The sequence below is a fragment of the Pseudomonas auratipiscis genome, assembly GCF_036324085.1.
GTDB lineage: Bacteria > Pseudomonadota > Gammaproteobacteria > Pseudomonadales > Pseudomonadaceae > Aquipseudomonas > Aquipseudomonas auratipiscis.
Map to the genome: position 1 here is coordinate 1 of NZ_JAZDCU010000011.1, position 115,343 is coordinate 115,343.

Sequence of the window (115,343 nt, forward strand, 5' to 3'; positions counted from 1 at the left end):
ACACGGTTTTGGTTCCTTTTGCCAAGACAAAAGGGACCCGCCGTAAGGGCGGAAGGGGCCAACAGCGCCGCCGCATTAAATGGATAAGCTCACAGACTCAAATCCCAGCCCAGCCCAGCCCAGCCCAGCCCAGCCCAGCCCCAAGATCGTACCCCCGGAATTTCGTGAAGAACCAAAAAAAAAGCCCCGCATTAAGCGGGGCTCTTTTCGTAGCGAGGTAAGGCTGGCTTACATCATGCCGCCCATGCCGCCCATACCACCCATGCCGCCCATGTCTGGCATACCGCCGCCAGCAGAGGCTTCAACAGGAGCATCGGCAACCATGGCTTCAGTAGTGATCATCAGACCACCGATCGAAGCGGCAGCTTGCAGCGCCGAACGAGTTACCTTGGCTGGGTCCAGGATGCCCATTTCGATCATGTCGCCGTACTCACCGGTAGCAGCGTTGTAACCGAAGTTACCCGAACCTTGCTTGACCTTGTCGACAACTACGCTTGGCTCGTCGCCGGCGTTGGCAACGATCTGACGCAGTGGGGACTCAACAGCGCGACGCAGCAGTTGGATACCAACGTTCTGGTCTTCGTTGTCGCCTTTAAGGTCAGCAATGGCTTGCAGCGAGCGAACCAGCGCAACACCACCGCCAGGTACCACGCCTTCCTCAACGGCTGCACGGGTAGCGTGCAGGGCGTCTTCAACGCGGGCCTTCTTCTCTTTCATCTCAACTTCGGTGCCAGCACCGACCTTGATCACGGCAACACCGCCAGCCAGCTTGGCCAGACGCTCTTGCAGTTTTTCACGGTCGTAGTCCGAAGAGGTTTCTTCGATCTGGGCACGGATCTGCTTGACGCGTGCTTCGATGTCCGATTCCTGGCCAGCACCGTCGATGATGGTGGTGTTTTCCTTGGACAGGGTTACGCGCTTGGCGTTGCCCAGGTGCTCCAGGGTAGCCGATTCCAGGCTCAGGCCGATTTCTTCGGAAATCACGGTACCGCCAGTCAGGACGGCGATGTCCTGCAGCATGGCTTTGCGGCGGTCGCCGAAGCCTGGTGCCTTGACTGCAGCAACTTTGACGATGCCGCGCATGTTGTTGACTACCAGGGTAGCCAGCGCTTCGCCTTCAACGTCTTCAGCCACGATCAGCAGCGGACGGCCGGCCTTGGCAACAGCTTCCAGAACTGGCAGCAGTTCACGGATGTTGGAGATTTTCTTGTCAACCAGCAGCAGCAGAGGGCCATCCAGCTCGGCGACCATGGTGTCTGGCTTGTTGACGAAGTAAGGAGACAGATAGCCGCGGTCAAACTGCATGCCTTCAACGACAGACAGTTCGTTTTCCAGGCCCGAGCCTTCTTCAACGGTGATCACGCCTTCTTTACCGACTTTTTCCATGGCTTCGGCAATGATGTCGCCGATGGAGTTGTCGGAGTTGGCAGAGATGGTACCTACCTGAGCGATGGCCTTGGAGTCGGCGCAAGGCTTGGACAGGGTCTTCAGTTCTTTAACGATAGCGATGGTAGCTTTGTCGATACCGCGCTTGAGGTCCATCGGGTTCATGCCGGCAGCAACGGCTTTCAGGCCTTCGCTGACGATGGCTTGAGCCAGAACGGTGGCGGTGGTGGTGCCGTCACCAGCTTCGTCGTTGGCCTTGGAGGCAACGTCTTTGAGCAACTGGGCGCCCATGTTCTCGAAAGCGTCTTTGAGTTCGATTTCTTTGGCAACCGAAACACCGTCTTTGGTGATGGTTGGCGCGCCGAAGCTCTTGGCCAGAACAACGTTACGGCCTTTTGGGCCCAGGGTCGCTTTTACAGCGTCAGCCAGAACGTTGACACCAACGAGCATTTTCTTGCGGGCGGAGTCGCCGAATTTTACGTCTTTAGCAGCCATGATCGTTTAATCCTTGAATACTTTGGAGTAACGGGAAACCAGCGGAATCAGCCTTCGATAACAGCGAGAATTTCGTTCTCAGCCATTACCAGCAGGTCTTCGCCGTCAACTTTCACAGTGTTGCTGCCCGAGTAAGGGCCGAAAACCACCTTGTCACCCACTTTCACGGCCAGCGCACGCACTTCACCGTTGTCCAGGATGCGACCGGTACCTACAGCGACGATTTCGCCACGGTTAGGTTTTTCAGCGGCCGAACCTGGCAGAACGATACCGCCAGCGGTTTTCGATTCTTCTTCGCTGCGACGGATAACGACGCGGTCATGCAGAGGACGAAGCTTCATTGTCGATCTCTCCTAATTGTGGTTTTCATCGGCCGGTGTCGACACCGGCAGGTTGATGCTTGCGGCGTAGCCGCTCGTAGCTCGCAGTGCGAACCACCCATGTTATGTCCGGGGCAGATCCCCAGAAACCTTGCGGTAACCCCTACATGAGGTCGCCAAGATCAATTACAAGGCTTGTACATGAAATATTTTGCATTCCAAGCCTCTACAGCAGAACGGCCCCATCAGGGGCCGTTCGGACAAACGTTTGCAGGCTTACAAATCGCGTGGATCGCGGGGCTCACGAGAATCACGATGCTCGTACTCACCCTCGATCACATTCGGTTGACGCGGGTGCGCACCGGGGCCCGGACGGCTTACGAATGGCTCGTCACCAAAGGCACGCTGACGCATTGCCTGGGCTTCGGCGCGCTCACGCATCTTGCGCGCCAGCAGGCGGCGGGTAAACGGCAGCAGAAACACCAGGCCGATCACGTCGCTGATAAAACCAGGCAACAGCAGCAGGCCGCCGCCCAACGCGAGCATCAAACCGTGAAACATGTCTTCGGCTGGCAGTTCTCCGCGCTGCAGGCTCTCACGGGCACGCAGGGCGGTAGCAAGGCCTGCCACCCGCACGACCAGCACACCCAGGGCGGAGCCCGCGATAATCAGCAGCAGCGCCGGGAAGAAGCCGATCGCGGTGCTGACCTTGAAGAACACATACAGCTCCAGCACCGGAAAAATCAGAAACAGCAATAGAAAAGCACGCATCAACGGTTCCTCTGCGCAAGAAGTCCTTGCAGTTAACCTTTAATGGTTGCGAGCAACGGCTTTTTCAAGCCTCGGCGCGCTCACGGGCCGGCCATTGATCCGCGCGGGCCAGAAAAACCAGCGCTTCGCGCACTTGTATCGGCGTATTGCAAGGTACCGCGAACGGCAGCCAGTGTACGCCCTGTCCGATACGCAGGTGCATGCCTTCGCTGTCGATCCCGACCATCTGCGCTGGCGTTTCGCGCGGCAGGCCGCTGAGCTGGACGTAATGTTCTATGGCGCTGGCATGATCGCTGTTCATGTGCTCGATCATGCTCAGCTCGGCCTTGCCCGCAAATGGATTGGCCAGGCTCAGGTGATCCACCCAGTGAATGGCACCAAAGCCGCCGATGTAGCGGTGGCGCACTGGCTCGAGCACCCAGAAGTCAAAGTCATGGGCCTTGTGGTAGTTGGCCGATTCGGGGAAATAGCGATAGTAGCGCTCGGCAGCAGCTTCGACGGCCGCTGGATCTTCAATCCTGCGCGCTTGCGCCAGAACCGTCAGGCGGCCGACCGCTTGCACATCCTCGGCATCGCGCTCCCCCACCAGCAAGGAGCACTTGGGGTCTTTCTGCAGGTTATGGGTGTGTTGGGCAATGCGGCTGATCAGTATCAGCGGATTACCCTGTGCATCAAGGCAATACGGCACTACCGAACCGAAGGGAAAGCCAGGCATCGACTTGGAATGGGTCGAGAGGACGCCTCGGTATTCCTTGAGCAGCAATTCCCGGGCTTGTTGTGCGACTTTTGCGCTCACGGTGTAACTCCCGATTCGATAATGTTCTGAGGGCGGGCCGCAGGTGCGATGCGGTCCTTTGGATAACCGTCAAAATAATCATTATCGCCGGGAGTTGCCAGCAGACTTACCAGGCCACACCAAAGCCTGCGGTATAGCGGGTCTTGTCCAGGTCGCTGTCACGGGTACCACTGATGACGTCTTTCTCGGCCTTGAGGTTGAGCGACGCCCATTCGGTGACCTTGTAACGCAGGCCAACCTCGGCATCCAACGCATAGTTGGCCACGCCATCGAGCGGCTTGCCGACTTCGCCGTTGGTGAAGAACTCGACACGCTTGCCAATCAGGTAGCGGTTGTAGTCCCACTTCATGGCCAGGGAATAGAAGTTGTCCTTGCCGCCATCGGCATATTCATAGTCGGTGCGGTTGACCAGCGAGCCCAGGGAGAAAGCGCCCAACTCGTCATCCCAGAACTGGTAACCAGGGCCGGTACCCACGGTACGCTGGCGGGCCAGGTCTTCGATGTGATCACGCTTGTACTCCAGACGCCCCTGCCAGAACCACTTTTCGGTTATGAAGCGGTCGAGTGCGTATTCGGCGCTCCAGTTGTTGGTGGTGGTAACGTCGTCCTTGCTTTCGCGGTTGTATTCACCTTCCGCTTGATGACGCCAGCGGCCGTGGCGTGCGGTGGTCTTGAAGTCGATGTCGTAATCATCGCTATCGGACTCGGCCCGCTTGTAGTCCATGGCCAGGTCGACATTGCCCTTCCACGACAGATCCTCAAGCACAGGCTTGGGTTTCATGATCTGCTGAATACTGGCCAGTTCGACAGTCTTGGGCGCCTCACCATTGGCCAGGATCACCTTGCCATCTTCGGCAGCAGTCAACGACTTGGCTTTCTCGCCAGTGTAAGCATCCTGTTTGACCAGCAGTTCCTGATCGCTTTCCAGCGTCTTGACCTGTTTCCAGTCCAGGGCGATGGAGCCACCGTACTCGGTTTGCAGCAACAGCTTGCCACCATCAAAGACACTGATCTTGCCGCTGAGCCGGTCACCGTTTTTCATCCAGACGGTATCAGCGACCGCCGGCGAACAGGCGGCAACAACAGCGAGGGACAACAAGACTCTAGAAAACATAAGCAATAACGGGCTCTGATTGGCAAAAAGTCGGGCATTATCCAGATACCCGCCTATAGAGCAAGGACAGACCGACCTGATGCAGATGAGTTCAATTAGTGTTTGCCCGATAAGCGGGCCAGTTTCTGCGCCAATGCCTGTGAGGGCGCGATGAAGCAGCCCTCTGGTGATCCATCGGAAGATGCCCAGGCCCGACGAATGGCGCTCTACTTGGTGCTTGGGCAAGTGCCCGCGGGCAAGGTGGTCAGCTATGGACAACTTGCCGAATGGGCCGGCCTTGGTCGCGCCGCACGCTGGGTTGGGCGCACCTTGAGCCAATTGCCAGCCGATACCCAGTTGCCTTGGCACAGAGTCCTTGGCGCCGGAGGGCGCTTGAGCCTGGCACTGGGCACACCTTCTGGCGACGAACAACGCGCTCGGCTACGAGCAGAAGGCGTCACTCTGCACAATAATCGTGTGGATATGTTACGCCATGGCTGGCGCCCGATGGAGCACAGCGGTTAGAGTGCGCGCTTTGTTTTCGTAAACTTGAGGCAGATGTTGGCCCATGCCCCGTAAAACCTGGCGCGCTGCGCTCGCTGCCTATGCCAGCCCGTCTACCCTGGTGCTGTTGCTGCTCGGCTTTGCCGCCGGCTTGCCCTACATGCTGGTGTTTTCAACCCTATCGGTATGGCTGCGCGAGGCTGGGGTGGCCCGTGAAACCATTGGTTATGCCAGCCTGATTGGCTTGGCCTATGCCTTTAAATGGGTCTGGTCGCCGCTGCTCGACCAATGGCGCCTGCCCTTGCTCGGCAAGCTGGGCCGACGCCGCTCCTGGCTGGTGTTGTCACAGATCCTGGTGGTTATCGGCCTGGTAGGCATGGGTTTCTGTGATCCGCAAAAGCACTTGTCCTGGCTGATTGCCCTGGCCGTACTGGTCGCCTTCGCTTCTGCCACACAAGATATCGCTGTCGACGCCTATCGTCTGGAAATTGCTGACGATCAGCGCCAGGCTGCCCTGGCCGCCAGTTACATGGCCGGTTACCGGGTCGCAGCGTTGCTCGCCACGGCCGGTGCTTTGTTCTTTGCCGAAGGCTTTGGCTCAACCGGTTTCAGTTACCTGCACAGTGCCTGGACCGGAACTTACGTACTGTTCGGCGTACTCATGCTGCCCGCGGTGATCACCACCCTGCTGATGCGCGAGCCGCCCGTCCCGCTTCGCACCCAATTGTCGGCCGCCCGCTACGGGCTGGTGCACCAGTTGGTGTCAGTGTTCGTGCTGATCATTCTGTTGGTTTCGGTACCTGCAACCTTCACTCAGTTGTACAACACCGACTTCGCCAGCGTGCTGTTCGACGGTATGAGCATGCTCGATCTGCTGCTCGAAGACCGAGCCTTCCTGCGGGCGATCCTGTACATCACCTTGACCACGCTATGCCTGTCGTCCATGGGCCGCCGCGGCCTGGCCCCGGTACTGACGCCGGTCAATGACTTCATTCTTCGCTACCGTTGGCAGGCACTGCTGCTGCTCGGGCTGATCGCGACCTATCGGATGTCCGATACGGTGATGGGCGTGATGGCCAACGTTTTCTACATCGACCAGGGTTTCACCAAGGATCAGATTGCCAGTGTCAGCAAGATCTTCGGCCTGATCATGACGTTGGTCGGTGCCGGGATGGGCGGATTGCTGATTGTGCGTTTCGGCATTTTGCCGATTCTGTTCATTGGCGGCGTAGCGTCGGCGGCGACCAATATCCTGTTCCTGATGCTGGCTGACATGGGCCCCAACTTGCAGATGCTGGTGGTGACCATTTCCCTCGACAACTTCAGCTCAGGCTTGGCCACATCGGCTTTCGTTGCCTACCTGTCGAGCCTGACCAACCTGAAGTTCTCGGCCACCCAATATGCCCTGCTGAGCTCGATCATGCTGCTGTTGCCGCGCCTGATCGGCGGCTACTCCGGCGTTATGGTAGAGAAGTTCGGTTACCACGACTTCTTCCTGATCACCGCGCTGCTCGGTGTGCCCACCTTGATCCTGATCGCCCTGCACTGGCATCAGGAGCAAGGTCGCGGCAAACAGCTACCCGTCGACAGTACTGCGGCCGAACAACGCCCCTGACCGCCCCTGAGGCTGTTGCCGGGGTTACCCCGGCACAGCTTCGGAAGGTACGCTGGATGCGTTCAGAACGATCTTCAGCGGCCATAGCGCCAGCAACCCGGCCAGCCCGGCGGCCATGGCGAAACTCAGCAAGCTGGCACCAGCCCCCATCATCGCCAACAAGGCACCACCCACACCCAACAGAGCAATGGTGATCATCCCGAGCATTGCCGACACCAACCCTTTGCTCTGCTCGCTGGAAAAAAGCGTCATGCGGTACAACACCGCGTTGGCGATACCCAGGCCCAGGGCATACACCGACATGCCCGCTACCAGGGCGGCGACACTTGGCACCAGCCAGGTACCGAGCATCATCGCGAACAACCCCAACAGGAATGGCCAGAGCGCACCGCGAATCAAGGTAGTGAGTGCATAGCGATCGGCAATGCGATTGATCACCAGGTTGCCGAGAATCAGGCCACCGAACACAGGCAACTGCCACAAGGCGTAATGCAGGGTACTCAAGCCTTCATCGTGGATCAGCAGCACCGGCGAAAGTCCGATCCAGCCGATCAGTGGCAAGCCAATCAGTCCCAAGGCTGCGCTGCCAGCAACAAAACGTCGGTTGCCAAGCAGTTGGGCGTAACCGGCCAACAAGGTTTTCAGGTGAATCGGCTGGAACGCCAGGCGCGTACCATCGCTGCGTGCTACCCCCAAGGTCTCGGGCATGAACCGGTACAACGCCAGCCACGCCACTACAGCGCTGGCACCAAAGATGACGAACAACCAGCGCCAGGACACCCACTCCAGCAACAAGGTGCCCACCAAAGGCCCAAGTAACGGCGAGAGCAGCGCGATATTGGCCAACAAGGCCATCATCCGCACCGCGTCCGCCTCGCTGAATGCTTCGTTCAAGGCCGGGTAACTGACCGTCACCACGAAGCCCAGGCCAATCCCCTGCAACAGTCGCAGCAGGTTGAAAAACTCGATGCTCTGCACCCAGAAAGTAGCCAGGCACGTCGCACCAAAAATGGCACAACCAACCAGCAACATCGGCCTGCGGCCATAACGATCCGCCAGCGGGCCGATCAGCCATTGCAGCAGCACACCGCCGAGCAAGTACAAATTGAGTGCGTGAGGAATGAACGCCGGGCTGGCATTCAGATCACTGACCACAACCGGCATGGCTGGCATCACCACATCGCTGGCAACGTAGGTCAGCAACTCGAACAGCGCCAGGGTCATGGCGAACCAGAACGCTCGCAATGGGGTGATATGGATCAAGGGGGTAAGCATGATAAGACCGGACAAACAGAAGTAAGCCAGCCTATATGCCAGAAACACCGAAACGCAGAAAGCGCGAAGACGTGAACAAGTGTAATCCCGGGACCGGCCCGCTCCCACAGGGGATCCTGTGGCAGCGGGCCCGCCCCGCGATCGAGCCGCTGCTTACTGCACAGCCGCTTCCTGCACTACACGGATAACCCGCTGCGGAAAGGGAATGTCGATACCCTCTTCCTTCAGGCGGTCACGTGCATGCTCGTTGAGCATGAACATCACATCCCAGTAGTCAGCCGTGTTGACCCAAACCCGCAAAGACAAGGTGATCGAACTATCGCCTAGCAGCGAGACCACCGCCTGCGGAGCCGGATCCTGGTGGATACGTGGATCCTTGGCCAGGTCCAGCAGCACCTGACGAGCTTTTTGCAGATCGGCTTCGTAATCGACACCTACATCAAAGACCACCTTGCGGGTGGGCTGACGGTTGGTGTTGGTGATGATGCCGTTGGACAGGCTGCCGTTAGGCAGAATCACTGTCTTGTTGTCACCGGTACGCAGCACGGTGTGGAAAATCTGGATGCTGTCGACAGTACCGGCAACGCCCTGAGCCTCGATCCAGTCGCCCAGGCGGAATGGACGGAACAGCAGAATCAGCACGCCGCCGGCGAAGTTCGCCAGACTGCCTTGCAAGGCCAGACCGATAGCCAGACCCGCGGCACCGATCGCGGCGACGAACGAGGTGGTCTCGATGCCGATCATCGAGGCAACGCTGACCACCAGCAGAATTTTCAGAATGATGTTCGCCAGGCTGCTGATGAAGCCTTGCAGCGCCAGGTCGGCATTGCGCAGCGCCAGCAATTTGCCCAGGCGATAGGTCACCTTGTTGATCACCCACCAGCCAATGGCAAGGGTCAGCAGCGCCAGCAACAGGCGGCTACCGTACTCCATAATCAACGGAACCCACGTTTGCGACGTTTTAACCAGCTGATCGACTTCAGCACTCAAATCCATAATGTTCTCCTGATGCCGAGGGGGCAAAAGCTGTAAAAATCGCGCCGCAATCGTTTCAGCGGCAACAGGAACCTCGGACGCCAAAACAGCGCCAAGGTTCCAAGGCCGCGCAATCAGTCGCGGAAGTTGTTGAACTGCAGTGGCATGCCGAATTCCTTGGCCCGCAAAGCGGCGATGGCTTCCTGCAGGTCGTCACGCTTCTTGCCGGTCACACGTACCTGCTCACCCTGGATGGCCGCCTGGACCTTGAGCTTGGCATCCTTGATGTGGGCGACGATTTTCTTCGCCAGCTCCTTGTCGATACCTTCCTTGAGGGTGGCTTCCTGCTTCATCACCTTGCCCGACGCGTAGGCATCCTTCACTTCCAGGCACTGAACGTCGATCTTGCGCTTGACCAGGGCCAGCTTGAGGATCTCGATCATCGCTTCCAGCTGGAACTCGGCTTCTGCAGTCAGGGTGATGGCCAGATCCTTTTCCTTGAATTCGAAGCTACCCTTGCCCTTGAGGTCATAACGGCGATCCAGATCCTTGACCGCGTTTTCCACTGCGTTGGTGACTTCGTGTTTGTCCAGTTCCGATACCACGTCGAACGACGGCATACCTTCTCTCCAAAAAAATAAACGCACGCTCTCGGCTCTATTGAAAGAGGGCGATGGAGCGCGCAGGGTTTGACGGTTAAAATACCGGCTCATTATAACGGTTGCGAAACGCTGATGAGCAGCACCTGGCATATTCTCGGCGCCGGCAGTCTGGGCAGCCTCTGGGCGTGTCGACTGGCCCGTGCAGGCAAAGCGGTCCGCCTGATCCTACGTGATTGCGCACGTCTTGAAGCCTATCAAGCGACCGGGGGCCTGACCCTGATCGAAAAAGGCCAGGCGCAACTGCATGCAATCCCGGCGCAAACCGTGCAGGACGCCACGCCGATCCACCGACTGCTGGTCGCCTGCAAGGCCTATGATGCCGAACAGGCGGTCGCGCAACTGGCGCCCCGGCTGGTCCATGGCGCCGAACTGATCTTGTTGCAGAACGGCCTCGGCAGCCAGGATGCGGTCGCCAATCAGGCTCCGCACGCCCGCTGTATTTTCGCCTCAAGCACCGAAGGCGCCTTCCGCGAGGCGGACTGGCAGGTGAACTTCGCCGGTCACGGCTTCAACTGGCTGGGCGACCAGGCCAACCCACTGACGCCTGAATGGCTCGCTGACCTCGACGATGCGGAAATTCCCCACCAATGGACGCCAGACATCCTCACCCGCCTGTGGCGCAAGCTGGCGCTCAACTGCGCGATCAATCCGCTGACCGTGTTGCATGACTGCCGCAACGGCGGCCTACAGGAGCACCACTGTGAAGTGGCGACCCTCTGCGCCGAGCTCGCCGAACTGCTACGGTGTTGCGGCCAGACCGAAGCGGCGCAGGGCCTCAACGAGGAAGTGGAACGGGTGATCAAGGCGACCGCAGCCAACTACTCTTCCATGTACCAGGACGTGCGACAGGGCCGCCGTACCGAAATTCATTACTTGCTTGGTCACGCTTGCCGCGTTGCCAGCCGGCATCACCTTGAGCTGCCGCACCTGGAACGCCTCTACCGACGCCTGCTCGAACACTTGAGCGCACGTGGTTTGCCCTGCGACTGAGCACAGCGTTACCCTGCCCTTCACCTTCACACCGGGATCCCGCTCACACATGACATTGCGCGAACGCCTGGAAAACCTGCCGGTCGGGCAAAAATTGCTGGCCGCCCTACTGGTGCTGTTGATCACCATTTTGCTGGTGGCCAACCTGACTTTCATCAGTGCCGCCTACTGGATTTCCCAGGAAAGCATGGCTCCCCAGGCACTGCAGACCATCGGTCGCCTGGTGGCCAACCCGCAACTGGCCTCGCAAGCGGCTGATTCGCCCGAAAAAGCCCAGGCCCTGCTCAAGGAACTCGACAGCTATACCCCATTGCGTGCCGCAGCGGTGTACGGCAGCGACGGCAAGCTGCTGGCGCAACTGCAGCATGGCGAACTGTTGCCCCTGCCCACGCGCTTTCGGCATATCGAGAACTGGCGGCTCACCGAGTTTCGCAATACCCAGCTCACCAAGCTGACGCGTCCGGGGGCGCCTCCCGGCTACCTGTTGATGGTGGCTAGCAGCGAACTGCCCATGGCCTTCTACACCGGCATTCTTACCGCCAGCCTGGGGATCCTGGTGTTCAGTATCCTGCTGTGGATGATCATTGCCCGGCAAATCAAGCGCCTGATCACCCAGCCGATCAACTCGCTGGAACAACTGTCTCGTCAGGTGACCCGCGAAGAAAACTACTCCCTGCGCGCCCGGCGCGGCAATGACGACGAAATCGGCAGTCTGGCGGAGGCGTTCAACACCATGCTCTCGCGTATTGAGGCGCGCGAGCAGCAGCTCAAGCGGGCCCGCGACGAGTTCCAGGATGCCTACGACCAGGCTCAGGGCCTGGCCGAGGAAACCCGTCACACGAACCGCAAATTGGAGCTTGAGGTTCAGGTACGCAGCAAGATCGAGAAGAAGCTCACGGGTTTTCAGAACTACCTCAACAGCATCATCGACTCCATGCCCTCGGCACTGATCGCCCTCGACGAGCAGCTTTACGTCACCCAGTGGAACCAGGAAGCCAGTGCGCTTTCCGGAACGCCGTTGGACGAAGCGTTGAACCAGCCGATCTTCCTTGCCTTCGAGCCCCTCAAGCCGTTCCTGCCGCAGTTGAAGGAAAGCGTCGAGAAGCATCGGGTGGCGAAGATCGAACGAGTGACCTGGACCAGGGGCGAAGACGCTCGCCACTACGCGTTGACGTTCTATCCATTGATGGGCGGTGGTGGACGCGGCGTGGTGATCCGTATCGACGACATCACCCAGCGCCTGTCGCTTGAAGAAATGATGGTGCAGTCGGAGAAAATGCTCTCGGTCGGCGGCCTGGCCGCAGGCATGGCCCATGAGATCAACAATCCGCTGGGCGCAATTTTGCATAACGTTCAGAACATCCGCCGTCGCCTGTCGCCGGACCTGGCGAAAAACCAGGAGCAAGCGGGTGAAATCGGCATAGATCTGCCCGTGGTCAACCGCTACCTGGAGAGTCGTGAAGTACCGCAGTTGCTCGACGGCATTCAGCAGGCCGGGGCCCGCGCCGCCAAGATCGTCACCCACATGCTCAGTTTCAGTCGCCGCAGCAACCGACAACTGGCACCCTGCGACTTACCGGCCCTTATCGACCAGGCGGTAGAAATTGCTGGCAATGACTTCGACCTGACCATTGGCTTCGATTTCAAGGGACAAGCGATTGTCCGTCAGTTCGATCCCAATCTGGGCCCGGTACCCTGCACTGCCAACGAATTGGAACAAGTGCTGCTCAATCTTCTGAAAAACGCGGCCCAGGCCATCCACCTGCGCGAAGACGACAGCGAACCGGGACGGATCATCCTGCGCACGCGACTCAATCCCCCTTGGGCAGAGATCCAGGTCGAAGACAACGGTGTCGGCATGCCAGAGGCCGTGCGCAAACGGACCTTCGAGCCCTTTTTCACCACCAAGGAAATTGGTCAGGGCACGGGGCTGGGCTTGTCAGTGTCGTACTTCATCATCACCAACAATCACAAAGGCCAGATGGAGGTGCAATCCGCACCGGGTCAAGGCACCTGCTTTACCTTGCGCCTACCATTGGCTGGCAGTTTGCCGACAGTGGCCGAACCACACAAATTGGAGACATGAACATGGGTTTTCGGTTGTCGAAGATCTACACCCGTACCGGCGACAAGGGCGAAACAGGTCTCGGTGACGGCCGTCGGGTGCCCAAGGATCATCCCCGTATCGAGGCGATCGGCGAAGTCGACAGTCTTAACAGCCAACTCGGTGTGTTGCTCGCCGGACTGGCCGAACACGGGCTGGACGAAGTGACAGCGGTATTGGCCCCCTGCCAACACCGCTTGTTCGACCTGGGTGGCGAGTTGGCAATGCCCAGCTATCAGGCGCTCAATAGCGCAGAGGTCGAACGCCTGGAAGCGGCTATCGATCGCTGGAACGAAGAGCTGGGCCCACTGGAAAACTTCATTTTACCCAGCGGCTCGGCATTGATTGCCCAAGCCCATGTATGCCGCAGCCTGGCGCGTAGCGCCGAACGCCGCTGCCAACAGTTGAACAGCGTCGAACCGTTGGCCGGAGTTGGCCTGGCATACATCAATCGGTTGTCGGATTTGCTGTTTGTGGCGGCGCGCCTGATCGGGCGCCGCCAAGGTGTGGCCGAAGTGCTTTGGCAGGCAGCGGCGAAGCCCTGAGGGTTTCATCGCCGGCAAGACCTTGCCGGCGATGGCCGCACTGCAGCCCTGGGCTCAGACCTCAGGCCAGAACGCGCGAATTCCCGCTACCCCTTGGGCACCATGCAACCAGGCCTTCTCCCGCTCGGCAGCACCTACACCACCGAGCAGATACACAGGTTTATTGAAGCCTTGGATCAGTTGCTGTGCTTGTTCCCAGCCAAGCGGCAGGGCATCGGGATGCGTCTGGGTCGCCTGTACCGGTGACAAAGTGACGAAATCCACCCCCATCTGCTCGGCCAGCGCCATTTCCTCGGCGTTATGACAGGACGCTGCCAGCCAACGTTCCTGCGGAAACGGACGGCCTTTACTGGCGTACTTGCGCAGCTGTTCCGAAGTCAGGTGCCAGCCCGCAGCAGGGAAATCCCCCAGCCATTCCAACGGCCCCTTGAGCATCAGTTGCGCCTTGCCTGCACACAGGCCTACAGCATCGACGGCCACATCACGGTACTTGGGGTCGTACATATTCGGTGCACGCAACTGGACCAGTTTGATCCCGCCAGCGATGGCTTTCTGGATACCGCGCAACATCTGAGGTACTTCCAAGCCTTCCGGGGTGATGAGGTATTCAGCCGGCAAGCGTGCAGCAGCAACGATCGGCCGGTTGGCTTCAGGAAAATCGTACTGCGCCAATTCGCGAGCCGATACCCAAAGCAGGGGCTGCCCTTCAGCGCCATGGGGCTCACCGGTAAAACCAGTGACCTCCCAGACATCAAGCAGCACCTGCTTGTCGCTGTAGTCGTGGCTGACCTTGATCAGCGGACGTGCAGCGCTGACGACGATGCCCAGTTCCTCATTCAGCTCACGGGCCAGCGCCAGCTCGACAGCCTCGCCATCCTCCACCTTACCGCCTGGAAACTCCCACAAACCGCCTTGATGCTGGCTATCGGCGCGACGAGCGATAAGGATACGGCCGTCTGCACCGCGAATCACTGCCGCCGCTACATGTATACGTTTCAACCTTCACGCTCCGCCAGGCCAGCCTTTTGCCAGGCTTGGAAGGCCGGCCACTGGTAGATGGTTTCGATATAGCTTGCCGCTTCTGCCGGCACCTCGGCCCGGTAGGTGCGTAAACGCACGGCAATCGGGGCGAAGAAGGCATCGGCCAACGATGGCTGGCCAAACAGGAACGGGCCGCTCTCTTTGCTGGCAAGACGGCATTCAGACCAGAGTGCGACGATGCGATCGATGTCTACCTGAACCTCCAGCGGAACATTCTCCAGCGCTTCATCCCGGGACAGGTCGAAAGGCATGTTGCCACGCAGGGCGAAAAAGCCACTGTGCATCTGCGCGCAGGCCGACCGCGCCTGGGCACGGGCGCCAACGTCCGTCGGCCACAGATTGGCTTGCGGGTGACGCTCGGCCAAGTACTCGGCAATCGCCAGGGAGTCGGCGATGATGCCGTGCTCGCACTTGAGCAACGGGACCTTGGCGGTAGGGGAATACTCCAACAGACGCGTACGGGTGTCGGGCTGGTTGAGTTTGATCAGGGTTTCTTCATAGGTTGCGCCGGCCAGCTCAAGGGCCAGGGCGGCGCGCAGCGACCAGGAAGAGTACAGCTTGTCGCCGATGATCAGGTGGTAATTCATGTTCGGCTCCATCGAGGGGACTGTCGCGGAGCGAGCCCGCTCCCACGGTGGGAGCGGGCTTGACCCGCGATCAAGTCAAGTACGGTATTCGGCGTTGATCTTCACATACTCGTGGGACAGGTCGGTGGTCCAGATGGTTTCGCTGCACTGGCCACGGCCCAGTTCGATGCGAATGGTGATTTCTTCCTGGGCCATCACTGCAGAACCCTGCGCCTCAGTGTAGGTCGTGGCGCGACCACCTTTACTGGCAATGCATACATCACCCAGGTACACATCGATCAGGCTGACGTCCAGCTCCGGCACCCCGGCACGCCCCACGGCAGCAAGAATGCGGCCCCAGTTCGGATCGGAGGCGAACAACGCGGTCTTGATCAATGGCGAGTGCGCTACAGCGTAGCCCACATCCAGGCATTCCTGATGGTTGCCGCCGCCGTTGACCTGGACAGTCACGAACTTGGTAGCACCTTCGCCGTCACGGACGATGGCTTGAGCCACCTCCATGCACACTTCGAACACCGCCTTTTTCAGCGCCTCGAACAGCGGGCCACGGGCTTCGGTGACTTCGGCAACATCTGCCTTGCCGGTGGCAATCAACATGCAGCAATCGTTGGTCGAGGTATCGCCATCGATGGTGATGCGGTTGAACGACTTGTTAGCGCCATCGAGCATCAGATCCTTGAGCACCTGGGGCGCGACCTTGGCATCGGTGGCGATGTAACCGAGCATGGTGGCCATGTTCGGTCGAATCATCCCGGCGCCTTTGCTGATACCGGTTACGGTGATGGTTACACCGTCGTGCTGGAACTGGCGGCTGGCACCCTTAGGCAAGGTGTCAGTGGTCATGATGCCTGTGGCGGCTTCAGCCCAGTTGTTTTCCGACAGATCATCCAGGGCAGCCTGCAGGGCGCCTTCGATTTTCTCGACCGGCAGCGGTTCACCGATGACACCTGTAGAAAACGGCAACACCGCGCTGGCATCGACACCGGTCAGCTCAGCCAGCTTGGCGCACGTACGCTCGGCGGCGGCCAGGCCCGGCGCGCCGGTACCGGCGTTGGCATTGCCGGTGTTGGTCAGTAGGTAGCGCACGCTGCCTTGCACGCGCTGCTTGGCCAGGATAACGGGTGCGGCACAAAAGGCGTTGAGGGTGAACACCCCTGCCACGCTGGAACCTTCGGCGCAGCGCATGACCACGACGTCCTTGCGCCCCGGGCGCTTGATACCTGCAGAGGCGATACCCAGTTCAAAGCCTGGAACCGGGTGCAACGTTGGCAAAGGACCAAGACCAACAGCCATGTAAGCGCTCCTAGAAAAAGTACACCGGGCCAGATGCCGGTGCTTGAGATGGAACAACGCCGCGACGGCAAGGTACCAGTCGCGGCGTAGTGTTCGTGAATCAGCAGACTGCCGGGTAGAAGACTTTAGTTGATCTGGCCGTGGCAGTGCTTGAACTTCTTGCCCGAACCACACCAGCACAGCTCGTTGCGACCCAACTTCTGATCGTTACGCACCGGAGCCGCGGCGACGGCGACTTCAGCGCCCTCCTCCTGCTCCTCGGCTTGCTCCAGGCCAGGGGCTGCAGCGTGCTGGAACTGCATCCGCGCGGCCAGTTCTTCTGCCTCGCGACGCAGGCGAGCTTCTTCTTCGGCGGGATCTTCGCGGCGTACCTGAACGTGCGAGAGCACGCGGATAGTGTCGCGCTTGATCGACTCGAGCAGTTCCTGGAACAGGTTGAACGACTCGCGCTTGTACTCCTGCTTCGGGTTCTTCTGCGCATAACCACGCAGGTGAATACCGTGACGCAGGTGATCCATGGTCGACAGGTGGTCTTTCCACAGGTCGTCCAGGACACGCAACAGAATCTGCTTCTCGAAGGTACGCAAGGCTTCGGCGCTTGCCTGCTCTTCCTTCTCGTTGTACGCCGCCATCAGCTCGTTCATGAGCTTCTCGCGCAGGGTTTCTTCGTACAGGTGATCGTCTTCGTCGAGCCATTGCTGGATCGGTAGCTTCACCCCGAAATCGCTGGCCAACGCCGCTTCCAGGCCTGCCACGTCCCACTGCTCTGGCAGCGATTGCGGCGGGATGTGCTGGGCAACGGTAGCGTCGAGCACTTCCTGACGGAAGTCAGCGATGGTGTCACCGATATTGTCAGCTGCCAGCAGGCTGTTACGCATGTGGTAGATAACTTTACGTTGCTCGTTGGCCACATCGTCGAATTCAAGCAGTTGCTTACGAATGTCGAAGTTGCGGCCCTCGACCTTGCGCTGGGCTTTTTCGATGGCATTGGTAACCATGCGATGCTCGATGGCCTCGCCCGATTGCATGCCCAGGGCCTTCATGAAGTTCTTCACCCGATCAGAAGCGAAGATGCGCATCAGGCTGTCTTCCAGCGACAGGTAGAAACGGCTGGAACCCGGGTCACCCTGACGGCCGGCACGACCACGCAGTTGGTTGTCGATACGACGGGACTCGTGACGCTCGGAAGCGATCACATGTAGGCCACCCGACTCGATCACCTGCTGGTGACGCTTCTGCCAGTCGGCCTTGACCTGTGCGATCTGCTCCGGCGTCGGGTTCTCCATTGCTGCGACTTCCACTTCCCAGTTACCGCCCAGGAGGATGTCGGTACCACGACCAGCCATGTTGGTCGCGATAGTCAGTGCACCCGGGCGACCGGCCTGGGCGATGATCTCGGCTTCTTTCTCGTGGTACTTGGCGTTCAGTACCTTGTGATCGATGCCTTCCTTCTGGAGCAGGTTGGACATGTGCTCGGAAGTTTCGATGGTAGCAGTACCTACCAGCACCGGGCGCCCCTGGGCCATGCTTTCCTTGATGTCGGCAATGATTGCGGCGTACTTCTCTTCCGCAGTCAGGTACACCAGGTCGTTGTAGTCCTTACGCGCCAACGGCTTGTTCGGCGGAATGACCATCACGTTGAGGTTGTAGATCTGGGCGAACTCGAAGGCCTCGGTATCAGCTGTACCGGTCATACCGGACAACTTGTTGTAGAGACGGAAGTAGTTCTGGAAGGTGGTCGAAGCCAGGGTCTGGCTTTCCGCCTGAATGTTCAGGTTTTCCTTCGCTTCGATCGCCTGGTGCAGGCCTTCGGACAAGCGACGACCCGGCATGGTACGACCGGTGTGCTCGTCGATCAGCAGGATCTGGCCGTCCTGGACGATGTACTCGACGTTGCGATGGAACAACTTGTGTGCGCGCAGGCCGGCATAGACATGCGTCAACAGGCCCAGGTTGTGCGCCGAGTAGAGGCTCTCGCCTTCGGCCAGTAGACCGACTTGAGCGAGCATCTCTTCGATGAACTGGTGGCCCGCTTCGTTGAGTTCAACCTGACGGCTCTTCTCATCGATCTTGTAATGGCCTTCCTGGGTAACTTCGCCCTCGACTTCCTCGATGTGCTGCTTGAGGCGCGGGATCAGCTTGTTGATTTCGACGTACATCTTGGAGCTGTCTTCGGCCTGGCCGGAGATGATCAGCGGGGTCCGCGCTTCGTCGATCAGGATGGAGTCGACTTCGTCGATCACGGCGAAATTCAGCTCGCGCTGGAATTTCTCTTCCATGCTGAACGCCATGTTGTCGCGCAGGTAGTCGAAACCGAATTCGTTGTTGGTGCCGTAAGTGATATCGGCAGCATAGGCAGCGCGCTTCTCTTCCGGCGGCTGGAACGGCGTGACGACGCCAACAGTCAGACCGAGGAATTCATACAGTGGGCGCATCCAGTTGGCGTCACGGCGTGCCAGGTAGTCGTTGACCGTAACCACGTGCACGCCCTTGCCGGACAATGCGTTGAGGTATACGCCCAGGGTTGCGACCAAGGTCTTGCCTTCACCGGTACGCATTTCTGCGATAGTGCCTTCGTGCAAAGCCATGCCGCCGATCAGTTGGACATCGAAGTGGCGCATGCCCATGACCCGCTTGCCGGCCTCACGCGCGACAGCGAAGGCCTCTGGCAGCAATTGGTCCAGGGTCTCGCCTTTGGCCAGGCGCTCTTTGAACTCTGCGGTTTTTCCGCGCAGTTGTTCGTCGGAGAGGGCCACCATCTTCTCTTCGAAGGCATTGACGGACTGCACCGCCTTGAGCAGGCGCTTGACCTCACGCTCGTTCTTGCTTCCAAAAAGTTTTTTTAACAAAGGCGCAAACATATCGACAGGATCTTCCACACATAGGGATGGAGGGCGGCCCCGTGAGTCGCCCGTGCAGCCCTTATGGCCGCATGCGAACGAGCATTCTACCCGGAAACGACGGTGAGGAAAGTGGCGGATTTCCACAATGCTGGCACAGCGCTTTGACGGGGCTTTTTTACAATAAGGCCTTTTTTCACAACTTCAACCCATCAGCCACATGAAGTTTTTGTCGCAGGCACCCGGTCAAGGCGCACGTCGGGGGATCTGATAAGATGCCGGTACTGTAACTTCAGGTGTCCCTTCATGGCTTTTCGTCCCCTGCCGGCCCGCGCGCCCGCCGTTTTACTACGCGAAGCCCGGCCACTCAAAGCCTTGTTCAACCAGGCCCAGCGCCTGGCGCACTTGCAGCAACTGCTAGACAGCCAGCTGCAGCCCGCTGCGCGCGAACATTGCCATATCGCTTCATGGCGCGAAGGTACGCTGCTGCTGATCGTTACCGATGGCCATTGGGCCACTCGCTTGCGCTACCAGCAAAAGCGCTTGCAACGCCAGTTACAGACGCTCGATGTATTCGCTAGCCTGACGCGGATAGTGTTCAAGGTTCAGCCGCCGACCACCCAGAGCCGGGCAGCCACGCACACGGCCGATCTTTCCACGCGCGCCGCCGAAAGCATTCAAGCCACCGCTGACGGCATCAGTGATCCAAAGCTGCGCGCAGCCCTGGAGCGCCTGGCCAGCCATGCGCGGGACAAGGACGCCTGAGGCACGGCGCAGGAGCAGGATGACCCGCAATAATAAAAAAGGTTCTTCACGAAATCCCGGGGAGTATGATCTTGGGGCTGGGCTTTGAGGCTGCGAGCTTATCCATTCAATGCGGCGCCGCTGTTGGCCCCTTCCGCCCTTACGGCGGGTCCCTTTTGTCTTGGCAAAAGGAACCAAAACCGTGTGTCCCTGCATCCGGCCCTGCGCTGCGCTCCGGGTCCCTTCGCTCCGGCATTGCTCCCGTCGGGACCGCACCGAAGGGCCGTCCTGGCCCTACGGTGCTCGCAGGCCATCCATGGCCTGCACCCGACTACGCAATACCTCCACTCAGCCTACTGAAGGGACGATCCAGGTGTCTGAACTGGCGATGTACGAAACGCCAGATCAAAAGCAAAAGCTGCACACCAGCACCTCGCTGTTGCCGTTGCCGTTGCTGTGCTTCTACCCACGCCACCCCATCAAACGGATATGCCCATCGCCACTTGAGCCACATTCCGGAACTTGCCCGCGGTAGAAGGGCATAGTTCCCGGAATCCCGTGAAGAGCAATAAAAAAGGCCACCCGAAGGTGGCCTGATTCACTAGAGAGAGTGTTCGAACTTACACTGCCGCAACTGGACGCATGTAAGAGATCGGTGCCGTACTGGCATCTTCGAAGGTCACCACTTCCCAGGCATCTGTTTCCTCGATCAGCTTGCGCAGCAGCTGGTTGTTCAGCGCGTGTCCGGACTTGTAGCCCTTGAACTCGCCGATCAGGCTGTTGCCCAGCAGGTAGAGGTCGCCGATGGCGTCGAGGATCTTGTGCTTGACGAATTCGTCTTCATAACGAAGGCCGTCTTCATTGAGCACGCCGTCCTTGTCGACCACGATGGCATTTTCCACACTGCCGCCGAGCGCGAGGTTGTGCTTGCGCAGGTACTCGATATCGCTCATGAACCCGAAGGTCCGGGCGCGACTGACTTCCTTCACGAATGAGGTGCTGGAAAAGTCCACGCTGGCACTTTGAGTTCTGTTACGGAACACCGGGTGATCGAAATCGATCTCGAAACTCACTTTGAATCCGTCGAATGGCAGGAAAGTGGCGCGTTTGTCGCCGTCTTCCACTGTTACTTCGCGCAGGATACGAATGAATTTCTTGGCTGCGTCCTGTTCTTCCAGGCCGGCAGATTGAATCAGGAATACAAAGGGTCCAGCGCTACCGTCCATAATCGGCACTTCGGACGCGGAGAGCTCGACGTAGGCGTTATCGATGCCCAGGCCAGCCATGGCCGAGAGCAAGTGCTCAACCGTGTCTACCTTGGTATCACCGTTTACCAATGTCGTGGACATTGTGGTCTCGCCGACATTCGCCGCGCGGGCAGGAATTTCCACCACGGGGTCGAGATCGGCACGGCGAAATACGATGCCGGTATCCACAGGAGCAGGTTTGAGGGTCAGGTAAACCTTTTCCCCAGAGTGCAGGCCGACACCTGTGGCACGGATAATATTCTTCAGGGTGCGTTGTTTAATCATGGCATTGGCCGCTTCAGCGCAAATTGCGAACTGGTATCAACAAAGGCTGAGGATAATACCAGACCCGGCCTTTGCTGAATACCAATCACCCTTATACCCCTGATAAATTTCATTAATCAGCCTGACGACGCAGGAAAGCTGGAATATCCAGGTAATCCAGATCGTCTTGCGGATTGAGCTTGGCAGCAGCGGCTGCACCGGCATGCGCCTGGTTGCGCATCACGGTCGGGCGCTCCAGGTCACGGTAGTTGACCGACGATTGTTCCTGACGAACCGGCGCCGGAGCAGCAGTCTGCATGGCAGCGGTTTGCAGGGTATTGTCGATGACCTTGACCGGCTTCTCGATTTTCGCACCCAGCCCCGTGGCGACCACGGTTACGTGCAGCTCATCGCGCATGTCCGGATCGATAACTGTACCGACCTTGACCATGGCGTGATCGGAAGCGAAGGCTTCGATGATGCTACCAACGTCCGAGTATTCACCCAACGACAGGTCAGGACCTGCAGTGATGTTGACCAGGATGCCGCGAGCGCCCTGCAGGTTGACGTCTTCGAGCAGCGGGTTGCGGATGGCCGCTTCCGTCGCTTCACGCGCACGGTTAGGACCGCTGGCGCAGCCAGTGCCCATCATCGCCATGCCCATTTCGCTCATCACGGTACGGACGTCAGCGAAGTCGACGTTGATCATGCCTGGGCGCTTGATGATGTCGGAGATACCGCGAACGGCACCCGCCAGTACGTCGTCAGCCTTGGCAAAAGCGGACAGCAGGCTTGCGTCCTTGCCCAGGATGGTCAGCAGCTTCTCGTTCGGAATGGTGATCAGCGAGTCAACGCTGTCTGCCAGTGCACGGATGCCTTCATCGGCAATCTGCATGCGCTTGCGGCCTTCGAACGGGAACGGACGGGTCACCACCGCAACGGTGAGAATACCCAGTTCCTTGGCCACTTCGGCGATGATCGGCGCAGCACCGGTACCGGTACCGCCGCCCATGCCAGTGGTGATGAACACCATGTTGGTGCCCTGCAGTACTTCGGCGATGCGCTCACGGTCTTCCAGCGCGGCCTGACGACCGACTTCCGGATTAGCACCAGCACCAAGTCCCTTGGTGACACCAGTACCCAGTTGCAAAATGGTGCGCGCGCCGATGTTTTTCAGCGCTTGAGCATCAGTGTTGGCGCAGATGAACTCAACGCCTTCGATGCTGCTCTTGACCATGTGATTGACGGCGTTGCCACCGCCGCCACCGACACCGATCACTTTGATGACCGGGCTTTGCGGGACGTTGTCTACGAGCTCGAACATTTTCCCTCTCCTTACAGTTCTCTAGTTTTTGCGCCTACTACTACTGCTTTGAAACTTTAAAAGTTGCCTTTGACCCAGCGTGTAAAACGTTCCAACGCTGGTGCCTTTGGTTCATCGCCATAGTTGTTGCTGCTGGTACCGGTAAGGCTCACGCCGTCGGACTGCTTTTGCAGGCCGTAGGTCAGTAGGCCCACACCAGTGGAATAAATCGGGTTGCGCACCACGTCGCTCAGACCCCGAACGCTATGCGGCACGCCCAGGCGCACCGGCATGTGGAAAATTTCTTCGGCCAGTTCCACCGCACCTTCCATCTTCGCGGTGCCGCCGGTCAGAACGATGCCCGCAGGCACCAGGTCTTCGTAGCCGCTACGACGCAGTTCGGCCTGGATCAGGGTGAAAAGCTCGTCGTAACGCGGCTCGACCACTTCGGCCAGCGCCTGGCGCGAAAGCTCGCGCGGCGGACGGTCACCGACGCTTGGCACCTTGATGGTTTCACCGGCACCGGCCAATTTGGCCAGGGCGCAGGCATAACGAATTTTGATCTCTTCGGCGTACTGGGTTGGCGTACGCAGCGCCATGGCGATGTCGTTGGTCACCTGGTCGCCAGCAATCGGGATCACGGCGGTGTGACGGATGGCGCCTTCGGTGAAGATGGCGATGTCAGTGGTACCGCCACCGATATCCACCAGGCACACGCCCAGTTCTTTCTCGTCATCGGTCAGCACCGAATAGGCCGAAGCCAGTTGTTCGAGAATGATGTCGTCGATTTCCAGGCCACAGCGGCGCACACACTTTTCAATGTTTTGCGCGGCATTAACGGCACAGGTGACGACGTGGACCTTGGCTTCCAAGCGCACACCCGACATCCCCAGCGGCTCGCGCACGCCTTCCTGGTTGTCGATCACGTAGTCCTGCGGCAGGGTGTGCAGAACCCGCTGATCGGCAGGAATGGCCACGGCCTGGGCGGCGTCAAGGACACGCTCAAGGTCGGCCGAACTGACTTCACGGTCGCGGATTGCAACGATGCCGTGAGAGTTCAGGCTGCGGATGTGGTTACCGGCAACACCAACGAACGCCGAGTGAATTCGGCAGCCCGCCATCAGTTGGGCTTCTTCCACTGCCCGCTGGATCGACTGCACGGTCGACTCGATATTGACGACCACGCCCTTCTTCAGACCACGCGAAGGATGGGTACCGATACCAACGATTTCCAGGGTGCCGTCAGCCGCGACTTCGCCTACCAGCGCCACCACCTTGGAGGTGCCAATATCCAGCCCGACGATCATTTTGCCGCTATGCGCATTTGCCATGGTCCTGCCTCTCTCTAATTCTTCGCAACGGCGGGTTGGGCCGTCGTCGGTGCAATCGGTTCCCGCCAGCCAACAGCAAGGCCATTGGCATAACGCAGATCGATGCGGGCGATGTTCGTGATCTGTTCTTTTAGTGTCTTGTCGTAAATGGCAATGAAACGGCGCATTTTTTCTACCAGATGATCGCGCCCCAACAGCAGTTCGACCCCGGGTCCGGCGCTACCGGCGCCAGTGGTCAGGAACCAGCTGCCGCGTTCGCGCACTTCCAGCCGGGCAATCGAAAAGCCCATCGGCCGCAACATCTGGCTCAGTACCTGATATTGCTGCATCACTTGTTGCTGCGCCCGCTGCGGCCCGACCAGCTGCGGCAGGTGCTCATAGTTGGCAAGTTCGCGCGGCGTGAAGGCCTGGCCCTGGTTATTGAGCAAGGCCTCTTCACCCCAACGCGCTACCGGCAACTGTTCTTCCAGGCGAATCACCACCTCGTCGGGCCACACCCGGCGTACCTCGGCATGGGCGATCCAGGGCATCTTTTCCAGCTCTGCACGCATGCTGGTCAGGTCGACAGTGAAAAAGCTCGCCGCCACATACGGGGCGATTCGCTGTTGCACAGCCTGCTGACTGATGTAGCTGAGGTCCCCCTGCACGGCGATCTTGGTGATCGGCCGGTCGGCATACGGCATCAGGCGCTGCGCACCCTCATAAGCACCGAAACCTGCGGCGACCAGCAATACCGGCCACAGCAGCCGCTTGAAGATGCTGAAATTGGCCTTTGGCAGGCGCGCCGACAGTGGCTCCTTGGCCACCATCCGGCTGGCACCACGCGGCACCGGCTTGCTGCGGCCGGTGGCGGGTTGCTGATGACGTAACATCGCGCCTTGCATGGGCTTAACCTCGCGCCTCTACGCTGGCCGCCAGGATCGCCAGCACCAATTGCTGGAAGTCCAGACCGGCCGCACGTGCCGCCATGGGGACCAGGCTGTGATCTGTCATGCCTGGTGCGGTGTTCACTTCGAGCAGCCAGAAACGCCCCTGCTCGTCCTGCATGACGTCCAGCCGTCCCCAGCCAGCAATACCAACGGCATCACAGGCGCGGGCGGTCAGGTCGATCAGTTCTTGTTCCTTTTCCGCGCTCAGGCCACAAGGAATCCGGTACTGGGTATCGGAAGCCAGGTACTTGGCGTCGTAGTCGTAAAAGGTGTGTGGCGTACCCAACGCGATGGGCGGCAATACCTGCCCACGCAGGGTCGCGATCGTGAACTCCGGACCTTGAATCCATTGTTCAACCAACACTTGCGAGTCGTAGGTGGCGGCGTCTTTCCAAGCGGCGATCAATGTCTCGACGCTGGTCACTTTCGCCATACCGATACTGGAACCTTCATGGGCCGGTTTGACGATCAAAGGGAAGCCCAGTTCCGTGCCCGCAGAAATACAGTCAGCTTCGCTGCTCAGTACTGCATGGCGTGGGGTGGGAATACCCAGGCTCTGCCAAACCTGCTTGGTGCGCAGTTTGTCCATCGCCAATGCCGAAGCGAGGATTCCGCTACCGGTGTAGGGAATACCCAGGCACTCGAGCAAGCCCTGCATGCTGCCGTCTTCACCGCCTCGGCCGTGAAGAATGATGAAGGCGCGATCGATCTTTTCGTTCTGCAGACGGCTGAGCAGGTCGTCACCGACATCAATGGCAACTACATCGACGCCAGCGCTGGTCAGCGCTTCGATCACGGCGGCGCCGGACTTGAGCGAAACCTCACGCTCGGCGCTCTTGCCACCATAAAGAACAGCCACGCGACCGAAGTCTTTCACCGCGAGGGTCGAATGCAGTTTGTCGTATGCGTTAGCAGTCATTTCGACTTCCCCTGACTGGCAACAGCACCAGCGAACAACGGACTTTTAAGAAGTTGCGGAGCCAGGCCACCGATATCACCGGCGCCTTGGCACAGCAGGATGTCGCCCGCACGCAGCAGCGGCTTGACCAGCGGCGCCAACTCGACGCCACGCTCGATATAGATAGGGTCGAGCTGGCCGCGCTGACGGATGCTATGGCACAACTGACGGCTGTCGGCACCGGGAATCGGCTCTTCGCCGGCCGGGTAGACTTCCATCAGCAGCAACACGTTGGCATCAGCCAGAACCTGGACGAAATCGTCATACAGGTCTCGGGTACGGCTGAAACGGTGCGGCTGGTAAACCATCACCAGGCGCCGCTCCGGCCAGCCACCGCGTACAGCCTTGATCACTGCGGCAACTTCGGTCGGGTGGTGACCGTAGTCATCGACCAGCATCACGCTGCCACCGTCCACCGGCAGATCGCCGTAGACCTGGAAGCGCCGCCCTACCCCTTGGAACCCGGACAGCCCTTGAACAATGGCCTCATCACTGATGCCTTCGTCAGTGGCAATGGCGATGGTCGCCAGGGCGTTGAGCACATTGTGGTTGCCCGGCATGTTGACCGACACATCCAACGGCTCGCGGTCACGGCGCAGCACGGTGAAGTGGGTCTGCATGCCCGACTGACGCACATTGATGGCACGCACGTCGGCTTCTTCGCTGAAGCCGTAGGTAACTGCCGGGCGCTTGACCAGCGGCAGAATTTCGCGCACCACCGGATCGTCCAGGCACATCACTGCCAGACCGTAGAACGGCAGGTTGTGGAGAAACTCGACAAATGTTTTCTTGAGCTTGTTGAAGTCACCTTCATAGGTCGCCATGTGATCGGCGTCGATGTTGGTAACCACAGCCACCAGCGGCTGCAGGTGCAGGAAGCTGGCATCGCTCTCGTCGGCTTCGGCAATCAGATAACGGCTGGTGCCGAGCTGGGCATTGGTACCCGCTGCATTCAGGCGACCACCGATAACAAATGTCGGGTCCAGGCCGCCAGCGGCAAATACCGAAGCCAGCAGGCTGGTAGTGGTGGTCTTGCCGTGGGTACCGGCGACGGCGATGCCGTGACGGTAACGCATCAGCTCGGCCAGCATTTCGGCACGCGGTACGACCGGGATACGCCGTTCAAGTGCAGTGGCGACTTCCGGGTTGGCCGGATTGATGGCACTGGAAACGACCAGTACATCGGCACTGGCAGCGTTCTCGGCGCGGTGGCCGATGAAAATCTGGGCACCAAAGGACTCCAGGCGCTCGGTGACCGCCGAGGTCTTGAGGTCCGAACCCGATACCTGGTAACCCAGGTTCAGCAATACTTCCGCGATACCGCACATACCCACGCCGCCGATACCGACGAAGTGGATGCGACGAATACGGCGCATTTCTGGGTGAGGCATGGCTTTTTGCGCTTCAACCATGGGCCACCTCCAGACAGATATCAACCACGGTGCGGGTGGCCGCAGGTTTTGCCAGGCGCCGGGCAGTGGCGGCCATGGTGGAGAGTTTTTCCGGTTGCATCAGCACCTCGTTCAGGCGTTCAGCGAGTTGCGCTGCGCCAGTTGTCGCTTGTGGCATCAGGAAGGCAGCGCCTTCACGGGCCAGATAATGGGCGTTGTGGGTCTGGTGATCGTCGATGGCATGGGGCAAAGGCACCAGCATCGAGGGCAAGCCGGCCGCAGCCAGCTCACTGACGGTCAGCGCGCCTGCGCGGCAGACCACCAGATCGGCCCAGGCGTAAGCCTTGGCCATGTCCTTGATAAACGGCTCTACTTGAGCCTCGACTCCGGCCTCGCGATAACGCTCGGCGGTAATCTGGTCGTGTTGCTTGCCAGCCTGGTGGAACACCTCGGGACGAATGTCCGCGGGCACCTGGGCCAGGGCTTGGGGCAACAGTTTGTTCAGCGGTTCGGCGCCAAGGCTTCCACCCAGCACCAGCAAGCGTGGCCGCCGCGCACCCAAAGGTTCGCGTGCGGTTTCCATGAACAGTTCGCTACGCACCGGATTGCCGGTGGTGCGCAGTTTTTCCGAGGCAGCAAAGGTGCCGGGGAAAGCTTCGCAGACTCGGCCGGCCAACGGCACCAGCAACCGATTGGCGGTACCGGCACGGGCATTCTGCTCGTGAACCACGACAGGCACGCCGCACAGCCGGGCGGCGACGCCGCCAGGGCCGGTCACATAGCCGCCAAAACCAATCACGCACACCGGCCTGAGCTGACGAATGATGCGTCGGGCCTGCAGCACCGCCTTGACCAGGGTGAACGGCGCCTTGAGCAAGGACAACTTGCCCTTGCCACGCAGGCCGGTGACCTGGATCAGGTGCAGTTGCAACCCTGCCTGAGGAACCAACTCGTTCTCGATACCACGGGGAGTACCGAGCCAATGCACGGTATAACCGCGCGCTTGAAATTCGCGGGCGCAAGCCAGGGCCGGGAACACATGGCCCCCAGTGCCTCCCGCCATGATCAGAATATTTTTGCCGTCAGCGGCCATGATTCGGCTCCTCGGCAAAGTCACTTTCATCAAATTCGTGCTCTTCACTGCCCAGGTGGGTTCGACTCTCCCACTCGATCCGCAGTAACAGCCCAACACAGGCGCAACAGATCACCAACGAGCTACCGCCATAACTGAGGAACGGCAAGGTCAGCCCCTTGGTCGGCAGCAAACCAACGTTCACGCCGATGTTGATCAAGAACTGACCAATCCACAGGAACGCCAAGCCAAAGGCCATATAGGCAGCGAAGTACTGCTTGGCTTTTTCAGCCCACAGCCCGATGTACAAAGCGCGCACGGTTACGAATACAAACAGCGCAACGGTAACCAGCGAACCAACGACGCCCAGCTCTTCAGCCAGCACCGAAAACACAAAGTCTGTGTGTGCTTCAGGCAGGTAGAACTGCTTCTGCACGCTGTTACCAAGACCGACGCCAAGCCATTCGCCACGGCCAAAAGCGATCAACGCCTGGGTCAACTGATAGCCCGAACCGAACTGGTCGGACCAGGGGTCGGTAAAGGTGATCAAACGTGCCATCCGGTAAGGCTGGGCCTGGACCAGGACAAACACTGCCCCCACCGCCAGCACCACCATCAAGCTGAAACGGAACAATCCGACACCGCCGAGGAATAGCATCGCCGCAGCCGCGCCCATCATCACCACGGTGGCGCCGAAGTCCGGCTCCATCAGCAGCAGGCCCGCCATTGGTAGCAACACGATGAACGGCTTGAAGAAGCCCATCCAGCTTTCGCGCACCTCGGTTTGACGGCGTACCAGGTAACCGGCCAGGTAGATCACCACAAAGACCTTGGCGATTTCCGACGGCTGTACGTTGAAGAAACTGAAACCGATCCAGCGCATCGAACCGTTCACTTCTCGACCAATGCCAGGCACCAATACCAGCACCAGCAGTGCGAAAGCGCCGACCAGCATGGTGAAGCCCATCTTCTGCCAGGTGGCAATCGGCACCATCATGGTAACGATGCAGGCGAAAACTCCGATGGCCACGTAAACAAGGTGGCGGAACATGTGATAAAGCGGGTTGCCCGACTGCGCAGCAGCCACTTCCGAAGAAGCGGAGGTGATCATCACCAGGCCAAGGCCAAGCAGCGCCAGGCAACCGGCGAGCATGGCGAAATCGAGATCGATACCACGACCGCTGATCAGCGGTGACGGATAGGGCTTGATCATGCCGAAGATCATGCCAGCCCTCCTACGGCCTGGGCGAACAGGCGCCCACGCTCTTCGAAGTTCTTGAACATGTCGAGGCTGGCGCATGCCGGCGAAAGCAGCACAGCATCACCCGGTTGAGCCAGTTCGGCCGATCGTTGCACAGCTTCATCCAGCGTCTTGACTCGGATCAGCGGCACGTCGTCACCCAGCGCCTGGGCCAGCAGTTCGGCGTCACGCCCGAGCAGCACCACGGCACGGCAGTGAGCGGCTACAGGCGCTCGAAGCGCACTGAAGTCGGCGCCTTTGCCGTCGCCGCCGGCAACCAGCACCAGCTTGCCGTCGATATCTGCGCCCAGACCTTCAATGGCTGCCAGCGCGGCACCGACGTTGGTGGCTTTGGAGTCGTCGTACCAGCTCACGCCTTGGCGCTCCCGCAGCCATTGGCAGCGATGAGCAAGGCCGGCGAAGCTGCGCAGGCTCGCCAGCATGGCATCGAACGGCAAGCCCACGGCATGACCCAGGGCCAGTGCCGCCAGGGCATTGGACTGGTTATGTGCACCGCGAATCTTCAGTTCACGCACCGGCATCAGGTTCTGGAACTCGAATGCCAGGTATTTCTCGCCGTTCTCTTCACGCAGGCCGAACGCCTTGAAATCAGGCGTATTCAAACCAAAGGTCCAGCAAGGTTGGCCTTCGGTCAGTAGCGGACGGCTCAGGGCATCCTGGCGGTTGACCACTACTTGCCGGGCGCCACGAAAAATCCGGTGTTTGGCCAGATGGTAGGCTGGCAGACCGCTGTAGCGGTCCATGTGGTCTTCGCTGACATTGAGCACCGTGGCGACTTCAGCGTTGAGTTGATCGGTGGTTTCCAGCTGGAAACTCGACAGCTCCATCACGTACAACTCGACGTCGTCGCTGAGCAGGTCCAGCGCTGGGGTACCCAGGTTGCCACCGACCGCCACACGTTTGCCCGCGGCAACCGCCATTTCGCCAACCAGGGTCGTCACCGTGCTTTTGGCATTGGAACCGCTGATCGCGATGATCGGCGCCTTGGCGTTGCGCGCAAACAGTTCAATGTCGCCGGACAGCTTCACGCCACGGGCAGCCGCTTGCTGCAGCGCCGGGGTAGCCAGGGCCAGGCCTGGGCTGACATAGAGCTCGTCGGCGCGGCAGAGAAAGTCTACATCCAGTTCACCGCAGCGTACTTCCACCTGCGGGTAATCCCGGCGCAGGGTTTCCAGTTCCGGTGGTTGCTCACGGGTGTCGGCGACCGCAAAGGCAATGCCCCGGTTCGCCAGGAAGCGAACCAGGGACATGCCGCTCTTGCCGAGGCCGACAACGATGCGGAAGTGGTCAGAAGCGATCAGTGACACGCGTTTCTACCTCAGTTTCAGGGTGGCAAGGCCGATCAGCACCAGAATCACGGTGATAATCCAGAAACGGACGATCACCCGAGGCTCGGGCCAACCCTTGAGTTCAAAGTGGTGATGGATCGGGGCCATGCGAAACACACGCTTGCCGGTCAACTTGAAGGAGGCCACCTGGATCACCACCGAAAGGGTTTCCATGACGAACACACCGCCCATGATGAACAGCACGATTTCCTGACGCACGATGACGGCGATAGTGCCCAGCGCCGCGCCCAGTGCCAAAGCACCTACGTCGCCCATGAACACCTGCGCGGGGTACGTGTTGAACCACAGAAAGCCCAGGCCGGCACCGATCAGCGCGCCGCAGAAGACAATCAGCTCACCCGCACCCGGCACATAGGGAATCAACAGGTATTCAGCGAATTTCACGTTACCTGACAGGTAGCAGAAGATGCCCAGGGCGCCGCCAACCATGACCGTGGGCATGATTGCCAGGCCATCGAGGCCATCGGTAAGGTTCACCGCATTGCTCGAACCTACAATTACGAAATACGTCAGCACCACGAAGCCGATACCCAGCGGGATGGTGACATCTTTGAGCATCGGCACGATCAGTGTGGTTTCGACACTGCTTGGAGCCGTCGTATAAAGAAAGATCGCTGCACCCAGGCCAAACACCGACTGCCAGAAATACTTCCAGCGGCTCGGTAGGCCGCGCGAGTTTTTCTCGATGACCTTGCGGTAATCGTCGACCCAGCCAATCGCACCGAACAACAGGGTGACAATCAGCACGACCCAGACATAACGGTTGGTCAGATCGGCCCACAGCAAGGTGCTGATGCCGATGGCCGAGAGAATCAGCGCACCGCCCATGGTCGGGGTGCCGGACTTGGACAGGTGGGATTGCGGACCGTCGTTACGAACCGCTTGACCGATCTGGCGAATCTGCAGGGTACGAATCATCCAAGGGCCCAACCATAGGGCCAGCGACAACGCGGTCAGTACACCCAGGATCCCGCGCAAGGACAGGTACTGAAAGACCGCGAAGCCTTTGTAGAACTGTTGCAGATACTCAGCCAGCAGTAGCAGCATTAATGTTTCTCCCCGCTGGAACCGCACAAAGCCACCACGACGTTCTCCATCGCAGCGCTGCGCGAACCCTTGATCAAAATAGTGGTATTAGTGGCCTGTTCGGCGCGAACTGCGTCGATCAGGTCAGCTTGAGTAGCGAAATGTCGGGCATCGGTGCCGAACGCTGCTACTGCATGAGCCATGTTCAGGCCCACCGCATAGAGTGCCGAAACCTTGTCTTTGGCGTACTCGCCTACCTGCCGATGCCCTTCCTCAGCCCATTGGCCTAATTCGCCGATATCCCCGAGCACCAGAACGGTGCGGCCGGAAAAGCCGGCGAGTATATCAACGGCAGCGCACATAGAGGTGGGGTTTGCGTTATAGGTGTCATCGATCACGCGTACGCCGTTGGCGGCCATCTGCACCACAGTGCGGCCCTTGACCGTTTGCACACTGCTCAAGCCCTGGACAATACCGTTCAGCGTCAGACCAAAGGCATGCGCGGCGGCGGCGGCAGCCAGTGCGTTGGCAACGTTGTGGGTTCCCAACAGATTGAGCTGAACGCGTGCCACGCCTAGTGGGCTATGCAGATCGAAAGACGGGCAACCGCGTTCATCCTGAGCGAGATTCGCGGCATGAAAATCCGCGCTGGCGTTGTTCAAGGCGAAGGACAGTACGCGACGATTCCCGGTGCGTTGCTTCCAGATGCCGAACGCCTTGTCATCAAGGTTCAATACCGCCACGCCATCCTGGCCCAGACCTTCGAGGATTTCTCCCTTGGCTTCGACAATTTTCTCCGGACCACCGAACTCGCCCACATGAGCGGTTCCGGCGTTGTTGATCAGGGCTACCTGCGGCTTGGTCAAGCCCACGGTGTAGGCGATCTCGCCAATACGCGAAGCGCCCAACTCAATCACTGCCGCCGTATGTTCCGCGGCAATTTCGAGCAGCGTCAACGGGGCGCCGAGGTCATTGTTGAGGTTGCCACGGGTGGCCAGGACCGGACCGCGGGTGCGCAGAATGCTGGCGAGCATTTCTTTGACCGTGGTCTTGCCACTGGAGCCGGTAATCGCGGCGACAGGTTTGTCGAATGCACTACGGTTCAGTGCGCCCAATTGACCCAGGGCCAGACGGCAGTCGGCAACCAGCAATTGCGGCAGACTGCTGCCGGGCACTTCACGCTCGACCAGAGCAGCAACGGCGCCCTTGGCCTGCACTTCATTAAGATAGTCATGACCGTCAAAGCGCGGTCCTGCCAGCGCAACGAACAGTTGCCCGGCAACGATTGCGCGACTGTCGATGCTGACGCCGGTAAAGGTCGCATCGGCACTGACCAGACGGCCCTGCAGGGACGTGGTCAGTTGGCTGAGGGTCAAGGGCTTAAGCATTGGCTGCCCCCCATGCGGCGAGCGCCTTCTCGGCCTCGACCAGGTCGGAAAAGTCGTGACGCTGGCCGTTGATTTCCTGATAGTCCTCATGTCCTTTGCCGGCCAGGACGATGACATCGTCAACGCCGGCGCTGGCAATGAATTGAGCAATGGCTGCGCCACGACCGGCAACGAACTCGACGGTTTCAGCCTTGGCAAAGCCAGGACGAATGTCGGTAAAAATCTGCTGCGGATCTTCGCTACGAGGGTTGTCGTCGGTCACCAGCACACGATCAGCCAGACGTTCGGCAACCTCAGCCATCAACGGACGCTTGCCGCGATCACGGTCGCCACCGCAACCGAACAGGCAGAGCAATTGGCCTTTGACGTGTGGACGCAGGGCTTGAAGTACCTGCTCCAGGGCATCCGGGGTATGCGCATAGTCAACCACTACCAGCGGCTTGCTACCACCACCCAGGCGCTGCATGCGGCCAATCGGCCCCTCCAACTTGGGAGTGACCTGGAGGATTTCATCCAACGCATAATCGAGCGCCAGCAAGGTTCCAACCGCTGCCAGCATGTTACTCAGGTTAAAGCGACCAAGCAGACGGCTGCGCAGCGTGCGCTCACCCTGCGCGGTGACAATGACCGCACGTACGCCGTCATCGTCGAAATGCGCTTCGCGGCAGTACAACGAAGCGGCGCTATCTTTCAAGCTGTAGCTGATCAGTCGCGATCCGACGTGTTCACGGGCCAGGCGACGACCAAAATCATCATCCAGGTTGACCACTCGGCAACGCAGGTCAGGCCAGGCGAACAAACGCGCCTTGGCATTTTCATAAGCCTGCATGCTGCCATGGTAATCGAGGTGATCGCGAGACAGGTTGGTCATCACCGCAATATCGAATGCCAGGGCCGCAACCCGACCTTGCTCCAGGGCGTGGGAGGAAACCTCCATCGCAACGGCTTTCGCCCCAGCTTTCTTCAGATCGTTAAGAGTCGCCTGCACGGCAATCGGATCCGGGGTGGTCAATCGGCCGCTTTGCAGCTCGCCGTAAAAACCGGTACCCAGCGTGCCGATCAGGCCGCAGCGCTGACCCAGGGCGTCCAGTGCCTGAGCTACCAGTTGGGTAACGCTGGTCTTGCCGTTGGTACCGGTGACACCCACCAGATTGAGCTGACGGCTCGGCTCGCCATAAAAACGCCCAGCGATATCCGACAACTGGGCAATCAGGCCCTTGACCGGAATCAGCGGCGCATCAGTGATCGGCAGCACCGTGGCGTTTTCAGCTTCATAGGCCACTGCTGCCGCACCGCGCTTGAGCGCATCGGCAATATGCTCGCGACCATCGACCAGGGCGCCTGGCACAGCCAGGAACAGATCGCCTGGACGAATGTTACGGCTGTCCAGCGTCAGCTCACGAATCAATGGATCGCGACTGGCCTGGGCGAAAAGTTTGCTCAATGGCATCGTCATTAACCGCGCCCTCCCTTGGCGGGCGCAGCATCGACCTGCTGCTGTGGAATTGCCGCCGGCAGGTTGTCCGGCGGAATGTTCATCAGGCGCAACGTGCCGGACATGACTTTGCTGAATACCGGGGCCGAAACCAGGCCACCGAAGTAACCGCCCTTGCTGGGCTCGTCGATGACCACGACCACGGCATAGCGTGGATCGCTCATCGGCCCGAAGCCGGCGAACAGCGAACGATAGGAGTTCTCGGTGTAGCCTTTGGAGCCGATGGTGGCCTTACGCGCCGTACCACTCTTGCCCCCTACGTGATAGAACGGCACCTGGGCACGGAACACGCCACGCGGCGCTTCGATTACCTGCTGGACCATGCCCTGGATGGTCTTGGCCACTTCCACCGGCACCACTTGCGTGGACTCCGGGGTCTTGTCGACCTTGAGGATGCTCAACGGCACCATTTTGCCGTCGTTGGCCAGTGCGGCGTAGGCGTGCACCAACTGCAGCGCCGTCACCGACAGACCGTAGCCGTAGGACAAGGTTGCGGTTTCGGCTTTGCGCCACTCACGATGGTTCGGCAAGTTACCGACCCGCTCACCCGGGAAGCCCAGGCCGGTGTACTGGCCCAGCCCCAACTGCGACATCACCCGATAGATCGATTCGCCACCAATATCGAAGGCGATCTTGCTCATGCCGACGTTACTGGAATTGATCAGAATGCCGGTCAGGTCGAGGATCGGGCCCTCGCTGCGCGATACGTCACGAATGGTGTAGCGGCCGAGCTGCAAGGTACCTGGATACACTTCAACCTTGTCGGTCGGCTTCCAGCGTCCGCTCTGCAACGCAGCACTCATGGACAACGGTTTTACCGTGGAGCCGGGCTCGAACACGTCGATGATCGCCCGGTTGCGCATGGCTGCCGGGAACATGCTGCGGCGGTTGTTCGGGTTGTAGGTGGGCTGGTTGACCATCGCCAGCACTTCACCCGTCTTCACATCCAGAATCACCAGGCTGCCGGCCTTGGCTTCCTGCTCGGCAATTGCATTGCGCAGTTCGCGGGTGGCCAGGTACTGCAGGCGCAGGTCGATGGACAACGCCAAGGTCTTTCCGGCCTTGGCGTTTTTGGTAACTTGAATGTCTTTGATCAGCCGGCCGCGCCGGTCCTTGATCACTTGCCGCTTGCCGGGCACGCCGGCCAGCCACTCATCGTAGGCCAACTCGACCCCTTCGCGGCCATGATCATCGAGGTCGGTAAAACCGACCATGTGTGCGGCGACATCGCCAGCCGGGTAGAAACGACGAAATTCCTCGATGCCATAGACACCAGGAACTTTCAGATCCAGCACCAACTGGCCCTGCTCCGGCGTCAGACCCCGAACCAGGTAGATGAACTCTTTATTGGCCTGTTGCTCCAGCCGCTGGGCCAACTGTTGCGGGCTCTGTTTAAGCGCGGCCGCCAGGGCTGGCCAACGCTCTTTGGACGCCTGCATTTCCTTGGGGTTGGCCCACAAGGTGGTGACTGGAGTGCTGACCGCCAGCGGTTCGCCATTGCGGTCAGTGATTAGACCGCGGTGCGCAGGAATCGGGATATGACGCAGGCTGCGCGCGTCGCCCTGCCCCTTGAGGAAGTCACGATCGACGACCTGCAGGTCGATAATACGCCAGGCGATCGCGCCGACCATGACTGCCAGCAATGCGATGACTACGCGAAAGCGCCACGGGTAGAGTGCCCCTTCCAACTTCATCATGGCGCCACCATCCGCACTTCGTTGGCGGCCGGGATGCGCATCTGCAACTGTTCGCTAGCCAGGTTTTCAATGCGGCTATGCGCCGTCCAGGTGCTTTGCTCAAGGATCAACCGACCCCACTCAGCCTGAGCCTTGTCTCGCTCGCTGAGTTCGCCATACAGCGTGTTGAGTAACTGACGATTCCAGTGCGCGCTGTACGACACCGCCACCGAAGAAACGAGCACGGCAATAAACAGCAGAAGCATCAGGAAGCTTCCGCCTGGCAAAGGCTTGGCGAACAAGCGACTCACCGCAGCTTCTCGGCAACGCGCATCACAGCGCTGCGCGAACGAGGGTTGGCTTTGAGCTCGGCTTCGGAGGCAAACTGCGCTTTGCCGTGCACTTTGATTCGAGGCTCGAAATGCTTGTGCTGCACGGGCAGGTTGCGCGGCAGATTGTCGGCCTCGCCCTTGACCAGCTTGCGCATGAACAGCTTGACGATACGGTCTTCCAGGGAGTGGAAGCTGATCACCACCAGGCGACCACCCACTTCCAGTGCCTCGAGCGCCGCTTCAAGGCCTGTCTCAAGATCACCCAATTCATTGTTGACATGGATGCGCAACCCCTGGAAAGCACGGGTTGCAGGATTCTTACCTTTTTCCCAGGCAGGGTTGGCCACTTTCAGCACTTCGGCAAGGTCAGCCGTGCGCGTAAACGGCTGGAGCTCCCGACGTTCCACTACCGCACGAGCCATGCGCCCGGAAAAGCGCTCTTCGCCGTATTCCTTGAATACACGGGCGATTTCCTCGACCGGCGCGGTCGCGATGAACTCGGCGGCACTGATGCCGCGGCTCGGATCCATACGCATGTCCAGCGGACCGTCATTGAGAAAGCTGAAACCGCGCTCAGGATCATCAAGCTGAGGCGAGGAGACGCCCAGGTCCATCAGTACACCGCTTACCTTCCCGGCCAGACCGCGCTGCGCGACCTCATCAGCCAGCTCGGCAAAACTACGCTGCACAATGACAAAGCGGCCGTCTTCGGCCGCCAGCGCTTGCCCGGTGGCAATCGCTTGAGGATCTTTGTCAAAACCGAGCAACCTTCCTTGCGGCCCGAGCTTGCTGAGTATCAGCCGGCTATGCCCGCCACGACCAAAGGTGCCATCCAGATAGCAGCCATCGGCGCGTACGGCGAGAGCCTCGACGGCTTCGTCAAGCAGTACGGTGATGTGGTTAAAGCCGCTATCTATAGTCACAGGATCAAATCACGCAGTTCTTCAGGCATGGCGCCCGGTTGTTGAATAGCTGCAAGATCGGCTGCCGAAACTGCGTTCCAGGCATCCTCATCCCACAGTTGAAATTTGTTCAGTTGCCCCACCAGCATCGCTTTCTTGTCGAGCTTGGCGTATTCGCGCAAACGCGGAGGCACCAGGAAACGACCACTGCCATCAAGCTCCAGATCCACCGCATTACCGATCAGCAAACGCTGCAGGCGACGGTTCTCTTCTCGCAATGACGGCAAGGCGCGCAACTTGGCTTCAATCAGCTCCCACTCATCGAGGGGATACACACACAAGCAAGGATCAACAGCGTCGATGGTCACGATCAATTGCCCGGAACTACGCGAATCGAGCTCGTCACGGTACCGGCTCGGCATTGCGAGACGGCCCTTAGCGTCGAGGTTGATGGCGTTGGCTCCGCGAAACACGGCTGCGATTCCCCACTTGTTAGCTTTATTGTGATCAGAAAACCCACTTCATGCCACTTTCTGCCACTTGCGCACACTATAGGAATCCGCCTACCACACCGTCAAGGCGCGCCTACAAGGAAATCCCTTACAGATCGGAGATTTAGCGCGTTACAAGAAGATGAAGGTACAAAATGGGGAGTTTTCTGACAGAGAAAATCAAATTCACTTAGGCACATAGCGTGCAAAGTTAAAGTGATTTATTAAGAGTAAGATTTTTTTGGTATTACTGAGACACATCTGCTATCGATTCAAGCAGGGGAGGAAGAGGTGGAGAGTCGATCTGTAAGCCGGGTTCTGTCGAGGACAGTCATTCCTCTACGACGGCCATCACTGGACGTCTTTAGCAACCTACCCGGTTCCAACGCGGGCCGCGCCATATGGAACCCTATTTGGTCTTGCTCCGAGTGGGGTTTACCTAGCCACGAACTGTTGCCAGTCGTGCGGTGCGCTCTTACCGCACCTTTTCACCCTTACCGGCACCGAAGTGCTTAGGCGGTTATTTTCTGTGGCACTTTCCGTAGGCTCACGCCCCCCAGGTGTTACCTGGCACTCCGCCCTATGGAGCCCGGACTTTCCTCCCCCCTCTTTTGCGGAACAAAAGAAGGCAGCGACTGTCCGATCGACTCTCCGCCGCAAAGGTTAACGGCTGAGACGCCCAAGAACAAGCGATAAAACAAATAGTAGCATCAAGCCATCAACTGTCTTTTTGTTTTTCCAGGGCCACCTGATACAGCACGTTCTTGCGCACACCAGTGATTTCCGCCGCCAGGGCCGCCGCACGCTTGAGTGGCATCTCTGCCAACAACAGGTCCAGCACACGCATCGCCTCACTACTGACGGCCTGCTCCTCTTGCGCAGCGATCCAGCCGGCGACCAGCACCACGCACTCGCCGCGCTGCTGGTTGCTGTCTGCCTCGACAAAGGCCCGCAGCTCACCCAGCGGCAAGCCCTTGAGGGTTTCGAACGTCTTGGTCAACTCACGTGCGAGCAAGGCGGGACGCTCGGCGCCAAATACCTCCTCCATATCCTGCAGGCACTCAAGGATACGATGCGGCGCCTCGTAAAAGATCAGGGTGCGCGGCTCTTCCTTGACCTGGGTCAGACGCGCCCGGCGCCCCACTGCCTTGGCAGGCAAAAAACCTTCGAAAATGAAGCGATCCGATGGCAGGCCCGCCGCCGACAACGCCGCAATCAGTGCGCAGGCGCCAGGTACCGGCACCACCGCGATACCCGCTGCACGCGCCTGACGCACCAGGTGATAACCCGGATCAGAAATCAGCGGAGTGCCGGCATCGGAGATCAATGCCACGCTATCTCCAGCCAGCAAACGAGTCAGGAAGCGATTCCCCTCGTCACGCTCGTTGTGCTCATGGCAGGCCGCCAGCGGCGTGTCGATGCCAAAGTGTTGCAGCAATCGAATGGAGTGACGCGTGTCCTCGGCTGCAATCAACGCGACGCTACCGAGTATTTTCAGCGCTCGCGCACTCATGTCATCCAGGTTGCCGATGGGCGTGGCTACCACGTAAAGCGTGCCAGCAGTGGAAAGGGAAGCCCCTGGAGCATCAGTCACAACACACACCTGTCGTCTTGAACAAAGCGCCATTGTAGCCCGACTGACGGCAACAATGCGTAACCTGCGCGGCCTGCACATCACCCGTGAAGACCTATATTGAAGGATTAACACCAGCAACATCGCGCCCCGGCCAACGCTTGGGTACAATTGCCAGTTAATTTGATCGAGTAACAGGACCATTACATGATCGCTTGCCTGCGGCTGCTCACAGCCCTTTGCCTCGCCGCCCTGCTGGCAGCCTGCGCCAGTTCGCCCTCGTCGAGCCTCGGCGAACTGCCACGCACCCCGGACGCCAGCATCGAGCAACTGCTTGAACAGGCCGCCACCAACAAGAATCCGGACGAGGCAGCCCTGCTGCGCCTGAGCGCCGCTGACCTTGCGTACCGGCAAAAAGACAACGTGCGTGCCGCGCGAATCCTCGAGCAGGTGCCGGTTGATCAACTCAAACCAGCGCAGCAAATCTTCGCCAGCACACTGAGCGCTGAGCTGGCCATGAGCCGCAACCAGCCCAAGGCCGCCCTGACTGCCCTGAGCCACCCAAGCCTGGCACGCCTGGGCGAGTTGCCCGACGAACAACAACGACGCACCCGCAGCGTGAAGGCCAGCGTCCTGGAAGCCAACGGCCAGACCCTCGCCGCCGCCCAGGCACGCGTCGACCTGGCACCGCTGCTCAGCGGTGATGTAGCCAGCGCCAACAACGACGCCATCTGGAATCTGGTCGCCGCCCTGCCCAGCGATCAATTGCAGACTGCCAGCACTGGCACCGGCACGCTCGCCGGCTGGACCAGCCTGGCCCTGGCAGTAAAAAATGCCGGCACGCTGGAGCAGCAGCAAGCAGCCATCGACAACTGGCGCAAACAGAACCCAGATCACCCAGCCGCCGTGCAATTGCCCCTGCCGCTGGTCAAGCTCAAGGAGCTGGCTAGCCAGCCACTGACCAAGATCGCCCTGCTGCTGCCACAAGAAGGCCAATTGGCCGGCGTGGCCCGTGCCCTGCGTGATGGCTTCATGGCTGCGCACTTCCAGGCTCAACAAGCCGGACAGAAGCCACCAGCAATCGAGGTATTCGACAGCTCGCGCCTGACCTCTCTGGATGACTTCTACCGTCAGGCCCAGGCAGCCGGCGCCCAATTGGTCGTAGGCCCGCTGGAAAAAAACCTGGTCAAGCAACTCGCGGCGCGCCCACAGTTGCCGATCACCACGCTTGCCTTGAACTACAGCGAAGCTGGCCAAACCGGCCCGGCCCAGTTGTTCCAGTTCGGCCTGGCCGCCGAAGACGAAGCCCGCGAAGTATCCCGCCGGGCTCGAGCCGACGGCATGGTTCGCGCTGTTGCCCTGGTACCTCGTGGCGAATGGGGTGACCGCGTCCTCAAGGCATTCCGCCAAGATTGGGAGGCCAACGGCGGCACCCTGCTGGCTGCCGAGCATATCGGTCAACCTGTGGAGCTTGCCCAGCAAATTGCAGATCTGTTCCAACTACGCCAGAGCGAAGGCCGCGCAAAAAGCCTGCAGAGCACTGTTGGCGGCAATGTTTCGGCCCAGCCTTCGCGCCGCCAGGACATCGACTTCCTGTTCCTAGCCGCGACCCCACAGCAAGGCCAGCAAATCAAGCCGACCCTGAACTTCCAGTACGCCGGTGACGTTCCGGTCTACGCCACCTCGCATCTGTACAGCGCCAGCGGTGACGTGAACCAGTACAACGACCTGAACGGTGTGCGCTTCTGCGAAACCCCTTGGCTGCTCGATACCAACAACAGCCTGCGCCAGCAGGTCGTCACGCAGTGGCCGCAAGCCGCCGGCAGCCTCGGCCGCCTGTACGCCATGGGCATCGACGCCTACAGCCTGGCGCCACGCCTGGGCCAACTCAAAGCACTGCCGGATAACCGTATCGAGGGCCTTTCCGGCAGCCTGAGCATGAACCCCAACCAGCGCATCGAGCGTCAGCTGCCATGGGCCGAGTTTTCCGGCGGACAAATCAAACGCCTGCCCGACACCCCACACTGATGCCTCACAATTCACGCCAACAAGCAGGTCAGGCCGCCGAGCGACACGCCCTTGAGTACCTTCAAGGGCAAGGCCTGAGCCTGCTGGCGCAGAACTGGCGATGCAAACGTGGCGAGCTTGATCTGGTCATGCTCGACAGCGATACAGTAGTATTCGTCGAAGTTCGCTATCGGATGCACGCGGACTTTGGCGGTGCGCTCGGCAGTATCGACGGGCGCAAGCAGGACAAACTGGTGCTAGCCGCCGAGTCTTTTCTGCACAAGGAAACCCAGTGGGCCAACTCCCCCTGCCGTTTCGATGTGATCGCCGTGCAAGGCAGAGGCCACTCGGGCCAAGCATTTCAATGGCTGAAGAACGCCTTCGAATGCTGAGCCCGCCCTGACCCAGCACGTTTACCCCCACAACTTTTTTGCTCTTTGCTTCGCGGGCCGCACAGTCATGTGCCGGGATCTTTTGTGTAGTGTCCCGACACGCCCGACCAGCCGCCCTACTTAAGGTCTTACTGATGGACATGCAATCCCGAATTCGCCAGCTTTTCCAGGCCAGCATCAACACCAAGCAACAGGCGATGGAAGTCCTTGCACCACACATCGAGCAAGCCAGTCAGGTGATGGTCAACGCCCTGCTCAACGAGGGCAAGATGCTCGCCTGTGGCAACGGCGGTTCGGCCGGCGATGCGCAGCACTTTTCCTCCGAGCTGCTCAACCGCTTCGAACGCGAGCGCCCAAGCCTGCCGGCGATTGCGTTGACCACCGACAGCTCAACCATCACCTCGATTGCCAACGACTACAGCTACAACGAAATCTTCTCCAAGCAGATTCGCGCCCTCGGCCAGCCAGGTGACGTTCTGCTGGCGATTTCGACCAGCGGTAACTCGGCGAACATTATTCAAGCGATCCAGGCCGCACATGATCGCGAAATGATTGTCGTAGCTCTGACCGGACGCGATGGTGGCGGCATGGCCTCGTTGCTGCTGCCTGAAGACGTCGAGATTCGCGTTCCGGCCAACGTCACTGCACGCATCCAAGAAGTCCACCTGCTGGCGATCCACTGCCTTTGCGATCTGATCGACAGCCAATTGTTCGGGAGTGAAGAATGACCCCTAACCGCCTCGGCCTGATGGCCCTGACCTTGTGCCTGAGCCTGACTGGCTGCAGCTCGGTCCTTACCGCCACTCGCGATACGCCGATCGAGGACGATCGCGGCACCCGCACCTTCGGCAGCAAGATCGACGACTCGCTGATCGAAACCAAGGTGGCGGTTAACGTTGCCAAGGCCAGCCCTGACCTGGACAAGAACTCGCACATCGTTGTCAGCAGCTTCAACGGCATTGTTCTGCTTGCTGGGCAAACGCCACGCGCCGACCTCAAGAGCCTCGCCGAGCAGGCTGCAGGCCAGGTCCAGCGGGTGAAAAAGGTTCACAACGAACTGCAGGTGCTGCCACCCTCCTCGTTGCTGGCGCGCAATAACGATGCTTGGCTGACCACCAAGATCAAGACTCAGATGCTTACTGACAGCAACATTCCCGGCTCACGCATCAAGGTCATTACCGAGAACGGCATCGTCTACATGCTCGGCCTACTGACCCAACAGGAAGCCACTCGTGCCACGAACCTGGTGCAGGGCGTGTCGGGCGTGCAGAAAATCGTCAAGCTGTTCGAATACATCGACTAACCACCGCGGCCTGCACGCGCAGGCCATCGCGGTTTTATTCGCGAAGGATCGCGCGACGATCCCATTTTTCTCTACACCTACCTTAGGAAGACCCCATGAAAAACGGCCTGCTGTCGACCCTACTGATCGGCGCTTTCGCTACCTTGGCCGGCTGCTCCAGTCCCAGCCTCATCACCCTCAATGATGGACGCGAGTTCCAGGCCGTGGACGCTCCACGCTACGAGCGCAGCTCCGGCTTTTACGAGTTCGAGCAGCTGGATGGCAAAGTGACCCGCGTCAACAAGGACCAGGTCCGCACCATCTCGGACCTGTAAGCAGGCAGACAGAAAAAAGGCGATCCATGTGGATCGCCTTTTTTTTACTTCACAACCTTCAGACTAGGACGCCCGCTTGGCCGCGGCGGCTGGCCACCTGCAGGTGGGCCATCGTCATCCGGCTCGACCGTGTCATCGTCGTCTTCATCTTCGTCAAGCAATGGTGGCTCAAGCTCGAAGACCATGCCCTGACCGTTCTCACGAGCATAAATACCGAGGATCGCACCCGCAGGCACGAACAGCGTATGGGCAACACCGCCAAAACGCCCCTCGAAGCTCACAGCGTCGTTATCCATGTGCAGATGACGTACGGCACTGGGTGAGATGTTCAAAACGATCTGACCATCACTGGCGAAGCTCTGGGGCACTTGTACTGCCGGGTACTCGGCATTGACAAGCATATGCGGGGTGCAGTCGTTGTCCACGATCCACTCATAGAGTGCACGTACCAAATAGGGGCGACTGGAGTTCATCGACAGCTCCTTAAAACCTAGCGCATTTCACGTTCAGCAGCGGACAGACTTGCCTGGAAAGCCTCACGGGCAAACTGTCGCTCCATATAATCGAGCAACGGCTTGGCCGGCCGCGGCAGTTCAATTCCCAACACCGGCAAACGCCAGAGTATGGGCAGTAGACAACAATCAACCAGACTTTGCTCCTCACTGAGGAAACAAGGCTTGTCAGCAAACAATGGTGACACACCCGTCAGGCTTTCGCGTAGCTCCTTGCGCGCCTGAGTGCGAGCGGCTTCCTTGCTGCGCGGATCGAGGATCAAATCAACTAACGCGCACCAGTCACGCTGGATGCGATGGATCAACAGGCGACTGTTGGCCCGCGCGACTGGATAGACCGGCAACAGTGGCGGATGCGGGTAACGCTCATCGAGGTATTCCATGACCACGGTTGATTCGTACAGCGCCAGGTCGCGATCGACCAGGGTCGGTACACCGCCATAGGGGTTCACTTCGACCAGCTTGGGCGGCAAGCGTCCGGGATCGACATTGATGATCTCGACGCTGACGCCCTTCTCGGCGAGAACGATGCGCACCCGATGAGAATAATGGTCAGCGGGGTCGGAGTAGCAGGCTAACCGGTTGGTCACGCCCATAGTGGTCCTCCTCGCAGATGAAATTATAGAAGCTACAAATGCAAACGCGCCCTGCGGGAACCTCCGTTATCCAGAGGCCCCCCAGGGCGCGTTCAACTACCAGAAACTACTGCGTGATCAGTGCACGTCCTTCCAGTATTCGCGCTTGAGCAAGTAGGCGAATATGAAGAAGAAGGCCAGGTACAGAAGCACGTAGGTACCGATACGCTGACTTTCCAGTTTGACCGGGTTGGCCGAGTAGGCCAGGAAGGTCACCAGATTCTTGACCTTCTCGTCGAACTGCTCTTCGGTCAGGGTACCGGATTTCGGCTCCACGGTCAGCTGGTCACATGCTTCATGGGTCAATGGCGAGCCAGTCAACGGATCGAACTGCTTCTTGCCATCGACTACGGTTTGCACCTGCTTGCAGCCAATTACCTGGTTGCCTTGCAGGCCCACCAGAACGTTAGGCATACCAACGTTGGGGAACACTTTGTTGTTCACCCCGTACGGACGCGACTTGTCCTCGTAGAAGCTGCGCAGGTAGCTGTACAGCCAGTCGGTACCACGTACGCGGGCAACCAGGGTCAGGTCAGGCGGCGCGGCGCCAAACCAGGTCTTGGCGTCGTCAGGCTTCATGCCGATCTTCATGTGGTCGCCAATTTTGGCGCCGGTGAATACCAGCTTCTCGAGCATCAGCTCGTGAGGAATACCCAAGTCGTCCGCGACGCGCTCGTAACGCTGGAACTTGGCGCTGTGGCAACCCATGCAATAGTTTGCAAAGGTGCGCGCGCCGTCCTGCATGGCGGCCTTGTCGGTCAGATCGATATCAACCTTGTCCAGTTCCAGACCGTGCTCGGCCGCGAAGGTCAACGAAGGCATCACTGCCAGAATCAATACTGCAAATAGCTTTTTCATCAGCCAGTCACCCTTTCCGGAACCGGTTTGGTCTTCTCAAGCCTGGTGTAGAACGGCATCAGAATGAAGTAGGCGAAATACAGGAAGGTGCATACCTGCGACAACAACGTACGTCCTGGAGTAGGCGCCAATACGCCCAGCACACCGAGGATCACGAACGAAATGCAGAACACCACCAGCCAGGCCTTGCTCATCCAACCCTTGTAGCGCATGGACTTGACCGGACTGCGGTCGAGCCAAGGCAGGACGAACAGCACGGCAATCGCAGCACCCATGGCGATAACGCCGAGGAGCTTGTCCGGAACCGCGCGCAGAATCGCGTAGAACGGTGTGAAGTACCAGACCGGGGCAATGTGCTCAGGGGTCTTGAAGGCGTTGGCCTGTTCGAAGTTAGGTTTCTCCAGGAAGTAACCGCCCATTTCCGGGAAGAAGAACACCACGGCACAGAACACGAACAGGAACACGACCACACCGACAATGTCCTTCACGGTGTAGTACGGATGGAATGGAATGCCATCGAGCGGCACACCGTTCTCGTCCTTGTGCTTCTTGATATCGACGCCGTCAGGGTTGTTCGAACCCACTTCGTGCAGTGCCAGGATGTGCAGCACCACCAGACCCAGAATGACGATCGGCAGGGCTACAACATGCAAGGCGAAGAAGCGGTTCAGGGTAATACCGGAAATCAGGTAGTCACCACGGATCCACTGAGTCAGGTCATCGCCGATTACCGGAATCGCACCGAACAGCGAGATGATCACCTGGGCGCCCCAGTAGGACATCTGACCCCAAGGCAGCAAGTACCCCATGAAGGCTTCAGCCATCAGCGCCAGGTAGATCAGCATGCCGAATACCCAGACCAGCTCACGAGGCTTCTGGTACGAGCCGTACAGCAGGCCGCGGAACATGTGCAGATAAACGACGATGAAGAACGCGGAAGCGCCGGTGGAGTGCAGGTAGCGCAGGATCCAGCCGTACTCGACGTCACGCATGATGTATTCGACCGAGGCAAATGCCTCTTCGGCCGAAGGCGTAAAGCTCATGGTCAGCCAGACGCCAGTGACGATCTGGTTAACCAGCACCAGCAGTGCCAGGGAGCCGAAAAAATAGAAGAAGTTGAAGTTCTTCGGAGCGTAATACTTGCTGAGATGGTCTTCCCACATCTTGGTCGCGGGGAAGCGGGCGTCAACCCAATCCATGAACTTACTCATCACGCGTTCTCCTGATCGACGCCGACAACGATGATGTCGTCCGACTCATACGAGTGCGGCGGCACTGGCAGATTGAGCGGCGCCGGCTGGGACTTGTAGACGCGGCCAGCCAGGTCGTAGTGGGAACCGTGGCATGGGCAGAAGTAACCGCCGACCCATTTGGGCCCCAGATCGACCGGAGCGACCTCGGGACGGAAGGTTGGCGAGCAGCCCAAGTGAGTGCACAGACCGACCAGCACCAGGATTTCCGGCTTGATGGCGCGGTTTTCCGGGTTGACATAGGTAGGTTGAACCGATGCCTTGGATTCAGGATCGGAGAGGTCACCAGCGATCTTCTTGAGGTTACCAAGGATCTCTTCGGTGCGGCGGACGATGAAGACCGGCTGACCGCGCCACTCAGCAATCATCTGCTGGCCTGGTTCAACCTTGGCGATATTGACCTTCACCGGTGCACCTGCGGCTTTCGCCTTGGCACTGGGGAACCATGACCCCACAAACGGGACCGCAGCCCCCACCGCTCCTGCAGCACCCACCACGGATGTGGCTGCTACGAGGAAGCGACGCCGGCCTGCATTGACGCCGTCATTGCTCATTCAGTCCTCTCCCATCAGCTTTATGGCCTGTTACAACAGGCATCTACTAAGTAATTTCTGAACTGCTAAAAATTTGCCGCATGGTAATGAAAAGACCCTTCTCTGACAAGGTGATTAGCCCGGTTCCAAGGCGCAATCCCTTGTAGCTCTTGACTTGCGTCTATGCGGCAAGTTGTCACAGTAAAGACCAACATACTTATTCAAGACATAAAAAAAGCCCGGTTCCACCAGGAACCGGGCTTTTTTTGAACGCCGAAGCGAATTAACGCTTGGAGTACTGAGGACGCTTACGTGCTTTACGCAGACCCACTTTCTTACGCTCAACTTCACGAGCGTCACGGGTAACGAAGCCAGCTTTGCGCAGAGCGCTACGCAGGGTTTCGTCGTAGTCCATCAGTGCACGGGTGATACCGTGACGGATTGCACCGGCCTGGCCGCTGACACCACCACCGATAACGGTGACGTAGATGTCGAACTTTTCGGTGGTCTCGGTCAGTTCCAGCGGCTGGCGTACTACCATGCGCGCGGTTTCACGACCGAAGAACACGTCCAGAGAACGGTTGTTGATGGAGATGTTACCGGTACCTGGACGCAGGAAAACGCGAGCGGTTGCGGTCTTGCGACGGCCAGTGCCGTAATTTTGAGTCGCCGACATAATGAACTATTCCGTTAAATCTTCAGTTCTTGGGGCTGCTGAGCAGTATGAGGGTGGGTAGCGCCCGCATAGACTTTCAGCTTACGGTACATGTCGCGACCCAGTGGGTTTTTAGGCAGCATGCCTTTAACCGCGGTCTCGATCACGCGCTCTGGGGCCTTGGCGATCAACTTCTCGAAGTTGATTTCCTTGATACCGCCCGGGAAGCCGGAGTGGGAGTAGTACATTTTGTCCGAAGCTTTGGCGCCAGTAACACGGATCTGCTCGGCGTTGATGACAACGATGTAATCGCCGGTGTCAACGTGAGGAGTGTATTCTGGTTTGTGCTTGCCACGCAGACGGCTAGCGATTTCGGTAGCCAGACGACCCAGGGTCTGACCAGCGGCGTCAACTACGAACCAGTCGCGCTTTACTGTTTCCGGTTTAGCAGTAAAAGTTTTCATTCTTTATAGCCTCAGGGGCCGCCCAGCGAAAATAAGACGGCAGATCTTACTGGATAGTGCGTACCTTGACAAGACAAGGACACAGCCGCACACGGACGCTATCGGGGGCTCGGGTCAGCGCGTCCAATATTCGGCAGGGTTCTTCTGTGAGCGGGGCATCACTCCCACACGCAGAGAGGGGCTGAATTATCCAGATTGCGGAAAAAATTTCAACCTGCTTTTATGCTTCTTTTATCAGGGAGAAGCCGATGGACTACCGCCAACTGGGTCGTACCGACCTCAATGTCAGCGCGTTGTGCCTGGGTACCATGACCTGGGGCGAGCAGAATGATCAGGCCCAAGCCTTTCTCCAGATCGAACGCGCCAAGGCGGCCGGCATCAATTTCATCGATACTGCCGAGATGTATCCGGTGCCACCGCGCCCAGAGACCTGCACCGCCACCGAGCGCTTCATCGGTAACTGGTTCAAGACGCATGGCGATCGCGCCGACTGGATCCTGGCGAGCAAGGTCGCCGGCCCCGGCAACGGCATCAGCCATATCCGTGATGGTCAGCTCAAGCACAACCGCCAGCATATCGTTGCGGCCCTGGACGCCAGCCTCAAGCGCCTGCAAACCGACTGGATCGACCTGTATCAATTGCACTGGCCGGAGCGCAGCACCAACTTCTTCGGCAAGCTGGGTTACCAGCACTTGCCACAGGATCACTTCACCCCGCTGGAAGAAACCCTGGAAGTGCTCGACGAGCAGGTAAAAGCCGGCAAGATCCGCCACATTGGCCTGTCCAACGAAACGCCATGGGGCACCATGAAGTTTCTGCAACTGGCCGAGAGCCGTGGCTGGAGCCGTGCGGTGTCGATACAAAACCCCTACAACCTGCTCAACCGCAGTTTCGAAATAGGCCTGGCGGAAATTGCCATACGCGAGCAATGCGGCTTGCTGGCCTACTCGCCACTGGCCTTCGGCATGCTTTCAGGCAAGTACGAGAACGGTGCCCGACCAGCAAACAGCCGCCTGACCCTGTTCAGTCGCTTTTCGCGCTACTCCAACCCGCAGACGGTCGCGGCCTGCAGCCGCTACGTGAAGCTTGCGCGTGACCATGGCCTGGACCCGGCGCAAATGGCCCTGGCCTTTGTTACCCGCCAGCCCTTCGTCACCAGCAACATCATTGGCGCGACCACTTTGGAGCAACTGCAAAGCAACCTGGACAGCTTTGCGCTGACGCTTTGCGATGAGTTGCTGGCAGGTATAGAAGCCATTCACCAAGATCATCCCAACCCCGCTCCCTGAGCCGCTTCACAGGTTCCCGTGCCACGCGCGGGAACCGGGGTAGACACAACGGCCAAAAAATAAGACGATCCAGCCGGTGATTGACCACTCTACCCTATAAGAATAACGAAAATGATGTTTACCCAACCTACAACGCCCTTGCGGCGCGTCAGTATCCTGGCCATCGACAACGTCTTCGCGGCGACACTCATGCAAGCCAAGGATTTCTTCCATCTGGCCAGCCTACGTTATAGCAAGCAACTGGGCCTGGGCCTGAAGCCGATATTCGAAACCCGCCTGGTGAGCCCCGACGGCCTGCCGGCACGTAGTTTCAGTGATGTGCTGATTCCTGTTGACGGCCCGCTGGAGCAAGCCGACGTGATCATCCTCCCGGCCTTCTGGGACGATTTCGAAACCCTTTGTCAGCGCTACCCCCAGGTATTGCCATGGCTGCGAGAACAACACGCCCGTGGCGCTGTGCTCTGCGGCGAAGCGAGTGGTGTGTTCTGGCTGGCCGAGTCCGGCTTGCTCGACGGCAAGGAAGCGACCACCTACTGGCGGTTCTTCAATCAGTTTGCCGAGCGCTTCCCCAAAGTCACACTGAATCAGGACAAGCACCTGACCGACGCCGACAACCTCTATTGTGCAGGCGGTACGACCTCGGCCTGTGACCTGTACATCTATTTGATAGAGCGATTCTGCGGCGCCAATGTGGCCCAGGCGGTCGCCCGCGACACCCTCTATGAAGTGCAGCGCAACTACACCCCAGGGCGCATCGGCTTCGGCGGACAAAAGCTGCACCAGGACTTGATCATTCTGCAGATCCAGCAATGGCTTGAAGAACACTTCGCCGACAAATTCCGCTTCGAAGACGTCGCGCGCAATCACGGCATGAGCATCCGCAACTTCATGCGCCGCTTCCAGACTGCAACCGGTGATAAACCGCTGCACTATCTGCAACGGCTACGGATCGAAACGGCCAAGGGATTGCTGTCGGGCTCGCGCAAAAGCATCAAGACCATCAGCTACGAAGTGGGCTACGACGACGCGAGCTTCTTTGCGCGACTGTTCAGGCAGCACACCGAACTTTCACCGAACCAGTATCGGCAACAGTTCGTCCAGGAAGCTGGATAACGGCTGCGAGCTTCAAGCTATAAGCGGCATGTAAGAGCAGGCGCCTGGCACAACACGCTCTTACTTGCCGCTTGCAGCTTTAGGGCTTGTGCGCGCGGGAGAGGAATTCGTGGGATTGCATTTCCAGCAGACGGCTAAGGGTACGCTGGAACTCGAAGGTCAGACGACCACCGGTGTACAGGTCCTTGAGCTCTACTTCAGCCGAGATGATCAGCTTGACGTTGCGGTCGTAGAATTCATCGACCATGTTGATGAAGCGGCGGGCGATGTCGTCGGTGGCCACACTCATCTGCTCGACGTCACTGAGCAACACGGCATGGAAAATCTTGCCTAGCTCGATGTAGTCGTTCTGGCTACGGGGGCCATCGCACAATTCACGGAAATCGAACCAGGCCACGTCGTCACAGGTACGCAGTGCGCGAATCTCGCGATTCTCGACGATCAGTACGTCGTTCTCCACCGCCTGGGTGCACTCTGGCGTCAGCGCGCGGAAGCTCTTGCGCAGGCTCTCGTGGGCAGCTTCGTCCAGGGGGAAGTGGAACAGCTCGGCCTGCTCCAGGTGACGCAAGCGATAGTCGACGCCGCTATCGACGTTGACGATTTCGGTGTTCTGCTTGATCAGGGCGATCGCTGGCAGGAAACGCGCACGCTGCAGACCATCCTTGTACAAACCATCCGGCACAATGTTGGAGGTGGCGACCAAGGTCACGCCGTTCTTGAACAGCTCCTCCATCAGGGTGCCAAGGATCATCGCGTCGGTAATGTCGGAAACGAAGAACTCGTCGAAGCAGATCACCCGCGCCTCATCGGCGAAGCGTTTGGCGATAATAGTGAGCGGGTTCTTCTCCCCCTTGAGGGTTTTCATTTCTTCATGCACGCGCTTCATGAAGCGGTGGAAGTGCGTGCGCACTTTCTGCTGGAACGGCAGCGCTTCGAAGAACGTATCGACCAGGTAGGTTTTACCGCGCCCTACCCCACCCCAGAAGTACAAGCCTTTGACCGGTGCCTGCTCTTTCTTGCCAAACAACTTGCCGAACACGCCCGGCTTGTTGTTTTGCGCCGCGATCAGATCGTCGTACAGGCGCTGCAAATGACGCACGGCAGTTTCCTGCGCCGCGTCATGGAAGAATTCGGGACGTTTCAGATCTGCTTGGTATCGTTCTAGGGGCGTCATAATTCGTTAGCAAGGTAACAAAAACGGGCCGTCACTGTAGCGACGGCCCTGGAGAATGGCAATCAGACTTGCGTCAGACCGTTCAGTCCTGCTGAGGTTGCAAGGCAGCGCGCAGGCCCTCGATTGCAGCGTCGCGAGCAGCTTCGTCGGCCAGTTGCGGGCCCTCGGCAACACGCTCGCCTTCCAGCCACAGGCTAAAGCCCAGGCCTTCGCTACGCACGTCCAGTTCGCCGCCCTGCTGCAGCTGCTTGCTGACTGCGCCAGCGGTTTTGCCATCGGCGAAATTGCGCGACAGCAGCAGTTGCTCACCGTCAGCCGCCAGCAGACGGAAACGGAAACTGCCATCGTCTTCACGGAAACTGACAAAGCGCGCCGCCTTGACGGCCTTTTTCTTGGTCTGGACAACCCCCTGCTCGATACTGCGGAACGAGCGCAGGCCAACGGCCTCGCGCAGTTGCTCGAGAAATGGTGTGGCAACCTTGCGGGCTTTTTGAGCACCGGCCAGCAGAATATCTTCCAGATCTGCCGGACGGCTGATCAGTTGATGATAACGCTCGCGCGGCTCGCTCAACTGGTTGTCGAGCAGCTGGAACAGGCGTTGCTTGGCTTCACCCCACCCCAGTCCCTGCAACAACTCGCCGCGGAACACCTCGGCTTGGTCCGGCGTTGCGAATGCCTGGAACAACGTGAACAGGTGCGAGTTGTCCGGATCCTTCGCTTCGCCAGGCGCGCGGGAGTCGGTGACGATGCGCGAGATGGCATCCTTCATGTCCTTGGCGCTGGTGAACAAGGGGATGGTGTTGTCGTAGCTCTTGGACATCTTGCGTCCGTCCAGGCCAGGCAACGTCGCCACGCTTTCTTCGATCAGTGCTTCAGGCATGGCAAAGAATTCCTTGCCCTGGCCAAACAGGTGATTGAAGCGCTGGCCGATATCACGGGCCATTTCCACGTGCTGGATCTGGTCGCGACCGACCGGCACTTTGTTGGCGTTGAACATCAGGATGTCGGCAGCCATCAGTACCGGATAGCTGTACAGACCCATGCTGATACCGGCATCCGGGTCTTCACCGTTCTCCAGGTTCTTGTCCACCGACGCCTTGTAGGCGTGTGCGCGATTGAGCAGGCCTTTGGCCGCCACGCAAGTCAGCAACCAGGTCAACTCAGGAATTTCAGGAATGTCGGACTGGCGATAGAAGGTCACGCGTTCCGGGTCAAGGCCACCGGCCAGCCAGGTCGCGGCGATTTCCAGACGCGAGCGCTGAATGCGCTGCGGGTCATCGCACTTGATCAAGGCGTGGTAGTCGGCCAGGAAGTAGAACGAGTCGACACCCGGCTCACGGCTGGCGAGGATCGCCGGGCGGATGGCACCGGCGTAGTTGCCCAGGTGAGGCGTGCCCGTGGTGGTGATACCGGTAAGGATGCGCGTAGTCATGGGTAATCGCTTATCAGGCTTGTTTCAGTTCGAAAGGCGCGGCAACACCAGATCCTTGAGGTCGGTGAGCTTGCCGTGGAAAAAGTGTCCGCATTCTGCCACTTTCAGCAGCTCATGGGGGCGTGGCAGTGCATCGGACCAGGCATAGACGATCTGTGGGTCGATCACTTCGTCGGTTTCTGGCTGTATTACACTCAAGGCGCAGGCCTGTGGTAAGGCGTCGTGATCTTTCAAACGCATCACTGCCGGGGCAACCATGAACAGGTGCTTGAGCGCTGCGCCTTGCGCTTCGAGACGGCCGCCCAGGCTGGCAGCGACAAAACCACCAAAGGAAAAACCCATCAGGGTGAGCGGTAGATCAGGATGCTTTTCCCGCAGCCAGGTTGCTGCGGCCTCGGCATCATCCACTTCACCACTGCCCATGTCGTGGCTGCCAGCACTGGCACCAACACCCCGGTAGTTGAAACGCAGGGTAATATAGCCGGCATCGCGGGCGGTGCGCTGGAGCATCGACACAACCTTGTTGGTCATGGTTCCGCCCTGAACGGGGTTCGGGTGACACAGCAGCACCACACCTCGGGCGTCGGCAACGTCCAGGTACAAAGCTTCCAATTGACCGACTGGGCCATCGATGAATACGGGGGTTTCGCGGATAAGCAAGGATAAACTCCGTGACCTCGGAAAGGGTCGACTCGTCTAGCTGAATGATTCTGTCTGAGATATTTGCGATGGTTCGCGGTATACAGCGCAGGTCCGAGCCGTTAACGTAAAGCAAAGCCGTTTATAGAGGAAGGACTCGTGGAACTCTCGCTCTTAGTTTGGTTGTTGCCGACCCTGGCCCTCGTCGTGGGCGTTGTCGTTGGTTTCCTGGTCGCGCGCTTGCTGCCCAATGCTGCGCCAAGCAGCACTCAGCGGCAGCTGGATGATATTCAGGAACGTTTCGATAGCTACCAGAATGAGGTGGTTACCCACTTCAACAGCACGGCTGCATTGGTCAAGAAACTGACCCAAAGTTACCAGGAAGTTCAGGACCATCTGGCCGATGGCGCCAACCGCCTGGCCCTGGACGAATTGACCCGTCAGCGTCTGCTGGCCTCTTTGCACTCTGAAGCGGTGCAGGCCCCTCGTGACCGCCTGACCCCACCGAAGGACACTGAAGTACCACGAGACTACGCGCCAAAGGCACCTAACTCGCCGGGCATGCTCGATGAGCACTACGGGCTAAAGCGCAACTAAGCTCAAGCCTCCGACAATGCGTGGGAGCGGAGCAATCCGCTCCCATTTTTTTTGCATCCCCCTTAGCTGTGCCAGGGCGCATCTGCTTCCCGATGACCATAGCGCTCCAGTGCTTGATCCAGCACCCCGCGTTCGATCCCACCCTGGCGTACCAGACTATGCAGACTGGCCAGGACGATACTGAAGCGATCTACTTCGAAAAAGCGCCGTAACTGCTGACGGGTATCGCTGCGTCCAAAACCATCAGTGCCCAAAGTAACGTAGGGAGCCTGTACATATTCGGCAATCAACTGCGGCCAGGCACGCACATAGTCGGTGGCGGCAATGACCGGCGCATTGCCGCGCAGGCAACGTTGCAAATGACTGGTATTTTCAGCGATCTGCCCCAACCGGCTGCTGCGCTCGATACCCCGCGCCTCACGCGCCAGCTCACTGAAGCTGGTGACGCTGAACACCTCACTTTCTACCTGCCAATCAGCAGCCAGCAACTCACTGGCGGCGATCACTTCACGCAGAATCGCGCCTGAACCCAGCAGGCGAACCTGTCCTTTGGCATCGGTCACGCGCTGCTCTAGGTAACGGTACATGCCGCGCAACACCTCTTGATGCACCTGCTCGGGCAGGGACGGCTGTGGATAGTTTTCGTTCATCAGCGCAACGTAATGGAACTCGTCTTGCTGTTCGGTGAGCATGCGCCGCGAGGCATACTCGAGAATCACCGCCAGCTCGCCGGCAAAGCACGGCTCCCAGGCCCGACAGTTGGGCACCATCGAAGCCATGACCAGGCTCGAACCGTCCTGATGCTGCAGCCCTTCGCCGCCCAGGGTCGTACGACCGGCCGTAGCCCCCAGCAACAGGCCGCGGGCACGTTGGTCGGCGGCAGCCCAGATCAGGTCGCCAACACGCTGGAAACCGAACATCGAGTAGTAGATGTACACCGGCAGCATCGGCTCGCCATGCACCGCATAGGAAGTTGCCGCCGCCACCCAGGAGGAAATCGCGCCCGCTTCGGTGATGCCCTCCTCCAGCAATTGTCCGTCCCGGGACTCCTTATAGGACAGCAGAGAGCCAGCATCTTCAGGTTCATAACACTGTCCCTGAGGTGAGTAGATGCCGATCTGGCGGAACAGGTTGGCCATGCCAAAGGTTCGCGCTTCGTCGGCAACGATAGGCACGACCCGCTGCCCCAGTTCGGGCGCCTTGAGCCAGGCACTGAGCATGCGCACAGCCGCCATGGTGGTAGACATTTCCTTGCCTTCGGCCTGCAAAGCGAAGCCACCCATGACCTGCAGCGCAGGCACCGGCACCGCAGGCACGTCACTGCGTCGCGCGGGCAAAGGCCCGCCCAGAGCAGCGCGACGCTCGCGCAAGTAACGCATTTCGGCGCTCTCATCGGCGGGGCGATAAAACTGCAACTGCTCTACCTGGCTGTCACTGAGGGGCAGGTGGAAACGATCACGAAAAGCCAGCAAGGCCTGGATATCAAGCTTCTTGGCTTGGTGCGCGGTCATCCTCGACTCGCCGGCGCTGCTCATGCCATAGCCTTTCTTGGTCTTGGCCAGAATCACGGTTGGCCGCCCCTTGCAGGCCTTGGCCGCGGCAAAAGCTGCATACAGCTTGCGAAAATCATGACCACCACGCTTGAGCGCATTGATCTCATCCGAGCTCATGTGCTCGACCAGTTTCTGCAAGCCAGGGTGTTGATTGAAAAAGTGCTCTAAGTTGTAGGCCCCATCCTTGGCCCCCAGGTTCTGAAACTGTCCATCCGGAGTGGCGGCCAGTTGACGCAGCAACACGTGCTGGGTGTCGCGGGCAAACAGCGCATCCCACTCGGTGCCCCAAAGCACCTTGATCACGTTCCACCCAGCCCCGGTGAACAAGGATTCGAGTTCCTGAATGATCTGCCCGTTGCCGCGCACGGGGCCGTCCAGCCGCTGCAGGTTACAGTTGACTACAAACGTGAGGTTATCCAGTTGCTCGCGGGCAGCCAGGGTCAGGCCAGCGATGGATTCCGGCTCGTCCATTTCACCATCGCCGAACACACCCCAGACATGCCGGGTGCTGGTATCGAGAAGTTGGCGGTGATGCAAATAGCGCATGAATCGCGCCTGGTAGATAGCATTGAGTGGGCCTATGCCCATGGACCCTGTGGGAAATTGCCAGAAGTCGGGCATGAGCCAGGGGTGTGGATATGAACACAAGCCCTTACCCGCCACCTCCTGGCGGTAGTTGGCCAATTGTTCCTCACTCAAGCGACCTTCAAGAAAAGCCCGCGCATAAATTCCAGGCGCCGAATGCGGCTGGAAGAACACCAGGTCGGCACTGCGCCGCTGCGCCCCGGATTCACCTTGAAAGAAATGCTGGAAACCCACTTCGAAGATTTCTGCCGCCGACGCATAACTGGCGATGTGCCCGCCAAGATCGCCATAGGCATGATTGGCCCGCACGACCATAGCCAGAGCGTTCCAGCGCAGGATACTGGTGATGCGCTCATCCATCTCAAGGTCACCTGGATAGGCGCCCTGATGCTCCACCGATATTGTGTTGCGATACGCCGAGAAGGGCTGGGCACCACGCTCCAACCCCAACTCACGGGCGTGCACTTCCAACTGTTCGAGTAAAAAGCGTGCTCGCTCAGGGCCACAGTGCTGCAGGGTCGAATCCAGCGCATCAAGCCACTCGGCAGTCTCGCCGGGGTCACTGTCGGCCTGCGCATCACTGTCACGGCGCTGCACGCCTTCACCGGGTACCAGGCTCATCATTGCCACCATTGCATTGACCTCATCCTTGGCGGTTCAGGCACAGGCCTTCAGGGCCTGCTCGATATCGGCCAGCAGGTCGTCGATATCCTCAAGACCAACCGACAGCCGTACCAGTCCTTCGGAGATGCCGTACTGGGCACGCTCTTGGGCGGTATAGCTGGAGTGAGTCATGCTTGCCGGGTGCTGAGCGAGGGATTCGGCATCGCCAAGGCTCACGGCGCGGCTGAACAGTTGCAGGGCATTCATGAACCGACGTCCGGCATCGATCCCTCCCTTGAGCTCGAACGCGATCATGCCGCCGGGCAAACGCATCTGCCGCTTGGCCAACTCGTATTGCGGGAAGCTGGACAGCCCGGGGTAGTTGATCAGCTCCACGGCGCAATGTGCCTGCAGATACTGCGCGACTGCCTGGGCGTTACTGCAATGGCGCTCCATGCGCAAAGTCAGGGTTTTCATCCCGCGCATCAGCAAGGCTGCATCCTGGGGTGACATCACCGCACCGGTCATGTCCTTGAGACCTTCGAGTCGAACCCGGTCCACCAGTGCCTTGCGCCCGACCACCAGGCCGGCCGTGATGTCGCCATGGCCGCTGAGGTACTTGGTAGCTGAATGCACCACCAGATCGGCACCCAGCTCCAGCGGACGCTGCAGGTACGGTGTGCAGTAGGTGTTATCCACTACTACGGTGATATCGCGCTGGTGGGCAAGCTGCGCCACTGCAGCAATATCGGCCATCTGCATGTTCGGGTTGGCCGGGGTCTCAAAATAAATCACTTTGGTCTGCGCACTGATCGCCGCCTCGACTGCCTGCAGATCCGTCATGTCGACATGTCGGACCTTGACCCCGAACTCGCCGATGCCGTGATGTAAAAAAGCAAAGGTGCAACCATACAAGGTGCGCCCGACCAGCACCTCATCACCGGGGCGAAGCAGGGTCCATAGCGTGGCCGTGATCGCGCCCATGCCCGAGGCCAGTGCCAGCCCCGCCTCTGCCCCTTCCAGAGAAGCCATGCGCTCTTCCAGCAGGGCCAGGGTAGGGTTGGAAATACGCGTATAAAAGTGCCCACCCTGCTCCCCGGCAAAACACGCCGCGCCGTACTCGACGGTAGGAAAGGCGAAGGTGGCGGTCTGGTAGACAGGCGGAACCAAAGACCCCTGATGGGCCAATGGATCGTAGCCGTGATGGATGGCGCGGGTGGCAAAACCTGAGAATTTGGTGGAGCCGCTCATGACAACAGCCTCTTGTGATTTGTTATAAGCTTATGCCACTGAGGTGCTGATTTTTTTCCAAATATGACCACTGCCAAGCAGGGTTATTAACAAAAAAACAATGAATTCAGGCCACGGAGGGCAAATCATGCCTACCGCCATCGACCGTACCGACCGCGCATTACTCGCCGCCTTGCAAGACAACGCCCGACTGACTGTTTCCGAACTGGCCGACAAGGTCGCGCTGACCACCTCGCCCTGTTGGCGGCGGGTCAAACTGCTCGAAGAGAATGGCTACATCACCGGCTATCAAGCCATCCTTTCACCCAAGGCATTGGGCTTTGGCGTAACGGCGTTCGTCAGCATCATGATGGATTCGCACTCCAAGGAGATGGCGCGCGCCTTCGAGCAGCGGCTGATGGAGATTCCAGAAATCGTCGCCTGTCACAACATTTCCGGACGCTATGACTTCCTGCTGGAAATTCTTGCACGGGACCTGGAGTCGTTCGGCGAGTTCGCCAGGGAGGTGCTGCAGACACTGCCGGGAGTGAAGGAGATCTACTCGAGTTTCTCGTTCAAGGCAGTCAAGGAGAAACGGGTGATACCGGTTTCGGAAAAACATATTTGAAAGCCGAAACGAAAGATCGGATCAACTTCATCGCATTATTAATCACTGAACGTCGCGCCTCACGCACAGACCATAATTATCCTACAAGACTATCGGACGGCAAATACACATAGAGCAATTGTGCCGAGAGATAATCTCGTATCTCTCGGCACAAGGAAATCAAGCATGAAGTACATAGTTATAGTCTTTACCGTTACGCTAGCCAGTTGCAGCAACGGAACTTTCTACCTAGCCGACCCATCCCATGAACGACAGTTCAAATGCGATATGGATCCCCACCTACAGATGTGCAATAGGAAATAATTTTAAAAATCCCACTTAAATATTTGAAAATTGAAAAGCTCTTTGTACGGCTTTGACTTTGGCATTAGTCCTGGCACAAAGCCCTCCTAGCCCAGCGAACCGTGCCGGTGCGTTGATCATAAATGACTAAATTTCCATCATCAGAAATTACCAAGCAGTTGTTGTACCAAAATGTCTTATCGGTCGTGTGTGTACTTTCAGCTATCCATAACCTTCCTCTAGCAGGGTCATAGAGAAAACCAGAATTACTCACGACAAAATGTGATATTTCACGCATTTTCTTTTTCTTGATTGTGAGACTAAATGACTGATTTCCATCTGCAACCCAAATCGACCTACCATCTTGCTCCACTACTTTCTAGCAACACAGGCGAGAAAGCAGATTCCATGTTTGCCACTCTCCCTGAAGTCAAAAGAGCGTTGGATTACCCTTGCCCATATAACAAAAAACCCCACCGAAGTGGGTTTTTTGTTCGTACGCAGTACTTAGATCGCGCCCCGCGTGCGCAGTAATTCCAAGACCTGCTTGACGCCCTCTTCCAGACTGACGTTCTGAGTATCGACCACCAAGTCGGCATCCAGTGGCACGTCATACGGGAAGCTTTCGCCCGGGATGTTATCGCCGCCCGCAGCATACAAGCCTTGCGGGTCACGCTCGCGGCAGGCCATCGGTGAGGCCTGGACGTAAACGGTGAGCAAGCGCTCCTTGCCGATCAACGCCTTGGCCTGTTCACGGCCTTCGGCATCCGGGGCAACAAACGCTGCCAGGGTGAGCAAGCCCGCTTCGTTGAACTGACGCGCCACGTGAGCGGCACGACGCCAGTTCTCGGTACGCCCGGCACGGTCCTGTGGCAGACCTTTGTTCAGGTCGTGGCGCAGGTTCTGGCCATCGAGTACATACACGGCACGGCCCATGTCGAACAGCTTGCGCTCCACGGCATACGCCAGGGTGCTCTTGCCTGCGCCCGACAGGCCGCTGAACAGTACGGTGGCCGGTTGCTGGCCAAAGCGCAGGGCGCGTTCGGCGGTATCGACGTGGGCCAGCTTGCCGTGCTGGCCAACAGTGCCGTGTGGCACCACCGGCGGCGCGATGATCATGCCGGCACCTACGGTGCCGTTGGTCAGGCGGTCGATAACGATAAAGGCGCCCGTGGTGCGGTTGCTGTCGTAGCCATCGAGCGCGATTGGCGCGTCGAGGCTGACCTTGACCTTGCCGATTTCGTTCAACTGCAGGGCGCTGGCCGCGCCCTGCTCCAGGGTGTTTACATCCACCTTGTGGGAAATGCTGGCAATCGAGCCCGGCACGTAGCTGGTGGCGCGCTTGATGTCGTATTTCTTGCCCGGCAGCATCGGCTCTTCAGCCATCCATACCAGCATCGCCTCGAACTGGTCGGTCACCGGCGGGACGTTATCGGCATGCACCAGCAGGTCGCCACGGGAAATATCGATTTCATCTTCCATGGTCAGGGTAACGGCCTGGCCAGGACCGGCGTTCTCCAGTTCACCTTCGAAGGTGACAATGGATTTGACCCGGCTGCTCTTACCCGATGGCAGCACAACGATTTCGTCACCCTTGTGCACCACACCACTGGCCAAGGTGCCAGCAAAGCCGCGGAAGTTCAGGTTCGGACGGTTGACGTATTGCACCGGGAAACGCAGATCGGTGAAGTTGCGGTCGGCCGCCACTTCCACGGTTTCGAGGATCTCCATCAGCGCAGGGCCGGTGTACCACGGCGAACGCTCGCTGCGGTTGACCACGTTGTCACCCTTGAGCGCCGACATCGGCACGAAGTGCAGGCTGCTCGGGGCCATGTTGATCGCTTCGGCGAACTTCAGGTAGTCGGCCTTGATGCTCTCGAACACATCTTGGTCGAAGCCCTTGAGGTCCATCTTGTTCACTGCCACGACGATGTGCTTGATGCCTAACAGTGAAGCGATGTAGCTGTGACGACGGGTCTGGGTCTGCACGCCGTAGCGGGCATCGACCAGGATGATCGCCAGGTCGCACGTAGACGCACCGGTTGCCATGTTGCGGGTGTACTGCTCGTGGCCCGGTGTATCGGCAATGATGAACTTGCGTTTAGCGGTAGAGAAATAGCGGTAGGCGACATCGATAGTGATGCCCTGCTCACGCTCTGCCTGCAGACCGTCCACCAGCAATGCCAGGTCGATATCGTCACCGGTGGTGCCGACTTTCTTCGAATCGCGAGTAATGGCTTCCAGATGGTCTTCATAGATCATCTTCGAGTCGTGCAGCAGGCGCCCGATCAGGGTGCTCTTGCCGTCATCGACGTTGCCGCAGGTCAGGAAGCGCAGCAGTTCTTTACGTTCGTGCTGGGCCAGGTAAGCGAGGATGTCCTCGCTGATCAATTCGGATTGGTGGCTCATTGCGTTCAAGCTCCGAGTCGTAAGCTTCAAGCGGCAAGCTTGTCGGCATACAACTAGTCAGAAATTTTGTTGATCAACCCGCTTGGCGTTCTTCAGCAATACTTGACGGTATCAACAGCGCGGATGGGATGATCTTTGAAACCAAGATCACCCGCCCTCTCCAAGCATCTGTAGATCGCAACCGTCAACGCCTTGCTTTTCTGCCTTAAAAGTAACCTTGACGTTTTTTATCTTCCATCGAGCCTGCACCATCGTGGTCGATGACTCGGCCCTGGCGCTCGGAAGTGCGCGTCAGGAGCATTTCCTGAATGATGTCGGTCAGGCTCTCGGCCTCGGACTCGACAGCGCCCGTCAACGGGTAGCAGCCAAGGGTGCGGAAACGCACTTTCTTTTTGACGATTCGAGCCTTTTCTTCATCCGAGAGATGCTCGAGGATGCGCTCGTCGTCGATCATGATCAGGGTGCCGTTCTTCTCGATCACTTCACGCTCCGCGGCGAAGTACAGCGGCACGATCGGGATGCCTTCGAGGTAGATGTACTGCCAGATGTCCAGCTCGGTCCAGTTCGACAGCGGGAACACGCGAATCGATTCGCCTTTGTTCACTTTGCCGTTGTAGACGTTCCACAGCTCCGGACGCTGGTTCTTCGGATCCCAGCGGTGCTTGCTGTCACGGAACGAGTAGACACGCTCCTTGGCCCGGGACTTTTCTTCATCGCGGCGCGCGCCACCGAAAGCGGCATCGAAACCGTACTTGTCGAGGGCCTGCTTGAGGCCTTCGGTCTTCATGATGTCGGTGTGCTTGGCACTGCCGTGGGTGAACGGGTTGATGCCCTGGGCAATGCCGTCCGGATTCACGTGAGTGATCAGCTCCAGGCCCATTTCCTCGACCATCTTGTCGCGGAAGCTGTACATCTCCTGGAATTTCCACTGGGTGTCGACGTGCATTACCGGGAACGGCAACTTGCCCGGGAAGAAGGCTTTGCGCGCCAGATGCAGCATCACGGCCGAATCCTTGCCGATCGAGTACAGCATCACCGGGTTATCGAACTCAGCGGCCACCTCACGAATGATGTGGATGCTTTCCGCCTCCAACTGTTTCAAATGCGTCAGTTTGTCGACCATAACTACTCACGGGAAAACGATCTTATGGACGGCCAGCGGGCCGTGTTCGAGCGGGTCACTCTATCACAGCGCTCGATTATATTTAGACGCCCAACTAGATCGAAACAGTATAAGAATATACCCTCCCGTTTTAGCCTCAGATCGGGTTCGGACAGTCGATGAACAGGTGCTCCAGCGCAAAGCGCCGGGCTAAGTATTCACCCAGCGCCTGCACGCCGTAGCGCTCGGTAGCATGATGACCGGCAGCGATGAAGCTGATGCCGTTTTCCCGCGCACTGTGGAACGTCTGCTCGGACGCCTCACCACTGAGATACAGATCGACCCCGGCGGCAATTGCCTGGTCGATATAGCCCTGCCCACCCCCCGTGCACAAGCCCACCCGGCGAATGATGTGCTCGCCCTCGATCAGTAGTGGCTCGCGGCCCATGACCTCTTGGATCTTGCGGGCGAAGTCGCGCGCCGACATCGGTTCGGCCAACGAGCCGACCAGACCGACGACGCGCGGGTTTTCCGGGTCCAACGGGCCTTCGACGGTGATATCGAGCTGGCGCGCCAACTGCACGTTGTTGCCAACCTCGGGGTGCAGGTCCAGGGGCAGGTGATACGACAACAGGCTCAGGTCATTCTTGAGCAGGGTTTTCAAGCGGCGCTGCTTCATGCCGGTGATGCACGGGTTCTCGCCCTTCCAGAAATAACCGTGATGCACCAACACCAGGTCGGCATCGGCTTCGACCGCGGCATCCAGCAAAGCCTGGCTTGCAGTGACACCGCTGACGATGCGGGTGACCTGCGGACGCCCTTCGACCTGCAGGCCATTGGGGCAGTAATCCTGGATTTTTGCACTGCCAAGGTAGCGTTCGGCTTCTTCAACCAGGGTGCTCAGGGCAACAGCCATGAAAAGACTCCTCAATTCAGCAGTTCAGTGCGGCGCAAGGCCCCGTATAATGACCGCCATTATGGGCTGTCACCGGGTTTGGGGAAACCGACGGTGGTTGCCTGGGGGCCATAGGCGATATTCATCGCACATTCATTGATTTAACTGTTTGTGCACATCGTGTGCCGCAGTATGATCGCGCGCTTTCGCTCCCATGCAGTTACAGCGGCCCTCTGCCCTCTCCCAGGATTCGTTAAATGTTCAAGGCTTTGCGTTATTTTGGCTGGCCATTGCTGGTCGGCGTGCTGATCGCCCTGCTGATCATCCAGCGCTTTCCGCAATGGGTCGGCCTGCCCAGCCAGGACGTCAACCTGCAGCAGGCGCCACAAACCACGCGCATCATGCAAGGTCCGGTGTCGTACGCTGATGCCGTGAGCATCGCTGCGCCTGCAGTGGCCAACCTCTACACCACCAAAGTGGTCAACAAGACGGCCCACCCGCTGTTCGAAGATCCGCAGTTCCGCCGTTTCTTCGGTGACAACCTGCCCAAGCAACGACGCTGGGAATCAAGCTTGGGCTCGGCGGTAATCATGAGTCCGGAAGGCTACCTGCTGACCAACAACCATGTAACCTCCGGCGCCGATCAAATCGTGGTAGCGCTCAAGGACGGCCGGGAAACCCTGGCACGGGTCATCGGCAGCGACCCGGAAACCGATCTCGCCGTGCTCAAGATCGACTTGAAAAACCTGCCATCGATCACCATCGGCCGCTCCGACAATATTCATATCGGTGACGTCGCCCTGGCCATTGGCAACCCTTTCGGCGTGGGCCAGACAGTAACCATGGGCATCATCAGTGCCACTGGCCGTAACCAGTTGGGCCTGAACAACTACGAAGACTTCATTCAGACCGACGCGGCGATCAACCCAGGCAACTCCGGCGGCGCACTGGTCGATGCCAACGGCAACCTGACCGGTATCAACACCGCGATCTTCTCCAAGTCCGGTGGCTCACAAGGCATCGGTTTTGCCATCCCGACCAAACTGGCACTGGAGGTGATGAAATCGATCATCGAGCACGGCCAGGTAATCCGCGGATGGCTGGGTATTGAAGTGCAACCACTGAGCCAGGAGCTGGCAGAGTCGTTCGGCATGCAAGGGCGGCCAGGCATTGTGGTCGCGGGAATCTTCCGCGACGGCCCGGCGCAAAAGGCTGGTTTGCAGTTGGGCGATGTGATTCTTAGCATCAACGGCGAACCGGCCGGTGATGGTCGTCGCTCGATGAATCAGGTGGCGAGAATCAAACCCAATGACAGGGTCGCGATCCAAGTGATGCGCAACGGCAAGGAGTTGAAACTCAACGCCGAGATCGGCCTGCGTCCACCGCCAGCACCGGCGACCAAAGAAGAACAGTAACCACCTCCGCCAAGAGCGGGCTTACCCCTCGATGCGATGCAACTGACAGCTCGCAATCGCGGGGCAGGCCCGCCTCCAACGGGGCAGGTTCGGTTAGTGCAGGATCTGGCTGAGGAACAGCTTGGTCCGCTCGTTCTGCGGCCGGTCGAAGAAGTCGTCCGGCGCCGCTTGCTCCACAATCTCGCCCTTGTCCATGAAGATCACCCGGTTCGCCACGGTCCGGGCAAAGCCCATTTCATGGGTCACGCAGAGCATGGTCATGCCATCTTCAGCCAGGCCGACCATGGTATCGAGCACTTCCTTGACCATTTCTGGATCGAGCGCCGAGGTCGGCTCGTCGAACAGCATGATCTTTGGCTTCATGCACAGCGCACGAGCAATCGCCACGCGCTGCTGCTGACCACCGGACAGTTGCCCCGGAAACTTGTTGGCCTGCTCCGGAATCCGCACCCGCTCCAGATAGTGCATGGCAATTTCCTCGGCCTTGCGCTTGGGCAGCTTGCGCACCCACATCGGCGCCAACGTGCAGTTCTGCAGGATGGTCAGGTGCGGGAACAGGTTGAAGTGCTGGAACACCATGCCGACTTCACGGCGAATCGCTTCGATCTGCTTGAGGTCGTTGGTCAGCTCGACACCATCGACCACGATGCGCCCCTGCTGGTGTTCTTCCAGGCGGTTTAGGCAGCGGATGGTGGTGGACTTGCCCGAACCCGACGGCCCGCACAGAACGATACGCTCGCCCTGGCGCACATTCAGGTTGATGTCCTTGAGCACGTGGAACTGGCCGTACCACTTGTTCACGCCCTGCATCTGAATAATGCCTTCAGGGCTCACAGGCTGTTTGATCGCTTCACTCATGGGAATACTCCTAACGCTTGTGGCCTGTGTCCAGCTTGCGCTCCAGATGCATGGAGTAGCGGGACATACCGAAACAGAAAATCCAGAAAACCAGGGCGGCGAATACATAGCCCTCGGTCGCCATGCCCAGCCAGGCAGGGTCGGCGGCAGCTTGCTTGACGCTGTTGAGCAGGTCGAACAGGCCGATGATGATCACAAGGCTGGTGTCTTTGAACAGGGCAATGAAGGTGTTGACGATGCCGGGAATCACCAGCTTGAGCGCCTGCGGCAAAATCACCAGACCCATCGCTCGCCAGTAGCCCAGGCCCATCGCTGCAGCGGCTTCGTACTGGCCTTTGGGAATGGCCTGCAAGCCGCCGCGTACCACTTCGGCGATGTACGCCGACTGGAACAGGATGACCCCGATCATCGCCCGCAGCAGTTTGTCGAAGCTCATGCCCTCAGGCAGGAACAGCGGCAGCATGACCGAAGACATGAACAACACGGTGATCAGTGGCACGCCGCGCCAGAACTCGATGAAGGTCACGCACACCACCTTCACTGCTGGCATTTTCGAACGCCGGCCCAGGGCCAGCAAAATGCCCAGTGGCAAGGCGCCGACAATGCCGACGGTGGCGATCACCAAGGTCAGCATCAAGCCGCCCCATTGACTGGTCGGTACCGTGGTCAGGCCCAGGTAACCACCATGCAACAAGGTGTAGGCAATGACTGGGTACAGCACCAGGAAGCCTATGCCATACATTGCCTTGCGTGGAAAACGCGCGATGAACAATGGTGCAGCGCCGATGACCGCCAGCCATACGGTCAGGTCGACTCGCCAGCGCAGTTCGGTCGGGTAGTAGCCGTACATGAACTGACCAAAACGCTGCTGGATGAACACCCAACAGGCGCCTTCCTTGGTGCAGTCGGCACGTGTAGTACCCACCCAGTTGGCATCGAAAATCGACCATTGCAACAGCGGCGGCACAATCAACCACACCAGGTAAAAGGCAAACAGCGTAAGCAAGGTATTGAGCCAACTGGAAAACAGGTTGGCGCGCATCCAGGCCAGTGCGCCGACGGTTTTCACCGGTGGCGGCATATCAGGTTTGAAAACATGGGAAGTCATGCGCGTGTCCTCACCGCTCGATCAGCGCAATGCGCTTGTTGTACCAGTTCATCAGCAGGGAAATGCTGATGCTGATAGCCAGATAGACGCTCATGGTGATCGCGATCACCTCGATCGCCTGGCCGGTCTGGTTAAGCACAGTGCCCGCGAACAACGACACCATTTCCGGGTAGCCGATGCCTGCTGCCAACGAAGAGTTCTTCGCCAGATTGAGGTACTGGCTGGTCAGCGGAGGAATGATGACTCGCAACGCTTGGGGAATGATCACCTTGCGCAGCGTCGGCCCTTCACGCAGCCCCAGGGAACGGGCGGCTTCGGTCTGGCCGAAGCTGACCGAGCGAATGCCCGATCGAACGATCTCGGCAATGAACGCTGCGGTGTAGATGGTCAACGCCAGGGTCAGGGCCAGCAGCTCGGGTATCAGTACCCAACCGCCGACGAAGTTGAAGCCCTTGAGCTGCGGCATCTCCCAGTGCACCGGGCTGCCGGCCAACAAAACGCTGAGTGCAGGAATACCCAAGAACAGGAACAATCCCACCCAGAACTTGTGAAACGGCTCGCCGGTGGCTTCAAAGCGTCGATTGGCCAGGCGCACCATTACCACAATGGCAATGACGGCCAGCACCAGGCTGACGACGAATGGCCAGAATCCTTCGGCCATGGCAGCACCCGGCATGTTCAAACCCCGGTTGCTGATAAAGAAGGCGTCGTTGAGGTTGATGCTTCCCCGCGGTCCCGGCAGGGTCAGGAACACCGCGAAGTACCAGAATAGAATCTGCAAAAGCGGTGGGATGTTACGGAAAGTCTCGACATACACCGTGGCCAGCTTGTTGATCATCCAGTTCGGTGACAACCGGGCCACACCGATGATGAACCCCAACACAGTCGCCAGGACAATACCGATAAAGGTCACCAGCAGCGTATTGAGCAGGCCAATGACAAATACCCGGGCATAGCTGTCCTGCTCGGTATAGGGGATCAAGTGCTGCGCGATACCAAAGCCGGCGCTGCGCTCAAGAAAATCGAAGCCTGAGGTAATGCCCCGATGCTGCAAATTGGTCTGGGTGTTGTGGAACAGATACCAGCCCAGCCCCACTACAAAAGCGATGGTAAGGATCTGGAAAAGCCACGCACGCACACGTGGATCGTTCAGGGACAAGCCCTTGGGTGCGCCGATTTGATTTTGCATGTAATGCCCCGAAAGAAAGGGAACCGAACAACCTGCGGCAGCCGTTCACTGCCGCAGGCCGCCGCTATCAGCGCACCGGTGGAGCGTACTGAATGCCGCCGTTGTTCCACAGGGCGTTCAGGCCGCGATCGATTTGCAGTGGGGTTTCCTTGCCCAGGTTCTTCTCGAAAATTTCGCCGTAGTTACCGACCTGCTTGACGATCTGCACGACCCAATCCTTCGGCAGTTTCAGGTCTTTGCCGTACTCGCCGTCAGCGCCGAGCATACGCGCCACGTCAGGGTTCTTGGTGGACTTGGCTTCGGCTTCGACGTTCTTGGAGTTGATGCCCATTTCCTCGGCATTGAGCATGGCGAACAGGGTCCATTTGACGATGCTGAACCACTCTTCATCGCCTTTGCGAACCACTGGGCCGAGCGGTTCCTTGGAGATGGTTTCCGGCAGCACCACGTAGTCAGCAGGCGATGCCAGCTTGGAGCGCTGTGCATAGAGTTGCGATTTATCCGAGGTCAGTACGTCGCAGCGGCCGGATTCCAGCGACTTGGCGCTTTCATCGGAGGTATCGAAGGTGATCGGGGTGTACTTCAGGCCGTTGGCGCGGAAGTAGTCGGAGACGTTGAGCTCAGTAGTGGTACCGGCCTGGATGCAGATGGTTGCACCATCGAGTTCCTTGGCGCTGGATACACCTAGTTTCTTGTTGACCAGAAAACCGATGCCGTCGTAATAGGTGACACCGGCGAAGACCAGGCCCATGCCCGCATCGCGAGAGCTGGTCCAGGTGGTGTTACGCGAGAGCACATCGACTTCACCCGACTGCAGCGCAGTGAAGCGTTCCTTGGCGTTGAGCTGGCTGAATTTGACCTTTTTGGCGTCGCCGAACACGGCCGCAGCGACGGCGCGACAGACGTCTGCGTCGATGCCGACAATATTGCCCTTGGCATCAGGTACCGAAAAACCTGGCAAACCATCACTCACGCCACACTGAACGAAGCCCTTTTTCTGTACTGCGTCCAGGGTTGCACCCGCCTGTGCGAAACCACTGATACCCAGTACGGTGGCAGCGGTAACCACTGCCAGGGTGGATTTCAACATCTTCATTCAAACCTCCAGTTTGCTCTTGTTGTGTGAGCCGGGATTGCACCGCACCCTTATGAGGCGCATCCGACCCTTGTTGGCTTGTTATTGGGTCAATTGGCGCAAAGCGCTGTTCTGTGACAGCCTTGGGGACAGCTAACGGGTGTTACCGTCCAAAACGTGTAACCTCGCATCAGAAAATTCTTAGCAAAGCGCGTACCACACTGAGCAGCTAAAGCGATTCAGTAATCGTCAAGGGGAAAACTTTCAGCGTTGCGACAGGTTTTTTCCAGATTCACTCAACGCGCCTTCATTTCATGCACGCAAACAAGAGCGCGCGCACTATTTCGGAGCAGTCATGACCCATCCGCTGATTCTCGAGCCACAAAAAAACGCAGACGCTTGTGTGATCTGGTTGCACGGCCTGGGTGCCGATCGTTACGACTTCATGCCTGTGGCCGAAGCCCTGCAGGAGGTCCTGCTGACCACGCGCTTCGTGATGCCCCAGGCGCCTACCCGCCCGGTGACCATCAACGGTGGTTATGAAATGCCCAGTTGGTACGACATCAAGGCCATGACCCCGGCGCGCGCTATCGACGAGGACCAACTGGAGGCATCGGCCGAACAGGTCATCGGGTTGATCAAGGCCGAGCAGGCCAAGGGCATCGACTTGGCGCGCATCATCCTTGCCGGTTTCTCCCAAGGGGGTGCGGTGGTGCTGCACACTGCTTATATAAAGTGGCAAGAAGCGCTGGGCGGCGTAATTGCCCTGTCGACCTATGCACCGACCTTTACCCAGGAACGCCAACTGAGCGCCTGCCAGCAACGTACCCCGGCCCTGTGCCTGCACGGTATCTACGATCCGGTCGTTCAGCCGGCAATGGGACGTAGCGCTTATGAGCACCTCAAGCAGTGGGGCATCAGCGTCAGCTGGAAGGAGTACCCGATGGAACATGCAGTGCTGCCCGAGGAAATCAACGATATTGGCGTCTGGTTGATCGAACGCCTGCGGTAAAAGCGCACTTCCCTATAGTTGTCGGTGCAATCCGCTACGCCGCGCTCGTTTCTTGCATTACACTGGCCGGCGTACATTCCTTAACCAATTGATGAGATCACCGTGCTCAAAGCACTCAAGAAGATGTTCGGCAAGAGCGAGGTTGAGCAACTCGCCACCGAAACCGCTGCCCCCGTGACGCAGCCACCTGCAGCACCCAAGGCCCCCGCCCCGGCCGCCCCGCTCAAGCCCGAGGCCGCCAAACCGGCGCGCGCCGAAAAACCGGCTGAGCCCAAGCCGCGCCGTGAGCGCAAGCCAAAACCTGCAGCCTCCACCTGGAAGCTGGAAAATTTCGTTGTCGAGCCGCAAGAAGGCAAGACCCGTTTCCATGACTTCAAGCTCTCACCCGAGCTGATGCATGCCATCCACGACCTGGGATTTCCCTACTGCACGCCGATCCAGGCACAAGTGCTGGGCTATACCCTGCGTGGCAAAGACGCTATCGGCCGGGCCCAGACCGGCACCGGCAAGACTGCGGCCTTTCTGATTTCGATCATCTCCCAGTTGCAGCAGACGCCACCACCCAAAGAGCGCTACATGGGCGAGCCACGGGCCCTGATCATCGCTCCGACCCGAGAATTGGTGGTGCAGATCGCCAAGGACGCCGCAGCACTGACCAAGTACACCGGACTGAACGTGATGACCTTCGTCGGCGGTATGGACTTCGACAAGCAACTCAAAGCCCTCGAAGCACGCCACTGCGACATCCTGGTTGCCACCCCTGGCCGTCTGCTGGACTTCAACCAGCGCGGTGAAGCCCACCTGGACATGGTCGAGGTGCTGGTGCTGGATGAAGCCGACCGTATGCTCGACATGGGTTTCATCCCCCAGGTACGACAGATCATCCGCCAGACCCCACCCAAGAGCGAACGCCAGACGCTGCTGTTCTCCGCGACCTTCACCGAAGACGTGATGAACCTGGCCAAGCAGTGGGCCACCGACCCCGCCATTGTCGAGATCGAGCCGGAAAACGTTGCCAGCGAAACCGTCGAGCAGCACGTCTATGCCGTTGCCGGCAGCGACAAATACAAGCTGCTGTACAACCTGGTAACCGAGAACAAGTGGGAACGGGTAATGGTCTTCGCCAACCGCAAGGACGAAGTACGCCGCATCGAGGAACGCCTGGTGCGCGATGGCGTCAACGCCGCCCAGTTGTCGGGTGATGTACCCCAGCACAAGCGTATCAAGACCCTGGAAAACTTCCGTGAAGGACGCATTACCGTGCTGGTCGCCACCGATGTGGCCGGGCGCGGCATCCACATCGATGGCATCAGCCATGTGATCAACTTCACCCTGCCGGAAGACCCGGACGACTACGTACACCGTATCGGTCGTACCGGCCGTGCAGGCACCAATGGCGTGTCGATCAGCTTCGCTGGCGAGGATGACTCGTATCAATTGCCCGCGATCGAAGAATTGCTGGGCCGCAAGATCAGCTGCGAAATGCCGCCGACCGAGTTGCTCAAGCCGGTGCCGCGCAAGCATCACTGATCGTTGCAGCATTGAATCGCGGGGTAAGCCGCTCCTATTGAGTTAGGAGCGGCTTACCCCGCGCTGTTTCCAGCGATCAAATGTTGATCAAATATACAAAGAGTCCATAATAGACAAAACAGTTTATATGGAGTCTCGTATGTCCGCGCCTCTCGTCATCGATCAACCGCTCGCCCGCCAACTACTCGCGCAAGTGGATGTGCCTCAGATTCTGCGCAACCTGTTCCGTGACCTGGCCGCCGGGCAAGCCGTACAGCCACCGCAACAACTGGTCGAGTTCCCAGGGGGCCAGGGCGACTTCATCAACTACGGCGGAGTCCTGGCCAATGAGCGCGTGTATGGGGTCAAGACTTCACCTTACATCGTGCGCGAACAAGGCCCGCTTATTACCGCCTGGACCCTGCTGATGTCCATGGACAGTGGCCAGCCGCTGCTGCTGTGCGACGCTGGCGAACTGACGACTGCGCGGACGGCGGCCACCACGGCAGTGGCCGTCGATGCCCTGGCCACCACCAGCGCCCGGCGCCTGACCCTGATCGGCAGCGGCCCTATCGCCCGCGCCCACCTGCGCTATGTTCGCGCCCTGCGTGAATGGCAGGACATCCGCCTGTACTCACCCAGTCTGGCAAGACAAAGCGCCGAGCAGCGTCAGTCGCTGCTCGATCTCGACCCACGCCTGTGCCTCTGCGACAACCTCGAGCAGGCCGTGGACGACGCCGACGTGATCATGCTGTGCACCTCCTCGGCAACCCCGGTCCTGGATCCGACCAGCCTGAACAAACCGGCGCTGATCACCTCGATCAGCACCAACGCGCTACGAGCCCATGAAGTACCACCGGCCAGCCTGGCCGGCATGGATGTGTACTGCGACTATCGGCTGACTACACCCGGCAGCGCGGGTGAAATGCGCATTGCCGCGGAGCAACATGGCTGGCAAGCCGAGGCGATCGTCGGCGATCTGGCACAACTGTTGAGCAACCAGGCCGCTACTCCAGACTATCAGCGCCATACCTTTTTCCGCTCCATTGGCCTGGGTCTTGAAGACATCGCCGTGGCCAACGCCCTGTACCGCCTGCAGCGCGCCGACTGAGGAAACTGTCATGCAACACGCTGATTTCATCATCATCGGGGCTGGTATTGCTGGCGCGTCCACCGGTTTCTGGCTGTCCAGCCACGGCCGCGTACTCCTGCTCGAACGCGAGTCGCAGCCTGGGTATCACTCGACCGGCCGCTCGGCAGCGCTCTACACCGCGGCCTACGGCACCCCGCAAGTGCGCGCCCTGACCCTCGCCAGCCGCGCGTTTTTCGACCAGCCACCGCCAGGCTTTACCGAGCATCCGCTCTTGAGCCCACGCGGCGAAATGACCGTCGATCTGACTGGCGACCCCGAAGAGCTGCAGCGCCAGTACCTGAGCGCCAAGGCCTGCGTGCCGGACGTTGAATTGCTCGATGCCGAGCAAGCCTGCGCGCGCTTGCCGGTGCTGCGCCGCGACAAGGTTCATGGCGCCCTGTACGACCCCAGCGCCAGCGACATCGATACCGATGCCCTGCACCAGGGTTACCTGCGCGGTATTCGCCGCCAGCAGGGTGAAGTACACAACGACTGTGAAGTCCAGCGACTGAGCCGCGGCAATGACGGCCTGTGGCAAGTGCAGACCAGTCGTGGCACCTTCAGCGCCCCCATACTGATCAACGCCGCTGGCGCCTGGGCCGACCACATCGGCATACTGGCCGGCGCACAACCGCTTGGCCTGCAACCCAAGCGTCGTGCCGCATTCATATTTGCCGGCCCCGAGGGCATCGACAGCCATGCCTGGCCGATGCTCGTCAGCCTCGACGAGTCGTTCTACATGAAACCCGATGCCGGCATGCTGCTCGGCTCGCCAGCCAATGCCGACCCGGTTGATCCCCACGATGTTCAGGCCGAAGAACTCGACATTGCCATGGGCATCTACCAGATCGAGGAAGCCACGACCCTGAGCATTCGCCGCCCCACCCGCACCTGGGCCGGGCTGCGCAGCTTCGTTGCCGACGGCGACCTGGTGGCCGGCTTCGATCCGCAGGTGCCCGGCTTGTTCTGGGTGGCAGCACAAGGCGGCTATGGTATCCAGACGTCTCCGGCGATGGGGCAGGCCAGCGCCTCCCTGGTGCGTGGTGAAGACTTGCCACAGGCCCTGACGGACTTCAACCTCAGCGCGCAGATGCTGTCCCCGCGCCGCCTGCAGGGATGACGCGCCGCCGCGATTGCGGCACACTCGCAGCGCCCTTGCCCCAAGGGCGCTGACACCGCTTGGAGCTTGCCTGAATGTCGACACCTCGCCGCGACCCTGACCTGGACAACTACCGGGCCATTGCCGATGCCATCGCCACCCTGTTTTTTCCCCATGCCGAGGTGGTACTGCACGATTTGCGCAGCCAGAAAATCGACTACATCGCCAACAACCTGTCCAAGCGCGAAGTGGGTGATGACGCGGCGCTCGAAGACATGCTCGAAACAGGCACCGACGAAACCAATATCGGTCCCTACGAGAAGCTCAATTGGGATGGGCAGAAAATCCGCTCGCTGAGCACGGTGCTGCGCAATGAAGCGGGGCGACCACTGGCGGTACTGTGCATCAACCTGAACATTTCCCTGTTCGAAAATGCCAAGGCTGCGCTCGACCTGTTCCTTTCGCCGAGCAAGCTGATAGCCCAACCCGATGCACTGTTTCGCGATGACTGGCAGGAACGTATCAACACGTTCCTCAACAATTGGTTACGCCAGCGCCAACTGAGCCTGAACCTGCTGACCCGCGATCACAAGCGCGAACTGGTCCTGGCCCTGCACGCCGAAGGCGCATTCAAGGGCAAGAGTGCAGCCAACTACGTGGCCAATGTGCTGGGGATGGGACGCGCGACGGTGTACAAACACCTGAAGGAAATCAAGGCCTGAAAAGCTCCAGGCCTTGATGCCGGCGATCAGTCGCCGTAGATATCCGACTTGAAGTACTTAGACTGGATCTTCTGGTACTCACCATTGGCGCGAATCGCGTCGATGGCACTGTTGAGCTGAGAGACCAGCTCGCCATTACCCTTGCGCACTGCGATCCCGGCACCCTCGCCAACATACTTCGGATCCTTGAGCTCCGGCCCCACGAAGGCATAGGCGGCGCCGCGCGGCATCGACAGGAAGTCGTCGAGCGGAATGGTGTCGGCGAAAATCGCATCTACGCGACCCGAAGCCAGATCCATGTAGATCTCTTCGTTGTTGCTGTAGCGCTTGATGATAATGCCCTTGGGCTCAAGCACCTCGGTGGCGTAACGGTCAGTGGTGGTGGCGCGCTGCACACCAACGGTCTTGCCCTTGAGGCTGGCGTACTGATCATCGACTTCGGCGCCCTTCTTCATGACCAGGCGCGAAGAAGTGAAATAGTACTTGTGGGTAAAGTCCACCGACTTCTTGCGCTCATCGGTAATGGTCATCGACGACAAGGCCGCGTCAATTTTCTTCACTTTCAACGATGGAATCAGACCATCGAACTCTACCTCGTTCCACACGCACTTTACCTGCATTTGCGCACACAAGGCGTTGCCGATGTCGTAGTCGAAACCGACAATTTCACCCTTGTCGTTCTTCGACGCGAAGGGAGGATATGCAGCCTCGATACCGATGCGCAGAGTTTTCTCGGCAGCGAACAGGCTACTGCTAGCCAACAGGCTCAGGGCCAGACCGCTGATCAGGGTGAGTTTTTTCATGAGGGTCTCTCTCGCTCGTTATTGGAGGTGTGTTGCAAGACAGAGGGAAAGGAATCAGGCATGCACAAGCCTGGAATTATTTTGTACTTATAATTCCATACTGGACTTTATTGTATTAAAACTCAACAGGCAAAAGCATCGCGGGGCAAGCTCATTCCCAACCAAGGTCACACGGCCTGGGGTGGTCAGCTTGGCCCGCGAGAAGCGCGACTACCAGCGCCCTGCCGCCTCTTCGTCACTCTGCTTGCCCTCGACCCAGCGCGGGCCGTCACCGGTCTGTTCTTTCTTCCAGAACGGTGCGCGGGTCTTGAGGTAATCCATGATGAAGTTGCAGGCATCGAACGCAGCCTGTCGATGGGCACTGGCGATGCCGACGAAGACTATCGGCTCACCCGGTTCAAGCGCGCCGATGCGGTGCAGCACCTCGACCTTGAGCAACGGCCAGCGTTGCTCCGCTTCGACCACGATCTTGGCCAGGGCTTTTTCGGTCATGCCCGCATAGTGCTCGAGGAACATGCCGGCCACATCCTGACCATCGTTGAAATCACGCACATAACCGACAAAGCCAACCACCGCACCGACGCCAACGTTGGCCGCGTGCATGGCATTGACTTCAACACCCGGATCAAAAGCCTGGTTCTGTACTCGAACGCTCATTTCAGCCTCCGGTCACGGGCGGAAAGAACGCCACGACATCACCCTCGGCCACCGGCTCGTCGAGTTTGCACAAGTCTTCGTTGCGCGCGCACATCAGGTTCTGCTCGGCAAGCACGGCATAGTTGCCGCCCTTGGCAACCAAGGCCTTGCGCACATCGTCCAACGTTGCAAACACGCCTTCGAGCGTTTCGCCGTCGGCCTCCAGGACTTCGCGGTAACGGGCGAAATACATCACATTGATGTTCATTGCACGTCGTCCGCCTGATAGTGGCCGCTCTTGCCGCCAAGCTTCTCCAGAACCCGCACGCCATCGATGATCATGCCGCGATCAACCGCTTTGCACATGTCATAGATCGTCAGTGCGGCGACGCTGGCAGCCGTCAGCGCTTCCATCTCAACGCCAGTCTGACCGGCCAGCTTGCAGCGGGCGACGATATAGACCGTGTCTGTACCTTCGGCACTGAGCTCGACCTTTACACTGGTAAGGAGCAACGGGTGGCACAGCGGGATCAGATCGCTGGTTTTCTTCGCGGCCTGGATACCGGCAATTCGCGCCACGGCGAAGACATCACCCTTGGGGTGCTCGCCTTCGACAATCATCTGCAGGGTTTGCGGGAGCATGCGCACCCGCGCTTCAGCCACAGCCTCACGCGAGGTCACGGCTTTTTCGGTGACGTCGACCATATTGGCGCGACCTTGGGAATCGAGATGAGTCAGCACAGCCTTCCTCCTGTTCAGGAGTAAAGAGTGTAAACCCATGGCTGTGGATATCGCAGCGAAAAAAACCGGGCGGCATGACCGCCCGGTTGTTGCAAGGGGTTACAGGTGAGCTTCGGCGTATTCGGCCAGGATAGAACGCGGCACACCCTGCAGGGTGATGTGCACGCCGTTGGGGAAGTCCTTGAATCGCTCGGTCAGGTAGGTCAGTCCCGAGCTGGTCGCGGACAGGTAAGGGGTGTCGATCTGCGCCAGGTTACCCAGGCAGATCACCTTGGAGCCAGCACCGGCACGGGTGATGATGGTTTTCATCTGATGCGGCGTGAGGTTCTGGCATTCGTCGATCAGAATCAGACTCTGCTGGAAACTGCGACCACGAATGTAGTTCAGGGATTTGAACTGCAGCGGTACCCGCTCAAGGATGTAGTCGACACTACCGTGGGTGTTTTCATCATCCATGTGCAGTGCTTCAAGGTTGTCGGTAATTGCCCCGAGCCAAGGCTCCATTTTTTCCGCTTCGGTGCCCGGCAGGAAGCCGATCTCCTGATCCAGCCCCTGCACGCTGCGAGTTGCGATGATGCGCCGGTAGCGCTTGCTGACCATGGTTTGCTCGATGGCAGCGGCCAGCGCCAGAATGGTTTTACCCGAACCCGCAGCGCCGGTCAGGTTGACCAGGTGGATATCCGGATCCAGCAGCGCGAACAGTGCCAGGCTCTGATGGATATCCCGCGGCTTGAGGCCCCAGGCTTCCTGGTGCAGCAGTGGCTCCTGGTGCAGGTCGAGCAGTAGCAGCTCGTCTTCCTTGATGCCTTTGATCCAGCCGACAAAGCCCTGCTCGTCGATGATGAACTCGTTGATGTGCACCGCTGGCAGGTTGTCGATCATCTGTACCCGATGCCAGGTGCGACCGCGTTCCTGGCGGGTCTCGACCTTGCTGACGCGGTCCCAGAATGATCCGCTGACGCTGTGGTAGCCCTTGGAGAGCAGGGATACGTCGTCAACCAGTTGGTCAGTACTGTAGTCCTCGGCCGCGATCCCACAGGCGCGTGCCTTGAGGCGCATATTGATGTCTTTGGTTACCAGCACCACGTCCAGGTCTTTGCGGCGACTACGCAGCTCAAGCAACTGGTTGATGATGATGTTGTCGTTGAGCGTTTCCGGTAACAGCCTATTTGGCTCGTTGCGCGGGCTCATCAGAATAGACAGCAAGCCCTTGGGCCCACTCTTGCCACGCTGGATCGGTACTCCCTGTTCGACGTCAGCTGGCGAGGCATCGCCCAATGTCTGATCAATCAGGCGGATGGCCTGACGGCATTCGGCGGCGATGGTGTGCTTTCCGGTCTTGAGTTTGTCGAGCTCCTCCAGCACCGTCATCGGTATGGCGACGTGGTGCTCCTCGAAGTTGAGCAATGCGTTTGGATCGTGAATCAGTACATTGGTATCGAGCACATAAAGGATTGGCTGGTTGGAGGAATTGGTGCGTCCTTGATCATCCATACTCGGTCACCTTTGTGGAAGCCATACAACGCAATACCTGGACGGTGCTGCGCCGTGAAGTGGCCGCCGGTTCTCTCCTGGTCCGCGTCGTTACGGGTGGAGAGCTGCCCTCACATAAATGGTGCCCAATGACGCCACCTGTGATGCAGGGTTCGGCGGTCTGTCTTCTTGATACCGCAAAAACCATGACCGGAAAAAGCATTTTTACGTATTTTTGAATTTATTTTTTTTGATGACACTTAGCCCTTGGCGCGAGGTCAAAGCACCGCTAAAGTCATAAATCAGGTCGAGTAAAATTCGCCTCGCCGCCTTTTGCTGAATTGGGCACTTCTCGCCTGATATCAACTTTTTCCCGCAAAATGCCGGCAATCTTCCCAACCAATTCCACTTTGTGCGGTGTGCTTGAGCAACCAGGTCAGCGCCTCCTGCGCCTTGGGTTGAGCATCGTGAAACTGGATCACTCCGCGTCGCCAGATCAACATCAGGGTCAGCACCCGCTGAGCCGATTGCTCGGCGTTGAGCGACGTCTGATCCTGCGCATCGATGTTCCAGAGCAGCACCTGCAAGCCTTGGCTGGCGAAGAATGCCTGACTGTCGGCACGCCGCTGGCCATAGGGCGGCCTGAACAGCGGCACATATTGATCGGGCAAGTTTGCCTGGACGCGGGCCTGACTGCGCAACACCGAATCCTGCCAGTCCTGCCATTGGCCGTGAGAGCGATACTGCCAGCCCTGAATTCCCACGCATTGGCCTTTGTAGAGCGCGCGCACGTCTGCGAGCGAGGTCTTGTCACGGCGGGACTGCAAGCTGTGGCCCAACACGAAAAAGGTTGCACCGAGCTTCTGCCGGCGCAGGTAGTCGGTCAGCGAATCGGTGCCGCCACCAACGGCGCTGGGGCCTGAATCGAAAGTAAGCATGAACAGTCTGTCGTTGAGCTCATCACCATTGCGCTCAAGGTCCGAAAAGCGCTCGATTTCGCTGGAGTTCTGCGGGAACAACGCAGCTTTGCGCAACAGCTCATTCAGGTAGCGCTCATGGAACTCGCGACTGGGTTCGGCCCAACCGCCATAGAAGGAATCACCGGCCACTTCGAACTTCGCTGCCTGCTGGCGAAACTCAGTCGGGGTGTCGATGGCATAACAGAACGACGCGTCCTGATCGCAACTCTGCTGGGCCAAAGCGTAATTGCGCCACAGCTGCTGCCACAGGCGCGAACGCAGCTGATTGATCGACAGCAAATTGATCTGCTTGAGTCCCAGGCGTGCTGCAAGGCTTGGCTCGTCCAGGGCTTCACTGATTTGCAGGGCGTTGGCGAAGGCAAGAACCTCAGCCCGCGAGGCGACATCGAAAAGTGCCGGGTTATCGAGTTGCTCTGGCCAGTTCGCGCGGTCGAACGTGGTCGGCGGCACGGGCGCCGCTTGCGCGGTGACACTCAACAGTCCAGTCAGTAGTAGAAAAGCAATGCGCACAATCGGGCTCTCCGGTTTCCTCGCCGCGCACTATAGCGTCAAGCGTCGGGATGGTCTGTGGCTATCAATGTCATAGCTGGAGATCAGCGCCCTCGCCCCGTAGAATCGGCCCCACGAATTAAGGAGCCCGACCGATGCTGACGGTGATATCCCCCGCCAAGACCCTCGACTACGACACCCCGCCTGTGACCCAGCGCTACACCCAGCCGCAATACCTGGACGACTCCCAGGAGCTGATCGTACAGTTGCGCGAGCTGTCGCCAGCGCAGATCAGCGAGCTGATGCACCTGTCCGACAAACTTGCCGGCCTCAATGCCGCCCGTTTCGGTTGCTGGAACCCGGCGTTCACCCCCGAGAACGCCAAGCAGGCGCTGCTGGCCTTCAAAGGTGACGTATACACGGGGCTAGATGCCCAAAGCCTGAGCGAAGACGACTTCAGCTATGCCCAGGACCACCTGCGCATGCTCTCCGGGCTGTACGGCCTGCTGCGCCCGTTGGACCTGATGCAACCCTATCGCCTGGAAATGGGCACCAAGCTAGCCAACGCCCGCGGCAAGGACCTGTACGCCTTCTGGGGCACGCGCATCAGCGAATGGTTGAACCAGGCCCTGGCCGAACAGGGCGACGACCTGTTGCTCAATCTGGCCAGCAACGAGTACTTCAGCGCGGTCAAGCGCACGGCCCTCAAGGCGCGGATCATCAACACCGAGTTTCGCGACTTCAAGAACGGCCAGTACAAAATCATCAGCTTCTACGCCAAGAAAGCCCGAGGCATGATGAGCCGCTTCGTGATCCAGGAACGGATCAACGATCCGCAGCTGCTCAAGCAGTTTGACGTGCAAGGCTACTACTACAGTGCCGAGCAATCGAAGCCGGATAACCTGGTGTTCCTGCGCGACCATCCGGACGAATAAAACCGCGACAGGCATAGCAAGCGCTCCCACAGCAATTGTGGGGGCGTCGCCCCTCAAAAAGCCATTAAATTGGCGCCTCAAATTTGACGGCTATTTTCCATCAACGATACCGCTCAGACCATTCGTAATTTTTTGACGTTTTTAGAAAAATATTTTTCGATGCTGGCATAAAAACATCTCTGCGCAACTTCATCCTTTGTATATAGGGACGAAACTGTCGCGTGCCATCAATATGAAAGTACTGGCACTTGAAGAATTATTTAAAAATCTTTCACGTCCGCTGAACCCCTCCCGGAACTTATGCCTGCGCATACGGCTCATACCACCCGTAACGATTTTCCATCCTGTTGTGAGAAATGACCTACACCACTGTTGGGAGAAAACCCAACAACTACCTTGAGTTTCAGTCAGGAGATCCGCGCCCGATAAATTCGTCCTAGTGGTTGATTTCAAAGGATTTATCCACTTGAAAGAGCAAGCACTGCAGTATCTGAACACAGAACTGCAATAAAGACGGCTGCATTAAAGGGCACGTCCACAACTATTGGCCACTGGCTACTAACTTCGAGTACAGGAACATTTTGTACTCCCTATTTATATGCCTGCGATCGGTGAAGTGACATCTTTTTGCCACAACTCCGTTCGCCCGGAAAACTGTTGGTTAATCAACCCGGTCTGGCTCTGAAAGTTGAGCCGGCAAGATAAACACATGAGGTGATAGCGATGCGTATCAGCATCTTTGGTTTGGGTTATGTAGGTGCAGTTTGTGCTGGCTGCCTGTCCGCACGGGGTCATGAAGTGATTGGCGTGGATGTTTCCAAGACCAAGATCGACCTGATCAACCAAGGCAAATCGCCAATTGTCGAACCCGGGCTGGAAACACTCTTGCAACAAGGCATCGACACGGGTCGCTTGCGTGGCACCACCGATTTCGCAGCGGCCATCCGCGACAGCGAACTGTCGATGATTTGCGTCGGTACGCCGAGCAAGAAAAACGGCGATCTGGGCCTGGAATACATCGAGTCGGTGTGCCGCGAAATCGGCTACGTGCTGCGCGAAAAAGCCACCCGCCACACCATCGTGGTGCGCAGCACTGTACTGCCGGGCACGGTGAAGAACGTGGTCATTCCGATTCTCGAAGATTGCTCGGGCAAGAAAGCCGGGGTCGATTTCGGCGTCGCGGTAAACCCTGAGTTCCTGCGTGAAAGTACCGCGATCAAAGACTACGACCAGCCGCCCATGACTGTAATCGGTGAACTGGACAAGGCCAGCGGCGACGTTCTGCAGTCGCTGTACGAAGAACTCGATGCGCCGATCATCCGCAAGGACATCGAAGTGGCCGAGATGATCAAGTACACCTGCAACGTCTGGCACGCCGCGAAGGTGACCTTCGCCAACGAGATCGGCAACATCGCCAAGGCCGTGGGTGTCGATGGTCGCGAAGTGATGGACGTGGTCTGCCAGGACAAGTCGCTGAACCTGTCGCAGTACTACATGCGCCCAGGTTTTGCCTTCGGTGGTTCGTGCTTGCCCAAAGACGTGCGCGCCCTCACCTACCGGGCCAGCAGCCTGGACATCAAGGCGCCGCTGCTCAACTCGTTGATGACCAGCAACGACTCGCAGGTGCAAAACGCCTTCGACATCATCGAAAGCCACGACAAGCGCAAAGTCGCCCTGCTCGGCCTGAGCTTCAAGGCCGGCACCGATGATTTGCGCGAAAGCCCGCTGGTCGAACTGGCCGAGCGCCTGATTGGCAAGGGCTACGAGTTGAACATCTACGACAGCAACGTCGAATACGCCCGCGTCCACGGAGCGAACAAGGAATACATCGAATCGAAGATTCCGCATGTGTCCTCGCTGCTCAATGCCGACTTCGACCAGGTCATCAAACACGCCGACGTCATCGTGCTGGGCAACCGCGACGAGAAGTTCCGCGCCCTCGCCCAGCAAGCGCCTGAAGGCAAGCAGGTCATCGACCTGGTTGGTTTCATGAGCAAGGCCACCTCCCCGACCACTCGCACCGAAGGTATCTGCTGGTAAACCCGGCAGGCTGCGCAGGGCCTGCGGGCCCTGCACATCACCCTCCTCATCTCTGGATACGGATGCAGAACATGCAAAGGCTCAAGCACGGCCTGCTACAGGTCGCCGGTTGGCTGTTCTACGTGAGCCTGCTCATGTTGATCGCCCTGGCCTTGCCCAAGTCCATTTTCGACCCTGACTCGAAGGACTTCATTTTCCTCGTCGGCGCCGTCGGTATCTGGCGTTACTCCATGGGTGCCATTCACTTCGTGCGCGGCATGCTGTTTCTCTATGTGGTCTACCCACTGCTGCGCCGCAAGGTACGCAAGCTGGGTAGCGCCGCCGATCCATCCCATGTCTACCTGATGGTAACCAGCTTTCGCATCGATGCCTTGACCACCGCCCAGGTCTACAGCTCGGTGATCCGCGAGGCCATCGCCTGCGGCTATCCAACCACTGTGGTCTGCTCGCTGGTGGAAATGTCCGACGAACTGCTGGTGAAAAGCCTCTGGGAAAAATTCAATCCGCCCGATCGCGTCACCCTCGACTTCGTGCGCATCGCCGGTACTGGCAAGCGCGACGGCCTGGCTTACGGCTTTCGAGCCATCTCCCGCCACCTACCGGACGACAATGCGGTGGTTGCGGTGATCGATGGCGACACCGTGCTCGAAGAGGGTGTGGTACGCAAGACCGTGCCTTGGTTCAAGCTGTTCGGCAATGTCGGTGGCCTGACCACCAACGAATTCTGCGAAGTGCGTGGCGGTTACATCATGAGCGAATGGCACAAGCTGCGCTTCGCCCAACGCCACATCAACATGTGCTCGATGGCCCTGTCCAAACGCGTACTGACCATGACCGGACGCATGTCGGTGTTCCGCGCCGCCGTGGTCACCAACGCCGAGTTCATCGCCGACGTCGAGAACGACTCCTTGCAGCACTGGCGACTGGGCCGCTTCAAGTTTCTGACCGGTGACGACAAGTCCAGTTGGTTCAGCCTCATGCGCCTGGGCTACGACACGTTCTACGTGCCGGATGCAGCGATCAATACGGTCGAGCACCCACCGGAAAAGAGCTTCATCAAAGCCAGCCGCAAACTGATGTACCGGTGGTACGGCAACAATTTGCGCCAAAATTCGCGCGCCCTGGGCCTGGGCATTCGCCGCCTGGGGCTGTTCACCAGCGTGGTGCTGTTCGACCAGCGTGTATCGATGTGGACCAGCCTGCTCGGCCTGACCGTGGCGGTCATTGCCAGCCTCAAGTTCGGTCCGGCGTTCCTGCTGGTGTACCTGCTGTGGATCGGCATCACCCGCTTGATCCTCACTCTGATGCTGCTGTGCTCTGGCCACTCCATCGGCCCGGCCTACCCGCTGATTCTTTATTACAACCAGATCGTCGGCGCGATCATGAAGATTTACGTGTTCTTCCGCCTCGACAAGCAGTCCTGGACCCGCCAGCCCACTGCACTCAAACGCGACCTCGCCAGCTTTCAACAATGGTTCAACACCTGGTCCTCCCGGACCATGACCTTCTCGGCGGCCAGCATCTTCGTTGCTGTGCTGTTTATGGTCGTGTGAGCCGGAACCCGATTGGATTAAACAGGAACAAAATGCCATGAATACCGCCGTGAACGTCAATGTCGTGCATGAGTCCGAAGCCCAGCGCCAGCACGCCCGGGTGCGCATCCCCGCCAAGTTGCGTTATCTGGGGAGCAACCGCGAAACCCTGGAGGTGAAGGTCGACGACCTTTCCGCCGGGGGGCTGAGCTTTCATGCCAAGCACCCGCTGAAAGTGGGTGAGGTACTGCGCGGCCGCTTGCAGTTCACCGTCGACAAACTCGGCCTGGCGATGGACATCGAGTTCCAGGTGCGCTCCTACGATTCCTCCAGCGGCCGCACCGGCGTGCAGTTCCAGAACCTGGAACCGCGCGATATCGCCACCTTGCGCCACATCATCACCTCGCACTTGTCGGGCGAGCTGATCACCATGGGCGACGTGCTAAGCACCCTGCAGCGCGACAACTTCACCAAGGCGCGTAAACAGAAAGACGCCAGCGGTGGCATGAGCGCCTTGGGTCGCCTGCGGGCCGTGACGTTCAGCCTCGGCGTGTTCGTGGTTGGGGTCGCCGCCTTCGGCTTTATCGCTAAATCCGTGTATGGCCTGTATTTCGTCAGTCACGCCCAGGCCGGTGTGGTCAGCGTGCCGACCACCAACGTCACCATGCCTCGCGACGGCACGGTGCAAAGCCTGATCGAAAGTGGTGGCAATGCAGTCAAGGGCGCCCCGCTCGCTTCGTTCAGCACCAGCATGCTGGACATGCTCAAAGGTCACCTGGACGACCAGCAACTGGAACCGAGCAAAGTCGAAGAGCTGTTCGGCAAACAAATGAGCGGCACCCTTACCAGCCCCTGCGATTGCGTGGTCGCCCGCCAACTGGTGGATGACGGCCAGTACGCGAGCAAAGGCCAAGTGATTTTCCAACTGATCCCGCGCACGGCCAATCCAACCATCGAGGCGCGTTTCAGCTATCGCCAGTTCGACGACGTCAAGCCAGGCACCCGGGTCAACTTCCAGATTGCAGGCGACGATCAATGGCGCAGCGGCGAGATCGTCAGCAGCACCAGCCTGAACAGCGAAGACTTGTCTTCCGACATTCGTGTGCAGATCAAGCCAGAAGGCGCACTGCCTAGCGAACTGGCCGGGCGCCCGGTAGCGGTCGACAGCGACAGTGGTCCATCGCTGGACTGGTTGATCGACAAAGCAGTGGCCCGTGGGCTCTAAGAGGATCCGCCCATGACCCTTACTCACTCCCATTGTTGTGCTGCGTTGGGCCTGGCGCTGGCCATCAGCCTGGCCGGTTGTGCAGGGTTGCCCGACCAGCGCCTGGCCAACGAAGCACTCAAGCGCGGCGACACGGCCCTGGCGGAGCAGAACTACCGGCAACTGGCCGACCTCGGTTACAGCGAAGCCCAGGTTGGCCTGGCCGATATTCAGGTAGAAACCCGCGACCCGGCCAAGCTCAAGGAAGCCGAAGCAACCTACCGCGCAGCCGCCGACATTTCGCCCCGCGCCCAGGCGCGCCTGGGTCGTCTGCTGGCCGCCAAACCGGACGCCTCTGCAGCCGAGCGCCAGGAAGCCGAAACCCTGCTCAAGAAAGCCTTCACCAACGGTGAGGGCAATACCCTGATTCCGCTGGCGATGCTCTACCTGCAATACCCACAGAGTTTTCCGAACACCAACGCCCAGCAACAGATCGATCAATGGCGCGCTGCCGGCTACCCGGAAGCGGGCCTGGCGCAGATCCTGCTGTACCGCACCCAGAACACCTACGACCAGCATCTGGACGAGGTTGAGCGGATCTGCAAAGCCGCGTTGACGGCAACCGATATCTGCTATGTCGAATTGGCAACCGTTTACCAGAAACGCGGTCAGGCCGATCAACAGGCTGCGCTGATTGAAAGTGTAAAAAGCGCCTACCAACGCGGCACGATTCCCGCCACCCGGGTCGACAGTGTGGCCCGCGTGCTGGCCGATCGCAGCCTGGGACAGACCGACGAGAAAACCGCCCAGGCGCTGCTCGAACACGTGGCTCCGGTGAACCCCGGCTCCTGGGTCAGCCTGGCACAGTTGCTCTACGACTTTCCCGAACTCGGCGACACTGACAAGTTGATGGAGTACATCGACAAGGGCCGGGCCACCGAGCAGCCTCGGGCAGAGCTTTTGCTTGGTCGCCTGTACTACGAAGGCAAGACCGTGCCGGCCGATGCACACAAGGCCGAACGCCATCTGCTCAGTGCCGCCAATGCCGGTGAAATCAGCGCCCATTACTACCTGGGGCAACTTTATCGCCGCGGCTACCTGGGCAATGTCGACCCACACAAAGCGGTCGACCACCTGCTCACCGCCGCCCGCGGTGGCCAGCTCAGCGCCGACTACGCCCTGGCCCAGCTGTTCAGTGAAGGCCACGGCATCCGCAAGGACCTGGTCAATGCCTGGGTGTTCAGCCAACTGGCGCAGGCCAATCCCAGCGAACAGTCGCAAGCGTTGAGCGCCGAGCTCAACCAGCAACTCTCCCCAACGCAAAAAGCCCAGGCCGAGCGCCTGTTGCAGCAAGAGCGCCAGTCTCGTGGCGCCATCGGCCCAGGCGCAGGCGCCTTGGCCCTGCAAGCTGTGCAAGCCCCTGAACAAGGCGAGGATTCCCTATGACACTCAATCCGTGGATGAAAGCCGGCCTGGGCCTTGGCTTCGCCGTGCTCTGGTCATGCCCGACCCTGGCCGCAATGACTGCCGAAAAGAATTTTGGTCTGGACGTGAAAATCACCGGCCAGTCCGAAGACGACCGTGACCTGGGCACCCGCTCCGGTGGTGACGTCAACGGTCTGGGCCTGGACCTGCGTCCTTGGGTCTACGGCGAACGTGGCAACTGGAGCGCCTTTGCCATGGGCCAGGCGGTAGCCGCCACCGACATCATCGAGACCGACACCCTGCGCCAGTCAGGCGATGAAGCCGAAACCGATACCGGCCGCGCCGACGGTCGCGAGGCAGACAAAAGCTACCTGGCGATGCGCGAGTTCTGGGTCGGCTACAGCGGCCTGACCGCCTACCCCGGCGAGCAACTGCGTTTCGGCCGCCAGCGCCTGCGCAACGACGACGGCATGTGGCGTGACACCAACATCGAAGCGCTGAACTGGACCTTCGACACCACCTTGCTGCGGGCCAACCTCGGCGTGGCCGAACGCTTCAGTGAATACCGCACCGACCTCACCGAACTGGCCCCTGAAGACAAGGATCGCTTGCACGTCTACGGCGACATTGCCACGCAATGGACACCGGGACACTGGGTTGGCCTGCGTGCTCACCACACCCACGACGACGGCAACCTGAAGAGCCCGGGCGAAACGGTCGATGCGCTGGACAAGACGCGCACCGGCGACCTCACCTGGCTGGGCCTTGAAGCCAACAGCGACGCCTACAACTGGCGCAATCAGAACCGCGTCAACTACTGGGGCAGCGTGACCTGGTTGAGCGGTGATCGCGACAGCCTCAACACCACCACCGTCAACGGCGAGCAAGTGGCCAGCGGCAAGCAGAGTGGCGACGTCAACGCCTGGGCCACCGACCTCGGTATCCGCCTGCGCCTTGATCCCAACTGGCAGGTCGGTGCCGCCTATGCCCGCGGCAGCGGCGGCGGTGGCAGCGACGGCTCGAACAACTACGAGCAAACCGGCCTGGAAAGCAACCGCTCCAACTTCACCGGCACCCGCTCGCGGGTACACCGCTTCGGCGAAGCGTTTCGCGGTGAGCTGGGCAACCTCCAGGCGGCCACCTTGTTCACCTCCTGGCAGTTACGCGACGACTACGACGCCAGCTTGATCTACCACAAGTTCTGGCGTGTGGACGGCAACCAGAACATCGGCAGCAGCGGTATCAACGCGGTTGTCGAGGACAACGGCATCAACCGTCCGCTGGTCCAGGGTGAGAAAGACCTTGGTCAAGAAATGGACGTAGTGGTCACCAAGTACTTCAAGCAGGGCTTGTTGCCAGCCGCCCTGAGCCAGTCCATCGACGAACCTTCGGCGCTGGTGCGCTTGCGTGCTGGTGTATTCAAGCCGGGCGACGCCTATGGCAAGGAAGCGGACTCCTACATGCACCGCGCCTTCGTCGACGTTATCTGGCGCTTCTGATGCCTGGAGTGCACTGATATGAGCCTTCAATCAAACACCTTCCAGTGCGTGCTGGCCGGCACCTTGCTGCTGGCCAGCAGCATCGCCCTGGCCAACAGCCAGGCACCGACCACGGTGGCCAAGGAACTGCAGCAGGCCAAGACATACACCGTGAGCAGCGCGCCGATAGAGCCGTTGCAGATTCCCGCGCCGACCCTGCCCGACCTCTCCGGCTACACCGCCGAAGCCGTGCAGAAAAAGATCCAGCGCACCCACAAGGGCAAGGTCACGGTGCGGCGCATGCTGCAGGAAGACGCGCTCAAGGAGTTCATCGGTGGCGACAACAAGATGGCCGAATGGGTGGCGCGTCAACACGGCATCCCCCAGGCCATTTTTATCGATGACGGTCACGTCGACTTCACCGAACTGAGCAAGCACGTACCCAAGCAGTACCTGAGTGAAACCGCACCCGGCGTTTACCTGGCGCGCCTACCCATCGTGGTCGGCGCCAAGGGTGTGCTGGAGATCGACGCCAAGGTCAAGGAACTGCGCCTGTCCCAGGAAGGCGGATCATTCCTGGTCAACGACGGCAAACTGTTCGTCACCGACAGCAAGGTCACCGGCTGGCGCGAGAAGGACAATGGCCCGGCCACGTTCCGCTCCGCCAACGAATTCCGCCCGTTCCTGCTGTCGTGGGGCGGCACCGAGACTTACATCGTCAACACCCAGATGGCCAGCTTCGGCTACGCAAAAAGTAAGTCCTACGGGGTGAGCATTTCCCAGTACACGCCGAACATGGCCAAGCAAATGGGCCGCGCCGAACCCACCGGCTGGATCATTGGCTCGGAATTCAGTGACATGTGGTACGGCTTCTACTGCTACGAAACCAGCGATTTTGTGGTCAAGGACAGCACCTACCGCGACAACATCGTCTATGGCATCGACCCCCACGACCGTTCGCACCGACTGATCATCGCCGGCAACACCGTGCATGGCACCAAGAAGAAGCACGGCATCATCGTTTCCCGTGAGGTCAACGACAGTTGGATCATTAATAACAAGAGCTATGACAACAAGCTCTCGGGCGTGGTGATCGACCGTAACAGCGTCAACAACCTGATCGCCTACAACGAGATTTACCGCAACCATACCGACGGTATCACCCTGTACGAGAGTGGCGACAACCTGATCTGGGGTAACAAGCTGATCAACAACCGTCGCCACGGTATTCGCGTACGCAACAGCGTGAACATCCGCCTGTATGAAAACGTCGCCATGGCCAACGGTCTGGTGGGTGTCTATGGGCACATCAAAGATCTCTCCGACACTGACCGCGACATTGCCCTGGACCCTTTCGACACCAAGGTCTCGCTGATCGTCGTTGGTGGCGAGCTGGCGGCCAACGGCAGCGGCCCGTTGTCAATCGACTCGCCATTGAGCGTGGAACTCTACCGGGTCTCGATGCTGGCCCCGAGCAAGGCCAGCGGTATCAGTTTTTCCGGTGTACTGGGTGAACGTCAGGACGAGATCCTCGACCTGATGGTGCGCCAGCAGAAAGCCGTTTTGATCGATCCGGTCGAACGCCAGACCGAAATGGCGGATTGAGGAAGCCACGACATGACCCCACATTTGATCAAACTGCTTGGACTCAGTGCTGCGCTCATGGCGATCAGCAACGGTGCCCATGCAGACACCGTAATGGCCCCGACCTTCAGCGCCGAGCCGTGCTGCCAGCTGTGCCCCGAGGCACACGATGCCAGCCGTTACACCACCCGCTACCAGCAGAACTTCACCACCCTGGTACAGGCTCAGGGCGACTGGCTGTTCCGTACCCGCGAAGACCTGCGCACCGAGTTCCAGACCACCCCCGCCGGCTACAAACGCCTGCAGCAAGTGCACGATGCGTTCAAGGCACGCGGTATCGAACTGGTCGTGGTTTACCAGCCGACCCGCGGCCTGGTTAACCGCAACATGCTCAATCCAGCAGAAAAAGCCGCGTTCAACTACGAGAAAGCCCTGGGCAACTACCAGGCGATGCTCGCGCGCTTCAGCAAGATGGGCTACAACGTGCCCGACTTGTCGCCGCTGACCAACGAACAATTGGCCGCAGCCGACCAGGGCAAGGACTTCTATTTCCGTGGTGACCAGCACTGGACGCCGTATGGCGCCGAGCGCGCCGCGAAGATCGTGGCCGAAACCGTGCACAAGATGCCGGCCTTCGCCGATGTGCCAAAGCGCGAGTTCGAAAGCCACAAGTCCGGGCGCATGGGCAAGACCGGTACCCTGCACAACGTGGCCGGGCAACTGTGCGGCACCAGCTATGCAGTGCAATACATGGACCAGTTCACCACCGAGCCCAAAGGTGAAAGTGGCGGTGACGACCTGTTCGGCGATTCCGGCAACCCGCAGATCACCTTGGTGGGTACCAGCCACAGTGGCAAGAACTACAACTTCTCGGGTTTCCTTGAACAATACATCGGCGCCGACGTGCTCAACGTCGCCTTCCCTGGCGGTGGCCTGGAAGGCTCGATGATTCAGTACCTGGGCAGCGATGACTTCAAGAACCATCCACCGAAGATTCTTGTCTGGGAATTCTCGCCACTGTATCGCCTGGATCAGGAAACCATCTGGCGGCAGATACTCGCACTGCTCGACAACGGTTGCGAAGGCAAGCCGGCGCTGATGCACGCCAATGCCACGCTCAAACCGGGCAACAACGAACTGATGGTCAACGGCAAGGGTGGTGTGATCAAGGATCTGGTCAACGGCCGGCACCAGTTGGACATCAAGTTTGCAGACACCTCGGTAAAGGTCTTGCAGGCCAAGCTCTGGTACCTCAACGGCCGCCATGAAAACGTGAAGATCGAAAAGCCGGAGACGTCCGATACCGATGGCCGTTTTGCCTTCCAACTGCGCGAGGATGAAGACTGGGCCAGTCAGACCTTGCTGGCAGTGGAGGTCCAGGGCCCGGAAAACGGTACGCAGAAGGTCGAAGCCACACTCTGCAAACGGAGCCGCTCATGAACACACACGCCACATTCACCCACGCCCACAAGGGCCGGGCCAAGGTGCTTGCATTAGCACTGATGCTGGTCGGCCCGGCGGTGCAGGCCGCCGGCCTGGTGCCGCCCCAGGGTTACTACGCGGGTATCGAAAAACTCAAGACCGGGCCCAGCGACTACAAATGCGAAGCCATCCCCAAGCCGTACACCGAAAAGCTGCAGTTTCGCAGTAAGTACGAAGGCTCGGACAAGGCCCGGGCGACCTTGAACAAAGCCTCGGAAAAAGCCTTCCGCGACTCCACCGCGAGCATTACCACGCTTGAACGCGGGGTCAGCAAGCAGGTGATGCAATACATGCGCGATGGCCGCCCACAGCAACTGGATTGCACGCTCGATTGGTTGAGCACCTGGGCACGTGCCGACGCGCTGATGTCCACCGACTACAACCACACCGGCAAGTCCATGCGCAAATGGGCGCTGGGCAGCTTGAGTTCGTCCTGGTTGCAACTGAAGTTCTCCAATTCCCAGCCCCTGGCCGCCCACCAACAGCAAGCCGAGCTGATCGAAAAGTGGTTCGCGCGCCTAGCCGATCAAGTGGTCAAGGACTGGAGCGACTTGCCGCTCGAGAAGATCAACAACCACTCCTACTGGGCCGCCTGGTCGGTCATGGCCACCGCCGTGGCGACCGACCGCCGCGACCTGTTCGACTGGTCGGTGAAGGAGTATCGGGTGGCGGCCAATCAGGTCGATGCCCAAGGCTTCTTGCCCAATGAACTGCACCGCAAGCAGCGCGCCCTGGCCTATCACAACTATGCCCTGCCGCCATTGGCGATGATCGCAAGTTTCGCCCAGGCCAACGGTGTCGATGTCCGCCCGGAAAACAACGCTGCACTCAAACGCCTGGGTGATCGAGTGCTGTCCGGGGTTAAAGACCCGAGCCCGTTCAAGAGCAAGAGCGGTGAGAAACAGGACATGGGTGACCTGAAAATCGACAGCAAATACGCCTGGCTCGAACCCTGGTGCAGCCTCTACAGCTGCAATGCCGATGCGCTGAAGAAAAAACACGACATGCAACCGTTCAAAAGTTTCCGCCTTGGCGGTGACCTGACCCGGATCTACGAAAAGAAATAACGCATCACCTGTAGGAGCGGGCTTGCCCCGCGAAGCGCAAAAAATCTTGCTCCGCATCGCGAGGCAAGCCCGCTCCCACAGGGTTGGTCGATTTGGTTTCCCCGGTGATTTTTCACGGGGGGTTTGGGGGGCTGCTGCCCCGATTGTGGATAACGACAAGGAGAGATCGGGATGGTGTTCTCGTCCAACGTGTTTCTGTTCCTGTTCCTGCCGATCTTTCTCGGCTTGTACTACTTGAGCGGGCAACGCTATCGCAACGCACTGCTGCTGCTGGCCAGTTACCTGTTCTACGCCTGGTGGCGGGTGGACTTTCTGGCGCTGTTTGCCGCAGTCACCCTGTGGAATTACTGGATCGGCCTGAAAGTAGGTGCTGCCGGTGTGCGCACCAAACCGGCACAACGCTGGCTGCTGCTCGGGGTAGCCGTCGACCTGTGCATCCTGGGCTACTTCAAGTACGCCAACTTTGGCGTCGACAGCATCAACGAGATCATGACCTCGTTCGGTCTTGAGCCGTTCATCCTCACTCACGTGCTGCTGCCGATCGGTATCTCCTTCTACATTTTCGAGTCGATCAGCTACATCATCGACGTGTACCGCGGCGACACTCCGGCAACGCGCAACCTGATCGACTTTGCCGCGTTCGTGGCAATTTTCCCGCACCTGATCGCGGGTCCCGTCTTACGCTTTCGCGACCTGGCCGACCAGTTCAACCACCGTACCCACACCCTCGACAAGTTCTCCGAAGGCTGTACGCGCTTCATGCAGGGCTTTATCAAGAAGGTCTTCATTGCCGACACCCTGGCGGTGGTCGCCGACCATTGCTTCGCCCTGCAGAACCCGACCACAGGCGATGCCTGGCTCGGTGCCCTGGCCTACACCGCACAGCTTTACTTCGACTTTTCCGGCTACAGCGACATGGCCATCGGCTTGGGCCTGATGATGGGGTTCCGCTTCATGGAGAACTTCAAACAGCCCTACATCAGCCAGTCGATCACCGAGTTCTGGCGGCGCTGGCACATCAGCCTGTCGACCTGGCTGCGCGACTATCTGTACATCACCCTGGGCGGCAACCGCGGCGGCACCTTCGCCACCTATCGCAACCTGTTCCTGACCATGCTCTTGGGCGGCCTGTGGCACGGCGCCAACTTCACCTACATCATCTGGGGTGCCTGGCACGGCATGTGGCTGGCTATCGAGCGAGCCCTGGGCCTGGACACCAACCCGCAGCGATTCAACCCGATCAAATGGGCATTCACCTTCCTCCTGGTGGTGGTCGGCTGGGTCATCTTCCGTGCCGAAAACCTCAACGTGGCCGGGCGTATGTACGGCGCCATGTTCAGCTTCGGTGACTGGCAGTTGTCTGAACTCAACCGCGCCAACCTCACCAGCCTGCAAGTGGCAACCCTGCTGCTGGCCTACGCCACCCTGGCGTTCTTTGGCCTACGCGACTTCTACCGCAACGCTAAGCCAACGCCCAAGGCCAGCCCGGTGGCAGTCCATGCCGACGGCAGCCTGAGCCTGGACTGGGGGCTGTACGCCACCCGCGCCCTGGTGCTGCTGCTGTTCGTCGCCTCGATCCTCAAACTCTCGGCACAAAGCTACTCGCCGTTTCTCTACTTCCAGTTCTGAGTGAGCCGACCATGACCCGATCATTACGCAAACTCTACGCCGTGTTGTTTCTCGTCCTGCTCCTGGGCCTTGGGGTGTGGTCACTGGGCGGCCTCAGCAGCTTCCAGCGCACGGCACAAATGAGCGTGCTCGACGGCAAGCTGGCCAAGGCCGCGGAAACTCATTACGACGCGCAATTTCCGCTCAAGCGCATCGGCACCAACCTCTGGGCAGCGCTGGACTTCAAACTGTTCAACGAAGGCCGTCCCGGTGTGGTGCTGGGTCGAGACAACTGGCTGTTCAGCGACGAAGAGTTCAAGCCGGTCGCCAACAGCGACCAGTTCGAACAGGAAAACCTGGCGCTGATTCGCGGCGTGCGCGACACCCTGCAACAGCATGGCGTGCAGTTGGTGCTTGCCATCGTGCCGGCCAAGGCGCGCCTCTACAGCGAGTACATCGGCGAACAGACTCCGGCCAGTCTGCACACCGACCTGTACAACGAGTTTCACGCCCAGGCCCGTCAGGCGGGCGTGTTCGCCCCCGACCTGCTGTCTGCACTGCAAAGCGCGAAAAGCCGGGGCCAGGTGTTTTTGCGCACCGACACCCACTGGACGCCGATGGGTGCCGAAGTTGTCGCCCAGCACCTGGCAGAAGCTGTCAGCCGTCAGAACCTGCTCAATGGCGAGCCGCAGCATTACGTTACCGAACAGCGCCAGAGCGCGCCGTACAAAGGTGACCTGACCAACTTCCTGCCGCTCGACCCACTGTTCAGCAACCTGCTGCCACCACCGGACACCCTGCAAGCGCGCAACACTCGCCCGGCCGAAGGCGCAAGCGCGAGCGACGACGCGCTGTTCGCCGACAACGAAATCCCCGTGGCGCTGGTCGGCACCAGCTACAGCGCCAACCCCAACTGGAACTTCCTCGGCGCCCTGCAACAAGCGCTGCGCAGTGACGTGGTCAATTACGCCGAAGACGGCCATGGACCGCTGCTGCCAATGCTCAAGTACCTGCAGGGCGGCGCCTTCAAGGACAGCGCCCCACAGGTGCTGATCTGGGAGTTCCCGGAACGGTATCTGCCAATGAAGAACGACCTCAGCGACTTCGATCCGCAGTGGATCGCCCAGCTGAAGAAAACCCGTAATGCCAATCAAGACCTGGCCCTGTCGTCCAATCGGACGGAACACTGAGAGGTAACGCACATGACCACCAAGCACCGTATTGCCAAAGCCTTTGCCCTGACCGCCGGTATGAGCCTGCTTTCACTGCAGGCCTGGGCCGGCGCCGATGCCGCCCTCTATGGCCCGAGCGCGCCGAAAGGTTCGACCTTCGTGCGCATCTACAACGCCGACAACCAAGCGGTCAGCGCCAGCGTCGGCAACACCCAGATCAACGATGTGGGCGCGCAGGCCAGTAGTGACTTCAGCTTCATGCCGCAAGGCGACTACAGCGCCAAGCTCGGTAGCCAGAGCCTGCCGGTCAAGCTCGCCTCCGATCATTACTACACCCTGGTCAACAACGCCTCGGGCAAGCCGCAACTGGTCGAGGAACCGCCGTTCAAGAACAAACAGAAATCCCTGGTACGGGTACAGAACCTCACTGACCAGGCCCTGACCCTGAAAACCGCCGACGGCAAGACCGAAGTGGTCAAGCCGGTGGCCGCCAAGGCCCGTGGCGAGCGCGAGATCAACCCGGTCAAGGTCAGCCTGGCCCTGTATGAAGGCGACAAAAAAGTCAGCGATCTGAAGCCGGTGGCCTTGGAGCGCGGCGAAGCAGCGGTGCTTTACGTCACCGGATCCGGCAGCAACCTGTCGCCGGTCTGGGTCAAGCGCCCGGTATCGACCCGTTAATCAACTGCCTATTTCAATCTTCGGAGAACACTCATGATTCCAGTCATTCTGTCCGGTGGTAGCGGTTCGCGTCTGTGGCCCCTGTCGCGCAAGCAATTTCCTAAACAGTTTTTGGCCCTGACCGGCGAACACACCTTGTTCCAGCAAACCATCGAACGCCTGGTGTTCGAAGGCATGGACGCCCCGATGGTGGTCTGTAACAAGGACCACACTTTTATCGTCCAGGAGCAACTGAGCAGCCTGAAACTGCAAACCCAGGCCATCCTGCTTGAGCCCTTCGGGCGTAACACTGCGCCAGCGGTTGCCCTGGCAGCCATGAAACTGATCAACGAAGGCCGTGACGAGCTGATGCTGGTGCTGCCTGCCGACCATGTGATCGACGACCAGAAAGCCCTGCAACGTGCCCTGGCCCTGGCTACCGTCGCCGCAGAGCGTGGCGAAATGGTGCTGTTCGGCGTGCCGGCAACCAAGCCGGAAACCGGTTACGGCTACATCCGTTCCAGCCAGGACGCACTGCTGCCGGAAGGCGTCAGCCGGGTTGCCCAGTTCGTCGAGAAACCTGACGAAAAACGTGCCAAGGAGTTCGTCCAGGCCGGTGGCTACTTCTGGAACAGCGGCATGTTCCTGTTCCGCGCCAGCCGCTTCCTTGAAGAGCTGAAAAAGCACGACCCGGACATCTACGACACCTGCCTGCTGACGCTGGAGCGCAGCCAGGAAAACGAAGACACTCTGAACATCGATGAGGCCACGTTCGCCTGTTGTCCGGACAACTCCATCGACTATGCCGTGATGGAAAAGACCCAACGCGCCTGTGTTGTACCGCTCAGCGCCGGCTGGAGCGATGTCGGTTGCTGGTCGTCGCTGTGGGATGTGCACGAGAAAGACACCAATGGCAACGTCACCAAAGGTGATGTGGTGGTCCAGGACAGCCACAACTGCATGATCCATGGCAACGGCAAACTGGTTTCGGTGATCGGCCTTGAGAACATCGTGGTGGTCGAGACCAAGGACGCCATGATGATTGCCCACAAGGACAAGGTTCAGGGCGTAAAACAGCTGGTCAACACCCTCAACGAGCAGGGCCGCAGCGAAACCCAGAACCACTGCGAAGTGTATCGCCCGTGGGGCTCCTACGACTCGGTGGACATGGGCGGACGCTTCCAGGTCAAACACATCACGGTCAAGCCTGGTGCCTGCCTGTCGCTGCAAATGCATCACCACCGCGCCGAACACTGGATCGTGGTGTCCGGTACGGCCGAGGTGACCTGTGATGAAAACGTGTTCCTGCTGACCGAGAACCAATCGACCTACATCCCGATCGCCTCGGTCCATCGCCTGCGCAATCCGGGCAAGATCCCGCTGGAAATCATCGAAGTCCAATCGGGCAGCTACCTGGGCGAAGACGACATCGAGCGCTTCGAAGACATCTACGGTCGCTCGACACCTATCGAGCGAGGTATCTCGATCAAGACCATCGCCCAGTAAAATCATGCCCGGCTCCTATCCTTCTCAATAGGGGCCGGGCATGCCGGCGATGCTTTTGAGGGCAAGCATTTTTACGGTTAGGATAAAGGCACACCCGCATTCAAGGCTGTGTCCATGCTTATCGGCGCCCTGCTCGTCCTCACCTGGCTGGTTCTGCTGCTGCGTTACCCCGCCAAAGCCCTGCCCATTTCCGTAGCGGCCGTTTTCGGCCTCGGCTTGGTGGCGCTGTGGGTAGTCTGGCAGGATAACCGCGAAACCCGCCAACTGGCCCGGCTCGAACTGCGCCTGAGCTATGCGCCACAAACCTGCCCGGCCGACCGCCCCCTGCGCGTCGAGATGAAAAACGGCAACGAAGTACCCCTGCAAACTTTGCGCTGGCGGGTCGCCGCTTATGCCCCCGGCGATAGCGTCAACCTCAGCGAAAACACCTACAGCGCACCGCGTTACCGTGGCCCAGGCGCGTTGCAGCCTGGCGCCGAATGGAGCGACTGCCTGCCGCTGCCGGCGTTGCGCCCGGGTTATCGTCCGCAGTCTCTGGAGTTCAGGGCCGAACAACTACGCGGCAGCTTTTCCAACTAGCGTTTCCGTCTGCCAGTGAGCTGGGTATGATCGGGCTCTCTTCTTCTGCGCTGCGAAGGATCGTCCATGCCCATCGTCCTTATCACCGGTTGTTCCAGCGGCATTGGCCGCGCCCTCGCCGAACGTTTCAGAGATGCCGGTTATGAAGTCTGGGCAACGGCACGTAAAGCTGAAGATGTCTCACGTCTGGACGCTGCCGGTTTTACCGGCCGCCAGTTGGACGTCAACGATGCCCAGGCGCTGCAAGGCCTGAGCGAGGAAATTCAGGCGCTGCATGGCGGCCTCGACATGCTTATCAACAACGCAGGTTACGGCGCCATGGGTCCTTTGCTCGATGGTGGCGTCGAAGCCATGCAGCGCCAGTTCGAAACCAACGTCTTTGCCCTGGTTGGCGTCACTCGCGCGCTGTTCCCGGCGCTGCGTCGCAACAAAGGCCTGGTGGTGAACATCGGCAGTGTTTCCGGGGTTCTGGTAACCCCTTTCGCGGGTGCCTACTGCGCGTCAAAAGCTGCGGTACATGCGCTGAGCGACGCCCTGCGCCTGGAGCTGGCGCCCATGGGCATCCGGGTCATGGAAGTGCAGCCAGGCGCGATTGCCACACAGTTTGCCGACAACGCCCAGACTCAGGCCGAGCAGGTGCTGGCAGCCGACTCGCCTTGGTGGCCGCTGCGCGAACAGATCCACGCCCGCGCCCGCGCCTCGCAGGACCGCCCAACTTCAGCAGCAGTGTTCGCCCAGGGCCTGTTGGCGGCCGTGGAAAAACAGCCCACCCCATCGCTGGTACGCCTGGGCAACGGCAGTCATGCCTTGCCGCTGCTGGCCCGCTGGCTGCCGCGTTCGCTGTTGGACAAAGTGTTGAAGAAGCGCTTCGGCCTCAATCGTCCGTTGTAACCGCGGCCGTCATCGCCGGGTCGAATGCTTGCCAACCGCCGCCCAAGGCCTTGTACAAACCCACCAGGGCCTGTGACACCGCGGCCGAGCTCTCGACCCACTGCTCCTCGCTGGCCAGCAAGGCGCCCTGAACACTGAGCACACTGAGAAAATCCACCGCGCCTTCGACGTATTGCTGCTGCGCCGTCTGCAAGGCAACACGGTTCTGGCGCACGGCTTCAGCCAGCAGGTCGCGGCGCAGCTGGCTGGCGTTGTACAGCCGCAGGACATCGTCGATCTCATGCCAGGCACGCAACACCACTTGCTGGTAGTGCAACGCGGCTTCCTGCTGCTGGGCTTCGCGCAACTTGAGCACGCCAGTCAAGCGTCCACCTTCGAATATCGGCAGGCTCAACTGCGGCCCGATGCCGAATCGGCGCGAATCCCAGCCTCCGAAATCGGACAATTGCATCGACTGAAAGCCGACATTGCCCGACAAGCGAATGCTCGGGTAGAAATCAGCCTTGGCCACACCGATATTGGCTGTGGCGGCATGCAATTGAGCGTTGGCCTGGAGAATATCCGGGCGTCGCTGAGCCAGCTCCGAGGGCACGCCAATCGCAAAGCGCTGCTGCGGCGCCGGCATCTCGGCCGGCGCCAGCAATTGGGCCTGCAAGCTGCGCGGTGGCTCGGCGAGCAACAGGCTCAGGGCATTGATCAATTGCGCCTGGCGCTCCTCCAGTGTTGGCAGGCGCGCCTCGATAGAGGCCACCTGGGCGCTGGCCTGGGCAACGTCCAGCGTGGTGGCGACACCATCACGCAAGCGCATTTGCGACAGGCGCAGGCTATGCCGCGAGACCTCGAGGTTTTCCCGGGTGACCTTCAAGTTGCTCTGTACCGCGCGCAATTGAATGTAGTTGCCAGCGGTCTCGGCCAGCAATGACAGCAGCACGCCACGCCGGTCATTCTCGGCGACTTCCACCACCGCATCAGCGGCTTCGACCTGACGGCGTACCCGGCCCCACAGATCCAGCTCCCAACTGGCGGTCAGGTCACCTTGCCAGAGGTTGAACGCCGACTTTCCGCCTTTGCCCGAGGGATCGCTCAGACCTTGGGCGCTGTTGCGGCCACGGCTGTAACCGGCGTCCAGGTCGACCGCTGGGGTTTGCTCGGAAGCAATGCTGGTACGCAGCGCACGGCTTTGCAGCAATCGCGCGCTGGCGATCTGTAGGTCGAGGTTGCCTTGCGTGGCGCGCTCGATCAGGGCAGTGAGTTTGGCGTCGTGAAAGCTCTCCCACCAGCGTTGCTCCAGCGGCTCGGCCTGAGCCTGGCTCGGCGCTGGCATCTCCTGAAGCGCAGGCCAATGAGCCGGGGCCTTGCCCGAAGGCGCGTGAAAATCGGGGCCTAAAGTACAACCGGCGAGCAAGCTCAGCAGCAATGGGCACAAGGCGAACGCAGGTTTCATCGGGCGCTGACCTCTTCACCGACGGCGAGCTGGGCGCCGGTATCAATTTTCGCCACCACCGACATGCCCACACGCAGGCGCTGCAGCAAAGGTTGGTCGGCATCGAAAACAATCTTCACCGGAATCCGCTGCACCACCTTGGTGAAATTACCGGTGGCATTGTCCGGTTTGACTGCCGCAAAGGTCACCCCGGTGGCAGGCGCGATACTCTCGACATGCCCCTTGAGGTATTGGTCGGCAAAGGTATCGACCAGGATCTGCACCGGTTGCCCAGGCTGCACATGGGTGAGTTGGGTTTCCTGAAAGTTGCCGACCACATAGGCATGCTCCAAGGGCACCACCGACAGCAGCCGAGCCCCCGGATTGACATAGGCACCGACGCGCACCGCACGTTCGCCAACCATGCCGTCAATCGGTGCGACGATGCGGGTATAGGAAAGATCCAGCTGCGCTCGCTCAAGGCTTGCCCGGGCATGCTTGAGCCCACCCTCAGCGCTGTCGACCTGCGCGGTAAGGATATCCACTTGTTTGCGTGTCGCGGCCAACGCTGCTTGCGAATTGGCCAGGCGGGCACGCGCCTGATCCACTCGACTGCGCGCCTGCTGGGCGTTCTGTACGGTGCCGGCGCCCTGCTCGGCCAGACGGCTGTGACGGGTCAGCTCATGATTGGCAAACGCCAGTTCAGCCTGGTCGGCGCTTACCGCCGCCTGTGCCTGGGCGATCACGGATGCCTGGCGCTCAAGGGTCGCCCGGGCATTGTGCAGTTGGGCGGTGGACACCAACAGTTGCGCCTGGACCGCCGCCAGTGCGGCCTGATAATCACGGTCGTCGATCAGCGCCAGCACCTGGCCGGCCTTGACCTGCTGGTTGTCTTCAACCAGCACTTGTTTGATAAAACCCGCCACTTTCGGCGCAACCACGGTGTAATCGGCAGATACATAGGCGTCGTTGGTGCTCTGCTCGGTATCGCGGCCCAGCAGCATCGGGCCGACCACACCTGCCAGTCCTGCAACCACCAACGCGGCAACAATCAAGGCGGTTTTTCGATGCGTCGTTATCGTCGTCATGTTTTTCTCTCAGAACAAGCGCCTAGGCCACCGTACGCGGTGGGTAGATTCGTGTAGGCACAAAAGGAATCAGCAGGGTCAGCGCCGCAGCCAGCACCGCCATGCACAAGTAAAGATCCGCTGAGGTCAGCACCAGCGCCTGTTCGTGAATGCGCTTGGCCAACCCGGGCATCTGGCTGTCGATCAACGGCGAGTTGCCCAGATTGTCGACCAGCGTGTTGGAATGAAAATGTCGGCGAACCGTGGTCAATGCCTCGAGCACGCCGGTCGCCACTACCGAAGCCAGGCCCTTGATGGTGTTGAACCAGGCCGAGGCAAACGGGCCGTCCTGCGGGGTCATGCCACCGGTGGCAAGCATCAGCAAGGGCAATACCGCCATGGGTTGGCCAAAAATGTGCAGCATCTGCAGCAGATAGAAATTGTCGCGTATCCACTCACTGGTGAGCTGACTGCCCAGCGCGCTGGACAGTGCCAGCATGCCCAGGCCGGCGGCCAGAACCCAACGACAGTCCACGGCGCGTATGTTGCACAACGCCGCGGTCAAGGGCAGCGCCAGCAGTTGCGGCAAGGCCACCAGCAGCATCAACGGAGCGGTCTGTGCCGGACGATAACCCTGGATCTGAGCGAGGTAGCTCGATGGGATGAGAATCGCTGCGGTCAGCACGATCAGCACACCGAACAAGGTGACCAGCGCATGGGTGAGGTTACGGGTCTTGAGCATCTGCAACTTGAAGAACGGCAACGGCTCGGACCATTCGTTGAGCATGAACAGCACCAGCAGCACCAGGCCACCGCCCAGCAACCAGCAGATCAATGGCGAGCTGAACCAGCCCATGCGATCGCCCAGGGTGAGGCCAATCACCAGTGAGCAGATCGCCGGCAAACCAAGCAACAAGCCCCGCCAGTCGAACTGCTTGAAGCGCTCCAGGCGTAGCGGATCCTGCGGCAAGCCCCAGGCGACACAAACCATGGCCAATAGAGACGGCAGAATGATCTGCCAGAACGCCCACTGCCATCCGACATACTCGGTCCACAACCCTGCCAACGGCGTGCCCAGGTTCGGCCCGAAAGTGGCGGTCAGGGCATACCCGGCAAGGCCATAAACCTTGATGCCGGGGGGTAAAAAGCGCAGTGCGACACTCATCAGCATTGGCGGCAAGGCGCCCGACGCAAGCCCCTGCAGGGTGCGCAACAGCATCAGGCTGGACAGATTCGGCGCATAGGGTTGCAACAGCCCAAGCAGCGCAAAGGCACCGATCGCACAGAGGGTGAAGCGCCGCAGGGAAAACGTCGCGGCCATCCACGGCGAAAAGGCCATGGCCGACACCGACGCCGCGGCATACACCGCGATCAGCCAGGCCCCCTCATCGGCACCAATGAACATACCGCCACGAATATCGGCAAGTGACGCCTTGGTGACCATTTCGTTGAGGCCGGCACACAACACTGCCAGCAATACACCAAGCAACCCGACCACGATGCGCAGGCCGAATGCGGTCGGCGCGGCGGCTCCAGCCACAGGCGGAGGCGCGACAGCAGGGGGCAACGCAGTCAACGAACTCATTACAGACATCTCCGGGGGAACAAACTACCGGCAGAAGTCTATGAAGCGCCAATGATGACGAAAACTGACATATTGGCACTTTACGAGTGCAGCAAACGCAATCCGCCGATCACGTCCTTTCGCTGCAGCACGCCTTGAGGGTCTGGCGCAGCCAGCGATGGGCCGGATCATTGTCAAAGCGTGGGTGCCAGGCCTGCATCACCGTGACCCGCTCCATCGGTAACGGAATGCGGAACGAGCGCAGCGGCAAGCCCAACTTGGTCACGCTGGTGAGGATGTTGGCCGGCATCGGCAGCAACAGGTCAGACTCCGGCAGGGAAAACATTGCCGAGTGAAAACTTGGTGTGATTAGCGCTACATGGCGCTGCACCTTGTAATTGGCCAGCTCCAGATCAATCGGTCCGTTGGCACGCCCCCGGCGGGACACGCTGATTTGCGGATAGGCGGCAAAGCGCTCCGGAGTGATTTCAGCATCGAAGATCGGATGCCCCTCGCGCGCCAGGCCGACATAGATCGTGTTGAACAAGCTCTGCACCTTGATTTCCGGCCCCAGGTCAACGGTCGAGCTGACGATCAGATCGGTGCGCCCATCACGCAGCACCGCATCGTCGTCACCGCCGCTTTCCGGAACGAAACGCAGCACGGTACGCGGTGCCTGCTCGTGCATGGTACGCAGCAATTGCGCACCGTAGAGCGCAATGAACAAGTCATTGGTGCGAATACTAAACACCCGATCCAGGGTGGCCAGCTCAACTTCCTCGCGGCTGCGAAACACCAACCCGGCCTGCTCGACCAGCGCCCGTACCTGATCGTGCAGTGCCAGCGCACGCGGCGTCGGCACCAGCCCGCGCCCGGCGCGCACCAGAATCGGGTCACCAATTGCCTCGCGGATACGCCCCAGGGTTCGACTCATGGCCGCAGGACTCAGGTTCATGCGCCGTGCAGCGCCCACCACACTGCCCTCATCGAGCAACGCGTCGAGGGCGACCAACAGGTTCATATCCGGGATCTGCATTGCCAGGCATCCAAGGGCTGGGAAGGCCTCATGTTACCAGTTCGACAGCCGCCTTCGAGTTGCGCTGCACACAACTACACAGTGCACACCAGGCCATTTATCCGCCCTCGCCTTTGGCCAACAATGACCGGCTCGCAACTCGCCCCGTGGAGCCCTGCATGCTCAGCCCCGTCCTGATTGCCATTGATGGTTCCAGCGCCTGCCAAGGGCTGCTGGAACTGGCCCGACAGTACTGCCAGCCCAACCGCCACCGCCTGCATGTGCTACTGGCCATCGACGGAGCCTTCTCGCTCAGCGATGGCCCTGGGGCGATAAGCTTATACGAGCAACAGGAGTTTCCGGCCGCCACTGAAGAACAGCGCCACGCGGTTGGCGCAGTGCAACAGGCACTGAAGAGCTTGCGTGGGTTTGGCTTCGAGAGTGAAGGCAAGCTGGCCCAGGTCGACCCCGTGGCGGCGATCGTCAGCGAAGCCCAGCGGCTCGATTGTGCGTTGATCCTTATGGGCCATCGCCATTTGAATCGACTGGGGCGCTTGCTGGACCCGTCGATCAGCAACAAGGTCATTGATCAAGTGAACTGCCCGGTGCTGGTGGACTCGCGCAAAGCCTGAAGAAATTCCCCCGCCCCTACAGGCTATCGACAGGATTGTTTCAGCCTGGGTCCTGCTGCGGTTTGACCACCACGGTGCAGGTGGTCCCCGCCGCCAGCAGGAAGCCTTCCGGCACTTCATCGATGTGAATCCGCACCGGCACCCGCTGGGCCAGGCGCACCCAGTTGAAGGTCGGGTTGACGTCAGCGATCAGCTCACGGCTTTCAGGGTTATCGCGGTCGTAGATGCCGCGGGAAATACTCTCCACATGGCCCTTGAGCACTTCACCGCTCATCATTTGCAGCTCAGCCTGGTCGCCCACTTTCACATGGGGCAGCTTGGTCTCTTCGAAGAAGCCGTAGACCCAGAACGAATCCTTGTCGACCACCGCCATTTTCGGCTCACCGGTCCGTGCGTAGTCACCGCGATGCACATTGAGGTTGGTGACGTAGCCATCGACTGTGGCGAGAATCGTGGTGCGTTTAAGATCCAGCTCGGCCGCTGCCAGTTGCGCCTGGGCGTGTTGATAATCGGCCAGCGCCGAGTTGGCAATGTTGCTGGCGTCGTCGCGGTTCTCGCGGGAAATCACCAGGTTGTCCATATCGGCACGCCGATGTGCGTTGACCTTGCGCATCTCCCAGGTGGCCTTGCGGGAGGCGACCAGGGCCTGGGCCTGCTTGACCGCCACTTGATAGTGTTCGGGGTCGATCTGCATCAGCACATCGCCCTTCTTCACCAACTGGTTGTCGCGCACCGGTACGTCAACGACATAGCCCGGCACATCGGCGGCCACATTGATGATATCGGCGCGTACCCGCCCGTCACGTGTCCAGGGCGTGTTCATGTAGTGCACCCACAGCTGGCGGCCGATGGCCACGGCAGCAGCCAACACGAGCAAGGTGGCGATCAGGCTGAAAAACTTTTTCATCAACAGGGGTCTCAACGGTAGAGAGTCAGGGCCATGGAACCGAACAGGCAGATAAATAGGCACAGGCGCAGCAGTGCCGGATGCCAGAAGAAGCGATAGCCGTCGTAGCTGGCGATAAACCGATCCAGGCCCCAGGCAAGCCCGGCGGCAAGCACAAACATCAGGGTCATGGTCGGCATATAGACGCCATGGAAGGCGATTTCACGGGGCATGGTGCAGTCCTTGGGCCGGAGCCATTGCGGCCAGCGGCGACTGGGGGTCGAGCAGCGAAGTACGGATGAAATGCAGGTAGCTCTGCACGCGACGCAAAGCCGAGGTGTCAAAGTGCCGGGCAAAGGGTTCGTCGGTGGCCTGCACGCGGCTGATGGCGTGGTCGACGGCGACCAGCGCCCGCTCGTGATTACTCGCGTTCGGTTGCAGGAACAACCGTGCCAGGGCACGCCCCATCACACGGATTGCCAGGCGCCAGGACTGCGACTCGGCGTAGCAAGGATGCACCGGCAAAATGGCCTGTTCCTTGCGCAGCTCGATGATCGCGTGGCCGACTTCCAGCACCAGGAACATCCAGCCCAACAGGTTGCTTTGCACCTGCGGCTTGCCCACCGCCAGGCCATAGGCCTGGTGCAGCAGGTCACGGGTGCGGCTTTCGAAGGCCGAGCCCAGGCCGCGCAGACGGCCGCTAATGGCAAACAACACTTGACTGCGCAGATCGAGCTCCAGCCGGCTCCACAGCCAACGGCTGTTCGGCGGCAGGATGATCGTCCCGGCAGCGGCGCACACCAACATGCCGATGACCATAGCGATGTAGTCATTGATGAAGTCGTACGGGTTGTACACGGTCAGGTTGTTTGGCACTGAGCCGGTGGCAAAGAAGATCAGCAAGCCCAGGCCGACACCGGCGTAGGCCGGGCGTGAGGCGAGGAAAGCCCCGAGCACGAATACCGGGGCCAGCACCAGGCACAGCAAGGGAAAGCCATCGATCCAGGGAAACACAAAAAAGGTTTCGAAAAAGCCGATAAAGGCGCCGATCAAGGTTCCGCAGGCCATCTGGAACGACATGCGCTTGGGGTTCGGCGAAGCTGCCGACAAGCCCACCGTGGCGGCGGCAATCAAGGTCATGATCGCACCACTGGGCCAGGCCGTGAGAATCCAGAAACTGCCCAGCACCAACAGGATGAAGGACGCACGCAGCCCTGCTGCCAGCGACACCATCCAGTCAGTCTGCGCCACATACGGTTCGTCCCACTGCTCGCGCGCATGGTTGTGCTCGGCCAGCGAGGCATGCGTCAGGGCATAGCTGTGCAGGTCGTCGACAAAGCGGTAGAGCAGCTCGTAGGCGGTGTGGAAGTCGAGCAAGTCGGACTCGCTCGGCCCAGTCTCGACATAGGCGGCACGCATGCTGCGCACGCGCTCCGGCAAGCCTTCCTTGTAGGCCGCCAGTTGCTCGGCAAGGCGCGCAGCATCGGCGTTGGTCAGCGCCCGTCCGGCATAGACATCGAGCAGCTCGGTCAACGCCTGCAGGCCCGGCTCAATAGCCGTGGTGATTTGCAGCGGACCGCGCAGACGCAGGCGCTCGAGCAATTGGTGCAGTGCATTGAAACGCGTGGTAATGGCCATGAACTCGCTATTCATGCGCCCCAACCGACCGTTGCGTCGGCGCATGTGCGGGTCTTCGAAGGCGGTGACATTGCGCAGGCTTTCCAGGCCCACGGCCTCGGCGATAAAGCGCACATTGCTGCTTTCGAAACGATCGCGCTGACTGTCACCGCGCAAACCTTCGACGACAAAGCTGGCGAACACCCCAAAGCGCTGGTACAGGGCGTTGCGCATGGCCGCACTGGCCGACTGCGGCAGAATCGCGGCGCTGACCAGTGTCGACACCAGAATCCCCAAGGAAATTTCCAGCACCCGCCAAACCGCGGCCATGAACGCGCCATCGGGGTGTTGCAGCGCCGGCAGGCCGACCATTGCCGCGGTGTAGCCCGCCAGCACGAAGCCGTAGGCGCGGAAGGTTCGATAACGCATGGCGCCCGCCGAGCACAAGCCAACCCACACCGCCAGGCTTGGCAGGAACAGTTCGGTGTTCTGCGGGAACAGCGCGATCAAGGCGACCATCATCGAGGAGCCGGCCAGGGTCCCGAGCAGGCGCCAGAAGCTTTTGGCAAACACATGCCCACTCTGCGGCTGCATAACGATGAACACGGTGATCATTGCGGTGCGCGGCTGCGGCAGCTCCAGGCGCATGGCCAGCCATAAGGTGAGGAAGGCGGCGCTCAGGACCTTGAAAATATAGACCCAGGTGACCCCGTCAGTGCGCGCCCATTCAAAGAAGCCACGGCGCCATTCAAGGGAGCCCAGCCAGCGAAACGGCAGTGTCAGAACGCTCATTCGGCACGGTCCGGCTTGTCGAACAGCGCCAGGGTCGCCGGGGTTTTCGGCGCCTGTTGTTTATCCTCGCTCGGCACATCATTGCCGGCGCCCAGGCCACCGCCGAGGGCCGTGACCAATTCAGCGTGGGCGGTCAGGCGCGCGGCCTGGACCTGCTGTTGGATCTGCTGCTGGCGAAACAGCAAGGTTTGCGCATTGAGCACATTGAGGTAATCGGTGAGACCCCGTTGAAAGGCAATCATGGCGATGTCGTAGGTTTTCTGCGCCGAGGCCACCGACTCGGCAGCAAAGTGCTGTTGCTCTTTCATCGACTCGCGACGAATCAACTGATCGGAAATGCCCTTGAGGGCCTCGACCACGGTCTGGTTGTAACGCGCCACGGCCATGTCATAGCCGGCCGATGCCACACCCAACTGCGAGCGCAGGCGACCACCGTCGAACACTGGCAGGCTGATGGCCGGGCCGACGTTGTAGTTGAACTTGCGCCCAGTGAGAAACTCCAGCGCACCACCACCTGTGGCCATGAAGCCCAAGCCGCCGACCAGATCGACATTGGGGAAGAAGCCGGCATGGGCGACATCGATACCGCGCGCCTGGGCCGCGACCTGCCAGCGGCTGGCGACCACATCAGGACGCTGGCCGACCAACTCGGCGGGCATGACCGAAGGCAGTTTCAACGCCGCCCCCAAGGCCAGTTGCGGACGCTGCAATTGCGCGCCCTCCCCTGGTCCTTTACCGGCCAGAGCGGCCAACTGGTTACGCGCCAGGGCGATTTCCTCATGCAGGGCATCGAGCTGACGATGGGTTTCCGGCAGCGGCGTCTGCGCCTGACTGACTTCGAAGTGCGTGCCAATACCACCAGCCAGGCGCCGTTGCGCCAGGGCCAGAATCTGCTCCTGCTGCTCAAGTTCAGCTTTGACGATGTCGTACTGGGCAAAATGCAGTGACAGTTGGATGTACACCTTGACGATGTTGTTCTGCAGTTCCAACTGCGCCTGGCGCAACTGGGCGGCACTCATGTGAGCCATGTCCACGGCCTGTTCACTGGCATTACGCTCGCGACCCCACAGGTCCAGGGCGTAACTGAAGCCCAGCGCGGCATTGTTGTCCCAGGTGTTGGCACCGGACAGCGCCCCTGGCCCATAGAACTGGTCTTGCGGCCAATTGTGGCGCTTGAGCGTCGACTCACCGTTCACTTGCAGTTTTTCGGCAGACTCGACCACGCCAGCCATGGCCTTGGCCTCACGCACCCGCGCCGCGGCCATGGCCATGCTCGGGCTGTCGTTTACGGCCAGCGCTATCCAGCGGTCCAGTTGTGGGTCGCCATAGGCGCGCCACCACTGCTGGTCGGGCCAGTGGGCATCGCGGGCGGCCTCGCGGATCGCCTCGTCGGTGGTAAGGGTATTGGCTTGCAGCGTCTTGCTTTGCGGGGCAATGCCCCAAGTTCCGATACAGCCGCTCAAGGTCAAGCTAAGGGCACAGACACTGAGCGCATTGAGCGCTCTGATGATGCGACGCGGCACAGCTGCGAATTCCCGACGTAGAAGGTGGATGACGCTTGGAGACGCAATTCTAGGGGGCGGTTGTGCTGGCGATAAGCGTGTATTACTGCGAATCTTTGTTACGAAAACAGTGATAATCCGGCTTTAGTCTGAAGACCGGCGTGGTTACTTCATGTCACAATTTGTCGTCTACTTTGAGAGCGACCCATGGACACCCTGCAAAACATGCGTGCTTTTAGCTGTGTAGCCCAAGTCGGTAGCTTTACCGCCGCGGCTGTGCAACTGGATACAACCACCGCCAACGTCTCACGGGCGGTTTCCAATCTTGAAGCCCATCTGCAAACCCGCCTGCTCAACCGCACCACCCGCCGCATCGCCTTGACCGAAGCTGGCAAGCGCTACCTGATGCGCTGCGAACAGATCCTTACGTATGTCGAGGAAGCCGAAGCCGAGGCCAGCGATGCCCATGCCCGTCCGGCAGGGCAATTGAAAGTCCATTCGATGACCGGCGTCGGCCAGCATTTTGTCATCGATGCCATTGCTCGCTACCGCGAAACCCATCCGGACGTCACCTTTGACCTGACCATGGCCAACCGCGTGCCAGACTTGCTCGACGAAGGCTATGACGTCTCCATCGTGTTGGCCAGCGAGCTGCCGGACTCGGGCTTCGTGTCTCAGCGCCTGGGCATCACCTACAGCATCGTCTGCGCCTCGCCCGAGTACGTGAAACGCCACGGCGTGGCGCACAAGCCCGGCGACCTGCTCAATCATGCCTGCCTGCGCATGGTCAGCCCGGTGATTCCCCTGGAGAAGTGGCTGTTCGACGGTCCGGAAGGCCAGGAAGTGGTCAACATTACCCAGGCACCGTTCCAGGTGAACTCGGCCGACGCGATGAAAGCCGCCATCCGCAGTGGCATGGGGGTTGGTGTGTTGCCGATCTACTCGGCCATAGACGGGCTGCGTGACGGATCGCTGGTTCGGGTAATGCCCGACTACCGCCTGCAGGAATTGAACCTGTACGCGATCTACCCATCGCGCCAATACCTGGATGCGAAGATCAAGACCTGGGTCGAGTACCTGCGCAATTCGCTGCCGGAAATCCTTGCAGCCCACGAGGCCGACCTCAAGACTCACGAGTTGCTGATCGCCAACTGAAATCTTGCTGCACAGAGGCGGCGGGGAATGATAGCGTGCTACCCATTCTCCACCGCCAGCAGAGATTTCGCCGATGAAAAAGACCGTCCTTGCCTTCAGCCGTATTACCCCGGCGATGGTCGAACGCCTGCAGCAAGACTTCAACGTAATCGTCCCCAATCCCAAGCTCGGCGACATCAGCGCCCAATTCAACGAAGCCTTGCCCGAGGCCCACGGCCTGATCGGCGTCGGTCGCAAACTCGGTGAAGCGCAACTGGCCAATGCCAGCAAACTGGAAGTGGTGTCGAGTGTGTCGGTGGGCTATGACAACTACGATCTGAACTACTTCAATAAGCGCGGCCTTGCCCTGACCAACACCCCCGACGTACTCACCGAAAGCACGGCAGACCTGGGTTTTGCTTTGCTCATGGGCTGCGCCCGTCGTGTTGCCGAACTGGACGCCTGGACCAAGGCCGGACACTGGCAGGCCACGGTTGGGCCGGCGCAGTTCGGTAGCGATGTACACGGTAAAACGTTGGGGATCGTTGGTCTGGGCAACATTGGTGCGGCCATTGCCCGGCGCGGACGTTTTGGCTTCAATATGCCGATCATCTACAGCGGCAACTCGCGCAAGGCGGCATTGGAGCAGGAACTCGGCGCCCAATTTCGCAGCCTTGACGAGCTATTGGCTGAAGCCGATTTTGTCTGCCTGGTGGTGCCGCTCGGCGCCCAGACCAAGCACCTGATCAGCAGCCGTGAATTGCAGCTGATGAAATCCAGCGCGTTTTTGATCAACGTGTCCCGTGGGCCGGTGGTGGATGAAGCGGCGCTGGTCGAAGCCCTGCGCGACGGCACCATTCGCGGCGCCGGACTGGACGTGTACGAGAAAGAACCGCTGACTGAATCAGCGCTGTTCCAACTGCCCAACGCCCTGACCCTGCCGCACGTCGGCTCCGCCACCGCTGAAACCCGTGAAGCCATGGCCAACCGCGCCATCGACAACCTGCGCAGCGCCCTGCTGGGCGAACGTCCACGGGACCTGGTCAATCCGCAGGTGTGGAAATCATCCCCCAGCAACCCCTAAGCGCTAGGCCCGGGCAATACTTTACCTCAAGGCAACCGCAGCAGCGGTTGTCTTGGGCTTGGGTTTTCTGAACACCAACACGTTCCCCAGCATCACCAACACCAGACCAAACAGGGCCGGTGCCGTCCACTGGTACCCTTCGTAGAACGCCGAGACATTCAACGCCACCAACGGAAACAGCACCGTGCAGTACGCTGCCCGCTCCGGTCCCATGCGCCCGACCAAGGTCAGGTAGGCGGTAAAGCCGATAACCGACCCCGGAATCACCAAGTACATCAACGAGCCGATGTAGCGTGTATTCCACTCCATCTCGAAGGGGATTCCCTTGACCAGGCAATACACCGCCAACATCCCAGCCCCGTAGAGCATGCCCCAGGCGTTGGTGGTCATCGGCCGCAAGCCGGCTTTCTGTTGCAGGCTCGAGAGCATATTGCCCGCCGAGAAACACAAGGTCCCCAGCAGCGCCAAGCCCAGACCGATCAGGGTTTCGGGACTAGCGGCATGCCCCGACAGCTCCGGCCAGAACAGCAGACCCAGCCCAGCCAAACCCAAGGCGCCGCCACCGAGTACATTGGCCGCGATCTTCTGGCCAAAGAACACCCGCGCGTTAAGGGCATTCCACAAGGTCGCGGTGGAGAACACCACAGCGATCAAGCCGCTGGGAATCCACTGACTGGCCGTCAAAAAACACATGAAGTTAACGCAGAACAGGCAAAAGCCTTGGGCCAGACATATGCCGTGGCCGCGCCGGCTCATCGGTTGCAAGCGGCGGCTGAGCAGCAAAATGGCAAACAGAATCAGCCCCGCGAGGGCAAACCGATAGACAATCGATACCGGAATCGCGACAACGCCCAATTGAAGTTTCAAGGCGATCCAGGTGGTACCCCAGATCAAAACGGTCAACAGGTACAACGACAGGTTCATGACAGCGCTCCTCGCATCCAGGCCTTCAGTCTCAGGCCTCTCCCCGGAGGTGCGCTTGCAGATTCTTGCGCTTTTACCGCGGGTGCTGCTGTCAGTCATTGCACAGCAGCGTAGGATGATGCCCAGAGGTATCGATCATGAACGCGTTGGATCAGCTGCAAGTCTTCAAAGCCATGCACGAATCACCCCATTCCCGCCTGGAACACAGCGCGGACCTCGGTGATGGCCTGGCTGCAGCCCTATGGAACAACCGTCACGACGCCCGCGACTACGAAGCCCCCAGCCACCACACACTGTCTTGCTATATCGCCGACGGCACCGGCACTTTCCGCCGCGATCAGCCCAGCCACAAAGGCGCGCCCGACAAGCTTTGCATCATGCCTGCAGGTTCGGCTTCACATTGGGTGGTGAATGGCTCTATTCGCCTGGCGCACCTGTATATCAGCCAGGAGCAATTCGCCCTCGGCTGCATCAGCCTACTCGACCGCGAACCCCGCGAACTGCAATTGCAGGAAGCCACGTTCCTGGACGATCCCGAGCAAGCCCAGCGCTTTCGCCAATTGATCGCGATGAACTGGGACGAACCCGGCGAACGCTTGCTGACCAGTACCCTGGCCCATGAAATTCTCGATCATGCTGTGCTCAGCCAGGTTGGCCAGCGCCACGGCCTGCGCCTTAAAGGCGGATTGGCAGCGTATCAACGGCGGCACGTAAGCGAATACATCGAAGGCCACCTGGAGCAGCCGCTGAGCCTTGGCGAACTGGCGTCGCAGTGCAATTTGTCCGAATACCACTTCGCGCGGATGTTCCGTGAGAGCTTTGGCCTTCCCCCCCATCAATACCTGCTGGCCCGACGTCTGGCCATGGCCCGGCACCTGCTGCGCTTTGGCGACTTGGCCTTGAGTGAAGTGGCCTTGCAATGCGGCTTTGCCAGCGCCAGCCATTTCAGCAATCGCTTTCGCCAAGCCGTGGGCGCAACACCTGGGGCGTACCGGGCTGCATTCAGACGCTAGGCTTTTGTCTTGAAAGTACCGGCGCAAACCCACTCGACCTATGCAATTTGCCGCGCCCGCGACTTACATCAAGCCTGCACCTTCCGACTGAACAAGTACCTAGTAAAAATGATAGGTTTTTGCCCGTTTTTCGTTGTTTTCGTAACCGTTCAGCGAAAAAAGCTCTCCTTCGCCAATTAATTTGAACCGTTGGAGAACGCTAGCGCTCAAGTTCATTGAAGCCAGGCCCTTACCGAGTAAGCGCCATCCGCTTCACCTATGAACTTGACTGTTATCTGGAGACTCACATGGGCTTGTTAAGCAAGATTATGGAAAAACTGGGCATCGGCCGCGATGACAATACCCACACCACTGCCCCCACACCCGACGTGCAAACCCCGGTAGGCACCCCGCCGACGCCGGTACCGCCTTCCACTCCCACCTCCACTCCGACTCCCGCCTCCACAACCCCTCAGGGTTCAGCGCAGTCGACCCTTCAGCCTGTCGATGTCGGCGCCAAGCTCGACGCCTTGGCAGCGCAGCACTCAGAAACACTGAATTGGAGAACGTCGATTGTCGATCTGCTCAAGCTGCTCAACATCGACAGCAGCCTGGACAATCGCAAGGAACTGGCCAAAGAGCTCAACTACAGCGGTTCTACCGATGACTCGGCGACCATGAATGTGTGGCTGCACAAAGCGGTAATGACCAAGCTTGCAGAAAATGGCGGCCAGCTTCCCGCCGATCTGCATAACTGAAAATCGATGTGTTCAAGCGCTGCACAGTGAGAGAAAAGGAGTTTCATCATGATCAGAGACGACAATAACAGCAC

105 protein-coding genes and 1 other RNA gene (1 of these 106 running past the window's edge) are annotated in these 115,343 nt (G+C 59.5%); 42 read left to right on the forward strand and 64 right to left on the reverse strand.

The features are described 5' to 3' along the window. Positions 1 to 228: 228 nt before the first annotated feature. The 5 genes from groL to V0R60_RS16155 form a co-directional block, all read right to left on the reverse strand. A complete protein-coding gene (gene groL / locus V0R60_RS16135) occupies positions 229 to 1,881 on the reverse strand; it encodes a chaperonin GroEL (RefSeq protein ID WP_136474711.1) in 1,653 nt (550 codons plus the stop codon). 47 nt (positions 1,882 to 1,928) lie between these two features. Beyond that, positions 1,929 to 2,222: a co-chaperone GroES gene (locus V0R60_RS16140; RefSeq protein ID WP_009050540.1), complete on the reverse strand. Its 294-nt coding sequence runs from the start codon at positions 2,220 to 2,222 to the stop codon at positions 1,929 to 1,931. Between the two features lie 255 nt (positions 2,223 to 2,477). Further along, a complete protein-coding gene (locus V0R60_RS16145; RefSeq protein WP_136474710.1) occupies positions 2,478 to 2,972 on the reverse strand; it encodes an FxsA family protein in 495 nt (164 codons plus the stop codon). 64 nt (positions 2,973 to 3,036) lie between these two features. Then, on the reverse strand, positions 3,037 to 3,768 hold the full coding sequence (locus V0R60_RS16150; RefSeq protein ID WP_136474709.1) for a HugZ family pyridoxamine 5'-phosphate oxidase: 732 nt from the start codon (positions 3,766 to 3,768) through the stop codon (positions 3,037 to 3,039). Positions 3,769 to 3,874: 106 nt separating this feature from the next. Further along, on the reverse strand, positions 3,875 to 4,882 hold the full coding sequence (locus tag V0R60_RS16155) for a DUF481 domain-containing protein (protein ID WP_136474708.1): 1,008 nt from the start codon (positions 4,880 to 4,882) through the stop codon (positions 3,875 to 3,877). 150 nt (positions 4,883 to 5,032) lie between these two features. Here V0R60_RS16155 and V0R60_RS16160 point away from each other — a divergent pair, with 150 nt between their 5' ends. Then, positions 5,033 to 5,386, forward strand: coding sequence for an MGMT family protein (locus V0R60_RS16160; protein WP_330080132.1), 354 nt, complete (start codon positions 5,033 to 5,035; stop codon positions 5,384 to 5,386). Positions 5,387 to 5,429: 43 nt separating this feature from the next. Next, complete coding sequence (locus tag V0R60_RS16165; protein ID WP_136474706.1) at positions 5,430 to 6,980, forward strand: AmpG family muropeptide MFS transporter; 1,551 nt, start codon at positions 5,430 to 5,432, stop codon at positions 6,978 to 6,980. Positions 6,981 to 7,004: 24 nt separating this feature from the next. Here V0R60_RS16165 and V0R60_RS16170 read toward each other — a convergent pair whose 3' ends face one another. From V0R60_RS16170 to V0R60_RS16180, 3 genes are all read right to left on the reverse strand, one after another. After that, a complete protein-coding gene (locus V0R60_RS16170) occupies positions 7,005 to 8,255 on the reverse strand; it encodes an MFS transporter (protein WP_330080131.1) in 1,251 nt (416 codons plus the stop codon). A gap of 153 nt (positions 8,256 to 8,408) precedes the next feature. After that, the gene (locus V0R60_RS16175) at positions 8,409 to 9,188 is read right to left on the reverse strand and encodes a mechanosensitive ion channel family protein (RefSeq protein WP_375547283.1); all 780 of its coding nucleotides are present in this window, start codon (positions 9,186 to 9,188) and stop codon (positions 8,409 to 8,411) included. Between the two features lie 176 nt (positions 9,189 to 9,364). Continuing rightward, entirely contained in the window at positions 9,365 to 9,850 is a 486-nt protein-coding gene (locus tag V0R60_RS16180; RefSeq protein WP_136474703.1) for a YajQ family cyclic di-GMP-binding protein, read from the reverse strand. A 114-nt stretch (positions 9,851 to 9,964) separates the two neighbouring features. Between V0R60_RS16180 and V0R60_RS16185 the strand changes: the two genes are divergently transcribed. The 3 genes from V0R60_RS16185 to V0R60_RS16195 are packed head-to-tail and all read left to right on the forward strand — an operon-like array spanning position 9,965 to position 13,531. Continuing rightward, positions 9,965 to 10,882, forward strand: coding sequence for a putative 2-dehydropantoate 2-reductase (locus V0R60_RS16185; protein ID WP_330080129.1), 918 nt, complete (start codon positions 9,965 to 9,967; stop codon positions 10,880 to 10,882). Between the two features lie 49 nt (positions 10,883 to 10,931). After that, positions 10,932 to 12,968, forward strand: a complete 2,037-nt coding sequence (locus tag V0R60_RS16190) for an ATP-binding protein (protein ID WP_330080128.1) — start codon at positions 10,932 to 10,934, stop codon at positions 12,966 to 12,968. Positions 12,969 to 12,970: 2 nt separating this feature from the next. Then, positions 12,971 to 13,531 carry a cob(I)yrinic acid a,c-diamide adenosyltransferase gene (locus V0R60_RS16195; RefSeq protein ID WP_136474700.1) on the forward strand — a complete coding sequence of 187 codons (561 nt, stop codon included), beginning with the start codon at positions 12,971 to 12,973 and terminating at the stop codon, positions 13,529 to 13,531. A 54-nt stretch (positions 13,532 to 13,585) separates the two neighbouring features. Here the strand turns inward: V0R60_RS16195 and V0R60_RS16200 are convergent, their stop codons facing one another. From V0R60_RS16200 to secA, 4 genes are all read right to left on the reverse strand, one after another. After that, positions 13,586 to 14,530, reverse strand: coding sequence for a Nudix family hydrolase (locus V0R60_RS16200; RefSeq protein WP_330080127.1), 945 nt, complete (start codon positions 14,528 to 14,530; stop codon positions 13,586 to 13,588). After that, positions 14,527 to 15,159 carry a glutathione S-transferase gene (locus V0R60_RS16205; RefSeq protein WP_330080126.1) on the reverse strand — a complete coding sequence of 211 codons (633 nt, stop codon included), beginning with the start codon at positions 15,157 to 15,159 and terminating at the stop codon, positions 14,527 to 14,529. Before V0R60_RS16205 ends, V0R60_RS16200 begins: the two co-directional genes overlap by 4 nt. Before the next feature lie 75 nt (positions 15,160 to 15,234). Further along, the gene (gene argJ / locus V0R60_RS16210) at positions 15,235 to 16,452 is read right to left on the reverse strand and encodes a bifunctional glutamate N-acetyltransferase/amino-acid acetyltransferase ArgJ (protein WP_330080125.1); all 1,218 of its coding nucleotides are present in this window, start codon (positions 16,450 to 16,452) and stop codon (positions 15,235 to 15,237) included. 125 nt (positions 16,453 to 16,577) lie between these two features. Then, positions 16,578 to 19,313: a preprotein translocase subunit SecA gene (secA, locus tag V0R60_RS16215; protein ID WP_136474696.1), complete on the reverse strand. Its 2,736-nt coding sequence runs from the start codon at positions 19,311 to 19,313 to the stop codon at positions 16,578 to 16,580. A 285-nt stretch (positions 19,314 to 19,598) separates the two neighbouring features. Between secA and V0R60_RS16220 the strand changes: the two genes are divergently transcribed. Further along, positions 19,599 to 20,057, forward strand: a complete 459-nt coding sequence (locus tag V0R60_RS16220) for a DciA family protein (protein WP_330080124.1) — start codon at positions 19,599 to 19,601, stop codon at positions 20,055 to 20,057. A gap of 599 nt (positions 20,058 to 20,656) precedes the next feature. Here the strand turns inward: V0R60_RS16220 and lpxC are convergent. From lpxC to rsmI, 18 genes are all read right to left on the reverse strand, one after another. Beyond that, positions 20,657 to 21,568 (reverse strand): UDP-3-O-acyl-N-acetylglucosamine deacetylase, encoded by a 912-nt coding sequence (gene lpxC, locus V0R60_RS16225; protein ID WP_028943297.1) that lies wholly within the window; start codon positions 21,566 to 21,568, stop codon positions 20,657 to 20,659. A gap of 112 nt (positions 21,569 to 21,680) precedes the next feature. Beyond that, entirely contained in the window at positions 21,681 to 22,871 is a 1,191-nt protein-coding gene (gene ftsZ / locus V0R60_RS16230; RefSeq protein ID WP_136474694.1) for a cell division protein FtsZ, read from the reverse strand. Between the two features lie 56 nt (positions 22,872 to 22,927). Continuing rightward, positions 22,928 to 24,181 carry a cell division protein FtsA gene (gene ftsA, locus V0R60_RS16235; protein ID WP_136474693.1) on the reverse strand — a complete coding sequence of 418 codons (1,254 nt, stop codon included), beginning with the start codon at positions 24,179 to 24,181 and terminating at the stop codon, positions 22,928 to 22,930. A gap of 14 nt (positions 24,182 to 24,195) precedes the next feature. Then, positions 24,196 to 25,065, reverse strand: a complete 870-nt coding sequence (locus V0R60_RS16240; RefSeq protein WP_136474692.1) for a cell division protein FtsQ/DivIB — start codon at positions 25,063 to 25,065, stop codon at positions 24,196 to 24,198. Between the two features lie 4 nt (positions 25,066 to 25,069). Continuing rightward, on the reverse strand, positions 25,070 to 26,029 hold the full coding sequence (locus V0R60_RS16245) for a D-alanine--D-alanine ligase (protein ID WP_136474691.1): 960 nt from the start codon (positions 26,027 to 26,029) through the stop codon (positions 25,070 to 25,072). Beyond that, positions 26,026 to 27,480 (reverse strand): UDP-N-acetylmuramate--L-alanine ligase, encoded by a 1,455-nt coding sequence (gene murC, locus V0R60_RS16250; RefSeq protein ID WP_330080123.1) that lies wholly within the window; start codon positions 27,478 to 27,480, stop codon positions 26,026 to 26,028. The genes V0R60_RS16245 and murC overlap by 4 nt, the downstream gene beginning before the upstream one ends. Then, positions 27,473 to 28,552: an undecaprenyldiphospho-muramoylpentapeptide beta-N-acetylglucosaminyltransferase gene (gene murG, locus V0R60_RS16255; protein WP_136474689.1), complete on the reverse strand. Its 1,080-nt coding sequence runs from the start codon at positions 28,550 to 28,552 to the stop codon at positions 27,473 to 27,475. The genes murC and murG overlap by 8 nt, the downstream gene beginning before the upstream one ends. Beyond that, entirely contained in the window at positions 28,542 to 29,756 is a 1,215-nt protein-coding gene (gene ftsW / locus V0R60_RS16260; RefSeq protein ID WP_136474688.1) for a putative lipid II flippase FtsW, read from the reverse strand. Before ftsW ends, murG begins: the two co-directional genes overlap by 11 nt. Further along, the gene (gene murD, locus V0R60_RS16265) at positions 29,753 to 31,099 is read right to left on the reverse strand and encodes a UDP-N-acetylmuramoyl-L-alanine--D-glutamate ligase (RefSeq protein ID WP_136474687.1); all 1,347 of its coding nucleotides are present in this window, start codon (positions 31,097 to 31,099) and stop codon (positions 29,753 to 29,755) included. The genes ftsW and murD overlap by 4 nt, the downstream gene beginning before the upstream one ends. A gap of 6 nt (positions 31,100 to 31,105) precedes the next feature. Further along, positions 31,106 to 32,188, reverse strand: a complete 1,083-nt coding sequence (gene mraY, locus V0R60_RS16270; protein ID WP_136474686.1) for a phospho-N-acetylmuramoyl-pentapeptide-transferase — start codon at positions 32,186 to 32,188, stop codon at positions 31,106 to 31,108. Further along, positions 32,188 to 33,555, reverse strand: coding sequence for a UDP-N-acetylmuramoyl-tripeptide--D-alanyl-D-alanine ligase (locus V0R60_RS16275; RefSeq protein WP_330080122.1), 1,368 nt, complete (start codon positions 33,553 to 33,555; stop codon positions 32,188 to 32,190). Before V0R60_RS16275 ends, mraY begins: the two co-directional genes overlap by 1 nt. Next, complete coding sequence (locus V0R60_RS16280) at positions 33,548 to 35,011, reverse strand: UDP-N-acetylmuramoyl-L-alanyl-D-glutamate--2,6-diaminopimelate ligase (RefSeq protein ID WP_136474684.1); 1,464 nt, start codon at positions 35,009 to 35,011, stop codon at positions 33,548 to 33,550. The genes V0R60_RS16275 and V0R60_RS16280 overlap by 8 nt, the downstream gene beginning before the upstream one ends. Continuing rightward, positions 35,011 to 36,744, reverse strand: a complete 1,734-nt coding sequence (locus V0R60_RS16285) for a peptidoglycan D,D-transpeptidase FtsI family protein (RefSeq protein WP_168198508.1) — start codon at positions 36,742 to 36,744, stop codon at positions 35,011 to 35,013. Before V0R60_RS16285 ends, V0R60_RS16280 begins: the two co-directional genes overlap by 1 nt. After that, entirely contained in the window at positions 36,744 to 37,037 is a 294-nt protein-coding gene (ftsL, locus tag V0R60_RS16290) for a cell division protein FtsL (RefSeq protein WP_136474682.1), read from the reverse strand. Before ftsL ends, V0R60_RS16285 begins: the two co-directional genes overlap by 1 nt. After that, a complete protein-coding gene (rsmH, locus tag V0R60_RS16295; protein WP_136474681.1) occupies positions 37,034 to 37,981 on the reverse strand; it encodes a 16S rRNA (cytosine(1402)-N(4))-methyltransferase RsmH in 948 nt (315 codons plus the stop codon). The genes ftsL and rsmH overlap by 4 nt, the downstream gene beginning before the upstream one ends. Continuing rightward, entirely contained in the window at positions 37,978 to 38,433 is a 456-nt protein-coding gene (gene mraZ / locus V0R60_RS16300) for a division/cell wall cluster transcriptional repressor MraZ (protein ID WP_136474680.1), read from the reverse strand. The genes rsmH and mraZ overlap by 4 nt, the downstream gene beginning before the upstream one ends. A 309-nt stretch (positions 38,434 to 38,742) precedes the next feature. Continuing rightward, positions 38,743 to 39,102: RNase P RNA component class A (gene rnpB, locus V0R60_RS16305), an RNA gene on the reverse strand. A 67-nt stretch (positions 39,103 to 39,169) separates the two neighbouring features. Further along, positions 39,170 to 40,045: a 16S rRNA (cytidine(1402)-2'-O)-methyltransferase gene (gene rsmI / locus V0R60_RS16310; protein WP_330080121.1), complete on the reverse strand. Its 876-nt coding sequence runs from the start codon at positions 40,043 to 40,045 to the stop codon at positions 39,170 to 39,172. Positions 40,046 to 40,231: 186 nt separating this feature from the next. Here rsmI and V0R60_RS16315 point away from each other — a divergent pair, with 186 nt between their 5' ends. The 5 genes from V0R60_RS16315 (at position 40,232) to V0R60_RS16335 (ending at position 44,040) form a co-directional block, all read left to right on the forward strand. Then, positions 40,232 to 42,052, forward strand: coding sequence for a penicillin-binding protein activator (locus V0R60_RS16315; protein WP_330080120.1), 1,821 nt, complete (start codon positions 40,232 to 40,234; stop codon positions 42,050 to 42,052). Next, on the forward strand, positions 42,052 to 42,423 hold the full coding sequence (locus tag V0R60_RS16320; protein ID WP_136474677.1) for a YraN family protein: 372 nt from the start codon (positions 42,052 to 42,054) through the stop codon (positions 42,421 to 42,423). Before V0R60_RS16315 ends, V0R60_RS16320 begins: the two co-directional genes overlap by 1 nt. A 134-nt stretch (positions 42,424 to 42,557) precedes the next feature. Then, complete coding sequence (locus tag V0R60_RS16325; protein WP_026001179.1) at positions 42,558 to 43,151, forward strand: phosphoheptose isomerase; 594 nt, start codon at positions 42,558 to 42,560, stop codon at positions 43,149 to 43,151. Then, positions 43,148 to 43,726, forward strand: coding sequence for a BON domain-containing protein (locus V0R60_RS16330; RefSeq protein WP_136474676.1), 579 nt, complete (start codon positions 43,148 to 43,150; stop codon positions 43,724 to 43,726). Before V0R60_RS16325 ends, V0R60_RS16330 begins: the two co-directional genes overlap by 4 nt. A 95-nt stretch (positions 43,727 to 43,821) precedes the next feature. Then, positions 43,822 to 44,040, forward strand: coding sequence for a YgdI/YgdR family lipoprotein (locus V0R60_RS16335; RefSeq protein WP_136474675.1), 219 nt, complete (start codon positions 43,822 to 43,824; stop codon positions 44,038 to 44,040). 44 nt (positions 44,041 to 44,084) lie between these two features. On the opposite strand, the gene V0R60_RS16340 is transcribed toward V0R60_RS16335, so the two are convergent. From V0R60_RS16340 to rplM, 7 genes are all read right to left on the reverse strand, one after another. Then, a complete protein-coding gene (locus tag V0R60_RS16340) occupies positions 44,085 to 44,513 on the reverse strand; it encodes a ClpXP protease specificity-enhancing factor (protein WP_136474674.1) in 429 nt (142 codons plus the stop codon). 17 nt (positions 44,514 to 44,530) lie between these two features. Further along, positions 44,531 to 45,148 carry a glutathione S-transferase N-terminal domain-containing protein gene (locus V0R60_RS16345; RefSeq protein ID WP_136474673.1) on the reverse strand — a complete coding sequence of 206 codons (618 nt, stop codon included), beginning with the start codon at positions 45,146 to 45,148 and terminating at the stop codon, positions 44,531 to 44,533. 117 nt (positions 45,149 to 45,265) lie between these two features. Next, complete coding sequence (locus V0R60_RS16350) at positions 45,266 to 46,045, reverse strand: cytochrome c1 (RefSeq protein ID WP_136474672.1); 780 nt, start codon at positions 46,043 to 46,045, stop codon at positions 45,266 to 45,268. Beyond that, entirely contained in the window at positions 46,045 to 47,256 is a 1,212-nt protein-coding gene (locus V0R60_RS16355) for a cytochrome b (RefSeq protein WP_136474671.1), read from the reverse strand. The genes V0R60_RS16350 and V0R60_RS16355 overlap by 1 nt, the downstream gene beginning before the upstream one ends. Continuing rightward, a complete protein-coding gene (gene petA / locus V0R60_RS16360; RefSeq protein WP_107025092.1) occupies positions 47,256 to 47,849 on the reverse strand; it encodes a ubiquinol-cytochrome c reductase iron-sulfur subunit in 594 nt (197 codons plus the stop codon). Before petA ends, V0R60_RS16355 begins: the two co-directional genes overlap by 1 nt. Before the next feature lie 262 nt (positions 47,850 to 48,111). Further along, on the reverse strand, positions 48,112 to 48,504 hold the full coding sequence (rpsI, locus tag V0R60_RS16365) for a 30S ribosomal protein S9 (RefSeq protein ID WP_038607185.1): 393 nt from the start codon (positions 48,502 to 48,504) through the stop codon (positions 48,112 to 48,114). A 14-nt stretch (positions 48,505 to 48,518) separates the two neighbouring features. Continuing rightward, positions 48,519 to 48,947, reverse strand: coding sequence for a 50S ribosomal protein L13 (gene rplM, locus V0R60_RS16370; RefSeq protein WP_136474670.1), 429 nt, complete (start codon positions 48,945 to 48,947; stop codon positions 48,519 to 48,521). A gap of 248 nt (positions 48,948 to 49,195) precedes the next feature. Between rplM and V0R60_RS16375 the strand changes: the two genes are divergently transcribed. Beyond that, complete coding sequence (locus V0R60_RS16375) at positions 49,196 to 50,236, forward strand: NADP(H)-dependent aldo-keto reductase (RefSeq protein ID WP_136474669.1); 1,041 nt, start codon at positions 49,196 to 49,198, stop codon at positions 50,234 to 50,236. A 213-nt stretch (positions 50,237 to 50,449) separates the two neighbouring features. After that, complete coding sequence (locus tag V0R60_RS16380) at positions 50,450 to 51,349, forward strand: GlxA family transcriptional regulator (protein ID WP_330080136.1); 900 nt, start codon at positions 50,450 to 50,452, stop codon at positions 51,347 to 51,349. A 79-nt stretch (positions 51,350 to 51,428) separates the two neighbouring features. Here the strand turns inward: V0R60_RS16380 and zapE are convergent, their stop codons facing one another. The 3 genes from zapE to V0R60_RS16395 all read right to left on the reverse strand — a co-directional run bounded on the left by zapE (position 51,429) and on the right by V0R60_RS16395 (position 54,615). Then, complete coding sequence (gene zapE, locus V0R60_RS16385) at positions 51,429 to 52,523, reverse strand: cell division protein ZapE (protein ID WP_136474668.1); 1,095 nt, start codon at positions 52,521 to 52,523, stop codon at positions 51,429 to 51,431. Positions 52,524 to 52,605: 82 nt separating this feature from the next. Further along, the gene (locus tag V0R60_RS16390; RefSeq protein ID WP_330080119.1) at positions 52,606 to 53,955 is read right to left on the reverse strand and encodes a tryptophan--tRNA ligase; all 1,350 of its coding nucleotides are present in this window, start codon (positions 53,953 to 53,955) and stop codon (positions 52,606 to 52,608) included. A gap of 24 nt (positions 53,956 to 53,979) precedes the next feature. Then, the gene (locus tag V0R60_RS16395; protein ID WP_136474666.1) at positions 53,980 to 54,615 is read right to left on the reverse strand and encodes an alpha/beta hydrolase; all 636 of its coding nucleotides are present in this window, start codon (positions 54,613 to 54,615) and stop codon (positions 53,980 to 53,982) included. 138 nt (positions 54,616 to 54,753) lie between these two features. Between V0R60_RS16395 and V0R60_RS16400 the strand changes: the two genes are divergently transcribed. Continuing rightward, on the forward strand, positions 54,754 to 55,191 hold the full coding sequence (locus V0R60_RS16400; RefSeq protein WP_136474665.1) for a YhcB family protein: 438 nt from the start codon (positions 54,754 to 54,756) through the stop codon (positions 55,189 to 55,191). A 62-nt stretch (positions 55,192 to 55,253) separates the two neighbouring features. On the opposite strand, the gene mdeB is transcribed toward V0R60_RS16400, so the two are convergent. Both mdeB and V0R60_RS16410 read right to left on the reverse strand, forming a co-directional pair. Further along, positions 55,254 to 57,962, reverse strand: a complete 2,709-nt coding sequence (mdeB, locus tag V0R60_RS16405; RefSeq protein WP_446030950.1) for an alpha-ketoglutarate dehydrogenase — start codon at positions 57,960 to 57,962, stop codon at positions 55,254 to 55,256. A gap of 24 nt (positions 57,963 to 57,986) precedes the next feature. Continuing rightward, a complete protein-coding gene (locus V0R60_RS16410; protein WP_136474663.1) occupies positions 57,987 to 59,183 on the reverse strand; it encodes a methionine gamma-lyase in 1,197 nt (398 codons plus the stop codon). Positions 59,184 to 59,310: 127 nt separating this feature from the next. Between V0R60_RS16410 and V0R60_RS16415 the strand changes: the two genes are divergently transcribed. Beyond that, complete coding sequence (locus V0R60_RS16415; RefSeq protein WP_136474662.1) at positions 59,311 to 59,790, forward strand: Lrp/AsnC family transcriptional regulator; 480 nt, start codon at positions 59,311 to 59,313, stop codon at positions 59,788 to 59,790. A 789-nt stretch (positions 59,791 to 60,579) separates the two neighbouring features. Here the strand turns inward: V0R60_RS16415 and cysN are convergent. The 3 genes from cysN to V0R60_RS16430 form a co-directional block, all read right to left on the reverse strand. Next, positions 60,580 to 62,481, reverse strand: a complete 1,902-nt coding sequence (gene cysN, locus V0R60_RS16420; protein WP_330080117.1) for a sulfate adenylyltransferase subunit CysN — start codon at positions 62,479 to 62,481, stop codon at positions 60,580 to 60,582. Positions 62,482 to 62,686: 205 nt separating this feature from the next. After that, positions 62,687 to 63,604 (reverse strand): sulfate adenylyltransferase subunit CysD, encoded by a 918-nt coding sequence (cysD, locus tag V0R60_RS16425; protein WP_136474660.1) that lies wholly within the window; start codon positions 63,602 to 63,604, stop codon positions 62,687 to 62,689. A gap of 136 nt (positions 63,605 to 63,740) precedes the next feature. Then, positions 63,741 to 64,499 (reverse strand): Nif3-like dinuclear metal center hexameric protein, encoded by a 759-nt coding sequence (locus tag V0R60_RS16430; protein WP_330080116.1) that lies wholly within the window; start codon positions 64,497 to 64,499, stop codon positions 63,741 to 63,743. 236 nt (positions 64,500 to 64,735) lie between these two features. On the opposite strand from V0R60_RS16430, the gene algW reads away from it, so the two are divergent. Continuing rightward, complete coding sequence (algW, locus tag V0R60_RS16435; RefSeq protein WP_136474658.1) at positions 64,736 to 65,893, forward strand: Do family serine endopeptidase AlgW; 1,158 nt, start codon at positions 64,736 to 64,738, stop codon at positions 65,891 to 65,893. A gap of 93 nt (positions 65,894 to 65,986) precedes the next feature. Here the strand turns inward: algW and V0R60_RS16440 are convergent, their stop codons facing one another. The 4 genes from V0R60_RS16440 to V0R60_RS16455 form a co-directional block, all read right to left on the reverse strand. Next, positions 65,987 to 66,751, reverse strand: coding sequence for an amino acid ABC transporter ATP-binding protein (locus V0R60_RS16440; protein ID WP_136474657.1), 765 nt, complete (start codon positions 66,749 to 66,751; stop codon positions 65,987 to 65,989). 10 nt (positions 66,752 to 66,761) lie between these two features. Next, the gene (locus V0R60_RS16445) at positions 66,762 to 67,859 is read right to left on the reverse strand and encodes an amino acid ABC transporter permease (RefSeq protein ID WP_330080115.1); all 1,098 of its coding nucleotides are present in this window, start codon (positions 67,857 to 67,859) and stop codon (positions 66,762 to 66,764) included. 10 nt (positions 67,860 to 67,869) lie between these two features. Next, positions 67,870 to 69,048 carry an amino acid ABC transporter permease gene (locus V0R60_RS16450; protein ID WP_136474655.1) on the reverse strand — a complete coding sequence of 393 codons (1,179 nt, stop codon included), beginning with the start codon at positions 69,046 to 69,048 and terminating at the stop codon, positions 67,870 to 67,872. 67 nt (positions 69,049 to 69,115) lie between these two features. Further along, a complete protein-coding gene (locus tag V0R60_RS16455; protein ID WP_136474654.1) occupies positions 69,116 to 70,144 on the reverse strand; it encodes an amino acid ABC transporter substrate-binding protein in 1,029 nt (342 codons plus the stop codon). Between the two features lie 334 nt (positions 70,145 to 70,478). Here V0R60_RS16455 and V0R60_RS16460 point away from each other — a divergent pair, with 334 nt between their 5' ends. The 5 genes from V0R60_RS16460 (at position 70,479) to V0R60_RS16480 (ending at position 75,597) form a co-directional block, all read left to right on the forward strand. Next, a complete protein-coding gene (locus tag V0R60_RS16460) occupies positions 70,479 to 71,135 on the forward strand; it encodes an alpha/beta hydrolase (protein WP_136474653.1) in 657 nt (218 codons plus the stop codon). 102 nt (positions 71,136 to 71,237) lie between these two features. Beyond that, the gene (gene rhlB, locus V0R60_RS16465; protein ID WP_330080114.1) at positions 71,238 to 72,665 is read left to right on the forward strand and encodes an ATP-dependent RNA helicase RhlB; all 1,428 of its coding nucleotides are present in this window, start codon (positions 71,238 to 71,240) and stop codon (positions 72,663 to 72,665) included. A 139-nt stretch (positions 72,666 to 72,804) separates the two neighbouring features. Beyond that, on the forward strand, positions 72,805 to 73,755 hold the full coding sequence (locus tag V0R60_RS16470) for an ornithine cyclodeaminase family protein (RefSeq protein ID WP_330080113.1): 951 nt from the start codon (positions 72,805 to 72,807) through the stop codon (positions 73,753 to 73,755). A gap of 10 nt (positions 73,756 to 73,765) precedes the next feature. Next, the gene (locus V0R60_RS16475; RefSeq protein WP_330080112.1) at positions 73,766 to 74,896 is read left to right on the forward strand and encodes an NAD(P)/FAD-dependent oxidoreductase; all 1,131 of its coding nucleotides are present in this window, start codon (positions 73,766 to 73,768) and stop codon (positions 74,894 to 74,896) included. A gap of 74 nt (positions 74,897 to 74,970) precedes the next feature. Then, on the forward strand, positions 74,971 to 75,597 hold the full coding sequence (locus tag V0R60_RS16480) for a helix-turn-helix transcriptional regulator (protein WP_136474649.1): 627 nt from the start codon (positions 74,971 to 74,973) through the stop codon (positions 75,595 to 75,597). A gap of 26 nt (positions 75,598 to 75,623) precedes the next feature. Here V0R60_RS16480 and V0R60_RS16485 read toward each other — a convergent pair whose 3' ends face one another. The 6 genes from V0R60_RS16485 to V0R60_RS16510 form a co-directional block, all read right to left on the reverse strand. Next, positions 75,624 to 76,400, reverse strand: a complete 777-nt coding sequence (locus V0R60_RS16485; RefSeq protein WP_136474648.1) for an ABC transporter substrate-binding protein — start codon at positions 76,398 to 76,400, stop codon at positions 75,624 to 75,626. A gap of 210 nt (positions 76,401 to 76,610) precedes the next feature. Then, positions 76,611 to 77,057, reverse strand: coding sequence for a molybdopterin synthase catalytic subunit MoaE (gene moaE, locus V0R60_RS16490; RefSeq protein WP_136474647.1), 447 nt, complete (start codon positions 77,055 to 77,057; stop codon positions 76,611 to 76,613). A 1-nt stretch (position 77,058) separates the two neighbouring features. Further along, positions 77,059 to 77,304: a MoaD/ThiS family protein gene (locus V0R60_RS16495; protein ID WP_136474646.1), complete on the reverse strand. Its 246-nt coding sequence runs from the start codon at positions 77,302 to 77,304 to the stop codon at positions 77,059 to 77,061. Continuing rightward, the gene (moaC, locus tag V0R60_RS16500) at positions 77,301 to 77,777 is read right to left on the reverse strand and encodes a cyclic pyranopterin monophosphate synthase MoaC (RefSeq protein WP_136474645.1); all 477 of its coding nucleotides are present in this window, start codon (positions 77,775 to 77,777) and stop codon (positions 77,301 to 77,303) included. Before moaC ends, V0R60_RS16495 begins: the two co-directional genes overlap by 4 nt. A 99-nt stretch (positions 77,778 to 77,876) precedes the next feature. Continuing rightward, positions 77,877 to 79,271, reverse strand: coding sequence for a PhoH family protein (locus V0R60_RS16505; RefSeq protein WP_330080111.1), 1,395 nt, complete (start codon positions 79,269 to 79,271; stop codon positions 77,877 to 77,879). 341 nt (positions 79,272 to 79,612) lie between these two features. Continuing rightward, positions 79,613 to 80,740: a polysaccharide deacetylase family protein gene (locus V0R60_RS16510; protein WP_330080110.1), complete on the reverse strand. Its 1,128-nt coding sequence runs from the start codon at positions 80,738 to 80,740 to the stop codon at positions 79,613 to 79,615. A gap of 134 nt (positions 80,741 to 80,874) precedes the next feature. Between V0R60_RS16510 and yaaA the strand changes: the two genes are divergently transcribed. The 15 genes from yaaA (at position 80,875) to V0R60_RS16585 (ending at position 99,879) form a co-directional block, all read left to right on the forward strand. After that, positions 80,875 to 81,654 carry a peroxide stress protein YaaA gene (gene yaaA / locus V0R60_RS16515; RefSeq protein WP_136474642.1) on the forward strand — a complete coding sequence of 260 codons (780 nt, stop codon included), beginning with the start codon at positions 80,875 to 80,877 and terminating at the stop codon, positions 81,652 to 81,654. Positions 81,655 to 82,377: 723 nt separating this feature from the next. Then, positions 82,378 to 83,694, forward strand: a complete 1,317-nt coding sequence (algD, locus tag V0R60_RS16520; protein ID WP_330080109.1) for a GDP-mannose 6-dehydrogenase — start codon at positions 82,378 to 82,380, stop codon at positions 83,692 to 83,694. A 62-nt stretch (positions 83,695 to 83,756) separates the two neighbouring features. Next, positions 83,757 to 85,247 (forward strand): mannuronan synthase, encoded by a 1,491-nt coding sequence (gene alg8 / locus V0R60_RS16525; protein WP_371922247.1) that lies wholly within the window; start codon positions 83,757 to 83,759, stop codon positions 85,245 to 85,247. Positions 85,248 to 85,284: 37 nt separating this feature from the next. Next, positions 85,285 to 86,451: an alginate biosynthesis protein Alg44 gene (locus V0R60_RS16530; RefSeq protein ID WP_136474639.1), complete on the forward strand. Its 1,167-nt coding sequence runs from the start codon at positions 85,285 to 85,287 to the stop codon at positions 86,449 to 86,451. A 12-nt stretch (positions 86,452 to 86,463) separates the two neighbouring features. Beyond that, positions 86,464 to 87,876 (forward strand): alginate biosynthesis TPR repeat lipoprotein AlgK, encoded by a 1,413-nt coding sequence (algK, locus tag V0R60_RS16535; protein ID WP_330080108.1) that lies wholly within the window; start codon positions 86,464 to 86,466, stop codon positions 87,874 to 87,876. Next, the gene (locus V0R60_RS16540) at positions 87,873 to 89,354 is read left to right on the forward strand and encodes an alginate export family protein (RefSeq protein ID WP_330080107.1); all 1,482 of its coding nucleotides are present in this window, start codon (positions 87,873 to 87,875) and stop codon (positions 89,352 to 89,354) included. The genes algK and V0R60_RS16540 overlap by 4 nt, the downstream gene beginning before the upstream one ends. Before the next feature lie 18 nt (positions 89,355 to 89,372). Next, positions 89,373 to 90,938 carry a mannuronan 5-epimerase AlgG gene (algG, locus tag V0R60_RS16545; protein ID WP_330080106.1) on the forward strand — a complete coding sequence of 522 codons (1,566 nt, stop codon included), beginning with the start codon at positions 89,373 to 89,375 and terminating at the stop codon, positions 90,936 to 90,938. Positions 90,939 to 90,950: 12 nt separating this feature from the next. Next, a complete protein-coding gene (locus V0R60_RS16550; protein WP_330080105.1) occupies positions 90,951 to 92,357 on the forward strand; it encodes an alginate O-acetyltransferase in 1,407 nt (468 codons plus the stop codon). Further along, positions 92,354 to 93,466: a mannuronate-specific alginate lyase gene (locus V0R60_RS16555; RefSeq protein WP_330080104.1), complete on the forward strand. Its 1,113-nt coding sequence runs from the start codon at positions 92,354 to 92,356 to the stop codon at positions 93,464 to 93,466. Before V0R60_RS16550 ends, V0R60_RS16555 begins: the two co-directional genes overlap by 4 nt. A gap of 171 nt (positions 93,467 to 93,637) precedes the next feature. Next, on the forward strand, positions 93,638 to 95,095 hold the full coding sequence (locus V0R60_RS16560; RefSeq protein ID WP_136474633.1) for an MBOAT family O-acyltransferase: 1,458 nt from the start codon (positions 93,638 to 93,640) through the stop codon (positions 95,093 to 95,095). A gap of 11 nt (positions 95,096 to 95,106) precedes the next feature. Continuing rightward, on the forward strand, positions 95,107 to 96,264 hold the full coding sequence (locus V0R60_RS16565; protein ID WP_330080103.1) for an alginate O-acetyltransferase: 1,158 nt from the start codon (positions 95,107 to 95,109) through the stop codon (positions 96,262 to 96,264). 12 nt (positions 96,265 to 96,276) lie between these two features. Continuing rightward, positions 96,277 to 96,924, forward strand: coding sequence for an alginate O-acetyltransferase AlgF (locus V0R60_RS16570; RefSeq protein WP_203479469.1), 648 nt, complete (start codon positions 96,277 to 96,279; stop codon positions 96,922 to 96,924). Between the two features lie 33 nt (positions 96,925 to 96,957). Continuing rightward, entirely contained in the window at positions 96,958 to 98,409 is a 1,452-nt protein-coding gene (locus V0R60_RS16575; RefSeq protein WP_136474630.1) for a mannose-1-phosphate guanylyltransferase/mannose-6-phosphate isomerase, read from the forward strand. 114 nt (positions 98,410 to 98,523) lie between these two features. Then, positions 98,524 to 98,988, forward strand: a complete 465-nt coding sequence (locus V0R60_RS16580) for a multidrug transporter (protein ID WP_136474629.1) — start codon at positions 98,524 to 98,526, stop codon at positions 98,986 to 98,988. 66 nt (positions 98,989 to 99,054) lie between these two features. Beyond that, positions 99,055 to 99,879, forward strand: a complete 825-nt coding sequence (locus V0R60_RS16585; protein ID WP_330080102.1) for an SDR family oxidoreductase — start codon at positions 99,055 to 99,057, stop codon at positions 99,877 to 99,879. Here the strand turns inward: V0R60_RS16585 and V0R60_RS16590 are convergent. The 4 genes from V0R60_RS16590 to V0R60_RS16605 form a co-directional block, all read right to left on the reverse strand. Continuing rightward, a complete protein-coding gene (locus V0R60_RS16590) occupies positions 99,863 to 101,323 on the reverse strand; it encodes an efflux transporter outer membrane subunit (RefSeq protein WP_330080101.1) in 1,461 nt (486 codons plus the stop codon). The two genes, V0R60_RS16585 and V0R60_RS16590, sit on opposite strands and share 17 nt — an antisense overlap. Next, entirely contained in the window at positions 101,320 to 102,381 is a 1,062-nt protein-coding gene (locus V0R60_RS16595; protein ID WP_330080135.1) for an HlyD family secretion protein, read from the reverse strand. The genes V0R60_RS16590 and V0R60_RS16595 overlap by 4 nt, the downstream gene beginning before the upstream one ends. Before the next feature lie 31 nt (positions 102,382 to 102,412). Continuing rightward, complete coding sequence (locus V0R60_RS16600) at positions 102,413 to 103,954, reverse strand: MFS transporter (protein WP_330080100.1); 1,542 nt, start codon at positions 103,952 to 103,954, stop codon at positions 102,413 to 102,415. A 109-nt stretch (positions 103,955 to 104,063) separates the two neighbouring features. Further along, a complete protein-coding gene (locus V0R60_RS16605) occupies positions 104,064 to 104,969 on the reverse strand; it encodes a LysR family transcriptional regulator (protein ID WP_136474625.1) in 906 nt (301 codons plus the stop codon). A 158-nt stretch (positions 104,970 to 105,127) separates the two neighbouring features. On the opposite strand from V0R60_RS16605, the gene V0R60_RS16610 reads away from it, so the two are divergent. Then, a complete protein-coding gene (locus tag V0R60_RS16610; RefSeq protein WP_330080099.1) occupies positions 105,128 to 105,580 on the forward strand; it encodes a universal stress protein in 453 nt (150 codons plus the stop codon). 40 nt (positions 105,581 to 105,620) lie between these two features. Here V0R60_RS16610 and V0R60_RS16615 read toward each other — a convergent pair whose 3' ends face one another. Genes V0R60_RS16615 through V0R60_RS16630 form a run of 4 tightly spaced genes read right to left on the reverse strand, consistent with a single transcriptional unit; the run spans position 105,621 to position 110,398 of the window. Then, positions 105,621 to 106,487 (reverse strand): efflux RND transporter periplasmic adaptor subunit, encoded by an 867-nt coding sequence (locus tag V0R60_RS16615; RefSeq protein ID WP_136474623.1) that lies wholly within the window; start codon positions 106,485 to 106,487, stop codon positions 105,621 to 105,623. An 11-nt stretch (positions 106,488 to 106,498) separates the two neighbouring features. Further along, positions 106,499 to 106,699: a DUF1656 domain-containing protein gene (locus tag V0R60_RS16620; protein WP_136474622.1), complete on the reverse strand. Its 201-nt coding sequence runs from the start codon at positions 106,697 to 106,699 to the stop codon at positions 106,499 to 106,501. After that, on the reverse strand, positions 106,689 to 108,875 hold the full coding sequence (locus tag V0R60_RS16625; RefSeq protein WP_330080098.1) for an FUSC family protein: 2,187 nt from the start codon (positions 108,873 to 108,875) through the stop codon (positions 106,689 to 106,691). Before V0R60_RS16625 ends, V0R60_RS16620 begins: the two co-directional genes overlap by 11 nt. Beyond that, complete coding sequence (locus V0R60_RS16630) at positions 108,872 to 110,398, reverse strand: efflux transporter outer membrane subunit (RefSeq protein ID WP_330080097.1); 1,527 nt, start codon at positions 110,396 to 110,398, stop codon at positions 108,872 to 108,874. Before V0R60_RS16630 ends, V0R60_RS16625 begins: the two co-directional genes overlap by 4 nt. Before the next feature lie 186 nt (positions 110,399 to 110,584). Here V0R60_RS16630 and V0R60_RS16635 point away from each other — a divergent pair, with 186 nt between their 5' ends. Both V0R60_RS16635 and V0R60_RS16640 read left to right on the forward strand, forming a co-directional pair. Beyond that, a complete protein-coding gene (locus V0R60_RS16635; protein WP_136474619.1) occupies positions 110,585 to 111,532 on the forward strand; it encodes a LysR family transcriptional regulator in 948 nt (315 codons plus the stop codon). A gap of 73 nt (positions 111,533 to 111,605) precedes the next feature. After that, positions 111,606 to 112,595, forward strand: a complete 990-nt coding sequence (locus V0R60_RS16640) for a 2-hydroxyacid dehydrogenase (RefSeq protein ID WP_330080096.1) — start codon at positions 111,606 to 111,608, stop codon at positions 112,593 to 112,595. Between the two features lie 21 nt (positions 112,596 to 112,616). On the opposite strand, the gene V0R60_RS16645 is transcribed toward V0R60_RS16640, so the two are convergent. Then, complete coding sequence (locus V0R60_RS16645) at positions 112,617 to 113,519, reverse strand: DMT family transporter (protein WP_330080095.1); 903 nt, start codon at positions 113,517 to 113,519, stop codon at positions 112,617 to 112,619. A 137-nt stretch (positions 113,520 to 113,656) separates the two neighbouring features. On the opposite strand from V0R60_RS16645, the gene V0R60_RS16650 reads away from it, so the two are divergent. From V0R60_RS16650 to V0R60_RS16660, 3 genes are all read left to right on the forward strand, one after another. Continuing rightward, positions 113,657 to 114,532 carry an AraC family transcriptional regulator gene (locus tag V0R60_RS16650; RefSeq protein ID WP_136474616.1) on the forward strand — a complete coding sequence of 292 codons (876 nt, stop codon included), beginning with the start codon at positions 113,657 to 113,659 and terminating at the stop codon, positions 114,530 to 114,532. A gap of 287 nt (positions 114,533 to 114,819) precedes the next feature. Beyond that, positions 114,820 to 115,269 carry a DUF3597 domain-containing protein gene (locus V0R60_RS16655; protein WP_330080094.1) on the forward strand — a complete coding sequence of 150 codons (450 nt, stop codon included), beginning with the start codon at positions 114,820 to 114,822 and terminating at the stop codon, positions 115,267 to 115,269. Positions 115,270 to 115,317: 48 nt separating this feature from the next. Continuing rightward, positions 115,318 to 115,343, forward strand: the 5' end (the start) of a protein-coding gene (locus V0R60_RS16660) for a YrzE family protein (protein WP_330080093.1). Its footprint extends 991 nt past the window's final position; only the first 26 of its 1,017 coding nucleotides appear in the window; the start codon lies at positions 115,318 to 115,320; its stop codon lies off the right edge, out of view.

Bases quoted from the DNA above. Each gene is read 5' to 3' on its own strand.
- groL (WP_136474711.1), bottom strand. From the start codon at position 1,881: ATGGCTGCTAAAGACGTAAAATTCGGCGACTCCGCCCGCAAGAAAATG.
- V0R60_RS16140 (WP_009050540.1), bottom strand. From the start codon at position 2,222: ATGAAGCTTCGTCCTCTGCATGACCGCGTCGTTATCCGTCGCAGCGAA.
- V0R60_RS16145 (WP_136474710.1), bottom strand. From the start codon at position 2,972: ATGCGTGCTTTTCTATTGCTGTTTCTGATTTTTCCGGTGCTGGAGCTG.
- V0R60_RS16155 (WP_136474708.1), bottom strand. From the start codon at position 4,882: ATGTTTTCTAGAGTCTTGTTGTCCCTCGCTGTTGTTGCCGCCTGTTCG.
- V0R60_RS16160 (WP_330080132.1), top strand. From the start codon at position 5,033: ATGAAGCAGCCCTCTGGTGATCCATCGGAAGATGCCCAGGCCCGACGA.
- V0R60_RS16165 (WP_136474706.1), top strand. From the start codon at position 5,430: ATGCCCCGTAAAACCTGGCGCGCTGCGCTCGCTGCCTATGCCAGCCCG.
- V0R60_RS16170 (WP_330080131.1), bottom strand. From the start codon at position 8,255: ATGCTTACCCCCTTGATCCATATCACCCCATTGCGAGCGTTCTGGTTC.
- V0R60_RS16175 (WP_375547283.1), bottom strand. From the start codon at position 9,188: ATGGAGTACGGTAGCCGCCTGTTGCTGGCGCTGCTGACCCTTGCCATT.
- V0R60_RS16180 (WP_136474703.1), bottom strand. From the start codon at position 9,850: ATGCCGTCGTTCGACGTGGTATCGGAACTGGACAAACACGAAGTCACC.
- V0R60_RS16185 (WP_330080129.1), top strand. From the start codon at position 9,965: ATGAGCAGCACCTGGCATATTCTCGGCGCCGGCAGTCTGGGCAGCCTC.
- V0R60_RS16190 (WP_330080128.1), top strand. From the start codon at position 10,932: ATGACATTGCGCGAACGCCTGGAAAACCTGCCGGTCGGGCAAAAATTG.
- V0R60_RS16195 (WP_136474700.1), top strand. From the start codon at position 12,971: ATGGGTTTTCGGTTGTCGAAGATCTACACCCGTACCGGCGACAAGGGC.
- V0R60_RS16205 (WP_330080126.1), bottom strand. From the start codon at position 15,159: ATGAATTACCACCTGATCATCGGCGACAAGCTGTACTCTTCCTGGTCG.
- argJ (WP_330080125.1), bottom strand. From the start codon at position 16,452: ATGGCTGTTGGTCTTGGTCCTTTGCCAACGTTGCACCCGGTTCCAGGC.
- secA (WP_136474696.1), bottom strand. From the start codon at position 19,313: ATGTTTGCGCCTTTGTTAAAAAAACTTTTTGGAAGCAAGAACGAGCGT.
- V0R60_RS16220 (WP_330080124.1), top strand. From the start codon at position 19,599: ATGGCTTTTCGTCCCCTGCCGGCCCGCGCGCCCGCCGTTTTACTACGC.
- lpxC (WP_028943297.1), bottom strand. From the start codon at position 21,568: ATGATTAAACAACGCACCCTGAAGAATATTATCCGTGCCACAGGTGTC.
- ftsZ (WP_136474694.1), bottom strand. From the start codon at position 22,871: ATGTTCGAGCTCGTAGACAACGTCCCGCAAAGCCCGGTCATCAAAGTG.
- ftsA (WP_136474693.1), bottom strand. From the start codon at position 24,181: ATGGCAAATGCGCATAGCGGCAAAATGATCGTCGGGCTGGATATTGGC.
- V0R60_RS16240 (WP_136474692.1), bottom strand. From the start codon at position 25,065: ATGCAAGGCGCGATGTTACGTCATCAGCAACCCGCCACCGGCCGCAGC.
- V0R60_RS16245 (WP_136474691.1), bottom strand. From the start codon at position 26,029: ATGACTGCTAACGCATACGACAAACTGCATTCGACCCTCGCGGTGAAA.
- murC (WP_330080123.1), bottom strand. From the start codon at position 27,480: ATGGTTGAAGCGCAAAAAGCCATGCCTCACCCAGAAATGCGCCGTATT.
- murG (WP_136474689.1), bottom strand. From the start codon at position 28,552: ATGGCCGCTGACGGCAAAAATATTCTGATCATGGCGGGAGGCACTGGG.
- ftsW (WP_136474688.1), bottom strand. From the start codon at position 29,756: ATGATCTTCGGCATGATCAAGCCCTATCCGTCACCGCTGATCAGCGGT.
- mraY (WP_136474686.1), bottom strand. From the start codon at position 32,188: ATGCTGCTACTGCTGGCTGAGTATCTGCAACAGTTCTACAAAGGCTTC.
- V0R60_RS16275 (WP_330080122.1), bottom strand. From the start codon at position 33,555: ATGCTTAAGCCCTTGACCCTCAGCCAACTGACCACGTCCCTGCAGGGC.
- V0R60_RS16280 (WP_136474684.1), bottom strand. From the start codon at position 35,011: ATGACGATGCCATTGAGCAAACTTTTCGCCCAGGCCAGTCGCGATCCA.
- V0R60_RS16285 (WP_168198508.1), bottom strand. From the start codon at position 36,744: ATGAAGTTGGAAGGGGCACTCTACCCGTGGCGCTTTCGCGTAGTCATC.
- V0R60_RS16315 (WP_330080120.1), top strand. From the start codon at position 40,232: ATGATCGCTTGCCTGCGGCTGCTCACAGCCCTTTGCCTCGCCGCCCTG.
- V0R60_RS16320 (WP_136474677.1), top strand. From the start codon at position 42,052: ATGCCTCACAATTCACGCCAACAAGCAGGTCAGGCCGCCGAGCGACAC.
- V0R60_RS16325 (WP_026001179.1), top strand. From the start codon at position 42,558: ATGGACATGCAATCCCGAATTCGCCAGCTTTTCCAGGCCAGCATCAAC.
- V0R60_RS16330 (WP_136474676.1), top strand. From the start codon at position 43,148: ATGACCCCTAACCGCCTCGGCCTGATGGCCCTGACCTTGTGCCTGAGC.
- V0R60_RS16335 (WP_136474675.1), top strand. From the start codon at position 43,822: ATGAAAAACGGCCTGCTGTCGACCCTACTGATCGGCGCTTTCGCTACC.
- V0R60_RS16340 (WP_136474674.1), bottom strand. From the start codon at position 44,513: ATGAACTCCAGTCGCCCCTATTTGGTACGTGCACTCTATGAGTGGATC.
- V0R60_RS16345 (WP_136474673.1), bottom strand. From the start codon at position 45,148: ATGGGCGTGACCAACCGGTTAGCCTGCTACTCCGACCCCGCTGACCAT.
- V0R60_RS16350 (WP_136474672.1), bottom strand. From the start codon at position 46,045: ATGAAAAAGCTATTTGCAGTATTGATTCTGGCAGTGATGCCTTCGTTG.
- V0R60_RS16355 (WP_136474671.1), bottom strand. From the start codon at position 47,256: ATGAGTAAGTTCATGGATTGGGTTGACGCCCGCTTCCCCGCGACCAAG.
- petA (WP_107025092.1), bottom strand. From the start codon at position 47,849: ATGAGCAATGACGGCGTCAATGCAGGCCGGCGTCGCTTCCTCGTAGCA.
- rpsI (WP_038607185.1), bottom strand. From the start codon at position 48,504: ATGTCGGCGACTCAAAATTACGGCACTGGCCGTCGCAAGACCGCAACC.
- rplM (WP_136474670.1), bottom strand. From the start codon at position 48,947: ATGAAAACTTTTACTGCTAAACCGGAAACAGTAAAGCGCGACTGGTTC.
- V0R60_RS16375 (WP_136474669.1), top strand. From the start codon at position 49,196: ATGGACTACCGCCAACTGGGTCGTACCGACCTCAATGTCAGCGCGTTG.
- zapE (WP_136474668.1), bottom strand. From the start codon at position 52,523: ATGACGCCCCTAGAACGATACCAAGCAGATCTGAAACGTCCCGAATTC.
- V0R60_RS16390 (WP_330080119.1), bottom strand. From the start codon at position 53,955: ATGACTACGCGCATCCTTACCGGTATCACCACCACGGGCACGCCTCAC.
- mdeB (WP_446030950.1), bottom strand. From the start codon at position 57,962: ATGGTGGCAATGATGAGCCTGGTACCCGGTGAAGGCGTGCAGCGCCGT.
- V0R60_RS16410 (WP_136474663.1), bottom strand. From the start codon at position 59,183: ATGAGCGGCTCCACCAAATTCTCAGGTTTTGCCACCCGCGCCATCCAT.
- V0R60_RS16415 (WP_136474662.1), top strand. From the start codon at position 59,311: ATGCCTACCGCCATCGACCGTACCGACCGCGCATTACTCGCCGCCTTG.
- cysN (WP_330080117.1), bottom strand. From the start codon at position 62,481: ATGAGCCACCAATCCGAATTGATCAGCGAGGACATCCTCGCTTACCTG.
- cysD (WP_136474660.1), bottom strand. From the start codon at position 63,604: ATGGTCGACAAACTGACGCATTTGAAACAGTTGGAGGCGGAAAGCATC.
- V0R60_RS16430 (WP_330080116.1), bottom strand. From the start codon at position 64,499: ATGGCTGTTGCCCTGAGCACCCTGGTTGAAGAAGCCGAACGCTACCTT.
- algW (WP_136474658.1), top strand. From the start codon at position 64,736: ATGTTCAAGGCTTTGCGTTATTTTGGCTGGCCATTGCTGGTCGGCGTG.
- V0R60_RS16440 (WP_136474657.1), bottom strand. From the start codon at position 66,751: ATGAGTGAAGCGATCAAACAGCCTGTGAGCCCTGAAGGCATTATTCAG.
- V0R60_RS16445 (WP_330080115.1), bottom strand. From the start codon at position 67,859: ATGACTTCCCATGTTTTCAAACCTGATATGCCGCCACCGGTGAAAACC.
- V0R60_RS16450 (WP_136474655.1), bottom strand. From the start codon at position 69,048: ATGCAAAATCAAATCGGCGCACCCAAGGGCTTGTCCCTGAACGATCCA.
- V0R60_RS16455 (WP_136474654.1), bottom strand. From the start codon at position 70,144: ATGAAGATGTTGAAATCCACCCTGGCAGTGGTTACCGCTGCCACCGTA.
- V0R60_RS16460 (WP_136474653.1), top strand. From the start codon at position 70,479: ATGACCCATCCGCTGATTCTCGAGCCACAAAAAAACGCAGACGCTTGT.
- V0R60_RS16470 (WP_330080113.1), top strand. From the start codon at position 72,805: ATGTCCGCGCCTCTCGTCATCGATCAACCGCTCGCCCGCCAACTACTC.
- V0R60_RS16475 (WP_330080112.1), top strand. From the start codon at position 73,766: ATGCAACACGCTGATTTCATCATCATCGGGGCTGGTATTGCTGGCGCG.
- V0R60_RS16480 (WP_136474649.1), top strand. From the start codon at position 74,971: ATGTCGACACCTCGCCGCGACCCTGACCTGGACAACTACCGGGCCATT.
- V0R60_RS16485 (WP_136474648.1), bottom strand. From the start codon at position 76,400: ATGAAAAAACTCACCCTGATCAGCGGTCTGGCCCTGAGCCTGTTGGCT.
- moaE (WP_136474647.1), bottom strand. From the start codon at position 77,057: ATGAGCGTTCGAGTACAGAACCAGGCTTTTGATCCGGGTGTTGAAGTC.
- V0R60_RS16495 (WP_136474646.1), bottom strand. From the start codon at position 77,304: ATGAACATCAATGTGATGTATTTCGCCCGTTACCGCGAAGTCCTGGAG.
- V0R60_RS16505 (WP_330080111.1), bottom strand. From the start codon at position 79,271: ATGGATGATCAAGGACGCACCAATTCCTCCAACCAGCCAATCCTTTAT.
- yaaA (WP_136474642.1), top strand. From the start codon at position 80,875: ATGCTGACGGTGATATCCCCCGCCAAGACCCTCGACTACGACACCCCG.
- algD (WP_330080109.1), top strand. From the start codon at position 82,378: ATGCGTATCAGCATCTTTGGTTTGGGTTATGTAGGTGCAGTTTGTGCT.
- alg8 (WP_371922247.1), top strand. From the start codon at position 83,757: ATGCAGAACATGCAAAGGCTCAAGCACGGCCTGCTACAGGTCGCCGGT.
- V0R60_RS16530 (WP_136474639.1), top strand. From the start codon at position 85,285: ATGAATACCGCCGTGAACGTCAATGTCGTGCATGAGTCCGAAGCCCAG.
- algK (WP_330080108.1), top strand. From the start codon at position 86,464: ATGACCCTTACTCACTCCCATTGTTGTGCTGCGTTGGGCCTGGCGCTG.
- V0R60_RS16540 (WP_330080107.1), top strand. From the start codon at position 87,873: ATGACACTCAATCCGTGGATGAAAGCCGGCCTGGGCCTTGGCTTCGCC.
- algG (WP_330080106.1), top strand. From the start codon at position 89,373: ATGAGCCTTCAATCAAACACCTTCCAGTGCGTGCTGGCCGGCACCTTG.
- V0R60_RS16550 (WP_330080105.1), top strand. From the start codon at position 90,951: ATGACCCCACATTTGATCAAACTGCTTGGACTCAGTGCTGCGCTCATG.
- V0R60_RS16555 (WP_330080104.1), top strand. From the start codon at position 92,354: ATGAACACACACGCCACATTCACCCACGCCCACAAGGGCCGGGCCAAG.
- V0R60_RS16560 (WP_136474633.1), top strand. From the start codon at position 93,638: ATGGTGTTCTCGTCCAACGTGTTTCTGTTCCTGTTCCTGCCGATCTTT.
- V0R60_RS16565 (WP_330080103.1), top strand. From the start codon at position 95,107: ATGACCCGATCATTACGCAAACTCTACGCCGTGTTGTTTCTCGTCCTG.
- V0R60_RS16570 (WP_203479469.1), top strand. From the start codon at position 96,277: ATGACCACCAAGCACCGTATTGCCAAAGCCTTTGCCCTGACCGCCGGT.
- V0R60_RS16575 (WP_136474630.1), top strand. From the start codon at position 96,958: ATGATTCCAGTCATTCTGTCCGGTGGTAGCGGTTCGCGTCTGTGGCCC.
- V0R60_RS16580 (WP_136474629.1), top strand. From the start codon at position 98,524: ATGCTTATCGGCGCCCTGCTCGTCCTCACCTGGCTGGTTCTGCTGCTG.
- V0R60_RS16585 (WP_330080102.1), top strand. From the start codon at position 99,055: ATGCCCATCGTCCTTATCACCGGTTGTTCCAGCGGCATTGGCCGCGCC.
- V0R60_RS16590 (WP_330080101.1), bottom strand. From the start codon at position 101,323: ATGAAACCTGCGTTCGCCTTGTGCCCATTGCTGCTGAGCTTGCTCGCC.
- V0R60_RS16600 (WP_330080100.1), bottom strand. From the start codon at position 103,954: ATGAGTTCGTTGACTGCGTTGCCCCCTGCTGTCGCGCCTCCGCCTGTG.
- V0R60_RS16605 (WP_136474625.1), bottom strand. From the start codon at position 104,969: ATGCAGATCCCGGATATGAACCTGTTGGTCGCCCTCGACGCGTTGCTC.
- V0R60_RS16610 (WP_330080099.1), top strand. From the start codon at position 105,128: ATGCTCAGCCCCGTCCTGATTGCCATTGATGGTTCCAGCGCCTGCCAA.
- V0R60_RS16615 (WP_136474623.1), bottom strand. From the start codon at position 106,487: ATGAAAAAGTTTTTCAGCCTGATCGCCACCTTGCTCGTGTTGGCTGCT.
- V0R60_RS16620 (WP_136474622.1), bottom strand. From the start codon at position 106,699: ATGCCCCGTGAAATCGCCTTCCATGGCGTCTATATGCCGACCATGACC.
- V0R60_RS16625 (WP_330080098.1), bottom strand. From the start codon at position 108,875: ATGAGCGTTCTGACACTGCCGTTTCGCTGGCTGGGCTCCCTTGAATGG.
- V0R60_RS16635 (WP_136474619.1), top strand. From the start codon at position 110,585: ATGGACACCCTGCAAAACATGCGTGCTTTTAGCTGTGTAGCCCAAGTC.
- V0R60_RS16640 (WP_330080096.1), top strand. From the start codon at position 111,606: ATGAAAAAGACCGTCCTTGCCTTCAGCCGTATTACCCCGGCGATGGTC.
- V0R60_RS16645 (WP_330080095.1), bottom strand. From the start codon at position 113,519: ATGAACCTGTCGTTGTACCTGTTGACCGTTTTGATCTGGGGTACCACC.
- V0R60_RS16650 (WP_136474616.1), top strand. From the start codon at position 113,657: ATGAACGCGTTGGATCAGCTGCAAGTCTTCAAAGCCATGCACGAATCA.
- V0R60_RS16655 (WP_330080094.1), top strand. From the start codon at position 114,820: ATGGGCTTGTTAAGCAAGATTATGGAAAAACTGGGCATCGGCCGCGAT.